This is a genomic window from Leucogemmata humicola, assembly GCF_055379415.1.
Genome location: NZ_AP040875.1, coordinates 1,263,198 through 1,378,540 on the forward strand (window position 1 = coordinate 1,263,198; position 115,343 = coordinate 1,378,540).

A 115,343-nucleotide genomic window follows, 5' to 3' on the forward strand; every position below is an offset into this window, starting at 1 on the left:
AATCGTCGTTGGGGTCATACCAACTCCTGAATGAGTTGTGCACGACTCTGCACTTCGTCGGCGGTGACGGGCGTGAGCGCGTCGCGATCTGCTTCGCCGGTGCGGATGCGAATCACGTGGTCGAGCGGTTGGACGAAGATCTTGCCGTCGCCGACGTCTCCCGTACGGGCGGCCTGGAGAATCGCGTCGATCGTGGGCTGCACGAACGATTCGGACACGGCCATTTCGATGCGCACTTTTTCGCGGAACTCGAGCACGACGGACGAGCCACGGTAGTGCTCGACGATTTCCTGTTCGCCGCCGTGGCCGCTCGCGCGCGATAGCGTCATCCCCGTCACCCCAACGCGAAACAGCGCTTCCTTCACGGCACTGAGTCGCTCTGGGCGAACGACAGTCACGATGAGCTTCACGATCTCTCCTCTTCGCGCGGAATGGGTGCTGGAATGGCGCACGATAGGCCAAAACCGACGAAGTGTCAACCAAATAGTGCAAAATACGCACGAAAGTCGGTGCATTGGCTATTTGTATGTCAGAAATACAAATGCACACGAGAAAATATTTGCAAATCGGACGCATTTCTTCGTACATTGAGTTCGGACACCGACTCCCCTCAGCCGACGCCTCTACTGTCTATGCGAAGCTTCAATGTCTTGGTGACCGACCAAGTCGATCCCGAGGGCGTCGAATTGCTCCGCGCCGCAGCCGGATTCCACGTCGACGAACGACCGACAACGCCATGGCGCGAGTTGCTCGACGTCATCGGCGACTACGACGCCATCGTCGGACGCAGCGCGACGCAAGTTCCTGCTGAATTGCTGCGACGCGCACGCCGCCTCCAGGTCATCGGTCGCGCAGGCGTCGGCACCGACAACATCGATATCCCCGCGGCCACGTCACTCGGCATCGCGGTCATCAACGCGCCCGCCGGCAATACGGTCTCCGTCGCCGAGCTGTTTTTCGGATCTCTGATCTCGCTCGTTCGCCACCTTCCCGACGCATTCGCATCGATGCGCGCGGGACGTTGGGATCGCAGCGCGCTGCTCGGCACCGAGCTGCGCGGGCGCACGCTCGGCATCATCGGACTCGGTCGCATTGGCGGCGAGATCGCCGTACGCGCGCGCGCATTCGGAATGTCGCTCATCGCCTACGATCCATACGTCACCGCCGATCGCTTCGAGCGGCTGCAGGCAACGCGCGCCGAAGATCTCGATGCGCTGCTCAAGGCAGCGGACATCGTCACGATCCATACGCCGCTCAACGACGAGACGCGCGGAATGATTCGCGCGCGCGAGCTCGGTCTGCTCCACGACGGCGCGATCATCGCCAATCTCGCCCGCGGCGGTATCATCGACGAAGCCGATCTCGTCGCCGAGCTTGCGACCGAACGCCTTCGTGGCGCACTCATCGATGTCTTCGTCAAAGAACCGCTCGGCGCCGACCATCCGCTGCGCAGCTCGCCCCGCATCGTGTTGACGCCGCACCTCGGCGCATCGACTGCCGAGGGGCAGCGCAATGTGTCCGTCGACGTCTGCGCCAGCGTTCGCGATGCCCTCCTCGGTGGTCAACTGTCGAGTGCGGTGAACATCGACGGCGGAGAGAACGTGCATTGGGACGAGCTCCGCAATGCCATGCTGCTCGCGCGTCGCTCGTCGGCCATGGCGCGTGCACTGCTCGCCGATCGCGGTGCTCGCGCCGTGGAACAGCTCACGCTTCGACTCGGACGCCAGCTCGTGCACGCCGACACGTTGCTGCTGTCGGCGGCGGCGATCGGAGTCGTGGAAGGTGTCGTCGAAGGAACGCGTCTCAACATCGTCAATGGGCGGGCGCAGGCCGAAGCGCGCGGTATCGTGCTCGCCGTTGCGCCCGCTGTCGCGGCGGATCAGCCGTATCTGCTACAGGTCACGGTGCGAAGTGACGGCGACGAAATCACGGTAGCGGCCGTTGCTGCACCGGGTGCGAGCCCGCGCATCACGCGCATTGGAGAGTTTGCGGTCGACGTGTCGCCTCGGCGTACGATGCTTGTGTTGACCAACGCCGACGTACCCGGCGTCATCGGGCGCGTCGGAACGTTGCTCGGCGACGCCGGCGTCAACATCGCCGAGTATCACCAATCGCGAACGTCACAGGGTGGCAACGCTCTGGCTGCGATCACCGTCGACGGCACGATCGACGCGCACTTTCGCAAGAAACTACTCGCGAGTCCGGATGTTCGGTCCGCGACGGTTGTGAATTTCACCGATTCTGACCTCGACGACGACTCTTCTGGGATGGCATCATGACCGTGAGCGCAATGACCACGACATTTCGCAGCCTCGTTCTCGACGTCGATTCGACGCTCTCGGGCATTGAAGGCATCGACTGGTTGGCCGCACGACGCGGTGAGATCGTCTCGCGCCGTGTGGCGGATCTGACGCACAAGGCGATGCAGGGCGCGATTCCGCTCGAGCAGGTGTACGGCCTGCGACTAGCCGAGATTCGTCCGCGACGCGACGAAGTGGATGCGCTGTCGCGCGCGTACGTCGACGCAGTGGCGCCTGGCGCGGTCGAGGCGATCGCGCGCATTCGACGCAGCGGCGTGCAGGTCGTACTTGTCAGCGGAGGCATCAGCCACGCGCTGCTGCGTCTCGCGCTGCACCTCGGTCTCGGACCGGCGGATGTACACGCCGTGCCCGTGCGCTTCGACGCGGGCGGTGCGTATGTCGGGTTCGACGCGAACTCGCCGCTCACCACGACGGATGGCAAGCGTCAGGTCGTCGCCGATCTGCATCTCGACGGACCGATCGTCGCCATGGGCGACGGTGCGACCGACCTCGCCATGCGCGATGTCGTTCACACGTTCGTCGCCTTCACGGGTTTTGTGAATCGCGCGACGGTGGTGGAGCACGCCGACTTCGTCGCGACATCGTTCGCCGACCTCGAAAATTTCATGTTGTCTTGAATCCGCGGGTGACGGTTGGTGTATCACTCGCCGTCACCACGCGCTCGACGCTTTTCCCTCCCTCCGCCACTACCACTTCCCTCTGAGGCTCGCATGCAATCTTCGGCGTCGGACACGTCCGCGACACATCGACTCGACAGCATCTCGCTTGGCAAGATCGTTCAGATTCGCGAGATCCTTCTCCGCACGCAGGCGAAGGGCGCGCGAGTCATTCGCTTCGAGTCGGGCGATCCGAGCTTTTCGGTTGCACCGCACGTTCTTCAGGCTGTGGCCGACGCTGGCGCCGCGGGCAAGACGCACTATGTGCCCAACGACGGGATCCCTGAGCTCCGCCGCGCACTCGCCGAAAAGCTGCGCACGAAGAACGGCATCGCGGAGATCCTGCCCCGGGACATTTTCCTCACGAACGGCGCGATGCACGCGCTCTACGTGACGTTTGGCGCGCTGTTGAACCCGGAAGATGAAGTAATCATCCCGGATCCGATGTGGACGGAGGTTGCGGAGAACATTCGCCTCGCCGGCGGCGTCGTCGTGCGAGTACCGGTGAACTCGGCGACTGACTACGCGTACGATCCTGAAGCGGTTGCGCGAGCGATCACGCCGAACACGCGCGCGATCTTCGTCAACTCGCCGCACAATCCTACTGGTGCGGTCATGACTCGCGAGTCGCTCGAAGCACTCGTGACCGTGGCGCGTGAGAACGACCTGTGGATCGTTTCGGACGAAGCCTACGAGGATGTGTTGTACGAGCCGTACTCGCATACCTCCATCGCGTCGATCGCAGGCGACTACGCCGATCGCGTGATCAGCGTCTTCTCGTTCTCCAAGAGCCACGCGATGAGCGGGCTTCGTGTCGGCTATGTTGCGACGCGGTCGGCGATGCTGCAGGAGCGCATTCAGAAGTTGCTTCGCTGCACGATCAACGGCGTGAACAGCCTGGCGCAGTGGGCCGCGGTCGCGGCAGTTACGGGTCCGCAGGAGCACCTCGCGGTAATGCGCGCTGAGTACACCGTTCGCCGCGATCTGCTGATCGACGCACTCTCGGGTATTCCGGGCGTCCAGCCTTTCACGCCGCGTGGCGCCTTTTACGTATGGGCCGAGCTCGGTCAGGAGGTCTATTCGCGCCTGGGCGTGCGTGGTGCTGACGAGCTATCGTCGCGGTTGGCGGCAAACGGAATCGGCAGCGCGCCGGGCGATGCCTTCGGCGAGCAGTGTGTTGACGCAATTCGCTTTGCGTTCAGCTGCGATACCGAGATGGTTCGCACGGGCGCCGAAGTGCTTCGTGCGGCGCTGACCGGTGAGGTCGCGTTGTGATCACACTGCGCGATCGTCAGGTCGCAGAACATGCGTAAGATCAACACACGGAACTATCGTCTGGCCACTCGCGCGACGCCGCGCGAGGTCAACAGGCGCATAGTTCTGAATCTGATCCGCGAGCACCAACCGATTTCACGCGCAGAGTTGGCGCGTCGGATGAATGTGCGGCGCGCCGCACTCACGGCGATCGTTCGCGATCTGTTGCAGGCGGGCGAGGTCTACGAGACCGGTCCCGCGGCGTCGGTACGCGGCCGCCGTCCGACTCTCATCCGTGTGCAGACGAGCGGGCGTTTTGCCATTGCCGTCGACGTGCGTCCGGGGAAGACGTCGATTGCCCTCGCGGACTTTAGCGGCGCCGTTCTCGATCGTCGCGTGTTCGACACACCGCGTCAGCCGGCAGATCTCGCCAAGTGTCTCGTCACGCATGTCGAGTCGATTCTTGCGACGCGCCCGGATGGTGATGGCGAGACGCCCGCGTTGCAGGGCATCGGTATCGTCGTGCCGGGAATGGTTGACCGTCGCTCCGGGCAGATTCTGTACGCTCCGCGACTCGGGTGGCGCGACGTGCATCTCCGCGACGCCGTGCGCGAACATCTCGACGTGCCTGTTTCGGTGGAGAGTGCACCGATTGCGTGTGCGCTCGCGCGACTCTGGCTGATGACGGGCGAGCCGCGCGCAGTGAATAATTTCGCCTATGTCAGCGTCTCTGATGGTGTTGGCGTCGGCATCGTGATGGCTGGCGAAGTGCTGCGCGGCGAACATCACACCGCGGGCGAACTCGGGCACGTCTCGCTCGATCCGAGCGGACCGCTGTGCGCCTGCGGTAAGCGCGGTTGCTGGGAAGCCTTTGCCTGTAACTCGTCGACGATTGCGCGGTACATCGAGGCGGTTGCCGGCCCGAGTGCGAGCGGCGGTTCGAAGGGGAAGCGCGCACCGGCGGTTGAAGAGATCATTCGACGCGCGCAGCAGGGCGAGCCAGCGGCAGTGAGTGCTCTCACCGAAACGGGAAGGCAGATTGGTCGCGGCCTCGCTGCGGTCGTCAGCGCATACAACCCGAAGCGCTTGTACATCGGCGGCGAAATCACTGCCGCGTGGGATCTCATCGAGGGTTCGATCCGCTCATCGCTGGTCGAGGGAACGCTCACCGACGCGGCGCGCGCGACGCCGGTATATCCGGATTCGAATCCGGCGGAGTATCGTCTCCTCGGCGCAGTCGCGCTGGTGGCCGCGCCGACATTCGCCGCTCTGCGCGTCGGCTGATGCTTTGGTATCGCGTTCTCTGAATGCCTCGCTCGTTCCGGCCATCGAACTACTGATACACGAATCGCACGAATTACTGCAGAATGACTCCTTGCGTGGATCGGAGTTCGTAGCCGGTCAGCAAGAGCAGTATTAGTGTTTCATTCGTTCTATTCGTGTTATTTGTGTCGAAGAAGGCGACCCAACAAACACAAAACGCGTCCGACGCGATACGCTGCGTCGGACGCGTTCTGCTTAGGAACCGGAGCGACCTACTGCGGCCAGCCCGGATTCTGATGGCCCTTCAGCGCTGGGTTCAGATCGATCGCGCGCTGCGGGATTGGAAGAAGCTTGTACGTGTCGGCGATCGGTGTGTTGTTCGCCTTCGGGAACTTGCTGCTGCTCGAGCGTGCGAGCTTCATGCTCTGCTCGACCCGCGCCTTAGCCCACGCCCAGTTACGCTGACTGTCGAAGTAGCCGTTCGGGCCTTCGAGCGACAACTCCCAGCGACGCTCGTTGAACACTGAATCGCGGAACAGGTCGTGGCTGAGTCCGGGCGTCATTGCAGGAATGCCCGCTCGTGCGCGGATCGCATTGACGGCCGTGTACGCCTCGGCCGTTGGTCCGCCGGCTACTTCGTTTGCCGCTTCGGCGATCATCAGCAGCACTTCGCCGTAGCGTAGCACGATGTAGTTCGGCTCTTCGGCGCTCGTTCCCGTCATGAGAGGATCGAGGAACTTGCGCGGGAAGGGCGTCTCGCTCGCGTATGGCTGCGAGGCCGTCAGCGCTTCGTTCCAGGTGACGATCGTGCCGCCCTTGTTCCAGGAGAACACGAACGTTCCGTCACGGCGCTTGTCATCGGCGCGGAACGAGTGGAACCAGATGCTCTCTGCTTCGAACGATCCGTTCGTCGATGCGCCGAGGTATGGTGCGGTCGCGTTCGCGGCCATGTGCGACGAGATGCGGCCGCCGAGTCCATTTGCGCGAATGCACTGGATATCAAAGATGACTTCGCTGTTGCGCTCCTGCACGGTACCGCCGATGAAATCGAACAGCGACTTGTAGTCGGCGACGAGCGAGTAGTCTCCGTCGGCCTGCACCTGACGTGCATACGTGAGCGCGTTCTGCCAGTCGGCAGTCGAGCCGACGCCCGTACCGGCGCGCTGCAGATACACCTTGGCGAGCAACGTCTTCGCGGCACCCTTCGACGCGCGGCCGATGTCCGAGCCGGTGTACGCCTTCTGCGACGGCAAAACCGCGATCGCGTCCTTCAGATCTGTTTCGATCTGCGCGTAGACTTCCTGCGCAGTGTTACGCGGGATTGCCAGGCTGTCGAGGCCCTGTGTTTCGTGCAGCTTGAGCGGAACGCCGCCATATAGACGCACGAGGTTGAAGTAGTGCGTCGCGCGCAGGAACTTCGCTTCGGCCACAATGCGGCTGCGAAGCGCCGTGTCCATCGAGATGCTCGGTACGTGATCGAGCACCGAATTGGAGCGATTGATCGCGTCATACGCGGCAGCCCAGATCGACTGGACGTACGCATGGCTGACAGGAATCGCGTACACGTCCGGCTGCATGCGCTCGTTCGTCGCGCCGAGGCGCGACGTCCACATCTCCGTCATGTGCTCGACGATCATGACGAGGTTGCGGCCGTAGTAGTTGTCGCCGGTACTGTTGATGAAATCGGCATACACGCCGTTGATCGCGGCCTGCGCGTCACCGGCATTGTTGTAGAAGTTGGCCGGTCCGATGAAGTCGAACGGCCGTTCAGTCAGGAATTTGTTGTCGTCACAGGCGAGAATGAAACCCATCGCGCCGAGGGCGACGACTGCTGCCCATCGCTTATGCATGTGTAGTTGTCCTCGCGCTCAGTAGGAAACGTTGACGCCGAAGGTGACGCTCTTCGCCAGCGGATACGCGCCGACGTCGATACCGCGGTTCGTGTTGCCGAGGCCGAGGCTGCTCACGTCGGGATTGAAGCCGCTGTAGCTCGTCCAGGTCTTCCAGTTCGACGCCGTGACGTAGACGCGCGTCGACGTGACACCGATCCGCGACATCAGCTTGTCGGGAAGGGGATAGTCGACCGTGATGTTGCGGAGGCGAACGAACGAGCCGTCTTCGAGCAGGTCGCTCGTGATGTCCGAACCGATTGTGCCCGGCGTGAAGTTGATGCGCGGGTACTTGCCGTTCGGGTTCGTCATGGACCACGCGTCGAGCCAACGATCGGCAACGATGTTCGTGGCCGGGCTGCCCTGCTCGAGGCGGATGTTGTTGAGGTTCAGGATCTGATTGCCGCGCACGAAGTCCATCATCGTGCTCACGCGCAGTTGCTTGAACGACAGCGTGTTCATCCAGCCGCCGGTGAACTTCGGGTTCGGATCGCCGATGATCGTGCGGTCGGCAACCGTGATGGCGCCGTCGCCGTTGACGTCGACGAGCTTTGCGTCGCCGGCGTTCCACTTCGTACCGGAGAGTGGCTTCACCGCTGTCGTGTACGCCGCCGCCGTCGCGGAATCGCGCAGCAGGCCATCGGTCTTGTAGCCGTAGAACACGCCGAGCGGGTAGCCAACCTGGATCAAGCTGCCGAGCAACTTGAGATCGGAGTTGACGCTGTTGGCGAAGATCTGCTGCACGCCGCCGCCGAGATCGAGAACCTTGTTGCGGTTGCGCGAGTAGTTGAACGTGGTCGTCCAGCCGAACGGACTCTTCTTTCCGTCGAGAACAGTGAGCGTGACTCCGAGCTCGACACCGTTGTTCGTCACCGCGCCCGTGTTCTGCAGCGCCGTCGCAAAGCCCGACTCGAACGGTAGGTTGACGGCGAGAAGCAAATCGTTCGTCTTCTTCTTATAGATGTCGCCGGAGAGACTGATTCTTCCGCCCCACACACCGAGGTCCACGCCGTAGTCGACCTGCTTGGTCGATTCCCAACCGAGGTTCGGATTGGCGACTGATGCCGGGTAGTAGCCCGGGACCACGGTGCCGGCAAACGTGTACTGCTGCGACAGCAGGTGTGCCATCGACTGATACGGGCGAATCGACGGGTTGCCGACGGTACCCGTGGTGACGCGGAACTTGAGCAGCTCGATCGCCGGGAAGCGTGCCATGAACGGCTCGTCCGACACGCGCCAGCCGAACCCGGCCGACGGGAAGACGCCCCACTGGTGATCCTCGCCGAAGCGCGACGAGCCGTCGCGACGGCTCGTGACCGTGAAGAGGTAGCGGTTGAGCAAAGTGTAATTGAGACGCCCGAGGTAGGATGCGAGCGTCCAGCGCGTGTGGCCTGACGTAACGTTCGGTCCGCCGATCTGCGTGCCCGAGCCGATCGATTCAAAAACGTCGATGTCGCTGACGAAGTTGCTGTTCTTGATCGTGCTGTTTTCCAGATCGCTCTGCTGCCGCGAATAGCCAACAACCGCGTCGAACGCGTGCATCGTTCCGAAGCTGTGGTTGTACGACAGCGTGTTCTCGTTCAAGAAGTTCGTCGTCTGCGTCTTACCGCGAATAGCCTGACCGTTCACCTGCGAACCCATGAGCGTGGTGCGCGGGTAGTACGTGTCGCGCCCGCGGTTCGAAAGGTCGGTGCCGACGCTCGATTTGAACTTGAGTCCTCCAAACATGTCGTACTCGCCCGACGCGTTGGCAAGAATGCGCGTGTCGAGGAGCTTGTCGGTGACGTCGTTCGCCATCGACACCGGGTTCGCGAGATTTGACTGCGCCTGCAACACCGTGGACGGGCTGTTGAGACTCATCAACGTGTACACGCCGTTCGCCTGGCGGACCGGAAGGATCGGGTAGTAGTCGACCGCTGCGCCGACTGCGCCGGCGCCGCCGTTGAGCGATCCATCGGTCGGAATCGACTGACTCTGAGCGCGGCTCAGCGTGAGGCTGCTGCTCAACCGGAAATTGTCGCCGACGGCCTGGTCGAGATTGCCGCGCATCGACGTGCGCTTGAAGCCCGAGTTGACGACGACGCCGTCCTGTTGATAGACGCCGCCCGAGATCGCGTAGCGCGTGGCGTTCGTTGCACCAGCGGCGCCGGTGACACCCACCTGAACATTGCGCATTGGGGCGCTGCGGAAGATCTGCGACTGCCAATCGGTGTTCGATACCGACGACGGATCGGCGAAGATGACGCCCGTGCCGTTGACGACCGACCATGCGTTCGCAAATTCGGCGAACTGCTTGCCGTTCAGCAGGTCGTAGCGGTGAGCGACACTCTGTGTGCCCGTGTACGAATCGAGCGTGAACTTCGGTCGCGCGGTCGAACCGTGCTTCGTCGTGATGATGATGACGCCATTCGCGCCGCGCGCGCCGTAGATCGATGTCGCCGACGCGTCTTTGAGAATCTGAATCGACTCGATGTCGTTCGGATTCAACGCGGCCATCGGGTTCGATGGCACCGTCGTCGTGGCATCGCGACCGCCGTCGCTCGGACTCTGGTTGTCCGGATCATTTTCGATCGGGAAACCGTCGATAACGTACAGCGGTTCATTGTTCCCGGTGACCGACGCGCCGCCGCGAACGCGAATCGACAGTGCACCGCCCGGAGCCGCGGACGCTTGAGTCACCATGACGCCGGGAGCCGAACCCTGGAGCGTTTGCTCGAGAGAGAGAACGGGTGTCTGGTCGACGTTCGGCGTGACCGATGCGACGGAGCCGGTGAGATCGGAGCGGCGTTGGCTGCCGTAGCCAACGACGACCATCTGATCGAGCGTGACCGACGCCGTCGCCATCGCAAAGTTGATCGTCGCCGTCTGGCCGCTGGTCAGCGTCACCAGCTGGTCGGTCGGCGCGTAGCCGATTCGCGAGGCGCGCACACGCTGCGACCCGGAGGGTGCCGCAGCAATCGTGAATTTTCCGTCGGGGCCTGTCCGGGCGCCGGCCTCGGTGCCGACCACGATCACGTTGACGTTGGCGATCGGGGCTCCGGCGGTCCGATCAGTGACGGTTCCGCTAATTCGAGCGGTGCCGGTTTGGGCCGACGCTGCCGACGCCGCTGCGACCAACAGCGTTCCGGTAACGGTGGCGAGTTGTCGTGCGGCTCGCATCCAATGCATTCGGGGATCTCCTCCAGGTGACGCGTCGCGACTGGGATTTGTTCTTACAAAGAACAATATTGGTCCACCACTTCGCCTACTGATTTGATACGAGAGCGAAACCGCCTGGTGGGCGATTTTGTTCGGGGGAGGAACTAAAGCGGCCACAATCTGTGACGATTCACGCAGAAGCGCCATAGCGGCCTTCGAGGACACTGGTCCCAGATCCCAGGTCACTGGTCACTGGTCTGAGTTCACAGGGTGACGCCCACGGCCCCATTGCTCGGCCCGCCCTCTATAATGAAGGCGGAAACCCTGAGACCAGAGACCTCAGACCAGAGACCCACGACCTGTGAAGCCCTCTTTCCGCTGGTTCGGACCCACCGACCCCATTCCGCTCGCGCACATCCGCCAGATTCCCGGCGTTCGGGGCATCGTCAGCGCCCTCTACGACGTGCCCGTCGGAGATGCCTGGCCACGCGAGGGGTTGGAGCGCCTGGCCGAAACAGTCGACTCGGCGGGGCTGGAGCTCGCGGTCATCGAGAGCATTCCCGTCCACGAGGACATCAAGCTTGGTCGGCCGACTCGAGACCGCCTCGTCGACCAGTACTGTGAGAGCATCCTGCGCATGGGAGCCATCGGCGTGCCGGTGCTCTGTTACAACTTCATGCCGATTTTCGACTGGACTCGTACCGACCTGGCCATGGCCATGTCCGACGGGTCCACGGCGCTGTCGTATGACGACGCGACACTGGCGCGCATCGATCTCTCCAAAGGAACGGGAGACCTCCCGGGATGGGCCGCCGCATACGACGCCGAGTCGCTCCAGGCGCTGATCGCCGGCTACTCGGCAATCGACGCCGAGCGGTTGTGGGAGAACCTTGCCTTTTTCCTGCAACGAATCGTTCCAGTGGCCGCCAGCGTGAAGGTCAAATTGGCCATCCATCCGGACGATCCGCCGTGGCCGATTTTTGGTCTGCCGCGAATCATTACCAACGCCGCCGCACTCGATCGACTCACGCGCATCGTCGACGATCCGGCGAACGGCGTCACGTTCTGCACTGGTTCTCTAGGCGCAGATCCATCGAATGACTTGCCCGCGATGGCGCGTGAACTCGGGGCGCGCGGTCGCATTCACTTCGCACATTGTCGCAACGTGCGTCGCACGGGTGAGCGTCGCTTTCATGAGAGTCCTCATCCAACGCAATTCGGTGACGTAGACATGTATCAGGTTTTGCGCGCGCTGCACGATACTGGATTTGCAGGCCCTATGCGCCCTGATCACGGACGCATGATCTGGAACGAAAAGGGACGCCCTGGCTACGGTCTCTACGACCGAGCGCTCGGCGCCACGTATCTGCAGGGCGTTTGGGAAGGCATCGCCAGGAGCCAGGCAGGACGAATTGACTGATTGTCTCCGAAATCACAGCGCTTCGGCGGCTGTGATGGCAAAGATTCTTGACACAGCGAGGCGCAGCAGCTTCGCCGTGGAAGTCGTTTAACCTGCTTCCAATTCTTCTCGCCGATGGCTGCTCCCAACATCAACACGGTCGAACGCATCGGCGAGCTTTTGCTCAAAGAGGGCCTGATCACGCAGGAGCAGTTGTCCAAGGCCCTTCAGGAGCAGAAGCAGAACGGAACGCGTATCGGCTACAACCTGGTCAAGCTCGGTTTCGTTCCGGAGCTGGAGTTGACCAAGGTGTTGGCCAAGCAGCACAAGATGCCTGCTGTCGATCTCTCGCGCTTCGAGCTGGATCCGAAGATCGCGAAGATGATTCCGGCGGATCTCGCGCATAAGAATCTCGTCATTCCGCTCAAGCGCGACGGACGCACGCTCACCGTCGCGATGGCCGATCCGGCGAACCTGGGTGTTCTCGAAGACCTCAAGTTCATCACGCGGTACGACATCTTCCCCGTGCTCGCCGGCGAGTTCACGCTGCGCGGGATGATCGACAAGACCTTTGGCGCGACCGAAGATGCGCAGATGGCGTCCCTCATGGACACCATCAACGAGCTCGAGGCCGAGGGCGGCGGCGACGTCGAAGTCGTCGAGGAAACCGAAGAGGAAGTCTCGCAGGCTGCGCTGCAGGCGCAGATGGAAGACGCGCCGGTCGTCAAGCTGATCAACGCGATTCTCACCGATGCGGTGAAGCGCGGCGCATCCGACATTCACTTCGAGTGCTTCGAGCACGAGATTCGAGTTCGCTATCGCATCGACGGCGCGCTGCAGGAAGTGATGAAGCCGCCGATGAAGCTCAAGGCTGCGCTCATCTCGCGCTTCAAGATCATGTCGCAGCTGAACATCGCCGAGCGACGCGTGCCGCAGGACGGTCGTATCAAGCTGAAGATGGGCAACAAGGTCATCGACTTCCGCGTGTCGACGTTGCCCACGCTCTTCGGCGAAAAGATCGTTCTCCGAATTCTCGACAAGGGCAACCTCACGTTCGATCTCTCGGCATTCGGCATCGAGCCACGCGCCGAGCAGGATCTCATGGAGGCGGTCCAGAATCCGTACGGTATGGTGCTCGTCACCGGTCCGACGGGTTCCGGCAAGACGACGACGCTGTATTCCGCGCTCTCGAAGGTCAACCTGATCGACGTCAACATCATGACGGCGGAAGATCCCGTGGAGTACAACCTCTTCGGTATCAACCAGGTCCTGGTGCGCAACGAAATCGGCATGACGTTTGCCGCGGCGCTGAAAGCGTTCTTGCGTCAGGATCCGAACATCATCATGGTCGGCGAGATTCGAGATCTCGAAACTGGCGGTATCGCCATCAAGGCCGCGCTCACGGGCCACATGGTGCTCTCGACGCTGCATACGAATTCGGCGCCTGAGACCGTGACGCGTCTGCTCGACATGGGCCTCGAGCCGTTCAACGTGGCCTCGGCGCTCAACCTGATTTTGGCGCAGCGTCTCGTGCGCAAAATCTGCTCGAGCTGCAAGGTGCAGTACGAACCGACGACCGAGGAGCTAACCGCGGCCAAGGTCACGCGCCAAACGACGATGCGCGAGCTTCGGTTCACCGAAGAAGCGCTACAGAACGCGAAGAAAAAGGCGACGAAGGAAGCGGTGCCGTATCTCGAGACCCTGAGCCTCGACACCACGATCGGGGAGCTCGGGTTCTTCAAGGGCAAGGGCTGCGACGCGTGCAATGGTACTGGCCTCAAAGGACGCCAGGGTGTGTACGAGGTCATGGTGATGACGCCGCACGTCCGAAAGCTCGTGATGCAGAACGTCGGCGCCGCCGAGATCAAGGACGGGGCAATCGAGGACGGCATGCTCACGCTTCGCATGGACGCGTGGCTCAAGGTCATGAAGGGCCTTACGACGACCGAGCAGATGATTCGCGAAACGTCTGCGTGAGCTGAGGCGCTAGGTGCTGGGCGCTAGGCGCTAGGTGCTGGGCGCTAGAGATTCGGAGGGGGCCTGCGCTGCGCGCAGGCCCTTCATTTTTGTGTGCTCTTCCGTGCCCCCGTCCGAATGGGATATCATCTCACGGGCCTTCCCGAGAACCCTCCCCTCACGAGAGATCCCGCAATGCGTTTTCTCCTCACGCCCCGCCGTGTCTGGCGCGCTGCTTCGGTCGCGCTGCTCGTAATCGCGGTTCCAGCTGTCGCACAGAACTCCGTCGCCGACGACTGCTTCAACGCGCGCCAGGAGGAGAACAAGCGGCACAATGACGCGCTGGCCGAGATTCACAAGCGTGAAATCGACGTCGATGCGGATTACAAAAAAGCGATAACGCGGTGCACGGGTAGCGGAGCCAATGACTGTCGTGCCGCAGCCGCAAAGAAGCGCGAGGCGGACATGATGCCGCTGCGCGCCGACAGAATTGACGAAGACGCGAGAAACGAGAAGGCGTACGTCGACATCAACCGGACCCGTTGCGTTTCCACCGCCGTTCGCTCGTCGGGTTCGCCGAGCACGCCGGCGAAGGACACCGGCGCCAATAGCGGCAACGAGATTCTCTCGTCGGGCGATCAGACGCGCCTGTTCAAGCTATCCGCGCAAATGGATCAAGTCGCGGAGGAGCTCGACGACAGCGGCAATCCGGGATTAGAGTTCGCGAAGGGCCTGGCCGACTGGGCCAGCGGCACGTTGAAGTTCCTCGCGCAAAAGCCTGGTGTGCCATTGCAGCAGATGGCGAAAGGCATCGCGGACTATCTCACGAACGACAATGCATCGAACCACAAACGCCTTCGTGCTGCTGCTCAACAAGCGGTGAAGGAATTCCAGAAGAACCCGGCGCGGTTCATAGGACAAAATCTGCCGAACGCGCTACCTGGTCCGGCCGCACTCGGAAAAATTCCGGCGTTGCGACAGATCGCTCAAGTTGAGAAGGCTGCGGTGCGGCTCGAGGCGCTCGCCGCTACGGAGGCCAAGTTTGGAAGCGCCTACACGAAGGCGTTGCAGGACGGCGCGAAGGCCGGCGCAAAGGCGCCGGCGAAATGCTTCGCGGAGAATGCGTGCTTTCCGATCGCGCTGGCTGAGGCGGAGTTGTACAAGACCGGCGGACCGGCTGGCACCGGACAGCCATGGCGCATCCGCGGTGCCAAGCCCTGGGGTGCTGACGACCTCGCACACACGGGTGATCAGATTCGCGAAAGGCTGAAGCCGTACGGCGACGGCTTCGCTCCGCGTCGCACGGGTACCTACAATCCCGAGCAACTCGACGCCATCTGGGAAGGCAACCCGATTTACATCGAAGGGGGAGCGGAGAAGATCCGCCAGATGGTTCAACGCGAGGGAGTCGGCAGCCAGGGAATCGTGATGGTCGAATTCGAGCGATTGCCGACGGACGCTCCCGACGCGGTGTTGGGCCACGTGCTCAACGTCCGCAACCACAACGGCGTCGTCGAGTTCGTCGACAAGACGATGCACGGGATGGACCCCGCGTTCTATTTCCCTCAGGTCAAGAACTTCTGGTTCTTTCCGATGCCGTAAGTCGGCGCAGGCGCAGTCTGCGTCGCTTGCGTGAGTACGCTGCGGTAGTCGCGCTCGAGCCCATCGAATACCGCGATCCAACTCCGCTGGGCCATTGCCGCAACGCCCTGCGCTTTGCGTCGACCGATACCGTCAGAGTTCGCCAGCAACGACCGAAGCTCGCCAGCGAGTGACGCCGCGTTGCCCGGGCGAAAGAACAGTCCGCAGTCATGCGGTAGCACTTCGCGCGTCTGCGGTACGTCCGCGCCAATAACGACGAGCCCAGACGCCATCGCTTCCTGGGCGACGTTTCCGAACGTGTCTGTCGTCGATGGAAAAAGAAACACATCCGCGGATGCATAGACTTCGCTGAGCGTCGTCCCGCCAATGCGTCCTGTGAACACTGTCCCTGCGGGGGCGCGACGCCGGCACTCGAGTTCATACGGGCCATCGCCGGCGACGACGCATACGACGTCGCGTCGCTCACTCGCCAATTCGCTCACCGCGTCGAGGGCAACGTCCAATCCCTTCTCGGCCGCGAGTCGGCCGACGAGTGCGATGACGATCGTGTCAGCATCGGCGCCCCAACTCGTGCGCAATGATTCCGAGCGCCAACGCGGATTGAATTGCGCAGTGTCGATGCCGCGCCCCCATACCGACAGGTTCTCGAAGTCGTGCGTCTTCAGTTCCTCGACGATTGCCTGTGTTGGGCAGAGCGTGCGGCGCGTGCTGTTGTGGAACCAGCGAAGAAATTTCCAGCCAATGCCGGAGATCGCGCCGAGTCCGTAGAACTCGGCGTACTTCGACAGACTCGTGTGATATGACGAAACCATCGGCAACCCGAGCTTTCGTGCTGCTCGGCGGCCGGCGAGTCCGACGCCAAAGGGTGTAGCGAGATGCACGAGATCTGGCTTCCACGCGGATAGCGCCGCTGCCATGCGACGCGTTGATGGCGCGGCGAAGCGAAGCTGTGGGTACAGCCACAGCGCGCGACTCTGAAACCGTTCGACCGACGCATCCTCGGTTGCTTCGGGGTCCGTCGTCGTGAAGACGCGCACGTCGTGACCACGCGCCTGCAGCGCCTCGGTCGTGCGTGCGAGCGTGCGTGCGACTCCGTTCACCTGAGGCGCGTAGGTGTCGGAAACGATGGCAATCCTCATCGGCTCATTGTCGGAGGAAGAACAGGGCAGCGTTCACAAGGCGGCGTACGCCCACGGAGTGCGCTGCGAAACCCAGTGGTCGAGCGTGGCTTCGATCGAGGCTGCGGTTGCTTCATGTCCGAGATCCTGCGGGTGCAACGCGATTCGCACGAGCCAATGGCGTCGATGGCGCCAGGAAGCAAACGACACGACGGACGGCGACACGCGTGCGCGCCACTCCGTGCGTGCGCTCCAGCGGACGACGGGCGACTCGAGACGCGTTCCTCGATTGTGGAGATAGACCGCGCGGGAATCTTCGCTAACACGAAGGCCGTGTTGGCGAATCAACGGGGCACAGTCTCGCTTCGAGAGCCAGGCAGGCGCGACGAAGCCCATCGGTGAAAGGCCAGCGCGCTTGAGTCGAGCGAGTCCGCGGCCAATTCGAACGCCCGCCGCGTCGGCGTTGAGCGTGAGAAACTCGCCTTCGCGATCCGTTCGCCCAATCGCGCGAACTTCATCGGCAAAGCGGCGCGGGAGGCCAATCTCGTCGTGGCGTTCGCCGTGCAAGAAAATATCGGATCCTTCCGCAGCGCGCTGACGCGTCCAGTCAGAGAAGAAGCGAAAGTCTTCGAGTGGCCATTCGCCGTGCCAGTTGGGAACGACGAACAACGCGGGCAGGATGTCGCGATTTGCGCACATGCTCCAAAGGCGTTCGATCGCGGGAGCGTGCGCTGGCGTGACGTCGTGAATCGAGACGAGCAATTTCATACGTCGAGTATCCTTCGGTACACCGAGAAGATGCGATCGAACACGTAGTCCCACCCGTGCTCGCGTTCGACAAAGGCGCGTCCCACTGCTCCGAGTTGATCGGGTTGGCCGCCAAGGCAACGGCGTAGCGCGTCGGCGAGCGACTCGGCATCGCCAGTGCGAAAGAGCACGCCGCCATTCGAGCGCCGTACCTGCTCGGCGACGCCACCGCGATCTGCGCTGATCACGGGAGTTCCGCACGCGAGTGCTTCCAGTGCGGCGAGACCAAACGTCTCCACGGGGCTCGGCGCTAGATACGCGTCGCTCGCGGCGAGAAGGTCGGCGACGTCCTCGCGCGATGCTTGAAAAGGCAGGAACCGAATCGATGTACCTGCTGCGCGCGTGGCGAGTTGTCGGGCGAGCGGACCTTGGCCGACGATCGCGAGCGTCGCGCGCTGATCAGGATCGAAGCGTCGCCAACCATCGATTGCCGTTTCGAGCGCCTTCTCGGCAGCGAGTCGACCGGCGTAGACGACGAGCGGACCGTGTTCCGGGAGACCGTGAAAGCGGCGCGTCTCGCGCGCTCGTGCACGTCGCCAGGGTGCAAACGTCTTCAGGTCGACGCCGAGCGGCACGCGAACTGTTCGCGTGACGCCGGCGCCCCTGAGCTCGGCGGCGGCCGATTCGGACGCGACGAGGGTTGAAAGAAAGAGTCTGTCCAGGCGTCGTGCGTATGAACCGAGTGCGTTCCGCATGATTGCGCTTGCAACGCCGGCGTTGGCGAACGACGTCGTGAGACTCGTGTGGTAGAACGAAACCAACGGAATACCGGTGCCGTGCGCGGCGTGCGCAACGACCCATGGAACGAAAACCGGGCTGCCGACTTCGATCACGTCTGGCCGTTCGTGCGCGATGATTCTGCGGAGTGATCGCGTCGCGAGCAGAAAGCGATACTGCGGCTGGCGCGGCACGCGCGGCCCGCGCAAACGATACCAACGAACATTGTCCTGATCCGTGACCAGGTCTCGCGCTGCGGGAATCACCAGCACGTGGCGCAATTCCGGGTGCGCCGCGACGTACTCGCTCTTCTGTTGGAGATAGGTGCGTACGCCGCCGCTCGTCTCTCCGAACCACTTCGTGACGTCGAGGACCGTGAGCTGGCCGGGACGACGGCGCACTGGAGGCAGAACGTCCGCGCCCATCCGAATCGCGTGCGCTCCCGCCGCTTCGTTCGGCGTGTCGAGCATCAACGAATCGAGGATCGTCGAACGGTCGCAGTGGGCGGCGGCGGTCATCGCTCGCGTGCGGTCGAAAGGGGGATCGCCATGAGCTCGGTTTCTCGGACGCAGAAACAGTCGGGGAAGCTCGTCACGATTCGTTGCAGGGCGAGTAACAACGACGTGCGAATTGGGCATGCTCTCGCGTTGTGACAGAACGCAGGCCGGACCGTTACACACGAGCGCGCAAGTAGATCGTCGGAAGGCCGATGCTAAGTGCGACAGCCTTCACCCTCACCAGCCGTGGTTCGTGATCACTCTCGAACAGATCATTGATCAGAAGCTTCTCACGACGCACTTCCAACCGATCGTCGACCTGACGCGTGGCGCGATCATCGGGTATGAAGCACTGACGCGCGGTCCGGTGGACACGCCGCTCGCGCTCCCGGGTGCGCTGTTCGCGGAGGCAGCTCGGGCTCGCGCCGTGGTTCAGCTCGAGGAGCGGTGTTGGGCATCGGCACTCGACAGCGCAGCGCGTCAGGCCGGACGACGGGCGCCGCATTCGCGAATCTTCATCAACGCACTCCCGTCGACGTTGCTGCATCACGACTTCGAACGGCTGGTGCACGGTCTCGTCGACCGTGCGCAGTTGCAACCGTCGCAGATCGTGCTCGAACTGTCGGAAGAAACGCGCATCGACGACTACGCGTCGTTCCGTGCGGCGATTTCCGGATATCGCATCGCGGGCTTTGGCGTTGCCGTGGACGACGCTGGCGCCGGACACTCCGGCCTGCAGATGATGGCCGAGATCGTTCCCGATCTGATCAAGATCGATTCGGGGCTCGTGCGCGAAGTACACCAGCACAAAGGCCGTCGCGCGACGGTCGAAGCACTGCTCGTGCTCGCGCGCTCCTTGGCGATCGAAGTTGTTGCCGAGGGAATCGAGACGGAGCAGGAACTCGAGACGCTTCGCGATCTCGGCGTTCAACTCGGCCAGGGATTTCTGCTCGCGCGTCCTGCTCCGCGCATCGCCGACGAGATTTCGCTTGGGCCGACGTTGGCTGCCGCGGAGCGTCTCCCGGCTGTCACGGGAGCGTCGTCCTCGGACTCGATCGGACGACTCGCGGTGCACGGCGCGTCGATCGAGACGGGGACGGACCTCGAGGCGGCGGTACGCGCATTCGAGGATCAGCGATTGGATGGTGTTGTCGTGGTCGACGGAGGCGCGCCCGTGGGACTGCTCATGAAGTCGCAGGTGTATCAACTACTCGGCCGCGCATTCGGTCGTGAGCTGTACTTGCGGCGGCCAGTGGAGCAGGCGGCGCGACGGCCGCTAGTCGTCGAGCGGAGTATGTCGCTCGATGCGGTGTCGCGTCTTGCGATGGCTCGCGATCCGCAGTCGCTCTACGATCATGTCGTCGTCACGGCGTCTGGGATCTTTAGCGGCATCGTCTCGGTTCAGCGTTTGCTCGCCGCGATCACCGACGCCCGCGTCGACGCCGCGCGCAATGCGAATCCGCTCACCGGGCTTCCGGGCAATGCGATGATCGAGCGCGAGCTACGTCATCGAATGCGCGATGAGGAGCGCGTCGCGCTCATGCACATCGATCTCGACGACTTCAAAGCGTTCAATGATGCGTACGGGTTTCACCGCGGTGACCTGGCCATCACAATGACGGCGGATATTCTCCTCGTCGAACTCGCTGAGACGTGCGGGAATCATTTTCTCGGGCACATCGGTGGCGATGATTTCTTAGCGATCGTCGAGGCCGCCGCGGCAGAGGATCTCGCCGAGCGTTTGGCGAGCGAGTTCTATCGGCGAATCGCGAGTCTCTATGACGAGGCCGATCTTCGTCGAGGGTGGGTGGCGGCCTCATCGAGAGCTGGCGAACCAGAAGTGTTTCCAGTGATGACGCTTAGCGTCGCAATGGCGTATGTCGAGCCGAATGATCAGCGACACTATGCCGAGTTGCTCGACGAGTTGAGCGGGGCGAAACGGAGTGCGAAGCAGCGCAAGCGCGAGCGTCGCACGGCGGGACTGCGTCTGCTCGCTACGTGAGTTAGCGCGCGATCGCGTTGTATGCAGCGCGCTCGTCCGAGCTCAGCGGTTATTGCGTTATTCGAGGTGGATGACGAAACGCTGGTGGACCGTCTAGCATTACAATCCGGCGATCGTGTTGCGGCTGAAAGTTCACAGGGTGGACATGCTGAAGATTGGTCTCATTGTTGGACGGGAGTGGTCGTTTCCGCCCGCCTTCATCGAGGAGGTAGCACGCCGTGACGAGGGCGTGGTTGCCGAATATGTGAAGCTTGGCGGCACGCGAATGGACGATGATGTGGACTACGCCGTGATCATCGATCGCCTGTCGCATGAAGTGCCGTACTACCGGACGTTCCTCAAACATGCTGCGCTGCATGGCGTGACGATCGTCAACAACCCGTTCATGTGGTCGTCGGACGACAAGCTCTTTGGCGCGTCGCTCGCCACGCGCCTCGGAATACCGAGTCCACGTACGATCGCGCTGCCCAATCGTGAGTACGTGCCGGGCATCAAGCACGATGAGAGTTTACGAAATCTCGAATATCCGCTCGATTGGGACGAAATTCTCGAATACGTTGGGTTGCCGTGTCTGCTGAAGGACGCGCACGGCGGTGGCCGCAAGGATGTCTATGTCTGCCGCTCGCTGACGGATCTGATCCACAACTACAACTCGTCTGGCCTGCTCACGATGATCGCCCAGGAGTTCATCGAGTGGGATCAGTTCGTCCGCTGTCTGGCGTTTGGCCAGCGTGACGTGCTGCCGATGAAGTACGATCCAAAGGAGCGGCGGTACGTCGTGGAACATGGCCACCTGTCGGCCGAGCTCTGCTCGCAGATCGTCAGTGACTCGCAAACGCTCATGCGCGCGCTCGGCTACGACATGTGTTCGTTGGAGTGGGCGGTGCGCGACGGAATTCCGTACGCCATCGATTTCATGAATCCGGCGCCGGATCTCGAGCTGAATTCGCTCACGCCGCACTACTTCGAGTGGGCGGTGAGCCATATGGCTGACCTGGCTATTCGGTTGGCCAAGGCGACTCGGCAAACGCGCGACCCCTCCAAGGGAGAGTTCCTGCTTGGCCGGCGCGAGTAGCGCACACATAATCTGCTGGTTTCATACTGGCGTTATGGTGCGCTGAGTATGTCCTGAAAAATCAATACAAATCGTCGCTGACGATCCATCTGGTGCTCGCTCGGACGGGAGGCGTGCCGCGCTGATCAGCGAGCGTCTGCGTCTCGTCTGACGTCATTGCTCATATTGACAATATCAATATCACGGCCCTAAGGTTTGGCGGAGTCAACGGATAAACACTTCCCGCGTATCGGAAGTCCCTCCCGCCCGGGCCGTCAACGTGAGCATCGATCCCGCCTCAGGCACGCCGCTCTACCAGCAGGTCGCCGCCCACATCCGCAGCCAGATCGTGTCCGGGCGCATGCAAGTCGGGACACAGCTCCAACCCCACCGACAGCTCGCCGAGCATTACGGCGTTTCGGTCATCACGATCAACAAGGCGCTGTCGGGGCTGGTCAGCGAAGGAATCCTGCACAGCCGGGTCGGTCGCGGAACGTTCGTCGCGGTCCGACCCGCCGCCGCGCAGGGCACGCGCTCCGACCGCGTACTCGGTTTCGTTCTTCGCGATCTCAACAGCCCGTTCTTCTCGCTCGTCGCGCACGCCGCTCAGCAGCGCGCCGACGCGCTTGGCTACGGACTGTTGTTCGCGGCGAGCTCGAATCGCGTCGATCGCGAAGACGAACAGATTGCGCGTCTCCGCGAACTCGGCAGCCCTGGGCTGATCATCGTCTCGATGAGTCGAACGTACCACCCGAGCAACGCCATCCGCGGGTTGCATCGGAGCGCGTTCCCGTACGTGATGGTGTCGTACACCGAGGGCGAGGACGTGCCGTTCATCGGACTCGACCTCGATCGCGCCGGGCAGCTCGTCGGCGAGCACCTCGTTGCTGGCGGTCGTCGACGATTCGGTTTCGTCGGCGACAAGTTTGGCAGCCGCATGTTCGACATTCGCGGCGGTGGATACGTACGCTCCGTCGCGGAGCACGGATTCCACGTCGATCCCGCGTTCACGTTCGAGTATCCGAACGACGGCGAATGGAACGACTATCGATCGGGCTACGAAGTCGGCCAGCACGTCGCCACGCTCGCGTCGAAACCCGACGCCATGTTCTTCCACAACGACCTCGGCGCGCTCGGCTTTCAGGACGCGATGTTCGAGGCGGGGATTCGGGTTCCCGATGACATCGCGATCGTCGGGATTGACGACATCGAGCTGGCATCGCGGGCACGTGTTCCACTCACGACTGTGCGCCAGCCGAGCGACCTGATTGGCGCGTTTGCCGTCGACACGTTGTTGGCGCGTCTGCGCGGCGAGCAGCCGCCGGTGCGCCAACTGCTCACTCCCGAACTCATCGTGCGCCGATCATCCAGTTCGAGCGACGTCGACGCTCCGGTGATCGCCGTTTCCCGTCCCCGCGCATTGCGGTCGCTCAAGGAGCACACCGCCGTGCCGCACGGACTTTAGAGTATGCCAATTCACAACCCAATGATGCGCCGATTTACCAACCCCTCCTGGAGATTCGTCATGCGATGGGCGAAACCTTTTCTCGCGCTCGCGCTGCTGTTCGCCGTTCCGAGACTCGCGACGGCGCAGGCGGCCGGCCGAGTCGCTGGTATGGTGACCGATAGCGTGACCGGGCAGCCGGTCTCCGGCGCGAACGTCGTCGTAATCGGCACGCGTCTCGGCGCAGTGAGCGGGATCGACGGCCGGTACACGATCAATGGCGTAACAGCGGGAGCGCACCAGATTCGCGTGCAGCGAATTGGCTACGCGCCAGTCACGTGGACGGTGAACGTTCCGGCAAACGATGCGGTGACGGCGTCGGTGCTCATTCACACGCAGTCGGTGCAACTCGACGCCGTCGTGTCGGTCGGGTACGGCACGCAGAACAGGCGCGATGTCACGGGCGCCGTGGCGACCGTCACGACCGAGGCGCTCGAGAAGGCGCCGATCGCGACGATCGACCAGGTGCTGCAGGGCACGTCGCCTGGTGTTCAGGTGACGACAGCCTCCGCTGAGCCAGGCGGTGCGCTCACTGTCCGCATTCGCGGCATGTCCTCGATCACCGGAAACTCGGAGCCGCTGTACGTCATCGACGGCTTTCCGATCGAGAACGACATGCAGGGGTCGGCGGCCGGAAATGGCGGTCGCGATCGCACGACACCTCCGAACCCGCTCGTCGCTCTCAATCCGAGCGACATCGAATCGATCAGCGTGTTGAAGGACGCGTCGGCGACGGCAATCTACGGTGCACGTGGGGCGAACGGCGTCGTAATCATCACGACCAAACAGGGTCGCGGCACGCGTCCGACGTTCACGCTCGATTCGTACCTCGGCTCGCAGAGCGTCGCGAAGCGCTACGACCTGCTGAACGCCAAGCAATACATGGATTACGCGAATACCTACGGTCAGAATTCCAGCACGCCTTTCACGCCGTTCCCCGACAGCGTGAAGAACGCAATCATCGCGAGCGGCATCAATACGGACTGGCAGAGCGCGATTTTCCGCGATTCGCCGGTGCGCAATCTTCAGATTGGTGTTCGAGGTGCGAGTGCCTCGGCTCAGCCGACGCGGTATGCGCTCTCGGGCGGCGTGTACGACCAGCAGGGTATCGTGATGGGCTCGGGCATCCGCCGCCTGTCGGCGCGCGCGAACGTCGATCAGTCGATTGGCGATCGTATTGAAATCGGTGGCACCTTCGCGGCCAGTCAGGCGCGTACCAAGTCGACGCCAACGTCGGGTCAGCAGAATGGAAACTCGGGCGCGGTTGCCGCGGCGCTGCAGTACGTACCGATCATGCCCATTCGCCGGCTCGACGGTTCGTACTCGTACATCAACACCGACCTCAACGCGTACAACTCGCTGCTCGACGCGCCGCAGACGCCGAATCCGGTGTCGCTCGCGGCGGACGTGATCGACAGCCTGAGCGACACGCGTCTCCTCAGCAACTTCTTCGGTCAGGCTGATCTCACGCACGACCTTCGTCTCCGCGTTTCGCTCGGCTCGGATTACGGCAGCCGTTGGCGCAATACGTACTATCCGCGCACGACGCTTCGCGGCTCGCAGGTAAACGGCGACGCGCTTCGGGCGACGTCCACAACGTCGTCGTGGCTCAACGAGAACACGCTGACCTATCAGCGCTCGTTCGGCCCGCAGAGCATCAACCTGCTGGGCGGCTACTCGCGCCAGTCGACGACCACGGACGCCGGGTCGATGCACAACACGAATTTCGTCAACGACATCACGGGCTACTTCGACATCGGCGCCGGCACGCAAACGGGCGGACCGAGCGTGGCGTCGTCGAACACCGCACAGACGCTCGAGTCGTACCTGACGCGTCTGAACTACTCGCTGCTCGACAGGTACCTGCTCACGTTGACCTACCGAAAGGACGGCTCCTCGCGCTTTGCAGCGAACAAGAAGTGGGGTGAATTCCCGTCGCTCGGCGCGGCGTGGCGCGCATCGTCGGAGTCGTGGTTCTCACACATCCAGGCGATCAACGATCTGAAATTCCGCTTCTCGTATGGTCTCGTCGGCAACCCGTCGATCCGTCCATATCAGTCGCTCGCCCAGCTCAACAACCAGGGATACAGCTTCGGCGGCACAGCGTCGTCAGGCTACTACGCGTCAACCGTCGGCAACCCGAATCTCAGCTGGGAAACGACCCGACAGGCGGACGTCGGCTTCGACCTCGCGCTGTTCGATCGCCTGACGATCAACGCGGACTACTACAAGAAGCGCACGACTGACCTACTGCTTCAGGTCTCGCTGCCGTACGAGACCGGCTTCCAGAGCGCGCTGGCCAACGTCGGTTCCGTCGCCAACGCAGGCGTGGAGTTCGGCGCGGATCTCGACATCGTGAAGTCGCCCGTGAAGGGCGCCTTCAGTTGGCATTCGAACGTGAGCTTCGCCAAGAACAAGAACCGCGTGCTCGACCTCGGCGGACAGCAGCAGATCTTCGCCGACCTGATCACGACGGACTACAACCTTCCGGGCACCCTGATTCAGGTCGGGCAGCCACTTGGCGTGTTCTATGGCTTCAAGAGCCAGGGCGTGATTCGCGACTCGGCGGCGGCTGCAGCCATCACGTGGAAGAACTTCAACGGTGGTGCGTTCAAAGCCGGCAACATGAAGGTCCTCGACATCGACGGCGACGGCGTGATCACGCTGAACGATCGCACGATTGTTGGCGACCCGACACCAGACTTCAACTACGGTTTCACGAACACCTTCAGCTGGCGCGGCGTCGAGCTGACCGGGTTGCTTCAGGGTCAGCACGGCGGGAAGATCCTGAACGTCAACCGCATCCGCACTGAGAGTTCGCCGCGCGTGAACGTATCCTCGGCGCGCTATTTCGACGCGTGGTCCCCGACGAATCCGAACGGCAAGTTCCCGTCGATCGGAGAGAATCCGAACCAGGTCGGCACGAACAACTTCACCGACAACCTGCTCGAGAGCGCGTCGTATCTGCGCCTTCGCACGATCTCCGTGTCGTATGGGCTGCCGCAGCGTCTTCTCTCCCGGTTTGGTGCGACGAGTGCGCGCTTCTACGTGACGGGCACGAACCTCTTCACGCAGACGAACTACAGCGGGTTTGATCCGGACGTGAGCGCACAGTCGGTGTCGAACCTCAATCGGGGCATCGACATCGGCGCATACCCAACCGCGCGCACGATCACGACCGGCGTCAGCTTCAACTACTGAGGAATCGCATATGACCACAATTCGCTCTCTCGCGCGCGTCCTGCCCTTTGTGGCGGTCGCAGCCGTTGCGGCGGCGTGTCGTGACCAGGGATTCCTCACGGAGAGTCCCGCCGACATCGTGTCGCCGGTCAATTTCTATCGCAATGCGAACGACGCAATCTCAGCGCTGACGTCGGCGTACGCGACGTTCGTCGACCTCCCGTCGCCGCAGTCGAACTCGGACTACTTCGGTCGCAACATGTTCATGTTGATCGAGTATCCGACTGAAGTGTCGACGAGCCGACTCAGCGCGGCGAACGAACGCAGCATGATCGGCGATTTTCACTCGCAATTCTCGTCGTCGCACGCCTATCTGCCCACGGTGTGGCAGGCGGCGTACTTCGGCATCAACCGCGCGAACACCGTGATCAGCCGAGTGCCGGCGATCGCGATGGATACGGTGCGCCGTCGGCAGATTGTTGGCGAAGCCAAGTTCCTCCGCGCGCTCCACTACTACTTCCTCGCCGGCCTCTTTGGTGGTGTGCCGCTCAAGCTCACCGAGACGACGGCGATCGCCGGCGACAACATCGCTCGCGCGACAGCGGCGGAAACGTGGACGCAGATCGAGAAGGATCTCACCGACGCCGCGGCAGTCCTGCCCAATACCTGGCCGGCGACGGACTTCGGTCGCGCGACCAAGGGTGCGGCGCTCACGCTGTTGGGTAAGGCGTATCTGCAGGCAGCCGGAACGGGTGCTGGTGCGGCTTCGGACTATCAGAAGGCGGCCGACGCATTCCGCACGGTGCAGACGCTGGGATACACGCTCGATGCGAACTACGCGAGTCTGTTCGACGGAACGAACGAGACGAGTCCCGAAGTGATCTGGTCGATGCAGAACATTCGCGCGACGAATCAGGGCGGCTATCTCGATCAGTGGTTCGCGCCGATCACCAGCCCGGTGATCTACGCGGCCGGTGCACAGAATCAGTTCCAAGCCGAGCGTCCGTTCTACGATTCGTACAACGCGACGGACATTCGCAAGGCGGGTACGTGGATGACGTCGCTCGTCGCCGGCGGCAAGACGGTGACGTGGGCGTGGACATCGGGCATTCAGGCCGCGACGAGCTACGGCTCGACGGGCCCGGTGCCGCGCAAGTACGTCGATCTGCTCGCGCCGTCGAACGGCGCTGGCGGCATCGACTATCCGTACCTCCGCTATGCCGACGCGCTGCTCGGTTTTGCCGAGGCGATCGATGCGACGACGGGTCCGACGGCTGAGGCCTATGCGGCGGTGAACCTCGTTCGTGCCCGCGCGAAGATTCCGAACCTGACCGCCGGCTTGAGCGCAGCTGCGTTCCGCGACAGCGTCTTCCTCGAGCGCCGATACGAGCTCGCGATGGAAGGACACGGTGTATTCGACAGCCGTCGCAACTGGGCGTGGTCGAAGGCGCGTATCGAAGCGAACATGGCGACGATCGCGAACGCCAATAAGAGTCCGTTCACGAGCAGCGTCGAGAAGTTCGATGCGCGTCCGATCGGCGATAAGTGGAAGCTGTATCCGATTCCGGTGTTGGCGTGCACGCTCAATCCGCTGCTGACGCAGAACGCGGGTTGGGATGACGGCATCTGTAAGCCGTCAACGGGAACGCCGTAATGCTGCAGCAGTTGATCACGAGCTCGTGCCTGCTGTTCGCGGCAGGCGCCGCGCTCGCGCAGAGTCCGAACGCGCCGCCGCGTGTGTTCGCAACGATGAGGGCCGAGTCACTCGTGTCGGTGCGCGCCCGCGTGCGTGCAGGAGACGCGACGCTCAGGCCAGCGATGGACAAGCTGTCACGTCAAGCGGACGTCGCACTCGCGGCGCCACTCGTCGCGGTGACGGATAAGCACACACAGCTTCCGCCGACTGGAAACAAGCACGACTACCTGAGCCTCAGTCCATACTGGTGGCCGGATAGCACGAAGGCCGACGGCCTGCCGTACGTGCGCCATGACGGCGTAACGAATCCGGAGAGCAAGCGCGATCTCGATCAGCCGCGTGTCGCGGCGATGAGCGAGCATGTGAGCGCACTCGCGCTGGCGTACTACCTCAGTGGGAACGAGAAGTACGCCGCGCGGGCTGCGGAGCAGTTGCGCACGTGGTTTCTCGATTCAGCGACGGCGATGACGCCGCATCTCCGGTTCGCGCAGCTCGTGCGCGGCAATCCGGAAGAGCGCGGCAGCGGCATCGTCGACACGCGAGGATTCGTCGAAGTCATCGATGCGATCGGACTGCTGCAGGGAAGCTCATCGTGGACCGACGCCGATCAGCGCGGCATGCAGCGATGGATGTCGGACTACCTGAAGTGGTTGCTGACGTCGCCGAACGGGAAACACGAGCACGACGCGAAGAACAATCACGGCTCGTGGTTCGCTGCGCAGACGGCAACGATGGCCATGTTCGTCGGCGACACGGCAAAGGCGCGCCAGATCGCGATGGACGCGAAGGCGCGTGTCGGTTGGCAGATCACCCCCGCCGGGGAGCAGCCGCTGGAGCTCGAGCGCACGAAGTCGATGCACTACAGCGGCTTCAACGTCGAAGCGCTGTCGCGCGTCGCGGAGATCGGTCGCCTACTCGGCGTGGATCTGTGGAACTACCAGGCGCCGGAAGGCGGCAGTCTACGCAAGGCGATCGACAACCTGGCGAAGTACGCCGCCGACCCGAAGGCATGGCCGGGGCAGGAGATCGCGACAGTCGGACTCGATGAAACTGTCATTCATCTTCGTCGCGCCACGACCGTGTTTGGCGGCGACAGCTATCGTGCCGTGCTGAAGTCGCTGCCGCAGAACATCGTGCGCGCCGACCGAAGCGCGCTGCTGTATCCGTAGTCGTTCAACTCCAGAGGATTGTTCGTGCGACGTGTGATAGCCTTGCTCGCGCTGCTGTGTGTTCCTGCAGCAGCAAGAGCCCAACAACACCCCAGCGTACTTCTGACGCCGCGCGACGTGGCGGCAATTCGCGCCAACGCAGCGAAGTATCCGCTGCTCGCGGCTTCGATAGCCGTGGCAAAGCAAACCGTTGGCGCGGCATTAGCGCATCCGATCGATGTCCCGCAGCCCGGCGAAGCCGGCGGCTATGCGCACGAGCGGCATAAACAGAACTACCGCGAGATGCAGTTGGCAGGTGAGCTGTATCAGATCACGGGCGACGCGAAGTACGCAGCGTTCGTGCGCGACATGCTCGAGAAGTACGCCGTGTTGTATCCAACGCTGCCGGCACATCCGCTGGCGCAGGATCAGGCGCCGGGTAAGCTGTTTCACCAATCGCTCAACGAAGCGAACTGGCTCGTCGCGACGTCGATCGCGTACGACTGCGTCTACGACTGGCTCAAACCCGCCGAGCGCGCGCGTTTCGAGAAGAATGTCTTTCGCAACATGGCCGATTGGCTCTCAGTGACACAGGCGAAGGAGTTCGATCGGATCCACAATCACGGCACGTGGGCCGACGCCGCCGTTGGCATGATCGGATATGTCATGCACGACACGTCGTACGTGAATCGCGCCATCTATGGCACGAAGCGCGACAAGACGGGCGGTTTCCTGCGCCAGCTCGATCTCCTCTTCTCGCCGGACGGCTACTACTCGGAAGGTCCGTACTACATCCGCTACGCGCTGATGCCGTTCTATCAGTTCGCCGAAGCGATCAACAACAATCAGCCCGACCTGCGCATCTACGAGTACCGTAGCGGCATTCTCAAGAAGGGATTGTACGCGGCGCTACAGACGACCTTCCCGAACGGCGTGTTCGCGCCGATCAACGATGCGTCGCGCACGATGGACATCACGACGCCGGAAGCAGTGCTCGCCGTCGATCTCGCGTACGGTCACTACGGCGCCGACGCCAACCTGCTCGGAGAAGCGGCGATTCAGCAGCAGGTGATTCTGTCCGGTGGTGGACTCAAAGTCGCACGCGATCTCGCGGCACGATCCTCGGCGCCGAAAGTGGCGTGGCCGAGTGTGGAGTTAACCGACGGTCCGGAAGGAACGCAGGGCGGACTTGGTATTCTGCGTTCGGGCTCCGGCGCCGATGCGACGATGCTGCTCATGAAGTACGGCGTGCACGGTCAGGGGCACGGCCACTTCGACAAGCTGCACTTCATGTTCTTCGATGCGGGCACCGAAGTCGTTCCCGACTACGGCTTCAGCCGGTGGATCAACATCGAGCCGAAGTACGGCGGTCGATATCTGCCGGAGAACGACTCATACGCCAAGCAGACGATCGCACACAACACGGTCGTCGTAGACGAGCTGACGCAGAGTGCCGGCAACTATCAGGCGGACGAGAAGAAAGCCGCGCAGCGCCACTTCTTCGATGCGAGCAATCCAAGCGTCCAAGCGATGAGCGCGCGTGCCGACGGCTACTACGATGGCGTTGGAATGCAGCGTACGATGCTCTTGGTGCGCGACGCTCGACTGCCCAATCCCGTTGTCGTCGATCTCTATCGTCTGACCAGTCAGGCGAACCACACGTACGACTATCCGTTGCACTTCCGCGGCCAGTTGATCGCCACGAACGTGAAGTACGACGCCCACACGACCGAGCAGAAGGCGTTGGGCGCGAAGGCCGGCTATCAGCACATTTGGAACGAGGCGAGCGGACCCGCGGATAGTGCGGTGCGCATGACATGGCTGGCGGGTCACCGTTATTACACGATCACGTCGGCCGCGGAGTCCGGCGCGCAGTTGATTCTCGGACGCACAGGTGCAGGCGATCCGAATTTCAACCTGATCGCCGAACCGCTGATGATCGTTCGGCAGCGCGGAGCCGATCAGACCTTCGCGTCAGTGGTCGAGCCGCACGGCTACTTCAGCGAGTTGGAAGAGCGATCGGCGAATGCTCGGGGCGTGATTCAGGGCATTCGCGTTCTCGCGTCAACCCCCGAAGGCACCGTCGCCGAAGTAACGGGCACCGGCGGCCTCAAATGGACGGTCATGGTCAACAATGGCGCGGCGTCCTCCGTCGCGAAGCACCGCGTACTTGTTGGCGGCCAGACGTACGAATGGACGGGGAACGTCGCGGTCACCGGATTGCAGCACTGATTTCAGAACTTTGACTCAGACAAATCGAATCATGCAAATAGATCTGAAGGGACGGACCGCGTTGGTCACCGGCGGCGGACGAGACATTGGTCGCGCCGTGTCGCTGGCGCTCGCCGAGTGTGGCGCGTCGGTCGTGATCAACTACAACAGCAGCAGCGACGCGGCGAAGGCGGTCGTCGAGGAGATCACGAGTCGCGGCGGTCGTGCCATCGCCGTTCAGGCCGACGTGACAAAAGCTGCCGACATCAAGCGACTGATCGACGTTGCGCGCATGGCGTTCGGCAGACCGATCGACCTGTTGGTCAACAATGCCGGTGGCCTGATCGCGCGTCGCACCGTCGACGAGATGGACGAAGAGTTCTTCGACAGCGTGATGGCGGTGAACTTCAAGAGCACGTTCCTGGTGACGAAGGCCGTCGCTCCGCTCATGCCCGAGGGCAGCACGATCGTCAACCTCGCGTCACTCGCGGCGCGCGATGGCGGCGGCCCGGGCAGCGCGATCTACGCGTCGGCGAAGGGTGCCGTGTTGACCTTCACCCGTGGCATGTCGAAGGAGCTGTCGGGCAAGAAAATTCGCGTCAACTGCGTGTCGCCTGGCATGATCGATACGACCTTCCACGATCAGCACACGAAGCCGGAAGCGCGCAAGGCAACGGCCGCGCGCACGTCGGTTGGGCGCGAAGGCACTCCGCAGGACGTCGCCAACGCTGTGGTGTTCCTGGCGTCGAACGCATCGTCGTATCTGAATGGCGAGTCGATCGAGATCAACGGTGGGCTGCACTTTGTCTAGCGCGGTGGATCGCCGAGGCGCGCCGTTCGCGCCAATGCTCGAGGATGGGTGGGAGGCGACCGGCCCCGGTGTTCGTCGCCAGATCCTCGCATACGATTCGGAGTTGATGATGGTGTCGGTACAGTTCACCAAGGGCTCTATCGGCCCGGTGCACTCGCACGTGCATCGCCAAGCGACGTACGTGGTGCGCGGCCGGTTCAGCGTGTTGGTGGGCGGTGAGCAGCGCGAACTGCGCGCGGGCGACAGCTTCTTCGCCGAGCCGCACATTCCGCACGGTGTGACCGCACTCGAGGACGGCACGCTGATCGACGTGTTCACCCCAGTCCGCGAAGACTTCCTCTCGGCGCAATGAGCGACGAGCGCGAGCACCAATTCGGTGGTGTTCGGTGGGTGATCATCGGCATGATCTGCATGCTGACGGTCATCAACTACATCGATCGTCAGACCCTGTCGGTGCTCGCGCCGACGATTCGCGAGGCGTTCGGCATGACGAACGTGAGCTACTCGCGCGTCGTCACGATGTTCCTGTTGGGATACACGCTGTCGCAAGCGGCGTCGGGGCGGATTCTCGATCGCATCGGCACGCGCCGCGGCTTCATGCTGTTCGTCGGCATTTGGACTGTCGCGTCGATGCTGCATTCGATCGCGGCCACTGTGTTCGCGCTTGGTGCTTTCCGGTTCTTGCTCGGCATTGGTGAAGCGGGGAACTGGCCTGGCGCGGCGAAAGCGGTTGCAGAATGGTTCCCGGTGAAGGAACGCGCCTTCGCGATGGCGATCTTCAACAACGGATCGACGATCGGTGCCGTGCTGGCGCCGCCGGTGATTGCGTTCGTCGCGCTGACGTATGGCTGGCGGTATGCGTTCTTCATTGGCGCGGGCTTGTCGGCACTGCTGATGGTGGCGTGGTACTTCTACTTCTTCACGCCCGACAAGCAGCCGTGGCTGTCCAAACAGGAACGCGAGTATATCCGCGCGGGGCAGGCGGTTGGCGATTCGGAGGGCGGACGCCGTCGTCCATGGCTGTCGCTGTTCGGATATCGGCAAGTGTGGGCCGTGATCGCGGCGCGCTTCTTCACCGATCCGATCTGGTGGTTCCTGATCTCGTGGCTGCCGAACTATCTGAAGAGTGAGCGTGGGTTCACGCTGCAGTTGATCGGACTGCTGGCGTGGATTCCGTTTCTCTTCGCCGACGTGGGCACGCTCACGGGCGGGGCGGTTTCTAGTTTGCTCATTCGCCGGGGCTGGAGCGTGGATGCGGCGCGCAAGAGCGTCTTGGTCGCGAGCATGACGCTCGTGCCGATTGGCGTGCTCACGATCGTGTCGACACGTAGCGATGCGCTGGCGATCGCTGCGATCAGTCTGATCGCTTTCGGTTTCCAGAGCTGGATCGCGAACATCCACACCATTCCGTCGGACTGTTTTCCGAAACAGGACGTCGGGTCGGTGTTCGGGATTGGCGGAACGTCAGCGGGAATTGCGAGCATGCTGTTCACGCTGCTCGTCGGCTTCGTCGTCGATCGGTTTTCGTATACGCCGGTGTACATCATGGTCGGTCTGATGGGGCCGATCGGCGCCGTGCTGTTCCTCCTGATCATGGGTCGAATCGAGCGCGTGCCCGCGCTGGGGCTGGCAGCGGGGGAGAGCGAGGCGACGTGATGTCCTCCGCGGGACCGCTGGCAATACTGCCGAAACTGCCGGCAGTATTGCCTCGGCTCCCGCTGCGGACATCACGTCGCCTCGCTCTCTGCGGTTGCCAGCTCCGCGCGGGGGGACGCGAGGGATTTCGCAACATGCTCGGCGTCGGAGCGCCGGCGCCGATCGGGGAGTGGGTGTCGCGCGGGTCGTCCGGTGCGCGAGCGATGAACTCGTGCTGGCGTCACGCGCCGGGACGAGGCGGGTTGGCGGCGGACTGTCCACGGCAAGCGACGCGCGCGTCGCCGTGTCGGATTCGCACGAGGCGAGAATCGCGGCGCCGTCTGACGCAGAGGGTAGACGAGAGCGAGGCAGCGTGACGCCTGGAGCGGGAGCCTAGGCAATACTGCCAAGCAGTACCGGCAGTATTGCCAGAGGTCCCGCGGAGGGCGTTACGCTGCCTCGCTCTCTGCGCGACGCTCTGTCCCCAAAGAGCCGCCGTTTCGGAAGCAGTCGCGAGACGCCAGAACGACTAGGTCGTCTACCACAGGTAGGCCTAGATGATCGGCCGGCGCGCCACCCCGGGTTTTCGTGGGACGGCAGGAACGTAAACGCTGGTCGGTCATCAACTTATCGACGTCTTCCCTGGTTCGATGACCGCACCGACCCCGCCCGGCGCATCCGCTCTCAATCTCCGCGTACTGCTCGAAGAAGTCATCGAGCGGGGCGCGTCCGACCTTCACATCACCGCCGGTGAACGCCCGATGCTCCGCATCGACGGCGACATCACGCGGTCGAATGTCGATTTCGTCATGCAACCGAAGGACACGCTGCAGCTCGCGTATTCGGTGCTGACGGAAAACCAAAAGAAGCGCTTCGAGACCGAAGACGAACTCGATTTCTCTTTCGGTATTCAGAACCTCGCGCGCTTCCGCGGCAACTGCTTCAAGCAGCGCGGCTGTGTGTCGATGGTCATTCGGCAGATTCCGTTCAACATCAAGACGTTCGAACAGCTCCAGCTGCCCAAGGTCATCGCCGATCTCGCCGACAAGCCGAAAGGCTTGATCCTCGTGACCGGCCCCACTGGCTCCGGTAAGTCGACGACGCTCGCAGCGATGCTCGACAAGATCAACAAGGAGCTGAAGGGACACATGATCACGATCGAAGATCCGATCGAGTTCATTCACAAGCACCAGAGCTGCATCGTCAATCAGCGCGAAGTCGGCAGCGACACGAAGAGCTTCCAGGCTGCGCTCAAGTACGCACTGCGACAGGATCCTGACGTCGTCCTCATCGGCGAAATGCGCGATCTGGAAACGATTCAGGCGGGCCTCACGATCGCGGAAACGGGTCACCTCGCGTTCGCCACGCTGCACACGAATAGCGCGGCCGAGGCGATCAACCGCATCATCGACGTGTTTCCGAGCCATCAGCAGTCGCAGGTACGCGCGCAGCTCGCGTTCTGTCTCGAAGGCATCGTCACGCAGACGCTACTGCCGCGTGCGACTGGAAAGGGCCGCGCCATGGCCGCGGAGATTCTCGTCGTGACGCCGGCAATTCGCGCCCTGATTCGCGACGACAAGATCCATCAGATCTATTCGATGATGCAGTCGGGCAAGAAGTACGGCATGTGCACGATGAACGACTCGCTGTACAACTTGTACATGAACAAGGTCGTCGCGCTCGAAGAAGTGCTTCGCGCCAGCCACGATCAGTCGGAGCTCACGCGCATGATCGGCATCTCGGCGGAAGGCGAATCGACGGGGAAAATTGCGGCGGTGGGCGGCGGAAAGCGGTAGTTGATGCGCTAGGTCGCGAGTGCGTTGTGATGTAGCTCACGGGGTCGTTTTGCTTTCTTCGCAACGTGCCGAAACTCGTAATGTTTGCCGTTGGTTAGTCGTCGAATAGACGCTACCCCGTCGCATTCATTGTTCGCGCTCGCCGTCGAGCGCTCAGCGACCGAAGAATCCTCGAGGCCCGATGCCGCAATTCACGTACACTGCCCGCGCCGTCAACGGCGAGTTAAAATCGGCGACGATCGACGCGCCGAATCGCGACGAGGTCATCAAGCAACTCAGGCAGCAGCGCCTGAACGTCGTGAAGATCGACGAGGGCTCCGCGCAGAAGAAGAAGAGCCTCGGCTCCGTGAAGATGCGCGACATCGTCATCTTCACGCGACAGTTCTCGACGATGATCAACTCCGGCCTGCCGCTGGTGCAGGCGCTCGACATTCTCGCGCAACAGAGTGAAAACCCGGCGCTCAAGGATGTGACGCGCCAGGTCGTGTTCGACGTCGAGTCTGGAAACACCGTCGCCGATGCACTGCGCAAGCATCCGAAGGCGTTCTCAGAGCTGTACGTCAACATGGTGGCGGCCGGTGAGGCGGGCGGTATTCTCGATACCATCCTGATGCGCCTCGCGGTCTTCATGGAAAAGAACGACGCCCTCATCCGAAAGGTGAAGGGCGCCATGATTTACCCGGGCGTGATCATGAGCGTGGCGGCAATCGCCATCACGGTGCTCTTGATCTTCGTCATTCCAACGTTCCAATCGATGTTCGAGAGCGCGCATATCGCGCTTCCGCTGCCGACGCGAATCGTCATCGGGCTGTCGCACGCGCTCAAGACGTACTGGTGGGTCGTGGTTGGCGGCGCTGTTGGCGGCGTATTCGTGCTCCGTCGCTATTACGCGACGCCTGGCGGCAAGCTGACGATCGACCGATTGATGCTGAAGGCGCCGGTGTTGGGCGACGTGCTGCGTAAGTCGGCGGTGTCGCGCTTCACGCGTACGCTCGGCACGCTGATTTCGTCGGGTGTCTCGATTCTCGACGGACTGGAAATCACGGCGAAGACGTCGGGCAACCGCGTCATTCAGGACGCGATCATGGAATCGCGTGCGTCGATCGCCGGCGGTGAGACGATCGCTGCGCCGCTCAAGAAGTCGCAGGTGTTCCCGCCGATGGTCATCTCGATGATCTCGGTCGGTGAGCAGACTGGTGGTCTCGACGAAATGCTCACGAAGATCGCGGACTTCTACGATGAAGAAGTCGATGCGGCGGTCAGCGGCTTGCTCGCGTTGATGGAACCGGTGATGATCGTGTTCCTCGGCGTCGTGGTTGGCGGCATGGTCATCGCGATGTACCTGCCGATCTTCGACATGGTGAACGCGGCGGGATAACCGGTCGCCGCGCGAGATCGATTACGTGGGGCGTTCGACGAGAGTCGAATGCCCCACGTTTAGTTTCGCGGCGCTCTCGATGCGGGATTGAATCAATGGCTCGCCGCGAACCGGCAAAATCTACATTCACTCGAGGGACGAAGAGTCCGGAGTGAGCGCGTCGTAGCGCACGCCGCGTCGTGGTTCGGCCATCATCGGCGCGACCGTATCACGCCACTTCACATAGTGCGCGGTGTCTTTGTGCTTCGCCGGATCCTCGGGACCGCGATAGATCTCGACCAGCACGAAGTGCGTTGGATCATCGCTCTGGCGAAGCAGGTCGAAGCGCATGATCCCGGGTTCGCGGATACTGTGCCGTGCATTCTCCTGCGTGGCAGCGACGAACGCCTCGACGGCATCGGGGTGCACATGGATGTGGACGTGAACGATGAGCACGCGCACCTGCGGTGAGTTAGGAGTGAGATACGACAGATTCCGTGTCGCACGTGAAATGAACTGCGATGAATTTCATGGCGAGGTCAATCGCGTGGCGGTGGCGCGGGCGTGAGACGAAGCAGCCCGCCGCGGATCTCGTTGACCAACAGCCACACCGCGCCGTCCGGACCAACCGCCACGTCGCGAATCTCGTGGCCAAGATTCCAACGCTCCGCCGGCATCGCGCCACCCTTGCCATCGAACGTGATTCGGCTCAACGATCGCGAGCCCAGGCCGGCGATCAGACCCGAGCCGTTCCACTGCGGGAACATCGCGCCGTTGTAGAGCGCGAGATTTCCGGGCGCGATCACCGGCGTCCAGTACAGCACCGGCTTCGCCAGATCGGGCCGCGTATCCGGATGCGGAATCACTTTGCCGTTGTAGTGTCTCCCGTACGACACCAGCGGCCAACCGTAGTTCTTGCCTGGCTCGATCACATTCAGCTCGTCGCCGCCGGCCGGTCCGTGCTCGAGCTCCCACAGTCGGCCGTCGGGCGTGAACACCAGACCATAGGGCGTGCGATGACCGCTGCTCCACGTCTCCGACGGCGTCAGGTTGTCGTCGGGAAATGTGTAGGTGTACATCGCGGGCGCATTCGTCGCGCCATCGGTGTCGTTTTGCCAATCGATGATGTCGACCGCCTTCGCACCGGTCTTGCCCGCCTGCGGATTGCCCGGCGCCGGCTTTCCGTCGAGCGTTAGCCGGAGAATCTTGCCAACTGGCTGATTCGGATCCTGCGCCGGGGTAATGCGGTTGCGATCGCCGAGCGCTAAGAACAGGAACTGCCCGTCGGGAGAAAAGGCGACTGCGCCGCCGACCTGTCCGCCTTTCCCGCGCGCGCCATCATGCCAGATCACCTGAAGTCCTTCGAGGCTCGCTTTGCCATCGGCGATCGACAGACGGGCACGCGCCAGCGCGAGCCCCGACCCGACCGGTGGGCCTGGCTCTGAATAGGTGAGGTAGATGTTGTGATCAGTCGCGTACTTCGGCGATATGTAGACGCCGAGCATGCCGCCGTTGTCTAGATATCCTCGAGTGTTCCCGAGGAACTCGGAGCGCGGCAGGTTCGTGACCGGTGTTTTCACACCGTCCTGCGTCACCAACCACAGTGCGCCCATTTTTTCCGTGATCAGCATCCGGCCATCGGGGAGAAATGCAATGCGCCACGGCAATTGGAAGGGCGCCACCTGCGTCACCGTGAACGGCAGCACCGGCTCGGCGGATCGATTCGCGTTGATCTGCGCATCCGCAATTGTCGATAACAACGTGAGAGCCACGGCTGCGCAACGCCCGCTCCAGGTCCGGTGATATAAGCGATCGTTAAACGTCGTCACGTGCGTGCTCTCAGGTGCGGATACGCGAACCTACGGGCGACGATTGCGAAGCGACAGAGCGAATTCGTGAGGCAAAGAGGCCGGCCGGTATGCGACGTGCGCTTCGCGGTAGGGTACCCATGCCGGGCCACTAGCTATGTCCGTTTCGGCGTACTCCAGCGTCCGCCCCGTGGGGCCGGCGCACTCGACACTTCGAGAAGGTGTCATCGCGGGAGGGCTGGGCGCGCTGGCAGTCGCGCTCTGGTTCTTGATCGTCGACGGCATCGCGGGTCGCGCGCTGCATACGCCCGCGCTGCTCGGTGCGATGGTTCTACACGTGCCGGATCCGATCGCGGCATCCGAGGGGCCAAATCGACTGCTGCTCGCGGCCCTCTATACGCCGATTCACTTCATCCTGTTCGCACTATTCGGCGTGGTCGTCGTCTTTTTGATGCATAGCGCGAAGAAGCAGCCAAGTCTTCTGATGCTGGCGCTGATGTTGTTCGCTGTCTTCGAAGGCGGTTTTACCGGCCTCGTTGCAATCCTCGAGCACTCGGCCCTCGGTGAGCTCGCGTGGTATCAGGTCGCAATCGGCAACCTCATCGCGGTCATCGTGATGGCCTGGTATGTGTGGCGTCGCCACCCGGATGTCCGCGCTATCTGGAGTCATCGCCTGGATGACAATGGCTGATGGCTGTTGTGACAAAACGATGAACTGACATAAGTGCGACATCGCACGGCGTCCTGGGACTGGATAACAATTCGCGGACCACTGTAACGAATCGGCCGCGGCTTACGCGGGAGCGTTGGCGCGAGGTTGATCAGAACTCATATCCCTAGCACATTCCGGCCCGCAGCTTGCTAGCAGACTCGACCGACACCCGCCAATCGCCGCGCGAATCGGGCGTTGTTGGTATGACCAACCGTTCCTTGCATTCGGAGGAGTCGATGTACTCGGGATTCCCAAGCTCGATGCTCGAATTGGTTCGGTGCCCCGCCGACGGCGGCACCTTGCTGCCGAGTGCTGCGTGCAATGAGGCATCTCAGATCCTGAACGGATCTCTCATCTGCGCGACCTGCGCGTCTGAATTTCAGGTCGAGCATGGGATCCTCGACCTCCTCGGCGATGACCGGCCGGCAGATCCCGTCAATTCCAGGGAAATGGATGCCCGCGATGAAGATTCCCGGAAGCTGTTGCTGAGCAACAGCCCACCCGACAGTAACCGCGAACGCAATGAAATTGCGCGTACGCTGATCCCGATGGGGAACGTTCGCAAACAAACAGTTCTCGAGATTGGTTGCGGCAAGGGACCGTATACCCGCCGCCTTGTCGCGGCGGGTGCCCGCGTGCTCGCGACTGACTTCTCACGCGACGCGTTGGTACTCAACGCAACGAAGTTGCCAGATTCCGATGGTGAAGTCGCTCTCGTGCGCGCCGATGTTAGCACTTTCAAGACGGCACCAGGACGCTTCGACCTCGCACTGTCGACTTTGTATTCGAACCTCCCGAGTCGCGAACTCAGGCTCGCGTCGTCTCGCATGGTCTGCGACGCTCTCGCACCGAACGGTCGATACATCGCCACAGCGCACCACTATCATTTGCGCGATGCATTGAGCCAAGCGCCGAAGGTGTCGACCTACAGTAATGGGATTTTCTTTCAAGCCTTTGGACGCTCGGAGTTCAAACAAGAGATTGCTGAAGTCTTCTCGAGCGTCTCGGTGAGTCCATTTGGTATTTGGATTCCGTATGTCAGTCGTTCGATCGCGCTTCGCCCGTACGTCTCGCGCGTCGCAGAGGTGGTTCCAGGTGTGAATCTGCTCGGGGAGCTCCTGCTTGCCGTGGCGAGGCCGGGGGCATCCGCACGCCGCAACTAGCAATTGACTGTGTCGCATTGGGCTCGTATGCCTGTCCGCTTCGCATGCAGCCGCCAACAGTGGAAAGCCACGTCAGCGTGCGGCGCACGGCCCGGGTCTCTCGTTGAGGCTATGACGGTTCTCGATTGCCGAGCGGTGATCACGAAATCGTGAAGAATCCGCTCGGCATGAACGGGGTTTCCCGGTTCTAAGTCATGGTCCGCAAGCGCTTTCCGTATTACAATTGAGCACCTCAACCAGGCATCGCGCCTCGATGTCGGATATGCGGCAGCAGCTGCACGCAGCAATTGTCGCCGCAGCCCGGCGCGCCACGCTGACAACAATCGTCGCCATCGCCCCGCGCCTGACGGCGCAAGAGGCCCCGGGCAGGACCGGTCAAGCGTGGACCATCATTCCGCTCACCCAATCCACGCTCGTCTTCGCTCGCGATAGTTCTCTCATTGGAGAGATTGGTCGCGAGATACGCCGGAGCGTGCCGATCGCATCGTTGCCGCCCTATGTGCCAAAGGCGTTCGTTGCCGTTGAGGATCAACGGTTTTACGCACACGACGGCGTGGACGTGCGCGCCGTTGGCGGAGCGATCGTCGGCAAGTTACTTCGCACCAATCGTGGCGGTGGAAGCACCATTACCGAACAACTCGTTGGTTACATGCACCCCGACGCCATCGACCGCCGGGAAAAGACGTACTCGCGGAAACTGCGAGGCGAGTCGGCAGCGCGCGAAATGGAGCGCCACTATCCCAAGGACACGATCCTCCAAGCGTATCTCAACCAGATCGATCTCGGACACGGATGGTTTGGCGTCGACGCAGCGGCGCGCCACTATTTTGGCCACCCGGCATCGCAATTGACGCTTGCCGAGGCGGCGACGATCGCGGGTCTGCCGCGGTCCCAGCCGCACTACGATCCAATCGCACATCCTGCAGTCGCGCTGGCGCGGCGAAATCTCATCCTGCAGATGATGGCCGATCAAAAGCTCATCACGCAGGCGGTGGCTGATAAGACCAAGGCGGAATTGCTTCACACGGCGCCGAATGCGGGTATGTCCGTGGCGGCTGGTTACTTCGTCGACGCGGTGAAGGCGGCGGCTACGCGCTCGACCGTCCTCTGGATGAATGGCGGCTATCGGATTTACACAACACTCAATCCGGTGCTGCAGCGGTCCGCGGTCGCTGCCGTCGTCGACGGAACAAAGCAGATCGAACAGGCGAAGGGGTATAAGCACGTCACGCTGGCAGCGGCAAAACCTGGGCAGACGGATTACTTACAGGCGATGACGGTCGCGATCGATCCGTCGAATGGCGACGTGCTCGCTCTCGTCGGTGGCCGAGACTACGGGCGCTCGCAATACAATCGTGCGACGATCGCCACGAGGCAGCCTGGGTCGTCGTTTAAGCCGATCGTGTACGCCAAGGCGATCGAGGACAGTGTCTCGGTCAATACGATCGTGCCAGATACGGCACTCGAAATCCCCATGCCCGCCGGACAGCCCGCGTACAAACCCGGTGAGGCAGATGGCGCGTTCTGGGGATTCACCACTGTGCGCGACGGGTTGCCAACGAACATCGCGATGACGATGCGTGAGGGGCTGGTTCACTCGCGAAACATGGTGGCGATACAACTCGGGCTTCGCGTCGGCATGGATTCGGTCGCCGCGCTGTCTCAACGACTCGGCATCGCCAGTCGAATCGCACCTGTTCCGGCCAGTGCGATCGGTGCGTCAATGGTGCATCCGATCGAAATCGTCGCGGCGTACACCGCGTTCGCCAACAACGGTGCGATCGTTCAGCCGCGATTCATCGACTGGATCGAGGACGCCAACGGCCGAAAGGTCTTCAGAGTTCCAGCATCGAGTCCGCAACAGGTGCTGGATCCTCGAGTGGCGTTCATCGTGCGGGACATGATGCGCGATGCCGCCGAACGCGGTAGCGGCATCGCTGCGCGGAAGGCCGTGAGGGAGGACGTTCCGATTGCCGGCAAAACAGGGACGACGAACGACAACAAGGACGTCTGGTTCGTAGGAATGACGCCGCAGATCGTCGCCGGCGTGTGGCTCGGCTTCGACACGCCGAAATCGATTGCTCCCGGCGCAGTCGGAGGACTGCTCGCGGCGCCGATCTGGGGGCAGATGATTGGTCGCTACTACGCCGATGAGCAGACCATCAAACCGTGGGGGGCTCCGCCGGAGGGACTCGTGTACGCCGAGATCGATCGCACCACGGGGCAGATCGCGACCGCGTCGACGGCGTTCGGAGCACGGTATACGGAGTATTTTCTTCCGGGCACAGAGCCGCTCGCTCTCCGCAACAACCCTTGGAAGGTACCGCAATGGGGGCCGCTGTTCGTTCCGCTCCCGAGGCCGCCGATCGCATATTAGAGATGCGGTAACAAGAGTAAGGGGCGGAACGAAACATGAGCACGGCTCATGCAGAACGTTCGCCGCATGACTCGTATAGGCCCGATACTCAGCATCGGCGTGACAGCGCTAGCAGTGACGGTCGCGTTCGCCGCCTGTAGCAAGCCGAAGAACGCGGTCGTCGACACGTCGACGCCTCAGCCTGCTGTGCCCGGCGCCGCTGCCGCGCCCGCCCCATCGGCCGACACCATGACGATGATTCGCGGCACGATCGCCAGCGTCTCGGCCACTCAGTTGGTTGTCACCACCGACAGTGGCAACAAGACCGTCACGCTCACGTCGCCCGTGACAGTCTACGATCGCGGACCGAGCGTGCTCGCCAACGTGAAGAACAACACCTTCATTGGCGTGACGACGGTCAAGCAACCAGACGGCAGCGAACGGGCGACGGAGATTCACATCTTTCCCGACGCGCTGCGCGGCCTCGGAGAGGGGAGCCGCATGATGACCGGCGGCTCGCAAATGACCAATGGTGCCGCCTCACCATCAGCATCACGAATGTCAAATGGCAGCGTCGCCAACAGCTCCGGCTCGGCGATGGTGGTGCAGTACGCCGGCGGATCGACGAGCGTCACGATTCCCCCGAGCACGCCGGTAACCGAGATCAAGGCGACGTCCAAGCCGCTCGCCGTCGGAAACGGTGTTGTAGTCATCGCGATGCCGAGCGCCGGCGGAACGCTCTCGACGAATCGCGTTTTGCTGACTGGCAAGTAGTACCCGATCCCAAGATCGGCGGCGCTCGTTTGCGCCGCCGCAAGCAAAAATGGCGACGCTCCGTTTCCGGAACGATGCAAAGTTGTTCGCATCAATTTCTCTTTCCGGAGCCATCGATGCCGACGCACCACCTGGACGGAATTCTCGCCGCGCTCAATCAGCACCAACAGCGCGCCACCTATAGCGCGGTCTCCGCGCTACTCGGCCAAACACCACGCATGCTCATGCGCGGAAAGCCGCGCGAGCAGAACAATTCATGGATCGTCTCGAAGACCACCGGCCGCCCCACGGGCTATGCCGACACCGACGTGCATCCGCAGCTCACTGCGAACGAGACCGTCCTGGCGACGCGCGAGGAGCTTGCGGCGTGGCTTGCGACTCGCGGCTAGCAAGGGACCGCCACGCGGCAGGCCCCGAGGTCGCGCCAACCGTACGCGCCTCTTCGTGGCCCGGCCCGTAGCGGCCAACCACGCACGCGACGACAAGCAGCGCCACCATCGATACGCCGAGTATGATGTCGCGTCGGAAGGTTTCGCTGTTCGGATAGTCGGTAGGCCTGAGGGCGCGTTCCACCGCCGGTGCCGCGCCAACACCGAGCGCGAAGAAGAGGATGATGAACCACGAGCGCGCGAGCTGTTTCCATGTGGCGCGAGTCTGAGTCACCACACGCGTCACCGCGCTGACCTTCGGCGTTCCGTTCACCAGGTTGTCCACCGCCTTCCGAATGTCGACGGGGGCTACGACCAATCGCGATGTGTCGGGCCGCTGCGTCTGGACGCCCTGCAGCGCGACGTGCTCGCCCTCGGACTTCGCATGTTCGGCGGCGAGTCGTTGCTCCGCCTCGACCCAGAACGTGGCGGGAACTCCGGGTGATTCCTGAATCTCCGCCGCCATAGTTCGGATGATCACCGGTAGCGTTTTGAACGCGCCGAGTTTGTCGTAGGTCGACGCCGTCGTCGGCAGCAGGTTGATCAGGAACGTGCCGACGAACACGAACATCACCGCCGCAATGGGATCTCCAATCCGCACCGCGTTGCGTTCGGATCCCGTCATGGCATGCGTTCCGAGTCCGATCAGTCCCCACCACGACACGAGCGCGAGCCACGGTGCATGGCCGAAGGCGATCGTCCAGATGATGCCCGTGACAACCGCGATCGAACCGCCGATCAGCAATCCGTCCGCGAGGAACTGAAGCAGGTTCTTGTCCTGACTTCGGCCGCGGCTCATCGACCAACCGATGATCGCGCCGGCGGGCACGAGCGACGCGAGCGACGCGAGGAACGGGCGGAGAAACTCCGCGACCATGTGTGCGACGAGATGTTCGGACGCGAGCGCGACGAATCCGAACCCCGTGGCCCAGAGGAGCGCCACGAGCGGCCGACTCGAGCCGTGGTGCCCGGGCGCTTCGCCGCGTTGCTCGCGTGCCGCCACGCTGACGTAGTGCTGAAGCCAGTGGACAACGAAGCCGAGCGCCGCGCCGACCACCACGGCGATGACCAATTGCCAGTCGCGCGCCTCGTAGGCCAGATACGCGAGCCACGCGAGCGACGCGCCGGCACTGCCCAGGACCGCGGTGGCCAGCGCGATACGATAGTTGGTGTAGGGAATGACTGACGCCTTGAGCGCGTCGCTGGTCAACGATGATTCAGTCACGGCACGTTCCCTCGGCAAAGAAATCCCTCTTGCTCCGGCCCGCATACCGGCCGCAGCGTCGGACGACGGATTGCGGCGATCTGCGAGAGCACCAACTCGATCCTTCCGTCGTACGACTCCATGAACGCCTCGAGCCAGTGCGAGCGTCCCAGGAGTTCCCAGTCGTGATAGATCGTTCCGCTCGGTGTTGGCCCGTCAGGGCCGACTGGCCCGATGATGGGTACGTCGAAGGTGATGCGCTTTCCGAGATACACCGAGCGCTCGCGGTCGCGAAAGATTCGAACGACTCGTGCGGTCGCGAGGATGGACGATGCGCCGCGACGTGGTTCCTGGCCGCGGGCCTGCCACAGTTGAACGTGGATGGGCGCGTTCGCTCGGGCGTCCTCGTACACCTGGGGCGACATCATGGCGATGGCTCGTTCGAGAGCGGCGAAAATACTCCCGCCGGCTGAGTGCGGCAAGCGTGGCCGCGCCAGCGTCGACACTCCTCTTGCTAAGCCAAAGAAGCCGTCGTATTCTCCTGTGGGCAAACAAAAGGAAGCCGTGGCACCCGACCATTCATCCATCGTCCCGGGCACGCTCGAGATGCTCGTGCTCAAAACGCTGTCGCTCGAGCCGATGCACGGCTGGGGGATTGGCGAGCGCATTCAGGATCTCTCGCGCGACGTGTTCACGGTGAACCAAGGCACGCTCTATCCAACGCTCGAGCGGCTGCTCCGCGCTGGGATGATCACCGCCGAGTGGCGGATTACTGAGAACAATCGTCGTGCGCGCTACTACCAGATCACGCGCTCGGGACTCAAGCACTTCGAGTCAGAACGCCAGGAATGGGAACGTTCGTCTCGCGCGGTGAACCTCATTCTCCGAACGACCTAGGCATCGGGGACACATGTCTCGACTGACGGGTTGGCTGTACTCCCTTCGCGCGTTCTTTCGGCGCAACGATGCCGATCGCGACATGGCAGAGGAGATTGCATTCCACGTCGATCGCCAAACGCGAAAGCACGAGGCGCGTGGATTGTCGAGCGAGGATGCGCGTCGGCGTGCATTGCACGAGTTCGGCGGCACGACACGATGGCGTGAAGAGGCTCGGCAGGCGCGAGGCAGTTCCGTGATCGACGTGATCGAGCAGGACGTTCGCTATGCGATGCGCGGACTCGTTCACCGGCCGGGCTTCACGGCCGTTGCCGTACTCACGCTTGCCCTCGCGATCGGCGCCAACACCGCTGTCTTCACCGTCGTGAACGGCGTGTTGTTGCACCCGCTCCCATTTCCGGAATCAGATCGCCTGATGGTCGTGTCGTACTGGCCGTCGTATGCGAAGGGCCGCCTCGGGGCGCCTGCGCTATTCGGTCGCGACTTCGTGACGTTCAGCCAAACGAATCGCTCGTTCGAGCGCGTTGCGATGCTCATTCCGTACGGTGTTCGACTCACCGGCGTGGGCGACGCCGCGACGATTCCTGGAGCCCTCGTCACTACGGATTTCTTTTCAGTTCTTGGCGTCAAACCAGCGATCGGTCGAACATTCGTGTCGGGCGAGGGAGCCCGATGGGGCGCGGGCGTAGTCGTGATCAGCAGCAAGCTCTGGCGAGAGCGATTTGCATCTGACAGCACCGTTATCGGGCGAGAGGTTTTGCTCGACGGCGAGTCACACACCGTCATTGGCGTGATGCCGGAAGGCTTCGATTTCCCGAGCCTGCCTGCTCAAGCGCCGGTTCGCGGTGTTTCTCCAAATCCTGGGGCGGAGTATTGGCGCGCCATTGCCGTGGATCCGATGTTCTTCGACGACAACGGGCCGGTCATCGGACGGCTTCGACCGGGCGTCACGCGCGAACAGGCGCTGGCGGAGCTCACGTCGATGAGCAAAACGTCATTCATTGCGCTAACCACGGGCTATCGATCGTGGAAGCCGCCGGCGGCAGCTAAGGCGAGCACTCCAGCGCAGGTGCTTCCGCTTCGCGAATTGCTTCTGGCTCCGCCGTCACTCTCTCCTGAGGAAAGTCGAAACGCCAGACGGCCGTTGCTCTTCTTCGCGGCTGCCGTCGCACTCGTGCTCGCAATCGCATGCTCGAACGTCGCCGGGTTGATGTTGATGCGCACGATGTCGCGGACCCACGAGATCGCGATTCGTGCGGCACTCGGCGCCAGCCGACGGAGGCTCATTCACCAATCGCTCATTGAGAGTTTGTGTATTTCGACGGCGGGTGCCGTGGCGGGAATTCCTCTGGCGTGGGCGGGCGTCCGCGCGCTGTTGAGCCTTGCCCCGCCCGGCGCCATTCCGCTCGCCAACCAGGTGCGCGTCGACAGCCGCGTACTTTGGCTCAGCGTTGGTATTGTCCTCCTCTGCGGCCTGCTCGCTGGAATCGCGCCGGCGATTCTAGCCTCACGTCAACGTCCGCAATCAACGCTCGGCCGCGGCGATCGCGTATCGGAACGTCATTTCGTGCTCGAAGTCACCACCGCCGCGGCGATCGCGTTCGCGTTGATGCTGCTGACAGGCGCTGGGCTACTCGTGCAGAGCTTCTTACGGTTGCAAGGTGTCCGACTCGGCTTCGAGCCCCAGGGCGTGGTGGTGATGCGGATCGATCCGCGGGGAAAGCAGTCGAGCTCACGCGAAGGGCGGCGGCACCTTCGTGATCAAATCCTCTCGGAGTTTGGGCGCCTTCCTCAAACGGTCAGCGTGGCTGCGGAAGATCGGTTCTTGGTTGGTGAGAGTCCTGGATTCGTCGGACCGATCGTCGTTGAAGGACGGGCGGAGAAGGAGCCGAATGTCGTCGTGCCGTTCGTCAGTCCCGATTACTTCCGCACGCTAGGAATGCCGCTCATTGCGGGTCGTTCATTCACCAACGCGGACGACGATCGCGCGCCAGGCGTGGCCATCGTCAGCGAGTCGTTCGCGGCCAAACTGTGGCCTGGACAGAGCGCGATCGGGAAGCGCGTCTGGATGTCCTGGCTAACTTTTCCGCCGAGTGACACACCTACGCCGAGCGGTTGGGTGTCGGTGGTGGGAGTTGTTGGCGATGCTATTCAAGGGAGCATCAAGCGATCGCCTCCGGGTACGGTCTACTTTCCGCTGAATCAGATCAGTCCGATGTGGGGGCCAAGTCTCGAGTTCTCCGTCAGGACCTCCGGCGATCTCGCGACTGCGGCCCTGGCGATGCGCCGCGTGATGCACGAGGTGGCGCCTGACCAATCGGTCGAACTTCTCTCGCCTCTGCCTGCCTTGGTGGCGACGGAACGTGCGCAGCCACTTTTCCAAGCGCGACTCATCGCCGCGTTCTCGGTACTGGCTCTCGTCCTCGCGGCGATCGGCACGTACAGCGCGCTCGCGTACTCGGTCGCGAAGCGCAGGCGTGAGCTTGCAATCCGACTCGCGCTCGGCGCGGAGCCGGCGAGGGTGGTTCGCCTAGTGCTACGCCGTGGCGTCCTGCTTGCCGCGGCCGGAATATTGGTGGGCGTTGTTGGATCTCTCATGCTGACGCGGGCGCTGCAATCCGCGCTCTACCAAACAAGCGCAACCGATCCTCGCGTGTTCGGGGTCTCCGCTGTGCTGCTCGTGCTCGCTGCTCTGTTGGCCTGCATTGTTCCCGCTCGGCGAGCGACGCGAGTCGATCCAATGGTAGCTCTACGCGAACTCTGAACGGCTTTAAGTCGCGATCGCCTAGGGCCATGGTGCAATAGCCGAGCACACGTCGTCCGAGCGTCGATTCGGGCGACATGGCTGACGACCGCTGGGACATACATCCGGAGATGCTCGACCGTTGGCTCGTGCGTGGAGCCACGGCGATCGTCGTGACGCTGCAGTTGACGCTCATCAATGATTTCGGCTACGGCACACGGTGGCTCGCGCCTGTGCTCGAGATCGCCCTTTTGATTCCGCTGACCGTGCTGTCCCTCCGGGCCGAGATGCTGGCGTGGCGCGCGCGCACCACTCGGGAGTGGGAATCAGCGAACTGGTATCGTCGATTCAACCTCGCGCTCGGCATAGCGCTGGTCGCGATCGTCAGTATTTCCAATGCACGGGCGCTATTTCTGCTGCTTCGCGCGCTGATGGCGGGCACGACGCACAACGGTCGGGCGCTGCTGATGGACGCGTTGAACATCTGGGCGACGAATGTCATCGTCTTTGCGCTGTGGTACTGGGAGCTCGACAGGGGTGGGCCGTCGTTCGACCGCCGCGCTCCGCGACGTCCTTCGGAGTTCATCTTTCCGGAGATGACGCTCCCGGCCGGCACGCCCCACGCCGACGCAACGCCTGGCTTCATCGACTATCTCTTTTTCTCGTTCAACACGTCGACGGCGTTCTCCCCGACCGATACGCTGCCGTTGACTGCGCGAATGAAGCTGTTGATGATGCTCGAGTCGGCGATCTCGCTCCTCACCCTGGCGCTCGTCGCCGCGAGGGCGGTGAACATCCTGGCCTGACGGGAGCGTTCAGAGTGGCTCAGTCACAGGCGTTTGTGGCCCAACCGCTTGCGTCGAACCGAGAGAGGGGAATTCGCATTCGCTCTTGGCCCGGGAGATCCGTCTCGATTTCGAGGACAGTTTTGCCGCTGATGAAGAGACTGCGCATCGCGTCGTATCGTGATGTTTCCGACGTCGCGAACGTCACGGTACCTGTGATGATGCTCTTCGTATTCGCGTTGCCTGGATAGCTCTCGATTTCCTGCACGGAGTTGAGTGCGCCGTCGAGCAGGCGGATGTGTTTGATGTGACCGGAGAGCGGACTTGGGGTTCCGAACGCTGAGTCCTCCAGCGCCACCGTCAATGACCGTGGCCATGGATCGCCGCGCGTTTCGTTGAGTGACACAAAGACGCGCGACTGGAGGTTCCCCGTCGGACCGCGGACCTCTGTGCTCGTCGACGTCACTCGGCTGGGATGTCCGCCAGGCGAGGACGGGTCGCACGGACATGCGGCCAGCCCGATCATGAGCGCGAGCGGCAGGTACTTCGTCACGGATAGTCGCATGCAGAAACTCTAACCACTGGACCGACCGTAGCGAGCCCGACGAATGCGCGCGCGCAGGCCCGCGCTGACGCTCCTAGCCTTACGCGACCGTGTGCTTGGAGCGCTGCGCCGCGAAGTACGATCCGATGATCAGCAGAGCTGCCAGCGCCTGCGCCGCCAGCGTTTCGACAGTCGGAAGCACTGCGAACCACAGACCTGCCCACCCGGGAAGGATGCGCTCGAGACTCGGAATCGGTGTCGTCGAAATCCAGTGCGCGAGCTGCATCTCCTGCGCTTGTTCGCCGACCATGACGAGCAACACCGCGCCGAGGAGAATTCCCGTCAACACGAGCATCCGCTTGTACGGTAGGCGACGACGCGCGACGAAGGTGAGCAGCGCCACCGATATGGTCAGAATCGTTCCGACGAGCACGCCCTTCAGGACCGTGGCGCCGCCCATTCGAAGCCGATAGTTCTGGAGAAACAGCACGACTTCGAAGCCTTCGCGATAGACCGACGTGAAGCCGAGGACGATGAAGCCCCACAACACGCCGCTGCGCGCGCGCTGCGGATCGCGCGCCGACTCGAGGAGCGTTTTCTTACGCTTCGTGTGCATCGTGATCCAGCCGGTCCAGTAGACCTTATGGAAGAACCAGTTCATCACGACCAGCAGCACGACCACCGCCAGAAAGCCGGTCGCCGCCTGCACGTGCAATGCAGGAATACTCTCCATCAGGTTGCTGACGATTCCGACGGCGACCATCCAGGTGACCACCGTCGCCAACAGCGCGAGGCCCGCACCGCCCGCGATGGGTTTCTGATAGTCCTGCTCGGAGCCACGAAGGCTGGCGGTGACGGCCGACAGTACGAGGATGCACTCCAGTCCTTCTCGAAAGACGAGAACCCCAACGTCGAACACCGCCGCGAGGCCGCCTGATTTCGCGGTGAGCGGATCCGGATTGCCAGCCGCCGTGACTGCCTGCCAGACGAGCACGCCCAGCACCAGCACGATCGCGAGCACCACCGCGATTCGCGTGTGGAGCCGCTCCTCCGAACTCTGCGCGTCGCGCACCAGCCCAGAGATAGCCGTCATACGGCGCGAATTTGCTGACAGGGGTACGGCATACGCGAGTCAACGAAGGGTTAAATACCGACAAATTCCATCGGGAATCTAACTAGCGTACTTTCCGTGGAAAATCGGGACAATCGGGAGGCCTCCCGCGGCCGGCCGGAGGGTCGAATCGCCGCGGAGTGTCGTATACGTCGAACGCCCGGTTCTATCCCCGGGCGAGCGGCCGAATCGTACCCACCACGAGGCAGGCTTCATGTTCGAGGCGACGACGTACGACCTCCGAATTGCCCTTCGGAGCCTGAAACGCGCGCGCGGCTTCTCCAGCGCAGCGATTCTCACGCTGGCCCTAGGAATTGGCTTGGCGACCGCGGTGTTCAGTGTCGCCGATGCGCTGCTGCTGCGACGGCTGCCCGTTCGCGACCAGGACCGCGTCGTCGTCCTTTGGGGGCAGGCGCGGAATGGCCAATACGACAACGTGCCTTTGCTGTCGCTCGAGGAAGCGCGGGACTTCAGCCGACGCTCACGCGCTCTGGCCAGCGTGGGCTTCGTGGCCCGCGAAGGCGCGTCCCCGACGCCAATCACGCTCGATAACAGCGTCACGCGTCTTCGCCGCGCGCTCGTGTCCGGGACGTTTTTCGGCGTCCTCGACGCCAAGCCAATCCTCGGCCGAGCGCTCACGCCAGAGGACGACGTGCTCGGCGCCGCTCCGGTCGCGGTGCTCAGCTATTCCGCCTGGCGAAATCAATTCAACGGCGACCCGCGCGTGGTGGGACGTCGATTTCAGATTCAACAGACGAGCGTTGACCTCACCGTCGTCGGTGTAATGCCGCAGGGCCTCGACTACCCTCGCGGAACCGACTTCTGGACGGCGGTCGCGCCGGCGACGGCCGCGTTCGGAACCGATCATCCATTCGTCGAACTCGATCCTGTTGGGCGTCTTGCACAGGGTGCCTCTGCGAACGCCGCGCGTGATGAAATGACGGTGTTCTTTGCGCGCCCCGATGCGCCGGAGATTCAGCGTGACGTGCACGGCGTGGTTCACACGCTACCCGCAATCATTCTGGGCGACGTCAAACCGGCGCTCGTCATCTTCGCAGTCGCTGTTGGATTGCTGCTGCTGATCACGTGTACCAACGTCGCAAACTTGCTGTTGGTCCGCGGCGTTGGCCGCATGCGAGAAATCGCGGTACGATCTGCATTGGGCGCGTCCCGATTGCGCATCGTTCGTCAGCTACTAGCGGAGAGCGCGCTGCTCGCAGTCGTTGGAGGAGTGCTCGGTGCGATCGTGGCGGTCGTCGGTCTCCGCTTGTTCGTCTCGCTGGCGCCGAGTGATCTCCCTCGGCTTGATGAAATCAGGGTTGGCGGTGCGACGCTCGGCGTTGCGATGACGATCGCCGCGCTCGCGACGCTGATTTTCGGCATCGCGCCGTCCGTCCTCTCTACGCAACAGGATACAACGACGACGTTGCGCTCCGGGAACAGGCAGAGCGGGACGCGGCGTGTGCGACGGGCGACGGAGTTTCTCGTCGCCGGCCAGATCGCGCTCGCGCTCGTGATTCTGTCGTCGGCCGGCCTCGTCGTGCGGAGCCTAATCGCTCTCGAGCGTGTCGACCTCGCATACGACGCCTCTCATCTGCTGATCGCCGAACTGACAATGCGCCGCGCGTCGTTCGGGGCAAAGGACGAACAGCTGGCGCTCCTCGATCGTTTGCTTCCGCGGGTACGCGCAATTCCCGGTGTGGAGGCAGTGTCGCCGGTTGGAAACGCACCTTTTCAGGACGCCGGAATCGATTTTCGGCCAGCCGTCGACGGGCAGACGCCCGATGAAGCAGCGAAGAATCCGTTCGTGAACATCGAAGCGGTGACGCCGGACTATTTCGCGACCTTCGGCATTCCGATCACCGCCGGACGGACGTTCACTGACGCTGATCGCGGCGGCAGCGTGCCTGTTGCGATCATCAGCAAGTCGGTCGCCGATCGGTTTTGGCCCGGTCAGAGCCCGCTGGGCAAACGGCTACAGCGCAATCCCACGTACACCGTCGTTGGCGTGGTTCCTGACACTCGGTATCGCGAGCTGCGAAATGCGCGGCCGAGTGTGTATCTCTCGCTTCGTCAGTCGCCGTTCCCATTCGCGCCGACGACGCTCGCCATTCGCGCGAGTGGGCGGCCGAGCGCCATTGTGAGTTCGCTGCGCGCCATCATCGCCGACGTCGATCCGGGCGTCGCGCTCGCGACGGCACGTTCGTTCGACGACTTGCTTGCACAACCGCTGGCCCATCCGCGTTTGAATACGGCGCTGCTCGTCGTGTTTGCGAGTGCCGCGCTGCTGCTCGCCGGAGTTGGTCTCTTCGGCGTAATGACGACAATGGTACGTCAGCGCACCGGAGAGCTGGCCGTGCGCATGGCACTCGGCGCAACGGCGCGTGAGATCGCGCGATTGGTGCTCGAGCGCGGAGTGCGGCTTGCGGCAGTCGGCGTGGTGGTCGGGCTAGGCGTGACGCTGATGACCAATCACCTGCTGCGAGAGATCCTGTATCACGTCACGCCGACAGATGCGACGACGCTGGTGGGCGCGACAACCACGTTGATTGTTCTCGCATTATTGGCCACGGTGCTGCCAGCTCGAGTCAGCGCGCGGATCCAGCCGTTCATCGCCCTGCGCGGCGACGACTGACGTCTCGGTGCGTCAGAGCAGAGAGGGCGCCGACATCGACGCCCTCTCTTTCGTTCAGCTACCGGATGTACACGGCCGTCTGGCCCAACAGCGACGTCGTAAGCGTCGCGCCTGTCAGGACGCCTGTGAAGGTGCGATTGCAGTCAGCTGTCGCCCCCGACTCGACGAACGTGAAGGTGTTCGAGACGAAGGTGTAGGTGCCGGTGCACGCTCTGGAAATCGTCGAAACAGTGCCGCCAAGCGTTTGACGGAACGCGGAGATGTCCGAGAACGTGTTGTTCGAGTTGATCGTGATCGCGCCAGACAGTACCTCGATGCGAAGCGGAGGACTGATGGAGTCGACGGCGACCGCCGGTAGCGCGCGGCCATCGATCGTCTGGAGGACGAAGGTGCCGGTGCGAGAGAGCGGAACGAGGATTATGTCATTCGTGTCGTCGCAGGCTGCGAGACAGAGGGTGCCGAGCAAGAGGCCGAGTGCTGCGATGCGCATGTGCATCTCCATAAGGCATGCAAGACGTGTTCAGGCGTACGCTTGCTAACCAAAGGAAAATCTGCGCCACAGCGCCCATATCGACGGGCTATTCGTCGCACGAACAGGCCGACTCGCCTTGTCGTGAGTGCTCCGCGGATGAGCTAGGACAAGGACGGGAGACGGTAGCCAAGCGCCAGGCCGATTACGACAATGTGAATGGCGAGCATCATCGCCAATACGAGAGTGTAGATCGACAGGTTCGATCCCAAGAACTTCCGGTAGTTGTCGCGATAAGGATCGACAGCAGGAGCGCCCGCCACCATGCCCCAGACGATCGCCATGATGAACGGGATGGTGAATGCGCCTAACGGTCGATTCGTCCATCCGTTCGGTTCGCCGTCCCCGCCCCAGTGAATCGCGATTTGGTCAGGGAGGTGGCGATAGGTCGCCAGCGAGAGCGCGAGCGCGGCAATGATGAAGACGGCAGGAAACCACTTTCGTGTCATCGTTTCCTCGGAGGACGCGACCACTCGAGGACCTGAGCGACGACGTCCTGGAACGTTGTGGTGTTGAGCTCGTAGACGAGCTGCGTGCCGTTGCGCTCCGAGAGGATTAGTCCGGCGTCGCGCAGCACGGCGAGGTGACGCGAGATCGTCGGCCACGACGTATCGAACTCGGCGGCGATCTCACCCGACGTTCGTGCGCGCTCGCGCAGCAGGGTGAGAATCTGGCGGCGAGTGGGATCGGCCAGGGCGCGAAATGCGTCTTCCATGATCGTATCTTATTAGCCAAATGGCTAATTACGCAAGGGCGTAAGTAGTCTTGGCTCGGAATGCGCAGAGTAGCGCCTGTTTCGGCGACGATTGGCGATGACGACTGACGTTCTGGTTGAAGGCGCGGCGACGGTCTATCGGCTGTACGACATCGGCTACGCGATCGATCTCGACCGCGCGGCCACAACGCTCGGCGAGAATACGCGGGGACGCGTTCGGCCGGCCAGGTTGGAGGCCCGCGCGATTCATATTCGCAATCCGCCGCTGTTCGTATCTCTGGGATCGGTCGACGTCGCCGTCGGCGGCGGGGCTCGTCGCGCGATGCTCGGCGCGAACCTGTTCGACTTCGGCGTCTGCTCGCTGCAGCTTCGCGTTCCGATTCTTCCCGGAACTGGCGTCACATCCCTGGCGGAGTTCGCCAATGCGCTCGACGCGACGGCCGACATTGCCGCACGGATGGATGCCGAGATCCGCAAACTCCTCGAGCGAATCACGACGTCGGTCGACAAGCCGAATGTTGCGCCACTCTCCGAGGAGTACAAGGTCTATCGTATCGATCGTATTTCGGGCGGCGACTCGGCTCGAAGGCCAACGTCTACACTGTTCACGGACGAACAGCTCGTCGCGCTACTCGTTGGTGAGCGACGGCGGTTGGCGCCGACCGCGTTGCGCGAGTTGATCCCGTATCGATTTTCGTACTACGAGGACGATCTCGTGGTTCTCACGTGGGAAAGCGCTCTCATTGTCGAGCCGCGCGCTGACGACCGCGACGTGGAGTACGTACTGGAGTTTGCCAACGCTCAGCTACTCGAGCTCCGGGTCTACGACCTTCAACTCGATGCCGAGTTGCCGAGGTTGTACGATCGCGCAGAGGCGGCGCGCGCTCGGCGGCGTCCGGTTCTGGCCGGCCGATTTCGCGCCGTGTTATCGGATTTGCAGACGCGCGTGGCGGATGTCACCGAAACGGTGGAGCGCGTGGAGAACGCCCTCAAGGTGACAAACGACGTTTATTTGGCGCGCATCTACGCTGCCTCGCTCGAGCTATTTCGCGAGGAGGCGTGGCGTCGAGGAATCGAGCGAAAGCTCGGGATTCTCCGCGAGACGTACGCGATGCTGAATACCGAGTCGCAGTCCGCGCGCGCCGAGTTGTTGGAGATCGCGATCGTCCTGCTCATCGTTGCCGAATTGGTCGTGGGACTCTGGCACCACTAGGGATGCCAGAGCGTCAGCGGCCGATCCGATCGAAGGTGACGTTGCCGATGCCGTACTGCTTCCAATCCTTGTAGTCGAAGTGCCACCACTCGCTTGGGTTGATGAGAAAACCCTGATCGACCATGGCGCGTCGCAGCACGGCACGGCGCCAGCGTTGCGCCATCGTGCCGCCTGGATAGTCGGCAAACGCGCGATCAGTGCTCTCGTCATACGTGCTCGGCATGTCGACGGGCTTGCCGGTCGCGAGATCGTACAGCGTGAGGTCGACCGCCGAGCCGCGGTTGTGCTTTGAACCTTGGCTCGGGTCGGCGACGAGCCATCGTCGGTCGAGCGGCGTCGCGTCCCAGAACATCTTGGTGACGTACCACGGGCGATACGCATCGTGAATGAGCAGCCCGTAACCGAGGGGTTTCAGAGATGCGTTGGCCCGGACGACAGCTTCTGCGGCGGGGCGCTGCATGAACGCGCGCGCCTGGTCATAGAAGCGAGTACCGAGGAAGTTGTTCGTCGTCGCGTAACGAATCTCGAGCTTGATGGATGGGTCGAGTCGCACGAGCTCGACGAAATCCGCCGGTTTGAAGTTGCCGGTTTCGCGCGGCGGGGATGCGGCGAGCGCTTCGACGCGGACTTGTTCGACCGGGCGCACGGGCGTCACCTGCAGCTGCGTCGTTCCGGGTCGCGGTTCGATGTCGCGCCGCGCGAGTCGTACGCCGCCGAGTAGTGCAGCGGTTGCGCGTCCGGATTTATCGCGATCGAAGCGAACGACGTCGGCGGTCTTCCCGAACATCGATTGTGCCTGAGTCGCCGAAATGGCATAGGCGTCGTTCGACGTCGCGCGCAGGGCCAATCGATGTCGCACGGTGTCGGCGAAGAACAGACGACCGCTGTCTTCGAGCACGACTCGCATTCCTGCGGGCGCGTCGTACTCGCCGAGCAGTCCGAGGAATTGCGATGGCGCCGGCGCGGGCTCGCCTGGATGTATTCTGCCCGCCTGAGTGACGGTTGAATCGCTGTGTGCTGCCGGGTGCGCGCAGGCTACCGCACCGAGGATCAGGACGAAGGGAATGACTCGCATTCCACGAAAGTACTCCGTCGAGACCGCCTAGTGCCATGGCTGGCATCGGTTCTGCCTAAGCGAACTGTACCCACACACCAGAAACGAAGGAGTTCGTATGTACGGTTCACTGAAAAACACGACGACAATCGCGCTCGCGATGGTGACCTTGGTCACCACGTCTGGCTGCGCGACGTTGAACAACAAGGAAAAGGGCGCCGGCATTGGCGCAGCAGGCGGCGCCGTGATCGGTGGAGTCGTTGGCAAGGCGACGGGATCGACGGCGCGCGGCGCGATCATTGGTGCGGCGGTCGGCGGCGCGGCCGGTGCGATCATCGGCCACCAGATGGATCAGAAGGCCAAGGAGATTCAGGGCAGCGTCGCGGGCGCCGAAGTGACGCGCGTTGGCGAGGGCCTCGTCGTCACGTTCGACTCTGGGCTGCTGTTCGACTTCGATTCCAGCGTGTTGCGCGGCGAGTCGAAGCGGAATCTCGATAACCTTGCGGCGAACCTGTCGAGCTTTGGCGACTCGAAGTTGCTGCTGGTCGGACACACGGACTCGCAGGGCGCGGACGAGTACAATCTCGAGCTGTCGCGCAAGCGTTCGAATTCGGTGGCGACGTACCTCGAGTCGATGGGCGTGAGCGCGACGCGCGTCGAGACGACGGGTCGTGGCGAGACCGAGCCGATCGCGGCGAACGACAGCGACGCTGGTCGTCAGCAGAATCGCCGCGTCGAGATTGCGGTGTATGCGAGCGACAAAATGAAGACCGACGCGCGCTCGCAGGCCGGCACGCCGTGATGCGCGCCCTTGACTGATGGTGGCTCATCTCATAGACATCTCATGAGAAGTGTCGAAGAATCTCATGAGTGATATGAAATGACCCATCAGCCAAGGCGGTATCAAATTGACCCTGCATTGTCAGATGTCACGTTCGTTGCTTCGTTCGTTCGTCGGAGGCGCGGTTTTGTTGGTGGTCGTTGGTTGCGACGATGGGCCGTGCATACAGCCGCCCTGTCCGCTCTCTTGGGCAGTCGCGGTGAATGTCTCGTCGAGTGTTGCCGGGCGCGCGATAGATAGTGCGTTTGTTCTTGTGAGCGGCTCGCCAATTCAGTGTTCCGTGTCGTCCCCGGCGGGGCAGAGTTGCATCGTTCACGGTGGCCCAGGCACGTATGAATTGGATATTGGCGCACCGTCTTTCCAGACGGTTCATCGCACGGTGAAGGTGTCGGGCGAGGAGGCAAAGTGTGGATGCGGTCACGTGGACAGCGTCACACTCTCAGTTGCCTTGGTTCCATCGGCGTGACGAGCGTTGTTCGACGGTAGAGATCTGTGAATTGGAAAACGAAACAGCCGGATTTTGCGGAAACTGCCTGATCAGGCTTTTTCCGTTGAATCCGGCTGTTTCCGTTGTCAATTCATAGATGCTGCCGCGTCGCGAAGGCAGCGTCAGCATCACTGGCCCCAGTCGCGGGTTCTCCCCTCAGACCTGAGACCTCAGACCAGAGACCTCACCCTGAGACCTCAGACCAGAGACCTCAGACCTCGCCCCCTAGTGCCGAATCTGATCCCCAACGACCGGCTCGCGCCGACTGCTTGCGGCGGCGAGCATGCCGAGCGAGTGCGCGCGACCAACGAGTAGTACGTCGTATCCGCGATCCTCTGGAACACTCGACAGCCACTTGGCGGCTTCGGCGTTGTCGCCAGTTGCGAGCAGCCATTCGCCAATCAGCACGCGATCGAGGCCGCGGTTGAAACGCAGCGTGCGACGCATGTGGACATACCGTGCTTCCGGTGAGCGCGCGATCTTGAGCGCTGTTTCGTAGTCGCCACGCGCCGCTGCGACGATTGCCGGAACCATAGTCGCCGACGACGGCAGTGGCGAAGCTGTCGGAGAACCAAGCCGCGCGAGATAGTACGCGCGAATCGAGGGACCGTCATCGCTGATCTCTTCCTCGAACCACGCGTCCGCGGCGGCGATGTGTCCGTCCCACGCACGCAGATCACGCACGACCGCCTCGCGTTCGCCGCTGCGGAGGTGCGAGGGGTCGAGGAGCAGGACGAATTGCGCACGTGCGCAGAGTGCTTCGATTGGCGCGTCGCTGCGTGCGGAGTCAAGTAATGCGTACGCGGCGTCGACGCGTCCAGCGGCAGCGAGAAAGTGCGCGCGCGCCACGGTGACGAGTCCGCGGCGACGCGACGCTGGGATCTTGGTCGCGACAACGGCGAGCAGGCGATCGGCATCCTTATATGCGCGTGCATAGTGCGCAGTCGTCCACGCGATACGCCACGCATCGCGGGGTGACGCGGCGCCAACATTCGCAATGAACCGTGCCTTCGCAGTGCTATCGCCTGCAGCGAACGTTGCGAGCGCGATGATCTCGCGGCCGCGCACATCGTTGCGCGCTTCCGGGTTCAACTGGGTCGTGCGACGGACGAGTGAATCGGTGAGCCCATCCCACGCGTCGAGACGCGCGAGGTGCTCGATTGCCGTGGGATTGGACGGGTCGAGCGACAATGCGCGTGCGAAGGCAGCGCGCGCTGAGCCTATCGGTCGTCCGTCGATTGGGTAGCCGTGAAAGATCGACTCACCCAATCCGATCCACGCTTCTACGTCCTCTGGTGCCGCTGACGTCGCCGCGCGGAAGTACTGCTCAGCTGCCTGAGCCGATCCCGCGTAGAACTCTGCGTGTCCGAGGACGAGCAGTCGTTCGACAGACGGAAGCCGGTCCGCAAAACGGCGCGCGGTGAATGCCATGATCGTTGCGTCGACTGCCTGCACGTTCGTCGCCTCGGACAGCGCGGCGCTGAGTCGCGCGTAGGCGCGACCGAAGGTGCTATCGGTTTTGATCGCGGCGCGATAGCTGACGATGGCCGCGTCGAAATGGCCGGCGCGGAACTCGCGCTCCCCGGCCATGAACGACTTGAGCGCGTCGAGCGATGGCGTCGTCGCGGCGGTAAGCTCGATGCGGTGTCCCGCCATTGCGGCAAGAATTCCGCGAGCGATGTCATCGACGGCCGCGGGCAGATCGACTTCGCTCTTGGCGTGCGCAGTGGCCACCGTCAGCACTTCGCCATCTGCGGATACGAGGCGCGCCGCGAGCTCGAGCGACTCGCCCACCTGCGTGACCGCACCGACGACGACGCGCGTTGCACCGAGCGACGAATGAAGCTCCGCCGCCACTCGCGCTGCATCGCCATCGGCGACGGGCGCGCGACCGGCAAAGCGCGACAGAATTGCGCGCGAGTCGATGGAGCGTGCCGTTCCCGCAGCATCGAGGCGAAGGCTGAGTAGATCGACGAGACCGTCGCCTAGGTATTGAACGTCAGTGTTGCCACTGATGGCGAAGGGAAGGACGGCAACGATTCCCGGAGCGTTCGCGTCGGTCGTTGGCGCACGGGCGATACGAACGGCCGACCATGCAATGACGCTGAGTGCAATCGCGAGCGTGGACACGATAGCGGTAGCACGCCAGCGAGCGCGAGGGCGCGCGACGGGAGGCGATGTGCGTTGCGGAGCCGACGCTCGCGTGGTCGCTGCGTTCGGCTCACGCGGCATTTCAACCGCGACTTTCACCGTCGGCGGAAGCGGCGCGTTGGCGAGAGCTTCGAGATCGCTCGACGGGTCGAGATCGAGCTCGTCGCGCAGGTAGCTCGCGTATCTATTGTATGCGGCGATCGCAGCGGAGCCGTCGCCAATGGAGCGATGCGCCTCGATGAGCGCACGCCACGATGCGTCTTCGTCAGGCGCGGTCTCGGTCAATCGCTGTGCGGCGAGAATCGCCGTCGGTCCGTCGCCGCGTGCGATCGATGCCGTAAAAGCGCCCGACACCGCGCGAAGTACGTCGCGTCGCACCAGCTCCCGACGCGCATCGAGCCAGCGATCGAATTCCGGCGCGTCGTTGACGTGTAGGCCTGGAGCAAACTGGCCCGCGCACGCGAGCGCCGCTGCGTGATCGCCACCCTTGGCGGCGGCGTCGAAATCCCAGAGATCGACGCGAATTTCATCGGGTTCGAGACGCAGCGCTTCGCCACCGACGCCAACGATCACTCGGTCGCCGAGTTCGCGTCGAAGAAAGTGGAGCGCGCGTCGGAGTGCGGCGCGCGCAGAGTCGGTGTCGCGCTCGTGCCAGAAGAGCGGAAGCAGCGTGTCGCGCCGAACAATTGCACCGCGACCCGCGGCGGCGAGAACGAGAACGAGTGCAGCGCGCTTGGGTTGCGCGACTACAGACGTGATGACACGGCCATCGTCGGCGCGCAAATCGAACGCGCCTAGCATGCGGAGGTGCAGCATCGTCGCAAACACTCCCGGGGGACTCGTACGGACGCCCCAGGGGACGACCAGGGGACGCGCACACGTACTATCGCATTTCGTAGCGTCGGTTTCCAGGGGACGACCGTTCTCGGAACCGATTCCCACTCTTCAGAGGTTGTCGAATGGAACGAATCGTTACAGGTACGGGCCGACGCCAGGTCCGGACTCTTGCTGGCCTAGCGGCACTCGCGTTCTCGATGTCGTTGGTCGCGTGCGGAGGATCGAGCAGCGACAGCACGCCGAGCACGCCCACTACTCCGACGCAAACACCGGCGATCGCGCTGGCAATCTCCGCGTCGTCAGGATCGGTCACCGCGGGCGGATCGACGACGGTGACCGCCACGCTCACGCGATCGGGCGGCTATACCGGTTCGGTCGACGTGTCGGTTGAGGGCGCGCCCTCCGGTGTGACGACGACGATTTCGCCAACCACCATTGCGACGGGAGCAACGTCGTCGACGATCACGATCAATGTTGGAGCAGCGGCGGCGGCTGGCACGGCGAGTCTCACGGTTCGCGCGAAGGGCACCGGCGTGTCCGACGCGACGGCGAGCTTTGCGCTCACGACGCAGGCGGCCGTTGTCAACAACGGTAGCTTCACGCTCTCTTCGAGCCCGGCGACGCTGAGCGTTGCGGCTGGTGCGAGTGGCACGAGCACGATCACGATTGCGCGCACGGCGCCATTTACTGCCGCGGTGAATCTCGCGGTGACGGGTGCGCCCGCAGGTGTGACGGCAACGCTGTCGGCGGCGAGCGTCACGGGCACGTCGGCGACGTTGACCGTAGCTGTTGCCGCAGGAACCGCGGCGAGCAGCGGCACGCTCACTATCACGGGCACGGCCACAGGTGTCACGACGCAGACGTCGACGGTCGCTGTCGCGACGACGGTTGCATCGAATCCGGGAACTGGCAACATCGTCTGGCGTTTCTGCGACGCATCGACCATCGCGTGGTTCGCGGTGCAGGACGGCAGTGGCGCATGGACGCGAGTCGTTGGCACCAACAATACCTTCAGCTTCAGCCTGACGAACGATCGCGGCGGCGTTGCGTACGTTGTTACAAACGGCGCAACGGCCTCGAATTTCATCTATTATGGAAACCGCGCTGAAGTCACGGCGCGCGGTATTCAGCAGTGCCCCGCGGCGACCGCCAAAACGGTGAACGGCACCGTCGCTGGACTCGGCACCACTGACCAAGCGTGGATCAGCCTTGGTACGCGTGCGGCGACGGTGGTTCCGTCGGCCAGCACATCCTTCTCGCTCAAAGGCGTTGGCGATGGCCCGCACGATCTGATCGCGGCTCGCACGACGCTCGCGCTGGTCGGCACGTCGGTCTCGACGTCGCTGGCCAAGGTCATCGTCCGTCGCAATCAGAACCCGGCGGACAATGCGACACTCCCTGTGCTCGACTTCGGCGCCGCTGAAGCGTTCACGCCAGGTACGGCCACGGCGACGATCAGCAATCTCGGCACGGATCAGAGTCTCGTGAACGTGCTGTATACGACCGCCAACGGAACCGCGGGTCTGCTCTACAGCGACATCGGCTTCGGTGGCGCATCGCGGACGTTCTCTGGAATTCCGAGCGGACAGCAGGCCTCGGGCGATCTGCATCTGCTCAGCGTGTCGGCATTCTCATCGTCGGTACTCACCGATCCGATCGCCGCCGCAACGCTGCGCTCGACCGCGGTGTACTTCACAGCGCTCGGCAACCAGACGGTCACGATGGGTCCGGCGCTCGCAACGCCGGCGGTCACGTCCGCAGCAACGGCGCCATACGTCCGACTGCGCGCGGTGCTAACGCGGCAAACCGAGTACAACCAGAATTTCCTCGCGAGCTTCCAGCAGTCGACCACGGCGGCTCGTTCGGCGCAAATCGAAGCGACGGTCACGTGGGTTGGTACCGGTTCGTTCGACGTCACGGTGCCCGACTTCAGCAGTGTCACCGGCTGGGACAATTCGTGGGGTCTCAAGACGGGCGTGAACACGATCTGGTTCGTGAACGCGTCGGGCTGGAGCGCAGGCACAAACGGCGCGCAGAATTCGGCGGCCGGTGTCACCGCACAGTCGGCACAAAAGGCAGGTCAGATGACACCGTAGCGCGAAAGGCCGACGCTGGCTGATCGCGTGAGAAGCCGTCTCCCGGGGTCGTCCGAGGAGGCGGCTTTCTACGTTTCTGCCAGCTCGCGTGCCCTGGCCGCACGCTGAATCTCGCTGCAGAATTCACTCATGAGAGCGACGATTACCGCGGTCCTCGGCCTGCTGGCCGCCGCAACCATCTCCGCGCAAACGCCAGCATCACCTCCGGCGTCAGCAATGGCCGTCGTCGACGGTATCGTGACGAACGCCGACGACGTACCGTTGCCGCAGGCCACGATCGCGATTCTCGGCAGCCCGATTCACGTCGCGACGGGCGATAACGGTCGCTTTCGCATTTTCTCACTTCCCGCTGGGCGATACATCTTCGTCGTGCATCGCCTCGGGTTCGTGGCGTATTCCACCACGGTGGAAATCGCAGCGGGCGATACGGTGCGTCCCTCGTTCTCGCTCGAGCCGATCACCAACGTCCTGGACACTATTGTCATCAAGGCGTCGTCGCGCGTTCAGCGGCTCACCGAGTTCGAAACGCGGATGCACTCGGGGCAGGGAAAGTTCATTACGGCCGAGGACATCGAGAAGCGACATGCGGTGCAGACGAGCGATCTGCTGCGGGCCGTGCTCGGCGTCAACATCATCGATCGCGGAGGGATCGCCTACGCGGCGTCGTCGCGTGGGTGTCTCTTCGAGATCTTCGTCGACGGCATGAGTGTGGGGAACGCCTACAACCTCACGTTTCTCCCCAAGCCTCAGGAAATTGCTGGAGTCGAGATCTATAACAACACGGCCACAGCCCCGATGCAATACGGACGGTCTCAGCGCGGGTGCGGCGTGATCCTATTCTGGACCAACGCCGGGCGCTGATCGCTACGCGGCCTTCGCGAATCGGCGGTCCTTTGTCGGGAGCGTGAACGAGAACGTGGTCGTTTCGCCGGGAACGCTCTCTCCCCACAAGCGACCCGAGTGCGCGTCCACGAGCCCCTTCGCGATGTAGAGGCCGAGTCCGAGCCCCGGAACTCCCGCGCTTCGATCTTCTCTGCGCCGGGCAAAACGCTGAAAGAGTTTCGGAAGCTCCTCGGGCGAGATTCCCTTGCCGTGATTGGTGACGGAAATCGTGACGACGTCTTCGTCCCGACGAAGATGAATCTCGACGTCGCTCGTTCGGTCGCCGTACTTGATCGCGTTCGAAATGAGGTTGCCGAGCACCTGGCCAATGCGCCCTGCGTCGGCGCAGACGGGAACCAGGCTGTTGTCGAGCACGACCTTCAGATGAATTCCCGGTGTGATGTGCGACAGTCGTGCAACCGCTTCGTCCACGATGGCGCGCGGATCGACCCATGTCCGATCGAGGCTGAGCCGGTGCGCCTCGAGTCGCGAGACGTCGAGCAGATCGTCGACCATGCGCGACAGCTCGACGGATGCCGAGCGAATGCGTTTGGTGACGTCCTGCTCTTCCTTGCTCACCGCGCCGTTGTGGAGTTCAGGTAGCAGCTCGGCCGCCATTTTGATGACGCCGATGGGCTGCCGCAGGTCGTGCGCGACGACCGACATCCATTCTTGCCTGAGCTTTTGCAGTTTTTTGAGTTCTGTAATATCCTGGGTCGTTCCCGACACGCCGATGATGTCGCCGGCGCGGTTGCGCGCGGGGACTCCGCGTACAGTCACCCACGCCGTGGAGCCGTCGGAGCGAATCAGTTCGGCATCCAGCTCGTACGGCGAGCCATCCTTGAGCAACTTCTGAATCGCGGCATCGATCTCGGCGGTACTCTCCGGCGTGAACAGCGGTTGTGAGCCGTGGAACACCAGCGGTGAATTGGCTGCCGGTCGGTCGTGAATTCGAAAAACTTCGTCCGACCAATCGGCTGTATCGGTGTTGGGATCGTAGAACCAGCTTCCGATTCGTCCGATACGCTGCGCCTCGCGCAGGTCGTGTGTGACGCTGTGCAGACGTTCGTTCGCGTTTTCCAACTGCGTCCGCGCATGAACGATCGCCGACATGTCGCGCGTGATCGTCGCCATTCCCAGCAGACGCTGCGTCACGGGATCTCGCACGGCGAAGTGCACGTCCCACACGGGAATGGCACCACCGGTTCGCCAATCACGAAAGAGCGTCTCGCCTTCCCACTGGCCAGTCTCCTGGACTGCCTTCAGGATCACGGTCGACGCGAAATTGCGAAGATCGTCGGGATAGAACTCTTCGATCGTTGCCGACTCGAGCGGAAAATCCGCGGGAAGGCCGACCATCTGGCGTCCTGCGGGATTGACGTAGATCGGAGTTCCATCGGGGCGCGCGATGCCGATGAAGTCGGATGAGTTTTCGATGAGCGCCGCGAATATCTCGCGGTCGGCCACGGCTTGTGCGAGTCGTTCGTTCAACTGACGCGTCGAGATGAGCGCAGCGGCAACGTCGCGCTTTGCCTGTTGAAAGCGTCGCTGAATCAGGCTCATGCCAATGCCCAGGCCGATGAACGTCGCTGCGGCGATGATGTGCCTCGGTTCGCCCTTCAATCCAACGTGCGTTGGCGGAACGAGGAACCACCAAACGAGAAACGCCGAGACGGCCGTAGCGGCGATCCCAGCGCGAAATCCTCCGAACCATGCACTGATCAGGACCGCGGCCAGAAAGAGCGACCACGGTCGGACAGTAGGGCCAAATAACCAATGACCGGCAAAGGCGAGTAGCGGGGGAAGTAGTGCCGCGCACGCCGTTGCCAGCAGCGACGCTCGGTCTGCGTCGCCGGCTGAGTTCTCGATCGTTGCCTCGCCAACCATATCGCCCACACCCACTGCTGCTCAACAGATCAACTTTGCAACGTCTATGCGTGCGGACTCCGGTACCGGGGAATCGATCGTGGGACGGAACGGTTTGCCGTTGGGGTGGGACGAAAAACGAAGTGGGTCCCTACCTTCCTTCCCGCTACAGACCGGTTGAGGTTTTTTGAGGGCGCGTCGCCGATGCGCTCGCAATCATGTTTCACGACAACCTGGTCGCACCCGTGTTGACTACTCCACGCGGGCGAGCGAATGCGCTCGCCGCGATGTCTCTTGGTGTGTTCGTCGTCGCAGCCTGCTCGAAGGCGTCGGCTCCTCCATCCCAACAGCAGGGCGCGGCGCCGCCGCCCCCACAGGTCGGAATCGTCTCCGTCGCGCCGGCCACGATCGCCGAGCCATACGAACTCGGCGCACAGGTGCAGCCGTATCGACGCGTTGAAGTTCGATCGCGCGTCGAAGGCATCGTCATCGATCGCCCGTTCGACGAAGGCAGCGTCGTCACGAAGGGCCAGGTTTTGTACAAACTCGACCAGGTGAAGTACGAGGCGGCGTATCGCAGTGCCGTCGCGCGCTTGGACAACGCAAAGCGCACGGTCGCTCGACTCGAGCCGCTGCTCCCCAAGCATGCCGTCGCACAGCAGGACGTCGACAACGCGCGCTCTGAGCTCGAATCGGCGCAGGCTGTCGTGGATGTCGCGAAAAAGGATCTCGACGACTGTGTGATTCGCGCCGAGATCAACGGTCAGGTCGGGCGCGCGCGACTGCAACTCGGTGCGCGAGTAACTGGCCCGGCGGATCTGCTCACGACAATCGATGAGCTCGATCCCGTGTACGTGACGTTCCATCCGTCGTCGCAACAGTTGGCGACGTGGGAGTCCGATCCGCGCGCTGGCGCGTTGATCCGGCCAGGCAGCAGTCTCGCGGTGCGAGTGCTCTTGCCCGACGGTTCGCTGCTCCCGCGCGCCGGAAAACTCGATTTCGTCGCGCCGTCGCTCGACTCGGCGAGTGGAACCGAAGAGTTCCGCGCCAAGTTCACCAACGGCGATCGGCGCTTGCTTCCGGGACAGTTCGTTCGTGTGCGCCTCGAAGGTTTTGCGCGGAACAGCGCGCTGGCAATTCCGCAGCGTGCGGTGATGCAGGGTATGGGACGACAGTACGTCTACGTGGTTGGGCCTGGCGATTCGGTCGTCGCGCGCGACGTCGTCACCGGTTCGTGGAATGGAACGCTCTGGATCATTGACAAGGGATTGTCGGCGGGTGATCGCGTGATCGTCGACGGAACGCAGAAGGTCGCACCGGGGCGCGTCGTGAAACCCGTTCCGCTCGTCGACAGCAGCGCGACCGCACGATGACGGAGGAGCCGCGCTACTTCTTCATCCGGCGCCCGATCTTTGGCGCCGTGATCTCGATCGTCATCACGCTGCTCGGCCTGTTCGCGATTCGTCTGCTTCCCGTCGCCCGGTATCCGCAGATCACGCCGCCGGCCGTGCGTATTGCCGCGAACTTTCCGGGCGCGTCGTCCGAGGATGCGGCTCAAGCTGTGGCCGCGCCGATCGAAGAGCAGCTCTCCAGCTTGCAGGGCATGCTCTACTACGCATCGACCAGCTCGGCCGATGGTAGCTCGAACATCGCGGTGACGTTCGACATCTCGCGCAATCAGGATCTCGCCGCGGTCGACGTACAGAACGCGGTGAAGCTCGCCGAGCCGCAGTTGCCCGACGCTGTGCGCACGAACGGCATCACGATTCTCAAAGCGAATACGGACATCCTCGGTATCGTCGCGCTGCAGTCGAGCGATCCGCGTTACGACGCGACGTATCTCGCCAACTATATGAAGTTGTTCGTCGTCGACGAGTTGAAGCGCCTGCCGGGTGTGGGCGACGCGACGCCCTTTCCGGCGCGCGATTTCTCGATGCTGCTCCAGCTCGACCCCGACAAGATGGCGCAGCTCGGCCTGACGGTGAGCGACGTGTCGGCCGCGGTGCGCGAGCAGAATGCGACGAATCCCGCGGGACGGCTCGGCGCCGAGCCGTCGCCGCCGGGCACGCAGCTCACGCTGCCGATCACAACGATCGGTCGCCTACAGACGCCGCAGGAGTTCGACGACATCGTCATTCGCGCGCGCCCTGACGGATCGATCATTCGTCTGCGCGACGTCGGCAAGACGGTGCTCGGCGCACGCAGCTACGATCTCGAGGGGCGACTGAACGGCGTGCCAACGGCGTTCGTGCTGATGTATACGCGCCCCGGTGCGAACGCGCTCGACGTGAAGGCGGCGATCCAGAAGCGTCTCGCGGAAATGCAGTCGGGCTTTCCGGCCGGCGTGAAGTGGTCGATGCCGTTCGATACGACGCCGTTCGTCAGCGCGTCGATTCATGAAGTGGCGATTACGTTGGCCGAGGCGATGGTCCTCGTGACGTTGGTCGTGTTCCTGTTTTTGCAGAGCTGGCGCGCGACGCTCATTCCGATGCTCGCCGTTCCCGTGAGCGTCATTGGAACGTTCCTCGGCTTCCTGCTGTTTGGAATGTCGATCAACGTACTGACGCTGTTCGGCCTCGTGCTGGCGATCGGCATCGTCGTGGATGACGCGATCGTCGTGATCGAGAACGTCGAGCGCATCATGGCGCAAGAAGGCCTGTCGCCGAGGTTGGCGGCGGACAAGGCGATTCGCCAGGTGGGGAGCGCACTCGTGGCGATCGTGCTCGTACTCTGCTCCGTGTTCGTGCCGGTGGCGTTCATCAGCGGTGTCACGGGGCAGCTGTTCAAGCAGTTCGCGATGACGATCATCATCTCGGTGGTGTTGTCGGGCGTTGTTGCGCTAACGCTCACGCCGGCGCTCTGCGCGTTGCTGCTTACTGAATCGAATGAAACGCACACAACCGGCTTTTTCGGTTGGTTCAATCGCGTCTTCGCGCGCGCGACGAAGCGATACACCGGCGCGGTGAACGCCGTCGTGGGCCGGCCGCCGATCTGGGTCGCGGTGTTTCTGACGTTCATCGTGTTCGCGGGGCTGCTGTGGCGGAAGATTCCGACAGCGTTCCTCCCAACGGAGGACAAGGGCTACATGGCGCTGTCGGTTCAGTTGCCCGACGCTGCATCACTGCAGCGGACGACAGCGACCGTCGAGAAGATCGAGAAGATTCTGCGCGCCGAGCCGGCGGTGGTGAACATCGTTGCGCTGGCGGGAATGAACTTCTTGAACAATTCGAATGCGACCAATGGCGCGACGGTGTTTCTCAACGTGAAGCCGTGGGACGAGCGCGGCCCGCACGACGCCCTCGATTCGATTGCGGCCCGCGTCAATCGAAAGTTGGCCGGACTGCCCGACGCGAGCGCATTCGGTTTCAACCTGCCGGAAGTCCCTGGACTCGGCACGACGGCGGGCGTCGAGATCAACGTGCAGAATCGGAATGGTCAGGACATTCGAACATTCGCGCAGCACGTCGAGGAGTTTCGGCAGGCAGTGAACAAGTTGCCGGCGGCTGGGGCGATCAATACGACGTTCCGCGCCAGCGTGCCGCAGGTGTATGTCACAGTCGATCGCACGGCGGCCAAGGCGCGCGGTGTGAACCTCACCGACCTGTTCGCGACGCTTCAGGCGTTCTTGTCGAACCTTTACATCAACGACTTCAACCTCGCCGGAAAGACGTATCGCGTGCAGGCGCAGGCGCAGACGCAGTTCCGGCAGACGCCGTCCGACATCGGACGGCTGTATGTGCGCGGCTCGAACAGCACGATGGTGCCGGTGTCCGCGCTCACGACGACGAGCTTCCGCAGCGCGCCGACGGTAGTCCCGCGCTTCAATGGTTTTATCTCGGCGCAGTTCACTGGACCGCCGAAGCCCGGACACAGCTCTGGCGAGCTGCTCAAGCAAGTCGACGAGCTCGTGCAGAATCAGTTCGCGTCCTCAGGTCTCGGCGTGTCGTACTCAGGGCAGTCATACCAGGAGCGCGCGTCGAGCGGTGATGCGGCGCTGGTATTCGTGCTCGGTCTCATTCTCGTGTTCCTCGTGCTCGCGGCGCAGTACGAGAGTTGGTCGGTGCCGTTCGCAGTGCTGTTCGGAGTTCCATTCGGTGTGCTCGGCGCGCTCCTCGGAATTTGGATTCGCAATCAGCCCAACGATGTGTACTTCCAGGTTGGCTTGATCGCCGTGGTCGGTCTCGCGGCAAAGAACGCGATTCTCATCGTGGAGTTCGCGAACCATCTGCGCGGCGAGGGCATGTCGATCCGCGAGGCGGCCGTCGAGGCGGCGCGCGAACGACTGCGCCCGATTCTCATGACGTCATTCGCATTCATTCTCGGCGTGTTGCCGCTGATGCTGGCGAGTGGCGCCGGCGCAGCGAGTCGCCACTCGATCGGCACGGGCGTGTTCGCCGGCATGCTGTTCGCGACGACGGTCGGAATCTTCTTCATACCGCTGTTCTTCCGAATCATCCGCGGACTCGCAGAGGGAAAGAAGTCTGCAGAGAAGGGCAAGGCTCCGACCGCGCACGCTGCGGGGCACGCATGATGCGGCCGCGCGCAGGAGCATTCGTCGTCGCGACGTTGGTCGCGGCATGCACCGTTGGACCGAAGTACACGCCCGAGCCAGCGATCCCTCAATCGCAGCGCGTCGGCGCTGATCGCGAAAGCGATTCGTCGCGCATCTTCTTCGACTCGCTCGCCGCCGCCCGGCGTCGCGATACCTCGAGTGCGTTGCGCCGTCCCGCAGTGAAGCAGTTCGAGAGCGGCGAGGCGCGCGAGGCCGTCGCGTGGCTCGACATCTTTCGCGATTCCTCATTGGTGCGACTCGTCGATGCGGGTATGCGTCAGAATCGCAACCTGCAGCTAGCTCAGGCGCGAATCAGCGAGTATCGGGCAGCAGTTGGTGTCGCGCGCGCGCCGCTCGTGCCGTCGGTGAGCCTCAACGCGTCGCAGAGCACGAATCAGGTTGTGTCGGGCGCGTTGCCGGCGACGTCGTTCCGTGCTGCGCGTGCAACCGCGGATCTCGCGTGGGAACTGGATTTCTGGGGGCGTCTCCGCAGTGGCGTCACCGCGGCGAACGCCGATCTCGGTTCGCAGGAGGCCGCTGCGCGCGCCACGAGCCTGTCGTTGGTTAGCGATCTCGCGACGAGCTATTTGCAACTCCTCGAGCTCGACCAGGAACGCGCGATTGCCGAACGAACCTTGAGCACGCGCAAGCAGACGCTCGACGTCGCTCGCGCGCGCTTTGCGCAGGGATTGACGTCCGAGCTGGATGTGCGGCAGTTCGAAGCGCAGGTCGCGGCGCCCGCGGTGACGCTCGCGCAGACTGAACGCGCGATTTCTACCACGGAGCACAACATCGATGTCCTCGTCGGCGAGCGTCCCGCCCCGATCACGCGTGGCCGTTCCCTCGTCGATGCGGTGCGCGCGTTGGAGGTTCCAGATTCGATCTCGGCGGTGTTGCTCGCGCGTCGGCCGGATGTGCAGCAGGCCGAGCGCAGTTATGCTGCGGCGACGGCGCGCATTGGCGTCGCGGATGCGGCCCGCCTTCCGACGATCAGTATTGTCGGTTCGCTCGGTGGCCAGGCCGGCGTGCCGGGTGATGTGTTCGGCGATCGCGGGCGAGTGTATCAGCTGCTCGCTGGAATTTCGTTTCCGTTATTCGACAACGGGCGTCTGGCCAACCTGTCGGCTGCAGCGCGTGCGCGTGCCGAGCAGGCGCGTGCGGCATACGAGCAGACGGCGCTCAATGCGCTGCGCGAAGCGGGCGATGCGCTGACCGGTGTTCGCGCGGCCCGCGACCAAGCGGTGGCGCAGGCGACGCAAGCCAATGCGCTTCGGCTGGCACTCGATCTCGCCGAATCGCGGTATCAGGCAGGCTTGTCGACGTACCTCGATTTGCTCGATGCGCAGCGGAGCTTGTTCCAGGCCGAACTAGGGCTAAGTCAGGCGCAGTTGAACGAGCTCACGGCGGCAGTTCAGTTGTACAAGGCACTTGGCGGAAGTTGGAGAACACGTCAGTAAGCAGTGAACGCGGAAACGGAGCGGGGGTGGCCGCGTCTGATATGCTCTCGTAGCGCCGCTCATTCCAAATTTGGAATTTAGGTGGCGCTAGCGGCGGCGGCTGTGGGTGTTACAGTCGGTTCGGCGCAGCGGGCGGCGGGCGGCGGGCGGCGGGCGGCGGATGCGGCGGGTACGGCGGTACGGCGGTACGGCGGTACGGCGGTACGGCGGTACGGCGGTACGGCGGTACGGCGGTACGGCGGTACGGCGGTACGGCGGTACGGCGGTACGGCGGTACGGCGGTACGGCGGGTACGGCGGGTACGGCGGTCGACGGGTCGTGGGGAGTAGAGCGCGTCGATCTACTCGGACGATGGCGTACTGTACACGGCCGAGATCGCGAATGCGTGAGTCGACGAGAGGAGCTGGCCGTTGCGGGTCAGCGACGAAACCCTGGAGTCTCTGGCGATCCGCACTGGGGTGTCGTTCGCGGCCGTTTGTCCCGCCGCGACGCCAAATCGCCGCACTACCAGCTATTCCAAATTTGGAATGAGCGGCGCTCCAGAGGACACACCGAGCGCCCGGTCAACCGATTTCGCGCCCGCGGCAGGTACGGCCGTCGGCCCCACCGGCGGAACCGCTGTTGGGACTACAGTCGGCACCGATGACCTGACAGCGGCCGGTGAACCACCCGCGGCCGCCAACTGTCGCCGCGCTCGCGCTGCGGCCATTCGCTTTTGCGTCCACTCACGTTTGGCGTCGCCCAGCGAAACGGTCAGCGTCACCGATCCGCCCAGCGAATAGATCCGCCGGACCAGCCACTCGACGCTGCACCGTTCAACCACACCTCGACTCAGCTCAGACATCCTCGGCTGCGGAATGCCGAGCGATGGCGCGATTGTGTGCTGACTATTCTCGCCGAGCGAGCGCGTGATCTCGGCGGCGAGTTGGCGGCGGAGCGAAGTGATGACTGCCTCGAAGGCGCGCGGCATTCGGCAATCTCGGCCGCGGGCCGTGTCGCGGCGATACCAAACCGCCGCGAGCGCTAGCGATACTCCGCCATCAACTCCGCCAGCGCCCCGCTTCCGGGACACAGCTCCTCGAACGGCAGATCGACGAGCGGCCGCGCCAGCGTTCCGGCGACGCCATGCATGTCGGCCGCGCTCTCGTCGATATACAGCAGTCCGGTGACGACCTCGCCGCGCGCTTGATGCTCGCGCACGTACGCGTACGCTGCGTCGCGGTTGCGCGGATCGTAAGTCGCGGCCACCCGCCGAAAGCGCACGGTGCTCCCATCATGCATCGTCACGCTCACCGCCGACGCGTCGCTCGTCTCGGCCGTGATCTCGCGGCGGAGTGGGATGAAGTCGACGGGCGCGATTTCGTGATAGTGGTCGCGCGTGTATCGATAGCTCTTCGTCGACGTGTCGTGATCGTTGAAGCTCACACACGGCGAAATGATGTCGATGAGCGCGAAGCCGTTGTGGCGGATTGCCGCTTTGAGAATCGGCGTGAGTTGCGCCTTGTCGCCTGAGAAGCTGCGCGCGACGAATGTCGCGCCCAAAGTCAGCGCGAGCAGTACGGGATCTATGGGCGGTTGCAGGTTCGGCTCGCCGCGCTTGGACTTCGAGCCGAGGTCCGATGACGCCGAGAACTGGCCCTTGGTGAGACCGTAGACGCCGTTGTTCTCGAGGACGTACGCCATGTTCACGTTGCGACGGATGGCGTGGCAGAGCTGACCGAGTCCGATCGACAGAGAGTCGCCGTCGCCCGAAATGCCGACGTACACGAGATCACGATTCGCCGCGTTGGCGCCCGTCGCGAGCGCAGGCATGCGGCCGTGCACTCCGTTGAAGCCGTGCGACTGTTTGAGGAAATACGCGGTCGTCTTGGACGAGCAGCCAATGCCACTCATCTTCGCGGCGCGGTGCGGCGGAAGGTCGAGCTCCCACAGCGCCTGCACGAGTGACGCGGTCACCGAATCGTGTCCGCAGCCAGCGCAGAGCGTCGACATCGCGCCCTCGTACTCGCGACGCGTCAGGCCGAGCGCGTTCTTCGGAAGCGATGGATGCCGAACGGGAGGCTTGGTGATCGATGTCATGACAGTTCCAGCAAGTTGGAGTCACGAACCAGCGCGATCGGAGTCGGAAATGCTGTCCGCGCGTGCTCCTCTCCTTCCATCACACCGGCGACCACACGATCGGCGGTGAGTGGCAGTCCGCCATAATCGAGAATCGACGACATGCTGTCGCGCGCGAGGCCGGTCTCGATCGCGAGCAGCGTCCGCAGCTGTCCGTCGCGATTCTGCTCGACGACATAACACCGCCGATGCGCCTCGAGAAACGCGCGCACGCTGGACGCGAACGGGAACGCGCGAACGCGCATGTAGTCGACCGACAATCCGCCAGCGCGCAGACGATCGACGGCTTCGATCACCGCAGAATGGCAACCGCCGAGCGAGACGATGCCAATCGGTGCCGACGCGCCGTTGCCGCTATGGAGATGCATCTCGGGCGCCGGCACCGTTCGCGCCGCCGTCTCGAACTTCCGCGTCAGGCGATCGACGACCTCCTGATACTCGGCCGAATCCTCGGTGTACGTCGCGTGCTTCGTGTGCCCCGAGCCGCGCGTGAAATATCCGCCGCGCGGCGACGTGCCGGGAAGCGAACGCGCGGCGATACCGTCGCCGTCCGCGTCGAGATAGCGCGAGAAGCGCTCGAGTCGCTCGAGGTCGTCGGCGTTCAGTACCTTGCCGCGATCGGGGCGATAGCTGTCGTCCCACGAAAAGCGCTTGCACATCCAGTCGTTCATGCCGATGTCGAGATCCGACACCACGAACACCGGCGTCTGGAAACGCTCGGCAAGATCGAACGCCTTCGCACCGAGATAGAAGCACTCTTCCGGATTCGCCGGAAAGAGCGCGATGTGCTTGGTGTCGCCGTGCGAGAGATACGCGATCGACAGTAGGTCGCCCTGCTGCGTGCGCGTCGGCATACCTGTGGACGGACCCGTGCGCTGAATGTCGAAGAAGACGCCCGGAATCTCGGTGTAATACGCGAGGCCGATGAACTCACTCATTAGCGAGATGCCCGGGCCCGCAGTCGACGTGAACGATCGTGCGCCGCACCACCCCGCACCGATCACCATCCCGGCGGCGGCCAACTCGTCCTCGGCCTGAATCAGCGCGTACTTACGCTGCTTGGTCTCCGGGTCGACGCGAAAGCGCTCACAGTATTCCTTGAACGCTTCCATGAGTGACGTCGACGGCGTGATCGGATACCACGCACCGACCGTCGCCCCGGCGTACACCGCACCGAGTGCGGCAGCCGAGTTGCCGTCGAGGAGAATGCTGTCCGTGGTCGCGTCCATCTTCTCGAGATGGAAGGGCAGCGGACACGCGTAATTCGCCTTCGCGCAGTCGTAGCCGAGCCGGATCGCGCGGAAGTTCGCGTCGAGCAGCGCCTTCTTCTTCGAGAACTTCTCGCGCAGCATCTCGCCGACGATGTCCATGTCGATCTCGAGCAACGCGACGAGCGCGCCGACGTACACGATGTTGCGCAGGAGCGTGCGATTGCGATCGCCCTCGAACGCGTCGACGCACAGCTTGCCGAAGGGAATCCCGAGGATCGTGATCCCGTCGCGCACGAGCTTTTCGTCGAGCGGCCAGGACGAGTCATACAGCAAGTAGCCACCGGGACGCACCGCTGCGACGTCTTTGGCGTACGTCTCCGGATTCAGCGCAACGACGAGATCGACATGCGCAGGACGCGCCGTGTAGCCGTCCTTGCTCACTCGAATCTCATACCACGTGGGCAATCCCTGAATGTTCGACGGAAAAACGTTCTTGCCGGTGACGGGAATGCCCATACGGAAGATCGCCTGCATGAGCAGACTGTTCGCGCTGGCCGAGCCGGTGCCGTTGACGGTGCCGATCTTGAAGGCGAAGTCGTTTACGCGAGACGGCTGAAGATCAGGCATGCTGCACCGCCTCGCGTGTCGCGTACGGAATCACGAGCTGGAACTGAGCCATGTCCCACGCGGCCGTCGGACACCGCTCGGCGCACAGGCCGCAATGCAGGCAGACATCTTCATCCTTCACCATCACACGCTTGGTCTGCGGGAGCGCCGCAGATATATAGATCTCCTGCTTGAGATTCAGCGCCGGCGCCGAGAGGTGTTTACGAATGTCGAAATCGTCTTCCGCGCTGTCGGTTGCAATCGTCAGACAGTTCACTGGGCAGACGTCGACGCACGCATCGCACTCGATGCAGAGATTGGCGCTGAAATTCGTCTGGATGTCGCAGTTGAGGCAGCGCTCGACCTCTTTCACCGTTTGCTCGACATCGAAGCCGAGTTCCACTTCGACATTCAGGCCCTGAAAGCGCTTCGTCAGCTCGGCGTGCTGCATCTTCGTGCGCGGCAGCGGACTGTAATCGTTGCTGTAGCTCCACGCATGCATGCCGACTTTCGAGCTGACGAGATTCATTCCGAACGCAGGCCGATCGCTGAGCGACACACCTTGGCAATGATTGTGAATCGAGATCGCCGCCTGATGTCCGTGCTCCACGGCCCAGATGATATTCTCCGGTCCCCACGCTGCGTCGCCGCCAAAGAACACGTCCGCGTGCGTCGATTGCATCGTCTTTTTATCGACGACGGGCATACCATTCTTGTCGAAGTCGACGCCGATGTCGCGCTCGATCCACGGGAAGGCGTTCTCCTGACCGATTGCGAGAATCACGTCGTCGCACGGGATCACGACCGTATCGACGACTTCACTCTTCTGCTTTCCGTTCTCCTCGAACCAGCGCAGCCGGTCGAGCTCGAGCCCAACGAGCTTGCCATTCTCGAGCACGAAGCGCTTCGGCGCGTGATTCTCGACGATCTCCACGCCCTCTTCCTCGGCGTCCTCCAACTCCCATGGCGATGCCTTGAAGTGTGGACGCGAGCGGCGTGCGATGACCTTCACATCCTTGCCGCCCAGCCGTCGCGACGTGCGGCAACAATCCATGGCCGTGTTGCCGACGCCGATGATCAGCACGCGTTCGCCGATTTTCTCGATGTGGCCGAAGTGTGCCGACGCGAGCCACTCGATGCCGATATGAATGTTCGGCGACGCTTCGGCGCGACCAGGCATGTCGAGATTCTTGCCCGTAGGCGCGCCACTGCCGACGTACACGGCGTCCCACTCGTCGTCGAGCAACGTGCGCAGGCTCGTGACGGGCGAGTTGTACCGAATGTCTACGCCCATGTCGAGGATGTAGCCAACTTCCTCATCGAGCACCGACGCTGGCAAACGAAATGACGGAATGTTGATGCGCATCAATCCGCCGGGCTCGCTGAGCTTCTCGAAGATCACGACCTCGTAGCCAAGCGGCATGAGATCGTTCGCGACGGTGAGCGATGTTGGCCCGGCGCCGATCAGCGCGACGCGCTTTCCATTCTTCTGAAGCGGCGCCTTCGGTAAGGATTCGCTGATGTCATCGCGATGATCCGCGGCCACGCGTTTGAGTCGACAGATCGCGACAGGCTTGCCGTCGACGCGTCCGCGTCGACACGCGGGTTCACATGGTCGGTCGCATGTTCGTCCGAGGATGCCCGGAAAAACATTCGATTCGCGATTGAGCAGGTACGATTCCGTGTATCGTCCCTGGGCGATCAGGCGGATGTACTCTGGAACGTTCGTATGGGCAGGGCACGCCCACTGACAGTCCACCACTTTGTGGTAGTACTGTGGATTCGAAACGTCCGTTGGCGCGCGAGGCTGCCGAGCTGATGCGGACATGCTTCGTTGGCTCCCGTGAAGGGCCGTGGCGATTGCCTATTCTCTGACACGGACCCTGGCGCGGCAAGGGCACAAGGTCGGCTGGCGCTTTTCAGGGCCTCCCGCCATGATTGCTGCCTAGCAATAGGGCGCCCCCGCCCGAGGGCGCTCGCGAAACTCGCGGCCGCGGAGGGTGGCCATGGGTCAGACGCTGCATCTGGGAAATCCCACAGTCGTCGAGGCGTTTGCCGATCGCACGCCATTCGGCGCAGTCTTCGAAGACGACGGCAAAGTCGCGTACTTCTACGGCCTCGATACACGACTCGGCGACAACTCGATTGTCGACTCGGTGTGCGTGTACAACGTGAGCGAATTGTTCACACGTCCAATCGGTATGCTCGACGTGCACGCGCCGTACGACGTGGAACTCGTGTGGTCGCCCGATCAACAGCGCGTCGTATTGCTGTTGAATCGCTATCCGCACGCGGCGTTCGACTTCGCGAGTAAGCGCGGATATTGTCGCAGCAACTTTCCGCCGGGCTCCGGATGGAGTGCGACGCACGCCTGGGACGACCGGGCCGCGGACTTTCTTAACGGCGATTTAGACACACGAATCGCTGACTGAGTCGAGTCAGCGTCTAGTCGAACTCTCGACTGCCTCCGGGCACGCGCGATGCCTTTTTGCGCGTCAACGGAGGTTGTGTTGTGAGATGTATCAAACTGTTGAGCGCTCTGTCGCTCGTCGTGTCCGCTCCCTGTGTTGCTAGCGGACAGAACCCAGCACCAGCCGCGCCGCCGCCAGCGCCGCGCCGAGAAGCCACGCCAATGCCGGCCGAGCGTCGCATGGAAGTGCGAAGCATGGTCATGGCGAGAGGCGCGATGGGCCCAATGATGATGCGCGACGGCATGGGCATGGGCGGAATGCGCGGCATGGGGATGGGAATGAACGTCGCCGAAATGTTTCTCGCGCACACGGGCGATCTGCAGCTGAGTGACGCGCAGGTCACCAAGCTCGCGGCGATTGCTCGGCGTTCAGAGGCGCGTCAGAAGGCGATGCATGCGCGCATGGATTCGTCGATGAAGACGATGCACGACCGCGTCGAGACGTCACGCGATGGCAACGGACCGCCGCGCGCGATGATGATGATGCGTATGCCGATGGTGAGCGACGCCGATCGCAAAGCGCAGCACGACGACGATCGTGAAGCGTTCTCGGTGCCGACGCCCGATCAGCTAGCGACGGCGTGGGAGATGATGCGCGGTCATCACGAGCGGTAGCGCGTACGCGCTACTGCGACGCGGTCCGCGAAGGAAGTTGCGCCTGGCGCGCCTTCACGGCCTTGATGAAACGCTGAGCGTCTTCTTCACGAAAGGTCTTGGACGTGTTGTTGTCGTTGCCCTTGCCGTTGACCTTGGTGTTGCCAAAGAGCCGGTGCGGCTTGCCGTCGGTCCACTCGAAGACGATCTCCTCGTTCTCGTAGCGAATGTCGCGGATGTCAGCGATCGGGAAGGCTGCGTGTGTCCCGATCGCGCCGGCAACACTCTTCTTCACGATCTGGCTGATGCTCGCGCCAAGCCCGCTCGTGTCGTTCTTCGCCGACGAGTCGAGCGCGCTCTTCACGGTGGCGATCGTTTTCGCCGAGAGTCCGGCGAGAATCTTGTCGCCCATCAGGACGAGATCCACCGAACTGTCGGCGTTGTAGATCCGAATGTCACCAGGTCCGAGCGAATCGCTGGGCGGCGGCGCTTGGGTTTCGACACGCACGTGGCTTACGCTCGACTTCGACGAGCGTCCAAAGCCGAAGTGACGGATGACGACGAAGCACGCGAGGAGAACGAGCCCGAAACGGAACAGGCCGCCAACGAAGCGTCTCGAATTCATGCGCGTTCTCCCGATCAAAGTGGCTGCCTCTGCTTACGACTTCCGCACGTTCATTGTTTCCAGCGGTAACTGCGGTCCGAACTACGGCGCGAGGTGGCACAATGCCCTCCGCGGGACCAGGCAATGTTGCCGGAACTGCCTGGCAACATTGCCTCGGCTCCCGCTCCGGACACTGTGCCACCTCGCGCGGCTCAGCGTAAGGGCACTACCGCTCGAAGGCAGTGATCGGAACGGACGTTGCTCTTTTGGCACACTGAATCATCATCGGAGTACGTCGTGGCAAACTCGACGACCGCGAAACAGGGAAGCATCGCTGCCGCGATTGGCTGGATGTTCCTGCTCGATCTGCTGCTCTTCTGGATCCCGGTCATTGGCCCATTGGTCGCCGGATTCGTCGGGGGGCGCATCGCCGGCAGTTTCGGCAACGCCGTCACGGCGGTCTTTCTTCCGGCGATCGTCTTTGGCGTCCTGTCGTTCGTGCTGACCACGTTTCTGTCGGCGATGCCCCTCATTGGCGCGCTCGCCGGATTCGGTGCATTCGTCTTCGCGATCGCGCACGTCGGCCCGCTGTTGCTCGGCGCAATCGCTGGAGGCCTCACCGCGCGCTAGGCTGGCGCGCGCGTTTTCGTCTTACTGCGGCCGGCGGAACAGTCCGACATACACCGCCTTGCCCAGCACGTGTCCCTGGATCGCCTTCAGTACCGCGGTACGTGTTGCGACGGCGGCGTCGACTGGCGTCGCTCCGGTGGACGCCGTGACGTCGATCTTTGTGTCGAGCGCGTACACCTCGAAGGTGTAGTGATGCAGCGGCCCATTCGCCGCGGCGCCCGGTCCGCGATACTGCGGTCCCGACGCGCTGATCTGATGCGACCCGTCGGGCAAATCGGCGCCGGGCTTCACGCCTTCGGGCATTCCGGTCGCTGACCCGGGGATATTCCAGACGATCCAGTGCGGCTGCGTCTCCGTTCCGCGCTGAATCGAGACGTCGGGGTCGAGCATGTTGATGACGAAGCTCACCGTTCCCGCAGGAACGTTCGTCCATTTGAGCTCGGGCGACGTCTGGTCGCCGGCCTGCGTGAACTTGGCGGGAATCTGCGCGCCGTCAGGCCAGCCGCTGATCGTGAGTACCATCGGCGTTGGCCGCGGAGCGCCAGCCGCGGGTGGATTCTGCGCTTGAGCCATGGACGCGACGGTCAAGGTGAGAGCTGCGGCGATCGAACGAAGCATGTGCGCGACACGGGTGAGGGTCTCAGCGTAAAGATGCTCGCGAGATCGCGTCCGGTAAGAGCGCCGCGCGAGGAGGGGCGGTATCCTCCGCGGGACCAGGCAATGTTGCCAAAACTGCCTGGCAACATTGCCTCGGCTCCCGCTTCGGACACCGCCCCTCCTCGCGCGGAACTTACCCGCGGAGCCCGCGACGCATGGCGCGCGTCGGCGTGAACGGAGCGCTCGACCTGCGCCCGGCTGTAGCGCGCGCACCTCCGTAGGCGGGAAGTTCGGCGCGACTCACCAACGCTGAGGGACGAGCGCGCAGCAACCCGTCCAGAGGTAGCGTGGCGGGGAGAGGCGGCCTGGGTGTCAGAGCGGGAGCCGAGGCAATGTTGCCCAGGCAGTATCGGCAACATTGCCTCGGTCCCGCGGCGACACCCAGGCCGCCTCTCTCCGCGGTGCGATACGCCGTGACACGCGCGACAAGCCCGAGCGTCGGCAGCACGGAATGCGTAAACTTGGCAAGCAACGCAACGACACGCCCCTCGAACCAGATCATGATGACGCGCCACCGATTGATCGTGCTCTTGGCCGCCCTCGCACTCGCGCCCGGAGCGGCGCGCGCGCAACGCATCGACCCGTCGATGTACTCCGAACTGCGCTGGCGCATGATCGGACCGTTCCGCGCGAGTCGAACCAAGGCGGCGGTCGGAATTCCCGATCAGCCAAACGTGTTCTACATCGGTGCCGTCGACGGCGGCGTGTGGAAGACCGACGACTACGGTCGAACGTGGAATCCAATCTTCGATTCGCAGCCAAGCGGGTCGATCGGCGCGATCGCGATCGCGCCGTCCAACCCGAACATCATTTACGTCGGGAGCGGCGAAGGCCTGCAGCGGCCCGACCTCTCGACGGGCGACGGTATCTACAAGTCGACCGACGCCGGCAAGACGTGGACGCACCTGGGGCTTCGCGACGGCCAGCAGATCCCGCAGATGGCAGTCGATCCGCGCGACCCGAACCGGCTCTGGGTCGCTGTCATGGGGCATCCGTACGGACCGAACGCCGAGCGTGGGTTGTTCCGGTCGAACGACGGCGGAGCGACGTTTCAGAAAGTCTTATATAAGGACGAGAATACCGGTGCAATCGACGTCGTGCTCGATCCCGTCAATCCCGACATCGTCTACTGCGCGCTGTGGGAGTCGCGGCAGGGGCCGTGGGAGAACGGCCAATTTTCTGGGCCCGGCAGCGGGCTGTTCAAGTCGACTGACGGCGGCGCGACGTGGAAACGGCTCGCTGAAGGCTTGCCGAACTTCGAGCAGGACGGCCTTGGACGCATCGGAATCACGATTGCCCCGAGTCTCCCCAGCCGCATGTTCGCGACGGTAAACTCGGCGCGCGGCGATGGGTTGTATCGCTCGGACGACGCCGGCGAGCACTGGTATCGCGCCACGACGGACATGCGCGTCGCCACGCGCGAGTCGGACTTTGCCGAAGTAAAGGTCGATCCGAAGAATCCTGACGTGGTGTACACCGCGAGCGTCGTGACGTGGAAGTCCACCGATGGAGGAAAAACGTTCAACGCGTTCCGCGGAGCGCCAGGCGGCGACGACTACCATCGCATCTGGATCAATCCGATCGATCCGCGCACCATGATCATCGCGAGCGATCAGGGCGCGATCGTCACGGTCAACGGCGGAATGACCTGGAGTTCGTGGATGAATCAGCCGACGGCTGCGTTCTATCACGTCGCGGCGGACAACGCGTTTCCGTATCGGCTATGCAGCGGCCAGCAGGAGTCCGGATCAGCATGTGTCGACAGTCGTGGCGATGATGGCCGGATCTTCGATTGGAATTGGCATCCCGCCGGCGTCGAGGAGTACGGCTACGCGGCGCCCGATCCGCTCGATCCCAACATCGTCTACGGCGGCAAGGTAACGCGCTACGACCGCCGTACTGGCCAGGTGCAGCAGGTCGGTCCGCATGCCGGCCGAGGAGCGCCAGGGTTTCGATCGGTGCGCACCGCGCCTCTCGTGTTTTCGACCGTCGATCCGCACGCGCTGTTCTTCGCTGAAAACGTCGTTTGGAAAACGCTCAACGGCGGAAAGAGTTGGACCCAGATCAGTCCTGATCTCACGCGCACGGACTCGATCGTTCCGGCCAACGTTGGCGCCTATGCCAACACGCCCGCGGCCCGCGCGCGGCACGGCGGTGTGGTGTACACCGTGGCGCCGTCGTACGTCGATATCCAACGAATCTGGGCAGGCACCGATGACGGCCTCATTCAGACCACGACCGATGGCGGCGAACACTGGACCGATGTCACGCCGCCAGATCTGAAGGCACGTCCGTGGAGCAAGATCTCGATCATGGACGCCGGCCGCTTCGACGCGCGCACTGCGTATGCGGCCGTGAACACCATGCGCCTCGACGATTTCCGTCCGCACATCTATCGCACGCACGATGGCGGCAAAACCTGGACGCAGATCACGAACGGCATTGCCGACGGCGCGGTCATCAACGTCGTGCGCGAAGATCCAAAGCGAAAAGGCTTGCTCTTCGCGGGATCCGAAGATGAAGTCTGGGTCTCATTCGACGATGGCGATCACTGGTCCTCGCTGCGCCTCAACATGCCCGCCACATCGATTCGCGATCTCATCATCAAGGATGACGACATCGCGCTCGGCACACACGGCCGTTCGTTCTACATTCTCGATGACATCGCCGCGCTCCGTCAGATCTCGCCGGCCACCGCGTCCGCTCCCGCGACGCTGTTCAAGCCTGCATCGGCATATCGATTTCGTTGGAGCAAGTATCCAGACACGCCGGTGCCGCCAGACGAGCCGGCTGGGCAGAATCCGCCTGACGGCGCAATCATCGATTATTACGTCGGAAACAGTACGACCGGCGACGCGACGCTCGAGATCGTCGAAACGGGTGGGCGGGTGATTCGACGCTACTCGAGTCGCGATACGTCCATGGCACCAACGGATATCGGTAACACGCCGCGCTACTGGATTCGTCCAACGCAGGTGTTGTCGGCCGCTCAGGGATTCCATCGCTTCGTTTGGGATCTGCACTACGCGCCGCCCGCCGGTACGAGTAGCCAGCCGGGCAACTATCCCATCTCGGCCGTGCCACACGACACCCCGCGCGAGCCACGTGGTCCGTGGGCCGTTCCGGGGCAATACACCGTTCGTCTCAACATCGGTGGAAAGTCGTATTCGCAAACGCTCACGATTCGCATGGACCCGCGTGTCAAAACGCCGGCCGCGGCGATCGCGCAGGAGCACGCACTCGCAGTTTCACTGTTCGACGGCGTTGCCTTCGATTCGGCTGCTGTCGCGCAATCGACTGAGATTCGCGGTCAGCTCAGTGCAGCGCGCGATCGTGCCGCGAGCGACCCAGCGCTCGTCGCCGCAATTCGCGCCGTTGACGACAGCATCGTTGCCGTAGCTGGTCAGGGTGCTCCGGGCGGCGGACGTCGCGGCGGCGGTGGTGGGCGCGGTCGCGGTGGCGCAGGCGCCGCCGGCCCGACGTTCGCGTCGGTGTCCGGCGAGCTGCAAACGCTCATGACCCTGTTGGAAGACGCCGACGTCGAGCCGACGACTCAAGCCACGGCCGCAGTGCGCGCTGCACTACAGAGCCAGGCAAAGCTCGTTGCGCGCTGGAACGTCATCCGCACCACCGCGCTTCCGGCACTGAACGCCAAGCTTCGTGCAGCGAAGCAAAGCGAAATCACGATTCCCAAATAGCGCCGGTCAGGCGCGAGCTACCAGAAGACCTTCTTGATTCCGGTCAGCTCGCGCTTGCCGCGCATTGTGAAGTAGATCGTCAAGCCGGTGGCGGAGAGGATCGCCAGCGCGATTCCCCAAAACATTGCCACCACCAGGCCGCCGTCGCCGAACGCCTCTCCGCTGTGCAGGCGATACAGGAACGGCTTGTCGGCGTAGGCCTCGTTCTTTACCAGCGCGCCCGAGTTTGCATCGAACACGAGCTTGCGATCTTCGCCGCCCGTCGGCTTGCCGGTAAAGATCGTGACAGTCGGGTGATCGCCCTTGAACTGTGTTTCGATCTTGTCGATGGGCGCGCCAGGCACAACGCCGTTGGCCGTCGTGAGCGCTCGCGCGATCGGATCCGACCACGCGTTCGCCGCTGACGACACCTTCACCGGGCTCACGAGATCGCGTGTCGCTTCACGAAGCGCTTCGTCTTCGCCGAAGAACTCCGTTCCGGCAACGAGAACGCCCGTGACTGCGGCGAAAAACAAGAAAATGGCGGCGGGAAATCCAATCCAACGGTGCCACTGTCGCCAGAATCTGACGTTCATTTGCGCTTCGCGATGCAAAGTCCAACGGCGAACGGCGGCAGACCTGCGTCTTCGCGTCGCAGATCGGCGTGGGTCGAATCTTCCATCGGCGCAAGGGCGATCTTCCCGCTAGCGTCGAGCTTGAACTGTGTGCCGTAGATCTGCTTTCGTCCCCAGATGAGCCGCAGGTGATCTTCGAACGTCGCCACGTCTGCGGCTGGAGACTCGGCAGGTCCGGCTTCCATCATTCGGTGCAGCGCGGCACGTGCGAGTCCTGTGTCGAGTTGCGTGAGCAGATAGACCGCGTGCACGCCCGCGGCACCGACAACACTGCGAGTGGGCCACACCGAGCCGCGCGTTGCTGCGAGTTGTTTGAGACGATCGCGCATGACGTCGGCAGTGGTGCCGAGCTTGGCGTCGCGGCCTTCGATCTCGACGCCGAATTGTACGGGAGCTTTGAGTGGCGCCGAGATGCCGGCGGCAGCGAGCAGCGCTGTGCGCAGCGTATCGTCGGACCAATCGTGCTTCGAGTCGTCGAAGAACTCGGCCTGACGCTTTACCCACGCGTCGCCCGGCTTCCACGCGCAACTCGCGGCAGCACGCTGTGCGTGGACCGTGGTCGGCGCAACGACAGCCCTGGCGACGAACGCCGCGGCGATGACGATGCCAAGGTTCATTCGCGGTTTCATTTGGCCGCCGGCGTTACGGTGAAATCGTCAAACTCGATCATGCTGTCCGTCTTCGACCAGACGCCGACTTTTCCAGATACGGGCTCTGACAGCGTGAAATCGTGCATCGGCTGACCGTCGAGCCATGACTTCAGCGATGTGCCGTGGATGCTGATCTTGAGGGTATGCCAGGTGCCCAGCTCGAGCGGCACGAGGGTCGGGGCGCGATTCACGAACTTTCGGACGCCCTTGTTGAACGTCCACAGCACGACGTTGTCCTCGGTGCCGTTGTATCGAACCGTGAGGTAGTCACCGTTCGGTTTGACGTTGAACAGAATGCCTGCGCAGCGATCGAGTGTACCACCGACCATCTGGAAGCGCACCGAGATGTCGCCATTCTCGAAGTTGTCTACGCCCTTGTAGACGGCAATCGGATAGTAGGCGAACGCCTTAACGCTCTCGATGAACTCTTCGTTGCGCGCACCGTACAGCTCGCGGGCCTTGTCGGCGAGACCGCCAGCCGGCTGGCCGCGCTTCCATACTCGGCCGTCGATGAAGAGCACGTTCTTGCCGGCGTCCTTTGAGATCACCCAACTGCCGACGACTGGCGCGAAAGTCTTTGGCTCACCGCCGACCTTTTCGCTCGCAAAACTCACTGGCTTTCCGGCGCCCTGGGCGCGCGCCGGCAGCGCAAGCGCGCTCGCCGCGACGAGTGCCCCGCCGGCATATCTCGCAATCCTTCGTGTGTTCATTGCCAATATCCTCATTTAAATACTCACTCGACGTAATCGTGGTCGTCGCACCGCAAACCAAGCTCCGGCAACCAGCAGCGGCCAGAGCACGAAAAACACCCACGGTGCTGCCGCCGACCGCGCGCGCAGCGGATATCCCGAATACGCAGCAGTCGTCGTTTCGTTCGGCGTCGGAATGCCAGCCAAGCGATAGATCGTTTCGAGCACGATTTCCTGCGTGCCCGATCGTGTCATCTCCCGACGTCCATTCAGCTCATACCACACTTCACCATAGTGATCGCTCGGGCGCTCGAACAGCCCGCTCCGACTGCCCGCGGCATACGTCACGTCGACCGACTGCATCGTGCGGCGGAGTTTCGACAGCACGTCGCGCTCGAGATCGACGAGGCGCGGATCTTCGGCCGCCAGGTACACGGTGACGTGCAGCGGCGCCGCGATCGAGCGCAGCGCACGTTCGTCGGCACGCGGGAACGAGTTGCGACGGTCCTCGCTCACGTCGCCGCTCGCGCGAATCTGTCCCGCGCCGACGCAGAGCAGCAGCACGCTCACGAGCGCCGCGACTCCACGTGTCGCTCTGGATCGCAGGGTGCGCCGCTCGTCGAGGCCAATCGCCGCGATGACGAGCCCTCCCACGGCGAGTATTGCCAACACGAGCACCGTCGACGCCCGGAACTCGCCGTGCTCGAACACGCGCAGTGCGGCCGACGGCGTGTACTCGGCCGCCGCCCCAATCGCGCCACCGCGCGCCGCGCCGACATACTCGAGCGCCCACGTCCCGAGCGTGATCGTGAGCGCGACGATAGCCGCACTCGCCGCGCTCGCGGAAATGGCCGCCGCCGCCGACGCGATGCCGATCGTCAACGCGCCGCGGAGCATGTAGCCCAGGAGCACGGTCCAGGTCTCCGGCGCGTACAGATGGCCGCCCATGCCGCGCCAAACGACCAGCGCCGCCACGCCGGCGAGCATCGCCAACACCCAGGACACGAATAGCACGATTCCCTTGGCGAGAACCGCGGCGCCGAGTGACGGCGGCATCTGGAGCGTCAACGTCAGCGCGCCCGTCTGCCGTTCTGACGCGAGGAGCCGAATGACGACGAACGGGAAGAGCAGCGTCGCTGCCAGGTCGTAGGCGCCGAACGTCGGAACAACGACCCCTTCGAGGGGCCTGAGTCCCTGCGCCAACGCCGATCCGCCCCCGGCAATTCCACTCGCCTCGGCATACAACTCGGTCGACGTCATGAACGCGTGGCCAACGAGCAGGCCCACGACGAGGAGTAGCAGCCAGTACGACCGCGACGCGGCCAGCTCTCGCATTTCGTTTCTCACGAGCCAGACGAATCCCGTCGGCCTAGGTGAGGGCAAGAAACACCTCCTCGAGGCCACCCGCTGTCACGCGAGCCGTGTCGCGCAGCTCGTCGAGCGTACCCTCGCCAGCGACGCGGCCGCCGCTGAGCAGCACGAATCGATCGCAGATCCGGGCGGCGTCGGCGAGTTGGTGAATCGAGAGAAAGAGCGTCCGACCCGCGGCGGCATGGCCGCGCAGCACGTCCATCATTTCGCGGGTCTGACGAAGATCCAGGCCGTCGAACGGCTCGTCGAGCAGGAGCAGTGGCTGGGGCGTCAGTAGCCCGATCGCGGTGAGTACCCGGCGATGCTCGCCCTTGGACAGGCGGCCGAGCGGCTCGCCGAGGAGCGGCTCGAGGGCTAAGACCTTGGCGACTTCGCGGATGGCCGCGGTGGCGGTGCCGTGAATGCCAGCCGAGAACTGGAGAACCCAGTCGACCGTTTGGTCGGGCCACGGGCGAATGCCGTCGGGCACGAAGTACATGTGCGCTTTGCGCCCGGCCGGCGCCACCGGCACGCCGTCGATCGACACTGACCCCGCATCGGCGGGCGTAAGGCCCGCCAGGCAGCGAAATAGAGTGGTCTTGCCTGACCCGTTTGGGCCGATCAGGCCCAAAATCTCGTTCGAATTGACGGAAAATCGGGCACCGCGCAGGGCCCAGAACCGGCCGAAGCGCTTTGAGAGATCGTCAACGCGAACACGGGGTGCCGAGAGCGGGAGCGCCACGTCGAACAAACTAGCAGAGCAGCGCGTACTCGTCGTAGTATCGTGGCCGCGCCGTCGTGGCCGCGAGCTTCCTCCATTCCCTTAGATGCCTACATGATGTCACCAATAACGCGCGGCGCGCGCCACACGGTATCGGCAGCTGTTCTGGCGGCACTCGCCACGGTTCTCGGAACGTCTGGCGCGGCCGCTCAGGTTCGCGGCGGCGACGTGCGCGGTACCGTCACCGATTCGCGGACGCATTCCCCGATCATCGGCGCCCGCCTTGCCGTCCTCACGCCAGAACGCGTGGCGATCACCGATCAACGCGGCGGATACACGCTGCGCGACCTGCCGGCCGGCCGGTATGTCGTCACCGCGAGCGCCATCGGTCGGAAGTCCGACAGCAGCACCGTTACGGTGCCTGCCGGCGGTTCAGTGACGCTCGACATGTCGCTCAAGGACGGATCGCTGATGCTCTCGAGCGTCGTCGTTTCGGCGACGCGCACGCAGGATGATGCCGCGAAGGTGGCGTCGACCGTCAATGTTCTCACGCCCGAACAGGTTCGACAGAGCCCGGCGCGCGAATCGCAGGATCTCCTGCGCGAAATTCCCGCGGTCGAGCTGCCGCGCACGAGCAGCTTGGTTGGCGGTACCGCGCAGATCGTCTCGATTCGCGGTGTCGACGAAGGCCGCACCGCGGTTCTCGCCGACGGCATCCCGATCAACGATGCCTGGGGCGAGTGGATCGACTGGGGTCGCGTGCCCAAGGCCATGCTCGATCACGTCGAAGTCGTGGAAGGCGGCACGTCGAGCTTGTACGGCAACGGCGCGATGGGCGGCCTCATTTCGTACTTCACACGCCCGTTGGCGCCTGGCGCCATCGACGCGCAGATCGACGGCGGCAGCCGCAGCTCGCGTCACACGTACATTGGCGCGGGCATTCCGCTCTTCGGTGCGCTGACGGCCAACGTCTCCGGCGATTACCAGGACGGTGGCGGCTACAACTTGATCGATTCGCCGATTGCCGGCTCGATCGACAACGTGTCGCAGATCATCCAGCGCAACGGCTTTGCGCGACTCAACTACGCGCCGTCGTCGCGTCTCTCGGCGTTCGTGGGCGGTCACTGGTTTGGCGATTCGCGATCGCTCGGCACTCCGCTCGCCTACGCCAATCGCGATCAGCGCGACGTGAGCCTTGGCCTCAATTACGGCGAAGGCTCCACGGGCATCTTGAGCGTTCGTGCGTGGGATGGCCGACAGATTGAATCGCAGCGTTCGGCCGCGTTCCGCTCGGCGGCAACGCGCGCGCTGGAGGATTCGAGCTTGACCGCGGTGATTCCGAGCCACGATTGGGGCGGTTCGGCGATCTGGACGAAGAACAACATCGGCATGCTCGAGTCGTTCAGCGTCGGCGGAGATTTCCGTCACTATCAGGGCGACTACAACGAGGTCGATTTCAACACCGCTGGTTGCGCCGCGAACGTGAACTCGGCGACCTGCCACACGCTGGCGCGCACTGTGTCGTCGGGCGGCAGCCAGAGCCTGAGCGGCATTTTCGTTCAGGCGATTCTTGCTCCGTGGACTCCGCTGCGCATCGAACTCAGCGCGCGCGGTGATCGCTGGGAGAACAACGACGGTCACTCGGTCGACAACACCCCGCCGTCGACCGTGTACAACAGCACCGTCTACGGTGACAGCAGCAAGAATGCCTTCTCACCGCGTGCCGGCATTCGGTACCAGGCCTTCTCGTCGCTGTCGTTCCACGCGGCGTACTATCGCGCGTTCCGCGCTCCAAACCTCGCCGAGCTGTATCGCAAGCAGGTGAGCTCGACGTCGATCACGATTCCGAATCCGTACCTCAAGTCGGAGAACGCCGAGGGACGCGAAGCGGGCTTTGATTGGCAGCCGATTGGCTGGCTGCAGGTGAAGGGCACGTACTACGTCGCCGATTACAACAACTTCAACGTCCCGACCAGCCTCACGGCAACGTCGACGCCGTCGTCGAGCATCTGTGGTACCATTGCCACCTGCCGCACGCGACTGAACGTCAACAAGTCGCGCAGCCAGGGCGGCGAGGCGTACGTCGCGCTGCGCCCGGTTTCCTCGTTGTACCTGAGCGCCGCGGTGAACTACGACGACGATCGCCAGCAGTCCGGCCTTCCGGCCACGGCGACCGATGCCACCAAGCCGCACATCAACCGCGTGCCGTCGCCCAAGCAGACGCTGCGCGGAACGTATTCCACAGCGATGTTCGGTGATTGGACGGCGATTTGGCGTCACGAAGGTCCGACGACGACGCTGCAGGGCGTGTGGTTGCAGCCGTTCACCGTCGTTGACGCGAACGTGCAGCGCGAAATCGTCCCGGGGTTGAGTGGCTTCGTGTCGGTCGAGAATCTGGCTGACAAGATGTATCAGGTGAACCTCGCCGGTTCGGGCACGGCAGCGAGCCCACTGATCGTCACCCGTGGCCTGCCGCGAACGATCCGTGCCGGCGTTGAAGCATATCGATTCTAGTATATGAATTCTCTATCACTCATCATGCGACCAACCCGTCTGGTAGTAGTTGCGTTGCTCTGCGCCGCCCCCGCGGCGGCGCAGACGCTCGACACGTCGATCGTCAACGCCTTCAAGTGGCGGAACGTCGGCCCGTCGAACTTCATGGGACGTCTCTCCGACGTTCAGGGCATTCCGAGTCCGTCGAAAACCATTTACGTCGCCACGGCGGCCGGCGGCATCTGGAAGTCGCCGAACAACGGTGTGAGCTGGAAGCCGCTGTTCGACGACAAAGAGATCGCGTCGGCTGGTCTGCTCGCGATCGCGCCGACCGACACGAACATCATCTGGGCAGGCACCGGCGAACCCAACTCGCGCAACACTATCGAGCCGGGTGCTGGCGTGTACAAGTCAACCAATGGCGGCGAAACGTGGACCTTCATGGGACTCCGCGAGACGCAGCACATCGGTCGAGTGCAGATCGATCCGCGCAACGCGAACGTCGTGTACGTGGCGGCGCTCGGGCCCGCGTGGAAGGCCGGCGGCGATCGCGGCCTGTACAAGACCACTGACGGCGGCGCGACCTGGAAGCTGATCAAGGCGGGAGCGAACCCAAAGACGGGCGCGATCGACGTACAGATCGATCCCTCGAATCCCGACGTGATCTACGTGTCGATGTGGGAGCGGTATCGCACGCCGTATTCGCTCAACAGCGGCGGCGTCGGTTCCGGCCTATTCAAGTCTACTGATGGCGGCACGACTTGGACGGAGATCAAGGGCAACGGCTATCCCGAAGGACCCAAGGGACGCATCGGCCTCGCGATCTCGCGGAGCAATCCACAGGTCGTCTATGCGTTGACCGAGGCCGCGTCGATCGCTCCGGGCCCCGTCGTGTTTTCGCGCACGCCGGCGGCCAACGGCCTCTATCGCTCGACGGACGGTGGCAAGACGTGGTCGCACATGAACAACATCGACACGCGTCCGTTCTACTACTCGCAGGTGCGCGTCGATCCCAAGAATTCTGATCGCGTCTACTTCTCGTCGACCGAATTGCAGGTATCGAACGACGGCGGCAAGACGACCATGAATGCCGCGCAGAGCGTGCACGTCGACGATCACGGCATCTGGATCGATCCAAATGACCCGGAACGGTGGTTCCTGGCCAACGACGGTGGCATCGCCATCACGTTCGACAAGGGCGGGAATTTCTGGTACCCGATGAACTTCCCGATCGGTCAGTTCTACGACGTGAGCTTCGACTTTGCGGTGCCGTACAACATTTGCTCCGGCGCACAGGATAACGGTGCATGGTGCGGACCGAGCAAACGCCGCAACACGCCCGCGAACAACAACCAGTGGTTCACGATCTCGGGCGGCGACGGCTTCTACACGGCGCAGGATCCGACCGACCCCAACATGGTGTGGGGCGAGTCGCAGAACGCCGGCATTCAGCAGACGAATCTCAAGACGGGCGAGCGCGGCCGCGTGAACAAGCCGTCGTGGAACGCACGCTATCGCGACTGGGAGGATTCGATCGCCATCGTGCGCGGCGATCCGCTCAAGCCCGCGACGAAGGAGATGCAGGCGCGCATCGACGTCCTCCGTGCGCAACAGAAGAAGGACTCGGCCGACGTCCAGATTCGGTACAACTGGGAGTCGCCCTACTTCCTCTCACCGCACAACCCGCAGGTCTTCTACCTCGGCGGCAGCCGCGTTTTGAAATCTCAAAAGCGTGGCGAGGATCTCTATCCGATTTCGCCTGATCTGTCAGTCAAATCGGATCCGGCACAGGAACGCGCGCGTCTCGCACGCATCGATACCGTCGAGAAGTACACGGGCGGTATCACCCTCGATCTCACCGGTGCCGAAGCGTACGGAACAGTCGTGGCGCTGCAGGAGTCGCCGGTCAAGCCGGGCCTTCTGCTCGCGGGGACCGATAACGGCAACGTCTGGATGACGCACACCGATGGCGCAACGTGGGAGAACCTCACGCCCAAGTTTGCCGCGCTGGGTGTTCCAAACGATGCGTATGTCGTTCGCCTCGAGCCAAGCCACTTCGATACGCTGTCGTTCTACGTGGCGTTCGAGAACCATCGCTGGAACGACTTCACGCCGTACCTGTTCGCGACGGACGACGGCGGTCGCACCTTCCGGTCGATCGTCAACAATCTGCCGAAGTCGAGTCCGGCCGATTACCTCCACGTGATTCGTGAGGATCCTCATAATCGCGATCTGCTGTTCGTCGGCAGTTCACGCACCGTGTACGCGTCGATCGACCGTGGCCGTACGTGGAACAAGTTCGCGAACAACTTCCCGACGGTTCCGGTCTTCGATCTACAGATCCATCCGCGCGACCACGAGTTGATTGCGGCGACGCACGGCCGCAGTCTCTGGATCGTCGACATCGCAGCGCTGGAGCAGATGACGCCGAAGACCTATGCGGCTGGCACATATCTCTTCCAGCCGAAGACGGCGTTCCAGTGGGGCGAAGGTCCGCAGCTCGGACTTCCGGGCAACGGTTATGGCCAGGCCGTCATGACGTACGCGAATCCGCCGTATGGCGCGGACATCGTGTATCGGCTCGCGTCTGCCTCCGCTGGTGGCGCGCGCGTGATTGTCAGCGACGCCGCGGGCGACACGCTCGCGAATCTCACCGGTCCGGGTGCGGTTGGTGTGCACCATGTGAACTGGAATTTCCAGGGCCCGGCGCCGCGCCGAGTGGTGGAACAGACGCCGTCGCAGCGTCGCGATAGCATTCTCCTTCGCGAGCGTGCCCCGGCTGTTTTGGATTCTCTAACGAAGGCCGGTTTCGACACGACGGCTATTCGTACCGTACGCGGCCAGGTCGCGGCGATGGTGAATCCTGCCGGCGCCGCGGGCGGTGGCCGCGGCGGTCGGGGTGGTGGTGGCGGCGGCGGTGGAGGTCGCGGTGGCGCTGGTGGTCAGGCGTGCGATCACCCGACGACGCAGTGGGAGACGTTCTGCGCGCGTCCGGCTGAAGCCGCGGGTGGTCGTAGAGGTGGTGGCGCCGGCGGATTCGGCGCCGACTCGGCAGGCGCACCTCCGATTGCGCCGCCGCCTGCACCTGCGGCTGCAGCCGCGGGACGCGGTGGCCGTGGTGGTCGTGGTCAGGCTGGTGCCACAGGCGACGCGACGCTCGATCCGGTTGGTCGCATCTGGTCATTGATTGGAATGAATCCGCCGGCACCTGTCGGTGGACGCGGCGGCGGCGGCGGTGGTGGTGCCGCCGGTGTTGCTGGTCCGACGACGGCGAACACGGGCGACTATCTCGTGACGCTCGTTGTGAACGGTCAGACGTTCAAGCAGACGTTCCGCGTTGAGCGCGTGAGCGGCAGCGGTGATGCCGGCTTCCAGTTCGGCGAGGATGAGAATCACGACCAGCTCGGACGGTTTACGCCGGCCAAGGCCAAGTCGAAGAGCAAGTCGAAGTAGTCGCAAAAAAAGCGGCGCGAGGGGGCACAGTATCCTTCGCGGGACCAGGCAATGTTGCCGGAACGACCTGGCACATTGCCTCTGCTCCCGCTCTGGACACTGTGCCTCCTCGCGCGTCTTGCGCGGGCCACGATTGCGAGCTCGCGCCGCAACGGCGCGTCTCGGGTAAGAGCGACGCGCGCGGGCACAGTGTGAATGCGGGATCAGGCATGGGCGCCGGAACGGCCTGGCAAACTGGCCTCGGCTTCGCTTTGGGTACAGCGCCCCTCGCGTTTGGGCGCGCGCACGAAAGTGCGCGCCAACTGAACGCACGCCGTAGTCCGTCGCGCACGGCAACACGATGAGGGCGAGGTGGTCCGGGTGTCAGAGCGGGAGCCGAGGCAATGTTGCCCAGGCAGTATCGGCAACATTGCCTGGTCCCGCGGCGACACCCGGGCCGCATCGCCCGGGGCCGTCCAGCCCCCGACGCGGCCAACGAACGCGAGTCAGCCCTTCGGCTTGATCAGCTGCTCGAATGGCTCGTAGCCCCAGAGCGATTCGAGATCTGTAAACCAGTGCAGCCGCCACCAGACGTTCCAGCCGATCCCTTCGGCGAACGTCTGCTCGAGCAGCGAGACCGCCTCCGCCTTGCGACCGAGATCGGCCGCGATGAGCGCGCGCTCCTGGGTGTGCGTGCCTTGAAGTCCGCGCCCGTCTCTCGCGGCGAGTTGGCTTGCGCGTCGCTCGGCCTCGACGGTATCGCCGCGCACGGCAGCGATGCGTCCGGCGAGGCCGATGTAGAGGATCGACGTGCTGTCGTACCGAAGGAGCGGCGCGAGCGCTTCAGCGGCCTTTGCCTCGTCGTGCACGGCGTGGTGAGCGAGAGCCCGTCGGAACTGGATCAGCAGATCGACCTCGCTTGGTAGGCGCGAATCCAGCCAAGCGATCGCGCCCAACTCGAGCTGTCGGCCGAGCGCGCGGTGGCCATGGGCGATGAGTTCCTGGCCAGCCTGCAATTCGAGGTCACCGTAGAACTGATACGTCGCGACGTGGCGCGGCATGGAGCGCGCGGCGGCCAGGAGGTCCTCTATGTGCGCCGAGTCGCCGCTCCACGCCGCGGCGATGAGCTGTATGCGCACAGAAGCAATGTCGTCCGGCGCGAGACGGCGAATGGCATTCGCCGCCTCGACCTCGCGGGCGTGGTCGCCAAGCGCGTGTTCGATCGCGGCGATGAGGCGCCAGCGACTGATGTCGTCGTTCGGCGGAACGGGACGGCCCTCGCGGTCGCGCGCAGGCGGCAATGAACCGAGCACTTCCAACGCCTCGTGCGGACGGTTCTGATCGAGCAGCATCTGTGGAAGCGTCGCGACCGCGGGCACCTGCGGCGCGACGGCGCGCATCCGACGCAGCGCCGCGATCTGGTCGGGCACCCGCCCAAGGTGGAGGGCGACGACGAGGTCATAGTACGAGCGTTCGAACGGCGTCAGCCGATCGAGCTTGCCCGAGACGTTGTGGATGACGCTGTCTCCGATCGTTCGGGACTGCGCCGAGTAAGAGACGGGAAAGTTGAATTGGATGAAATGCGCGCGCCAGATTTGTGCATCGGCGAACGCAGTATCGAGTAGCACGGCGCGCGTATAGTGATCGCGGGCCGCGTCGCGACTCGCCGAATCGCTACCCCGGCCTATATCGATTGCCGTCGCGAGCTCGCGCGCGGCCTCGAACTTTGGTGGCGCGCCGAGCGGCAGCGTCGCGGCTCCCATCGACGGGCTGCTCGCGAGGGTGAGCGTCGACAGGACCGGATCGAGCGCGACTCGCATCCCGTCATCATTCGTCGTCAACGCAACGTCGATCGGAATGGTACGAACCTGCTCACCCGTCGCCGTACTCGTGACCTGAAACCGGAAGCGCGCGCTGTCGCGTCCGATCGCTGCGACGGTGGCGGTGAGCAGCGTTCCACTCGATGCAGCGCGCGCGCGCTTGAGCGCCGCGGCATCGTCCAGCCCAGCCGCCGTTTCGACGTGGCGAATCGACGCAACGGTGCCGAGCCCACGGGTGAGCGCATCGGTCGACAGTGCGGCGAGCGCGGTGAGCGACGCGTTACCGCCAGAGGCCACGGGTGCGGCGATGAGTATTCTAGCAGTATCTAGTGCGTCGTTCGCGTCGGCGGTGCCGCGATTCGAGAGGAGTTTGGTCGCGACCACTCCGCCTGCCGCGAGCACGGCGAGTCCAACTGCAATAGCGGCAACGCGACGTGCCTTGCCGCCGGACCTGGGAGCGGCGACAGGGATTGGAGCTGATGTGGTAGAAACGCGCGACAGCAGGTCGACGATTTCGCTCGCCGATTGCGGCCGCGCATCGGGCGACTTGGCGAGGCACCGCATCACCAGCTCGGCGAGCGGGGCCGGAACGTCCGGCCGATGCGTCGCGACCGGCGCTGGATCCTGCGTCACGTGAGCGCGAACGAGCTCGTGGAGCGACGACGCTTGGAATGGTCGACCGCCGGCGAGCATCTCGTAGATCGTGACGCCGAGCGCGTAGATGTCGGCGCGATGGTCGGTGGTTGGATCGCCCATCGCTTGCTCGGGCGCCATATAGGCGGGCGTCCCGAGCGACGTGCCGACTTGCGTCAGCGTCTCGAACGGCGCGAGTGTGCGCGACGCGCTGATCGCCTTCGCGATGCCAAAGTCCGTGACGACCGCCGTGCCCGCGGAGAGGAGAATGTTCTCCGGCTTGATGTCGCGGTGCACGACGCCCTGGCCGTGCGCGTAGGCGAGTGCTTTGGCGACGTCGCTGGCGATGCCGATCGTCTGCGCGATACCGACGCGTGACTCCGTTTCGAGCAGCGTGCGCAACGACTGCCCGGTAATGAACGGCATCGTGTAGTACGGCAGTCCCGCTGCCTCGCCGGCGCTCAGCACGGGCACGATGTTGGCCTGCTGGAGCTGCGCTGCGAGGCGAACTTCGCGCGCGAAGCGGTCCGCGCTCACGCCGGCCGCGAGCTCCGGAAGGAGCAGCTTTACGACAACGCGGCGGCCGAGGGCTTTTTCGTCGGCGAGGAAGACGCGCGACATGCCACCCCCGCCGAGCTCGCGCTCGAGGGTGTAGCTAGCCTTGAGATTGTCGTGGAGTTGATCGAACAGCGACAGCGGCGTCGTCACGGGCGCGAAGTTAGGCGCGCGGAGGGCGAGTCGGAAGAGCGCGCGGAGCTCCGTTACCTGATCTTTCGGTAACTGCGGCGCGAGGGAGTACAGTGTCCTCCGCGGGACCAGGCAATGTTGCCAAAACTGCCTGGCAACATTGCCTCGGCTCCCGCTCCGGACACTGTACCCCCTCGCGCGGTTGCGCGGACGTGAGGCTACACTCGCCCCGCCGGGACCGCACGCGACGAATCACTCACGCGCGCAGCAATTCGGTGGCGCGCGCATGGACGAACTCGCGCATCGTGCGCTATGCGCACCGACGATCCGATTCCCGAGCTCAAACGCATCGCTGGCGCCGAGCTCGCGCGACTCGTCGAGGGCTGGAATGGCGACGACATGGGCGTCATGCTTGGCACCGATCGATTCCGCGTCGCGGACCTGCGCGCGCAGCGACTCGAACGGTTCTCACTGGAGACGCTGCTGCGCTACCTCACGCGCGTGGGCACGCAGGTGGAGATTCGGTTCACGCGCCCAGCGCGGCCGTACGCGAAGCGCTGACGCCATCGCCGTTTCGAGCGCGCACAAAGAAGGGAGAGGCGGGCCGGGTGTCAGAGCGGGAGCCGAGGCAATGTTGCCAGGCAGTTTTGGCAACATTGCCTGGTCCCGCGGCGACAGCCGGCCCGCCTCTCCCGCCGTCTTTGCGCCCCGCAGGTCGAACGCGGCGAGCGTCTTGCCCTATGACGAACAGAACCCGTAGCGTGTGGACATGTCACCCTCGAGAACTCGCCTCTCGCTCGTACTGCTGATGGCAGCGTCGCTCGCGGCCGAGGGCTGCATGATGGCCAGCCCGGCGCGCGCGCACATTGCGCCCGCACCGGCCAAGCTCGAAGCGCGGACTGTGATGTTCACGAGCGCATCGGGCAGTCTCATTCACGCATGGCTGTCGCGCGGACGCCCCGGCGCGGGCGCAGTGCTGCTGCTGCACGGTGTCGGCGCGAACCGCGAGGCCATGCTCGGCAGAGCGGAATTTCTTCACGCCGAAGGGTTCACCGTACTCGCGCCGGACTTTCAAGCGCACGGTGAATCGCCAGGCAAGCACATCACCTTCGGCGCGCGCGAGAGTCTCGATGCCGAAGCGGCGATGAACTATCTGCGCGAAATGGCGCCCGACGAGCGCGTCGGCGTGATCGGCGTGTCGATGGGCGGCGCCGCGTCGCTACTTGGGCCCGAGCCGCTCGACGCGAATGCGTTCGTGCTCGAGTCAGTGTATCCGACGATTCGCGATGCCGTGAGCGACCGGCTTGCGACGTGGTTCGGACCGCTCGCCGCGGTCGGCCGACTGTTCGCGTCACCGCTGATTAGTGTGCTCGGCGCTGAAGTCGGTGTGTCTGAGTCGGAGCTGCAACCGATCTCGCGCATCGGACGCATCCAGGGGCCGCTGCTGCTCATCTCGGGAACGATCGATCCGTACACGCCGATCAACGAAGCGCAGTCGCTCTTTGCGGCGGCGCCACCGCGCAAGTCGTTCTGGGCCGTGGACGGTGCGGGGCACGAGGACCTTCACCTCTTCGCGCCGCGCGAGTACGAGCGGCGCGTCGGAGGATTCCTCGCGCGGTGTCTGCGCGCCGACTCTACCGCTGCCGGCTGCTGAACCGGATCGTCGAATGCGCGGGTGACGGGACGCGTTCGTCGCGCTTCGCGGCGAGTGCGCGATCTACCTCGAGGCTCAGGTAGACGAAGATCAACACCGCCAACAGCGCCACGACTTTCTGCGCCGACACCTGAAGGATGAGTCCTTCCGGTGTGCCCGTCGTCGGTCCCCAGCCGATGAGCACGAGATAGCCGACGAGAATCGCCGTGAGCGTCGCCCAGGCTATCGACACGCGTGGCGGCACCGTTCGCGAGTACCGCGATGCGAGCGCGAGCAGCAGCGTCACCAAGGGGAACGTGCGAAACGCGAGCAGCACGAAGCTGATGTGCAGGTCCAGCCCGCGATTCTCCGGCGTCAGCGCGACGCCAAGAAATGCCGCGCACACGACGAGGGCGGCGCCCAGGGCGGCGCGCGATAGCCGGCGCGTGCCGGGTGACTCGGAGCAGAGGCGCGTGAATCCCACCACGCAACCACCCAGGCTGATCGCGACGATGCTCAGGCCGGCCGTGAAGAGAAATGCGCCGAGCGTATTCTGGCGGCCGTTGTACGTGACCGTCATGCCCAGGTCGCTCAGAAAATTATGAGAAAATGAATAGCCCGCTGCGGTGTGGTCGAGGCGCGAGCCGCCAGGATACTGAAAGACAGATCCCAGCGTGAGCAGGACGGCGGTCTGGACCGCCCATCGAGCGTGAGTAAAGACAGAGCGCTGCACGGAAGCAACCCGAAGTTAGCCGTTCGCTGTGAACAAAATGCGATTGTCGGACCAAACGGATTGCCAATCCTTACTGATGGCATACCTTCGCTCCGGGCCCAACGTCGTATGTTCAAGCGACCACCTCCGGAGTGATCTTGATGCGTTCGTTCGTCGCAGCCACGGTTCTCACCGCACTCTCGCTCGCCACCGCGTCGGCGCAGAAGCCAACGGTCGCGGCAATCACGCCAGCGGATCTCGAGCTTCGGCTCACTGCGCTTGCTCACGATTCTCTAATGGGCCGTGAGACCGGCAGCGAGGGCGACTTCAAGGCGGCCACGTACATCGCGGCAGAATTCAAGCGACTCGGGCTCAAGCCCGCCGGTGAGAATGGCACGTACTTCCAGACCGTGCCCTTCTGGCGCGTCGCGGCCGATCCGAAATCGCAGATCACTGTGGGCGGAACGACACTCGCGCTTCGCCGCGACTTCGTGCCCGCGGGTCAAGGCATGGCGATGCGCACGATCGACAACGTGCAGTCGATCTACGCCGGCCCGCTGAACGATTCGTCGCACTGGATCGCGCCTGAACAGGCACGCGGCAAGATCGTCGTCATCGACGTGCCTGCGGGAGCGACGCTACGCTCTGCGCCTTTCAACCCTGGGCGTTTCCCGGGCGCCGCCGCGTACGCACTCGCTGCGCTCGAACAGGTTGCTCCCGAGCAGCTCGCCCGCATCGTCGACGGGCGTCCTGTGCCGAATGGAACGCTCTCGCAAACGGCGACGCCCGTCATGTACATCTCGCAGCGCGCCGCCAGCGTCCTACTCGGCGCCGCACCGGCGTCGTTGACGCCTGGCGCACTCGGGCCGACTGCCACGCTGCGCGTCGGTCATACCAACGATCCCGTTCCGTTCCCGGCGCGCAACGTCGTCGCCATTCTTCCCGGCAGCGACCCGAAGCTTGCCGGACAGTACGTCGCGCTCACCGCGCACAACGATCACGTCGGTTTCGATCACGCGCCGGTCGATCACGATTCCATCCGCGCCTATAGCCGCGTCGTTCGCCCGATGGGTGCCGACTCGCCGCAGCGTCCGGCAACGGCGGAGGAGTCGGTCCGCATCCGCGCGATTCTCGACAGCCTTCGTCGCGCACACCCCGCTCGGCTCGATTCCATTCGCGATGGCGCCGATGACGACGGCTCCGGCACCGTCTCGATTTTAGAGATTGCTGAAGCCATGTCGCGCGGCAATCAGCATCCGCGTCGCTCGATTCTCTTCGTGAGTCACACGGCCGAGGAAGACGGCCTGCTCGGATCGGCGTGGTTCACCGATCATGCGACCGTGCCGCTCGATTCGGTCGTCGCCGAGATCGATCAGGACATGGTTGGTCGCGGCCGCGCCGACGATTTCCCTCGGCCGAACGGTCCGGCTGCGGGGCCGACGTACCTCGAGGTCGTGGGCGATCAGAAGCTGTCACGCCAGTTCGGTGAGACGCTCGACGCCGTGAACGCCAAGCAACCGGTGCCGTTCGTGTTCGATCGGTCGTACGCGGCGCCTGGCCATCCGCTGCGCTACTACTGTCGCGCCGATCACTACAACTACGCGCGCTATGGAATCCCGGCGGTCGCGCTGTCACGCGGTGAGCACCTCGACTATCACCAGGTCACGGACGAGTCGCAGTACATCGACTATCCCGATCTCGCTCGCGTGTCGCGAATGGTGTTCGACGCGGCCATGACGATCGCGAACTCCGACAAGCGTTTCACGCTCGACCTGCCCAAGCCCGTCGATCCGCACGCTCCGTGTAGGCAGTGATCGTCTAGCTCCGGGGGAACTACGGGGCGCTGCGGGGCCGCGATGTCTCCGCGCGACCTGGGCAATACTGCCGATACTGCCGGCGGTATTGCCACTGGCCCGCGCTCCGACACCGCGGCCCCGCAGCTTTGCGGTGACCGGTGACAAACGACGAACGCCCAGTGCGCGCGCGTCGCGTTGCCCGTCGGTCGTGCACCCGTCACGTGCTCGCGCCGGCGAACGGATCGTTCGGTTCGCGCGCGCTTAACCCGTCGCGCTAGTGATGCGTGGAGTCCGAACGATGACAGCTCGAGCCGGCCGCGCGCGAATGGGAGAGCGCCGAGCGCGCGCGTTCATAGGTTGTGAACCGCGCAACAAGGGTCGGGCAGGCCGGTGTCCAGAGCGCGGGCCAGCGGCAATACTGCCGGCAGTATCGGCAGTATTGCCCAGGTCGCGCGGCGGACACTGGCCTGTCTGACCTGGTCACGCTGTTCCGACCAACCAACGAACTACTTATGCGCGAGAAGCGCCTCGAAGCGCGGCTGACCGCGCAAAGGTGCAAAGCTCGGATCGAGGCGCAGATACGCAGGCGACACGTCGCTTGCGGGCATGTTGATCAGCGGCTCCAGCAGATCGAGCGCGTGCGGGTAGTCGCCGGACTGAATGAGCACGCGTGCGACCTGGAAGTGCACGTACGGCCGAACGGACGCATCGAGCGACGTCTCGCGAAGCTTGAGTGAGCTGTCCGCTTCGATGATCGCCTCGCGCCGATGCCCGCCGAGCGCGAGAGCGCGAGCGAGCAACTCATGAAGCTGTGCGCGTTCGGGGAAATTCTTCAGCTGCGCCTCGAACGCCACGCGAGCACTGTCGCCGTACATGCGGCCGCGCGCCGTGTCGCCCATGAGTAAATACGTATGGCCGAGCTTGAGGCCCCAGTGGCCGCGGTCGTTGCCGAAGTCTTGCACTGTGAGCTTGACGATCTTCGGCCAGAGCGCGGGCGGGAGCGTCCACATCGTCTCTTGGAAGAGCGCGAAGCGCGTGAGCAGCGCCGCCGTGTCGACCGTCGTCAACTTCTGCGCGACGAGCGTGTGGACGCTGTCGAGCATGCCGAGTGACAAATAGCCGAAGGCCTTGCCTTGAATGAGCCCGAGGTTCTGCGGCGCGAGCGCGAGAGCGCGGTCCCACGCGGGGAGTTCCTCGGAGAAGCGGCGAAGGTCGTGCAGCGAGGTGGCGACGCGTCGCGCCGTCGAGACAGATCGCGGATCGACCTTGAACGCTTGCTGTGCGTAGGTGAGCTCATCGTCGAACTGGCCGAGGATTCGGCTTACCGATGCCAAGCCGACGAGAAGATCGGCCTGGTTGGGCTCAGCCCGCAGGCCGGCCTCGTACTGCGCGCGTGCTCCCGCGTAATCGAGCTTGATGTCGCGCAGGTAGCCCGCCATCGCGAGATGTCCCTCGGACCGGTTCGGGCCGAGTGCCAACGCCCGCTCGGCCGCAATGCGAGTGCGCTCCACTCCCTCGACAGTCGGCGTGACGGTATTGATCGCCGTCAGCGTGCGTGCGAGCGCCGACCACGCATGGAGGAATGTCGAGTCGAGCTTTACGGCGCGCTCGTAGTGCTCGACGCTGGCGTTCAATCCTTTCGTATCGGCGGCACCGACATTCGCCGTGAGCTGCTCGCCTTTGAGGAATTCATCATAAGCGTCGAGGTTCGACGTCGGGTGTTCGGTGAGGCGCTGCTGCGCCTTGTCGGCCAGCGCGACGTGCATACGCTCGGCCACACGGGTCGCGATGTTCGACTGCACCGTGAAGACGTCCGACATCACCGTGTCGAATGGCTCGGACCATCGCGTCGCGGAGTTCGAGACCTGCACGAGCTCCGGCATCACCCGCACGCGATCGCGACCTGCACCCTTGCTCCAGCGCACGGTGCCGGTGAGCACATAGTCGACGTCGAGTTCGCGGCCGATGTCCTTCACCGTTTTGCGCGTGCGCTTGTACTGGCTCGTGCTCGTGCGTGCCGTGACCTGGAGACCGGGAATTGCCGAGAGCTTGCTGCGGACCTCGTCGGTCACGCCGTCGGCGAAATACTCTTCGTCAGCGCCACCGGCGTTCTCGAACGGCAGCACCGCGACGCGATATCCGGTCGACGCGTCGGCGCGCGAGCGTTTCCATATGAAAGGAGAGACGGCTGCGAGAACGATCACCACCGCGGCGATGATCCATGCGCGGCGGCGTGCTTTCCAAGGCGCCGGCGCTGGCGTCGCGATGCGCACGGGGCCGGTCGCCCCCAGCGCTGAGATCTCGTCGAGCGTCGTCGCAACTGCGCGTGCCGATGCGGGACGATCGGCTGGCGACTTGGCGAGCATGGAGTCGAGCAGCGCCGCGAGCTGCGGCGGCGCGGTGTCACGTACCGCCGTCAGCGTCCGCGGCGCCTCGGTCATCATGCGAATGATGATCGATTGCGCGGTTGGCCCAGTGAACGGCGCTTCACCGGCGAGCATTTCATAGAGCACGCAGCCGAGTGCATAGATGTCGGCACGCGCATCGACACCGCGTTCGCCCGACGCCTGCTCGGGGCTCATGTACGCCGGTGTTCCGACCGACATTCCCGTTTGCGTCAGTGCAGCGTCGCCAGTCATCGCGCGCGCGATGCCGAAGTCGGCGACCATCGCCTGCCCGTCGCTCAGCAGAATGTTCTCGGGCTTGATGTCGCGGTGCACGATGTCGTGACGGTGCGCGAAGTCGAGCGCGAGCGCGACCTCGCGCCCAATGCGAATTGCCTCGGGAATCGACAGCTGGCGCTCTCGCGTGAGGCGATCGCGCAGACTCTCGCCCTCGACGAACGGCATCGTGAACCAGAGCACGCCGTCGGCGTCGCCCGAGTCGTAGACGCTCAGGATATGAGGATGCTGAAGACGCGCGGCGAGCTTGACCTCGCGCGAAAAACGCTCGGAGCCGAGTGTCGCCGCGAGGTCTGGATGGAGGACCTTGAGAGCGACCGAGCGATCGTGCTGCTCGTCGACCGCGAGGTACACGGTCGCCATGCCGCCGCGGCCGAGCTCACGCTCGATGCGGTACCGTCCAGAGAGTCTTTCGCGTAGGCGATCGATCGAGTCGGGCATTTGTCGCTACCTGGGGTAATGCGGGACGCTGCGGGGCCACGATGTCTCCGCGCGACCTGGGCAATACTGCCGATACTGCCTGGCAGTATTGCCACTGGCCCGCGCTCCGACACCGCGGCCCCGCAGCTTTGCGGTGACGAGTGCGCGGTTTGCTGCGCGTCCCGTTGCTCGCTCGGTGGTTCGTGCGCCCGCTGTGCGCGCGCGTCTCCGAGGCGACCATTTGTGCGCGCGCGCGCCGATACGCTGTGATCCGGTTGGACAAGGGTCGGACAGGCCGGTGTCCAGAGCGCGGGCCAGTGGCAATACTGCCGGCAGTATCGGCAGTATTGCCCAGGTCGCGCGGCGGACATTGGCCTGTCTGACCTGGTCACGCCGTCCGCACCCACCAGACGCGAGCATCACGGCTTCGCCCTCCACCGCGCGCGGAGTTCGTTCGCCCAACCATGCACCAAGATAGTCTCGGACTGACCCTCGGCCGGCGCGACCATGAGGAAATGCTTACCGTCTGGCATTATTTCCCAATTGGCGTGCGATGGATCGGCCATGTAGGTGCCATCGAACAGACGCGTCGGCGTTCCCGCACTGAATCGCGGCGCGGTGGCGATACTCACCGCGAAGACCGACGAACGATTCCTGTAATACAACGTTTTGCCGTCCGGCGACCAGAGCGGCTCGAGGCCCCCGCCAGCAGAGACCCGATAGCGTTCACCGTACGCCGGAAACGAGACGACATAGACCTCGAATGAGCCACCGTCGTTGGCAGCCATCGCGAGCCAATGTCCATCCGGCGACAGTCGCGGCGCCAGGTCCACGACGCCTGCGACAGGCGTAAGCAGGCGCGGAGCTTCGTGCCCAGCGACCGGCTGTGCGTATAAGCCTGATCTCGTAGCGATGTCGCCCCCACGAAAAATCAGCCACTGTCCATCGCGCGATTCTACGGCCTCGAACGGGTCGAAGCTGGCAGGTACCAGGACCTCCGCTGAACCGCCACCGATTGGCTGTGAGAGAATTCGCTTCCCGGTCTGCTGCTGCATCGAGCGATAGATGACGCTCTTGCCGTCGGCCGACCATTCGGGCTGATCATTGAGCCCGCCGCTCGTGAGTCGATTGAAGACCTTTGCGACGGTATCGACGATCCAGATGTCGCTGGCACCACCCTTTGTGATGGCGACTGCCAAGCGACGCCCGTCCGGCGACCAGCGCGGATGCGCATACGACTGCGGGTCGATGCCGATCGGTGCGACGCCCCCGTGAGAGTCGATCGCAGTGAGTCGCATTGCGCGCTCGCCGCGCTCATACAGCAGCGACCCGCGCGCCGACATCGTGGCTTTTGCCGCGCCTCCGGGTCGAACGAGCACGCCCTCGAGAACCGTGGTCGGAGCGCCAATGGTTCCGTCACGATCGATCCGCGCGTCCATGACCACGCCCTCCGCCGTCACCCAGAGGACATGGTCATCGAGCGTTCCGATGACCGTTGTGCCGAGATGCGTGGTGGTCGTCGCTTTGCCCGTCTTGCGCGACAGAACGCCGATATGAAAACCGGAAAGTCCTTGGGCGCTGACGCTGACGTAAACGATGTGGCTTCCGTCGCCGACGATGCGCGGGCCCCACTTTGCGATCTCGCGGTGTGCCGTATCAGGCCCAGCGAGTACGACGGGCGTTCCCCCCGCTGCGGGAACTGCGGTGAGGGCGCCGCCGATACTTGCGATGAGCGTGTCGGTGTTGACCCATACCATGCCCGCATCCGACGCACCATTCAACTGCAGAATCGGAGTAATCGGACCACCATCGGTCGGGATCTTGAGGATTCTATCGTCGAGCTGGAACGCGATCGTACGGCCGTCAGGGGAGAAGACTGGCTGCGTCGGCAGCCCTTCCGTGCCGGCGAGGGGTCGTGTCTGCAGTTCGTCGAGCGAGCGAAGGTAGAGACGATCGCGCCCGCCAGGCCCGCGTCCAACGTAGACGACTCGTCGATCGTCGGCCGATACGGCAAAGGGAATTCCGGGTGTGGTGCTCGCGAGAATCCGCTCGCTGTCGCTCACCGTCAGCGGCAGCCGCAGCGTGAATTGCTCGGCCGCCGGCGTTCTGCGCGTCCAGCTCCATGCGGCAGCGGCCACCGCAACGGCGGCGATCGCCCACGGCACCGCGCGGAGCGCGCTTGGCTGGCCACGCTTCGCGCCAGCCAGCGCACGGTCCGACGTCAACGCATCGGCGAAATCGCGCGCCGTCGTCCAGCGATCGGCGGGCAACTTCTCGAGCGCGCGAGCGACTGCCGCACTGACGTTCGCCGGCACCGACGAGCGCACACTCGTTAGCTCGCGCGGCCGATCCGTGAGGATTCTCGCAATCGTCGCCTGCGCCGTCGCGGCGGAGAAGGGAGTCTCTCCCGCGAGCATTTCGTACACCACGCAGCCGAGCGAGAAGATGTCGGCGCGGGCGTCGATCACGCGGTCGCCGGTCGCCTGCTCGGGCGACATGTATTGCGGCGTGCCAAGCGACATGCCGGTCATCGTCAAGCGCTCGCCGGCGGCCCGTCGCACCGCGAGCGCGATTCCGAAGTCGGCGACGATCGGCTCACCGTCGGCCATGAGAATATTCTCAGGCTTGAGATCGCGATGGATCACGCCGTGCTTGTGCGCGTGCTCGAGCGCACTCGCGACGGCAACCGCAATCCGCATCGCATCGTCGACCGGCAGCTGTCGCTCGCGATCGAGCCGCGCGCGTAGCGTTTCGCCGGGGACGTACGGCATGACGTAATACAGCAGCCCATCTGCCGCGCCCGAATCGAACAGTGCGAGGATATTCGGATGCTGCAACTGCGCAGTCAGCCGAATCTCGGCCAGGAACCGATCCCCACCCACCGACGCTGCAAGCTCGGGGTCGAGCACCTTCACGGCGACGTTGCGCTCGTGCTTGGTGTCGCGGGCGAGATACACGGTCGCCATGCCGCCGCGGCCGAGCTCGCGCTCGACCGTGTAACGGCCGCTGAGAAGGGTGCTGACACGCTCGATCATAGGCGACAAACGTACGGCTCGGCGCGGAAAGCGGATAGCCGTTTAGGTTTGTCAATTCATCATGCGAAACGTCGTAGCAGTCATTCTGGGAACGTGCATCGCGGCGTGCAGCGCGCAGCCCGATGCCAAGGCAGGCGCAGCCGGGCGCGACACGACCCGCGCGGACACGGCGAAACGAACGCCGGTCGCAGCCACAACGCCCCCCGCGGCCGTATCAACGCCTGCGCCACCGAGGGAGCATGCCGCGCCGGCGCCCGCGGTGTCTGCAACTGGCGACACCGCCCGCCCTCAGCTCATGCCGGGTCGGACGAAGCACGACTCGTCGTCCTTCGCGTCGACCGTCGCCTTTGGCCGGCGTCAGATGGCGAAGTGGCCCGCGTCGCCTACCCCGTTGCCCGGCGCGATTCTCCCCGGACACAGGATCGTCGCCTTCTACGGCAACCCGCTCTCTAAGCGGATGGGCGTCCTCGGCGAGTACGCCCCCGATTCGATGCTCGCGAAACTCGACGGCGTCGTTCGCGAGTGGCAGCAAGCCGATCCGAGCACACCGGTGCAGCCGGCGTTGCATCTGATCGCCGTGGTCGCACAAGGCACCGCCGGTCGCGACGGCATGTACCGCGCGCGCATGGACTCGGCGCTGATCGAAAAGGTGTATGGATGGGCGAAAAGCCGGAACGCGCTGCTCTTCCTCGACGTGCAGGTGGCGCGCAGCACGATTCAGCGCGAGCTGCCGCACCTCATGCCATTTCTCTCACGGCCCGACGTCCACCTTGGCATCGACGCCGAGTTCGCGATGCATCACGGGAATCGCGAGGGAATGCCGCCCGGCAAGATGATCGGCCAGTTCGATGCGTCGGAGATCAACTGGGTGTCGCAGCAGCTACGCGAGCTCGTGACCGAGAAGAAGCTGCCGCCGAAGGTGCTGGTGGTTCATCGCTGGACAAAGGCGATGATCTCCGGCGCGGACAAGATCGAGCTGGATCCGCGTGTGCAGATCGTGATGCACATGGACGGCTGGGGTCCGCCGTGGATGAAGTTCGAGTCCTTCCGGGATTACATCGATCTCGAGCCGGTGGAGTTCACCGGGTTCAAGATTTTCTTTCACAACGACATGAAGCGGAAGGATCCGCTGCTGACGCCGAGTGAGTTGTTATGGCTCCGGCCGCGGCCGTTGTACATCCAGTATCAGTAGGTCGGCGGTTCGCGGAAGCCGCTAGCCGAAGCGAAGACGCGACCAACCAGACCCCGATATTCCGGCTCGCCTTCAAGCGCTCGGTATACAGGCCGCACGGCCAGATGCACCAATTCCGGATCCGCGTCGCGCTCCGCCTTTTCCAGCCACTCCAACGCGGACTGGTGTCGGCCAAGCGAGAGATCCACTTGCGCGAATAGAGCGGGCGAAACGAAACGCTGTTCCGCCGACGACGTTAGCCGCCCGCGAAGCGACTCTGCTTCGCCGATCCGCCCAGCGCGTGCGTGGGTCTGCGCCAAACCGGCGATCATCTCCGGCGTACCGCCCGTCAAAGCAATCGCCCGGGTGAACGCGTCGGCCGCTGGCCCAGTGTCGCCCGCGTCTCGAGCGATTGTCCCGAAAAAGAACTCCGCCATCGCGAAATACTGATCCAAGCGCGATGCCGCTCGAGCGGCATCCTTGGCTCCGCTGGTGTCGCCGGCGAAGTAGCGCACCATCGCTTCACTGGTGCGCATCACAGGTGAGAGTGGATCGAGCTCGCACGCGGTCTTGATGTTCTCGAGCGCCTCGGAGAATCGCCCGAGTGGAGCGAGGCAGTCGAGCGCATAACGCTGATAGACCGCGGGCAAGCGCGGGCTGAGCGCAATCGCGCGACGGAACGCTTCCTCGGCAGCAGGCCAATCGTGCGCGTACAGCGAATGCACGGAGCCGAGCCGGACCCACGCCTCGGCTGATGTGGGATCGCGACGCAACGCTTCTTCGGCCGCGGTCTTCGCGGGCGGCATGACCTCGTGCGGCGGAGCAATGCCGTAGATCGCCAACAGTGACAGACTGTCGGCGAGGCCGACGTGCGCCGCCACGAGCTCGGGCTCGATGCGCAAAGCCTCATGGAACAGGTCGACGCTCACGCGCAGTCCAGTCTCCGTTCGCGTGCGGTTCGCGTGCGCGCCACGGAGATAGGCGTCGTGCGCCGTGAGATCGCGTGTCGTCGACACGACCAACGGCCGCCTCGCTTCGCCGAGCAGGTGCACGTGCAGTGTCTCGACGATCGCACGCGCGATACTGTCCTGGATAGCGAACACGTCGTCGAGCTGGCGGTCGTACTGCTCGGACCAGAGCTGAAAGCCAGTCTCGGCGCTGATGAGCTCTGCGGACACGCGCACGCGCGTGCCGGCGCGACGAACCCGCCCCTCGAGAATGGTGCCGACTCCGAGGCGTTCGCCGACGACGCGCACATCTTCCGAGCGGCCGCGCAGCGCGTAGCACGAACTCCGTGCTGCGACGCGAAGCCCGCGCAGTTTGCCTAGCGCCGAAATGATTTCGTCGGCGACGCCGTCGGAGAAAAACTCCATGTCCGGGTCGCCGCTCGCGTTCGTGAACGGGAGTACCGCAATCGACGGAATCGCCGACTCCGCGGCGCCCGTGCTCGTGAATCCCGTTGCCGTTCCATCGGACAGCGCGGTGGCGAACGCGCCGACCGTCTCGAAGCGTTGCTCTGGTTCGAGCGATAGCGCTCGGCCGAGTGCGGCCTCGATCGCGGCCGAGACGTCGGGTCGTCGAGTGCGAATGCCGGCCGGCGGTCCGGAGAAACGCCGCGCGATCATCGCCATGGGAGAGAGTCCGGCGTACGGACTCGCACCGGCGATCATCTCGTACACGACGGCGGCGAGCGAGAACTGATCGCTGCGCCCGTCGATTGTCGTATCGCCGACCGCCTGCTCGGGGCTCATGTACGCCGGCGTGCCGATGGTCAGGCCAATCGTCGTGACGTTCGCGTCGTCGATCGGACGCAGGCCGCGCGCAATGCCGAAGTCCGCGAGCACGGCGTGCTGCTCGAGCAGCAGGATGTTCTCCGGCTTCACGTCTCGATGCACGATGCCCGCGGCGTGCGCGTAGTCGAGCGCGTCCGCCATTTCGCGGGCGAATCGAAGGCACACATCGAGCGGCAATCGAACATCACGATCGAGTAACGTCCGGAGCGTCTCGCCTTCGACGAACGGCATGACATAAAACGGCATTCCGTCGGCCACGCCGGAGTCCAGCACCGGCAGGATGTGCGGATGCGTCAATCGCGCCGCAATACGGATCTCGCGCACGAAGCGATCGAGTCCCAACTCGCCGGTCACGGCCGGGTCGAGCACTTTGAGCGCGACCTGGCGCCCGTGCTTCTCGTCATCGGCGAGAAACACGGTCGCAGCTCCGCCGCGTCCCAGCTCGCGCTGGATCCGATAGGCCGGTTGCACTGCGCCGGCGATGCGCTCCAGGAGCGCCATCGGGTGCCGGGACGAGAGCTCGCCGAGCGAAGGGGTATCCACGCTGCTAAGTTAGGCGACGCTCCCGCCAGCAGCCACCTGCTTTCGACATCTACAAAAACGCTCGTGACGACACCTATCGAGGTTCTCGAGGCTCGCGCTCGTGCACTCGTGGACAGTGTGGCCAACGATCCCGAAGGACGCTATCGCCTGCGCGAAGAATTCTATACGCGATGGGGATTCGCCGAGCAGTATGCGCAGGAGATGGCGCGACGGTCGGCGCGCGCCGGCGCCTCGCCGAGTGATTCATCGGCCGACCCGTACGGATACGGCACGTCCGAGCTGGCCTTCCTCCGCTGGGAGATCAGCCGAGGCGTGTTGAACCCCGTAGGCGGTGAAACCACCGGCAGCCCGTGGTGGCGGGCGGTCAATTCAGAATTCTTGTATTTGTCCGAACTCGCCGGGATGATTGCCGACGCCGGACTCGGCTCCGGAGTCGACAAGATCGAGTTGCGGTACTGGCTGGAATACATCGCCAGTCCGAGCGGCACGACCTGGTACCGCGCGCACAACGCGAGCATCGTCCACGCGTACCTCGGCCAACTCGACGCCGCCCGCGCCGAGCTCGGCCCTGAGCAGTTGCTGATGAACGAAGTCTTATATCGCCTCCTGTTCGCCGAGGCGATGGAGATGGGTGACGAGGCAGGATGGTTCGGCGAGATGGCGGCCGACCCGAAGCTGTTCGCGGTCGACTTCATCACGCATTGCCAAACGATCTATCCCGACCAGTACCAGCTCACGCCGCAGGATGTGATCGATGTACGCCACCTCGGCACCGGCCTCGAGGCGGACCTGGGGCGCTTTCTCGACGAAACGCTCATTCTCCAGCACGCCGACAGCCTCTATTCGCTCGTCGCGTCGGAGGTCGATCAGCCAAGCCTTCAGGACTTGATCAAGAACGGAGTGCCGATCTACCCGTCGCTTGGCGCTACCGCGGGGCCGGAGGCGGCCAAGGCGGCGCTCGCAAAGGCGAGGGCGGGGAAGCCGCCACGCCCGACGCAAAAGCAGCGTGTGCTCATTCTTGGCGCGGGCATGGGTGGATTGAGCGCGGCGTACGAGCTCACCAACTATCCCGGCTGGAACGACCTGTATGACGTGAGCGTTCTCGTCCTCGGATGGCGTGTCGGTGGCAAGACCGCCACCGGGCGTGGTGTGTCGGATCGCATCGAGGAGCACGGCATCCACATCCTTCAGGGTTGGTACCACAACCTGTTTCGCGTGATGAAGGCTGTGTACGAGGAGCGCGCGAAGAACGAAAAGCTTCCGCCGCTCCCATGGGCGGATTTCTACGCTGCGCTCGTGCGCAACAACTCCACGTTCCTCACCGAGTACATGCCGGAGCTGCGGCAGTGGGAGAACTTCACGTTGATCTTCCCGGAGACTGACGACCTACCGGGCAGCGGACCGCCGCTTCCGACGTGGGGCATCATCAAGAAGTTGGTCGGGATCACGTTCGAACTGCTACTGGGATCTCCCTACGCGAAGGACGAGGGCGCCCTCGCGCGCTGGATCCTCGATCATTTCTTTCCGCCAAACGGCGGCGAACCCGTCGCGCACAACGAGCCCAATCTCGCCGAGCGTGCACTCGGCGCGGTGCACAACGTGCTCGAGAAGATGCACCTCGCCGCTCACGCTTCACCCGACGCGGCCGGTCCGCCGGGAGTGAGCACCGGTGCGCTCGAGGTTGGCGCCGATCTTCTCGTGCTTCTGCAGAAGCTGATCGAGCGACTCGAGGGGCGACTCGCCGAGTCGGACATGCATGCGCGGCTCATCGTGTCGGCCGTGGAGTTTGCCGCCGTGAGTCTCCGCGGGCTGCTCGGCGAAGTCTGGGATCCGACAACCAAGAGCTTCCAGTGGTCGAAGATCGACGGTGAGGATTACCGTAGCTGGCTGGCCAAGTGGGGCGCCACCAGTCTCCTTCTCGACTCACCGATCGTTCGGTTCGCGTACACAGGGCTGTTCGCCAATCTCATCGATGGCAATGGCAAGGGTGGACTCGTGTCCGCAGGCACGGCGATGCAGACGATGATGCAGACGGGCGGCTACAAAGGTTCGTTCTGTTGGCAGTTTGCGTCGGGCACGGGCGACACGATGGTCATGCCACTCTACGACGTACTCGCCGCGCGCGGAGTCGATTTCCAATTCTTCCGTCAGGTCGAGCAGATTCAGTGGTCGGCCGGCACGATCAAGTCGCTCACCGTAGGCACTCAGGTGACGCTGACGGTTCCGTCGTACGATCCGGCGATTCAGGTCGGGCCGGTTCGCGCGTGGCCCGCCGAACCGCTGTACGCTCAAATCGATCCGAACCAGGCCAAGCTGCTTCAGGAGCGTCACGTAGATCTCGAGGATCCGTGGAGCAACTGGAGTCCCGTGAGCACATCCACGCTGACGCTCGGCAACGACTTCGATCAACTGATCCTCGCGATTCCTGTTGGCGCGCTCAAGGATTGTTGCAGCGAGATCATCGCCAACGATCCGCGTTGGGCGTCGATGGTCACCGGCATCCGTACGACTGGCACGGTGGGCGTGCAGCTGTGGATCAAGAAGTCGCTCGCCGATTTGGGACTCGATTTGAGCGAGTGGGGACTGGCGGACACGCTCTGCGCGCCGAACGCCGTGACCTATAAGAGTATTCTCTATTCGTGGCTGGATCAGACCGGCATTCTCCCGTACGAACGGTGGACCGGCCCCGACGCGCCGTTGCTAGCCGCGTATTTCACCGGCACGCTCGACGATCCGGGTACGTTCCCACCGTACTCGGATCACGCGTTCATCGACGAACAGCGCGAGCGAGTGAAGGGAATCACAGAGCAGTGGCTTCAAGACAACATGGGCTTCTTCTGGCCCAAGGCCACGACACGTGAGTACCCCCAAGGCTTCGACCTCGAGCTACTCGTCCATCCAACCAACCCCAAAGCGACTACCGCGGAGAAGTTCGATGCGCAGTTCTTCCGCGCGAACCTCAGCGGAACGAGCCGCTACACCATGTCGGTGCCGGGCAGCAGCGCATACCGTCTGCGCGGTGATCAGTCGG

Annotated in this window: 81 protein-coding genes (2 of these 81 cut by a window edge); 46 read left to right on the forward strand and 35 right to left on the reverse strand. The window is 63.5% G+C overall.

All coding sequences use genetic code 11. From position 1 onward, the window contains the following. Together AC6H4Z_RS05285 and AC6H4Z_RS05290 are read right to left on the reverse strand one after the other, a co-directional pair. Positions 1-18, reverse strand: partial view of an ammonium transporter gene (locus AC6H4Z_RS05285; RefSeq protein WP_497545690.1) — the beginning only. 1,311 nt of this gene lie to the left of the window's left edge; 18 of the gene's 1,329 nt are visible here — the first part of the coding sequence; the start codon lies at positions 16-18; the stop codon falls past the left edge of the window. After that, the gene (locus AC6H4Z_RS05290; protein WP_497545691.1) at positions 15-410 is read right to left on the reverse strand and encodes a P-II family nitrogen regulator; all 396 of its coding nucleotides are present in this window, start codon (positions 408-410) and stop codon (positions 15-17) included. The genes AC6H4Z_RS05285 and AC6H4Z_RS05290 overlap by 4 nt, the downstream gene beginning before the upstream one ends. 222 nt (positions 411-632) lie before the next feature. Between AC6H4Z_RS05290 and serA the strand changes: the two genes are divergently transcribed. The 4 genes from serA to AC6H4Z_RS05310 all read left to right on the forward strand — a co-directional run bounded on the left by serA (position 633) and on the right by AC6H4Z_RS05310 (position 5,515). Next, positions 633-2,279, forward strand: coding sequence for a phosphoglycerate dehydrogenase (gene serA, locus AC6H4Z_RS05295; RefSeq protein ID WP_497545692.1), 1,647 nt, complete (start codon positions 633-635; stop codon positions 2,277-2,279). After that, positions 2,276-2,938 carry an HAD-IB family phosphatase gene (locus AC6H4Z_RS05300; protein WP_497545693.1) on the forward strand — a complete coding sequence of 221 codons (663 nt, stop codon included), beginning with the start codon at positions 2,276-2,278 and terminating at the stop codon, positions 2,936-2,938. The genes serA and AC6H4Z_RS05300 overlap by 4 nt, the downstream gene beginning before the upstream one ends. Before the next feature lie 93 nt (positions 2,939-3,031). After that, positions 3,032-4,252 (forward strand): pyridoxal phosphate-dependent aminotransferase, encoded by a 1,221-nt coding sequence (locus AC6H4Z_RS05305; protein WP_497545694.1) that lies wholly within the window; start codon positions 3,032-3,034, stop codon positions 4,250-4,252. 30 nt (positions 4,253-4,282) lie between these two features. Next, a complete protein-coding gene (locus tag AC6H4Z_RS05310; RefSeq protein WP_497545695.1) occupies positions 4,283-5,515 on the forward strand; it encodes an ROK family transcriptional regulator in 1,233 nt (410 codons plus the stop codon). Between the two features lie 251 nt (positions 5,516-5,766). Here the strand turns inward: AC6H4Z_RS05310 and AC6H4Z_RS05315 are convergent, their stop codons facing one another. Then, a complete protein-coding gene (locus AC6H4Z_RS05315; protein ID WP_497545696.1) occupies positions 5,767-7,344 on the reverse strand; it encodes a RagB/SusD family nutrient uptake outer membrane protein in 1,578 nt (525 codons plus the stop codon). Between the two features lie 18 nt (positions 7,345-7,362). Then, the gene (locus AC6H4Z_RS05320) at positions 7,363-10,551 is read right to left on the reverse strand and encodes a SusC/RagA family TonB-linked outer membrane protein (RefSeq protein WP_497545697.1); all 3,189 of its coding nucleotides are present in this window, start codon (positions 10,549-10,551) and stop codon (positions 7,363-7,365) included. Positions 10,552-10,882: 331 nt separating this feature from the next. Here AC6H4Z_RS05320 and uxuA point away from each other — a divergent pair, with 331 nt between their 5' ends. From uxuA to AC6H4Z_RS05335, 3 genes are all read left to right on the forward strand, one after another. Continuing rightward, complete coding sequence (gene uxuA / locus AC6H4Z_RS05325) at positions 10,883-11,941, forward strand: mannonate dehydratase (RefSeq protein ID WP_497545698.1); 1,059 nt, start codon at positions 10,883-10,885, stop codon at positions 11,939-11,941. Between the two features lie 114 nt (positions 11,942-12,055). Beyond that, entirely contained in the window at positions 12,056-13,897 is a 1,842-nt protein-coding gene (locus AC6H4Z_RS05330; protein WP_497545699.1) for a GspE/PulE family protein, read from the forward strand. A gap of 174 nt (positions 13,898-14,071) precedes the next feature. Next, positions 14,072-15,478 carry a hypothetical protein gene (locus AC6H4Z_RS05335; RefSeq protein WP_497545700.1) on the forward strand — a complete coding sequence of 469 codons (1,407 nt, stop codon included), beginning with the start codon at positions 14,072-14,074 and terminating at the stop codon, positions 15,476-15,478. Here AC6H4Z_RS05335 and AC6H4Z_RS05340 read toward each other — a convergent pair. Genes AC6H4Z_RS05340 through AC6H4Z_RS05350 form a run of 3 tightly spaced genes read right to left on the reverse strand, consistent with a single transcriptional unit; the run spans position 15,442 to position 18,638 of the window. After that, positions 15,442-16,617 carry a glycosyltransferase family 4 protein gene (locus AC6H4Z_RS05340; RefSeq protein ID WP_497545701.1) on the reverse strand — a complete coding sequence of 392 codons (1,176 nt, stop codon included), beginning with the start codon at positions 16,615-16,617 and terminating at the stop codon, positions 15,442-15,444. The two genes, AC6H4Z_RS05335 and AC6H4Z_RS05340, sit on opposite strands and share 37 nt — an antisense overlap. Before the next feature lie 33 nt (positions 16,618-16,650). Next, a complete protein-coding gene (locus AC6H4Z_RS05345; protein ID WP_497545702.1) occupies positions 16,651-17,364 on the reverse strand; it encodes a DUF2334 domain-containing protein in 714 nt (237 codons plus the stop codon). Continuing rightward, on the reverse strand, positions 17,361-18,638 hold the full coding sequence (locus tag AC6H4Z_RS05350; RefSeq protein ID WP_497545703.1) for a glycosyltransferase: 1,278 nt from the start codon (positions 18,636-18,638) through the stop codon (positions 17,361-17,363). The genes AC6H4Z_RS05345 and AC6H4Z_RS05350 overlap by 4 nt, the downstream gene beginning before the upstream one ends. A gap of 232 nt (positions 18,639-18,870) precedes the next feature. Here AC6H4Z_RS05350 and AC6H4Z_RS05355 point away from each other — a divergent pair, with 232 nt between their 5' ends. From AC6H4Z_RS05355 to AC6H4Z_RS05410, 12 genes are all read left to right on the forward strand, one after another. Then, a complete protein-coding gene (locus AC6H4Z_RS05355) occupies positions 18,871-20,619 on the forward strand; it encodes a bifunctional diguanylate cyclase/phosphodiesterase (protein WP_497545704.1) in 1,749 nt (582 codons plus the stop codon). Positions 20,620-20,764: 145 nt separating this feature from the next. Then, positions 20,765-21,694, forward strand: a complete 930-nt coding sequence (locus AC6H4Z_RS05360; RefSeq protein ID WP_497545705.1) for an ATP-grasp domain-containing protein — start codon at positions 20,765-20,767, stop codon at positions 21,692-21,694. A 259-nt stretch (positions 21,695-21,953) separates the two neighbouring features. Next, the gene (locus tag AC6H4Z_RS05365) at positions 21,954-23,138 is read left to right on the forward strand and encodes a LacI family DNA-binding transcriptional regulator (protein WP_497545706.1); all 1,185 of its coding nucleotides are present in this window, start codon (positions 21,954-21,956) and stop codon (positions 23,136-23,138) included. Positions 23,139-23,198: 60 nt separating this feature from the next. After that, the gene (locus AC6H4Z_RS05370; RefSeq protein ID WP_497545707.1) at positions 23,199-26,378 is read left to right on the forward strand and encodes a SusC/RagA family TonB-linked outer membrane protein; all 3,180 of its coding nucleotides are present in this window, start codon (positions 23,199-23,201) and stop codon (positions 26,376-26,378) included. A gap of 10 nt (positions 26,379-26,388) precedes the next feature. Further along, positions 26,389-28,011, forward strand: a complete 1,623-nt coding sequence (locus AC6H4Z_RS05375) for a RagB/SusD family nutrient uptake outer membrane protein (protein WP_497545708.1) — start codon at positions 26,389-26,391, stop codon at positions 28,009-28,011. Beyond that, the gene (locus AC6H4Z_RS05380; protein WP_497545709.1) at positions 28,011-29,222 is read left to right on the forward strand and encodes an alginate lyase family protein; all 1,212 of its coding nucleotides are present in this window, start codon (positions 28,011-28,013) and stop codon (positions 29,220-29,222) included. The genes AC6H4Z_RS05375 and AC6H4Z_RS05380 overlap by 1 nt, the downstream gene beginning before the upstream one ends. A gap of 24 nt (positions 29,223-29,246) precedes the next feature. Then, positions 29,247-31,433 (forward strand): heparinase II/III domain-containing protein, encoded by a 2,187-nt coding sequence (locus AC6H4Z_RS05385; protein ID WP_497545710.1) that lies wholly within the window; start codon positions 29,247-29,249, stop codon positions 31,431-31,433. A gap of 31 nt (positions 31,434-31,464) precedes the next feature. Next, the gene (locus AC6H4Z_RS05390) at positions 31,465-32,223 is read left to right on the forward strand and encodes an SDR family NAD(P)-dependent oxidoreductase (RefSeq protein ID WP_497545711.1); all 759 of its coding nucleotides are present in this window, start codon (positions 31,465-31,467) and stop codon (positions 32,221-32,223) included. A gap of 4 nt (positions 32,224-32,227) precedes the next feature. After that, positions 32,228-32,575, forward strand: a complete 348-nt coding sequence (locus tag AC6H4Z_RS05395) for a cupin domain-containing protein (protein WP_497545712.1) — start codon at positions 32,228-32,230, stop codon at positions 32,573-32,575. Next, on the forward strand, positions 32,572-33,879 hold the full coding sequence (locus tag AC6H4Z_RS05400) for an MFS transporter (protein ID WP_497545713.1): 1,308 nt from the start codon (positions 32,572-32,574) through the stop codon (positions 33,877-33,879). Before AC6H4Z_RS05395 ends, AC6H4Z_RS05400 begins: the two co-directional genes overlap by 4 nt. A gap of 629 nt (positions 33,880-34,508) precedes the next feature. Continuing rightward, a complete protein-coding gene (locus AC6H4Z_RS05405; protein ID WP_497545714.1) occupies positions 34,509-35,654 on the forward strand; it encodes a type IV pilus twitching motility protein PilT in 1,146 nt (381 codons plus the stop codon). A 181-nt stretch (positions 35,655-35,835) separates the two neighbouring features. Further along, positions 35,836-37,032: a type II secretion system F family protein gene (locus tag AC6H4Z_RS05410; RefSeq protein WP_497545715.1), complete on the forward strand. Its 1,197-nt coding sequence runs from the start codon at positions 35,836-35,838 to the stop codon at positions 37,030-37,032. A 126-nt stretch (positions 37,033-37,158) separates the two neighbouring features. Here the strand turns inward: AC6H4Z_RS05410 and AC6H4Z_RS05415 are convergent, their stop codons facing one another. Both AC6H4Z_RS05415 and AC6H4Z_RS05420 read right to left on the reverse strand, forming a co-directional pair. Beyond that, the gene (locus tag AC6H4Z_RS05415; RefSeq protein WP_497545716.1) at positions 37,159-37,473 is read right to left on the reverse strand and encodes a putative quinol monooxygenase; all 315 of its coding nucleotides are present in this window, start codon (positions 37,471-37,473) and stop codon (positions 37,159-37,161) included. Positions 37,474-37,550: 77 nt separating this feature from the next. Continuing rightward, positions 37,551-38,840 (reverse strand): PQQ-dependent sugar dehydrogenase, encoded by a 1,290-nt coding sequence (locus AC6H4Z_RS05420; RefSeq protein WP_497545717.1) that lies wholly within the window; start codon positions 38,838-38,840, stop codon positions 37,551-37,553. 136 nt (positions 38,841-38,976) lie between these two features. Here AC6H4Z_RS05420 and AC6H4Z_RS05425 point away from each other — a divergent pair, with 136 nt between their 5' ends. The 5 genes from AC6H4Z_RS05425 to AC6H4Z_RS05445 all read left to right on the forward strand — a co-directional run bounded on the left by AC6H4Z_RS05425 (position 38,977) and on the right by AC6H4Z_RS05445 (position 44,213). Further along, a complete protein-coding gene (locus tag AC6H4Z_RS05425) occupies positions 38,977-39,510 on the forward strand; it encodes a hypothetical protein (protein WP_497545718.1) in 534 nt (177 codons plus the stop codon). 257 nt (positions 39,511-39,767) lie between these two features. Further along, a complete protein-coding gene (locus tag AC6H4Z_RS05430) occupies positions 39,768-40,694 on the forward strand; it encodes a class I SAM-dependent methyltransferase (RefSeq protein ID WP_497545719.1) in 927 nt (308 codons plus the stop codon). Positions 40,695-40,947: 253 nt separating this feature from the next. Continuing rightward, positions 40,948-43,071, forward strand: a complete 2,124-nt coding sequence (locus tag AC6H4Z_RS05435; protein WP_497545720.1) for a penicillin-binding protein 1A — start codon at positions 40,948-40,950, stop codon at positions 43,069-43,071. Between the two features lie 48 nt (positions 43,072-43,119). Then, positions 43,120-43,824, forward strand: coding sequence for a hypothetical protein (locus AC6H4Z_RS05440; RefSeq protein ID WP_497545721.1), 705 nt, complete (start codon positions 43,120-43,122; stop codon positions 43,822-43,824). A gap of 116 nt (positions 43,825-43,940) precedes the next feature. After that, the gene (locus tag AC6H4Z_RS05445) at positions 43,941-44,213 is read left to right on the forward strand and encodes a hypothetical protein (protein ID WP_497545722.1); all 273 of its coding nucleotides are present in this window, start codon (positions 43,941-43,943) and stop codon (positions 44,211-44,213) included. Here AC6H4Z_RS05445 and AC6H4Z_RS05450 read toward each other — a convergent pair. Further along, positions 44,146-45,477, reverse strand: coding sequence for a hypothetical protein (locus tag AC6H4Z_RS05450; RefSeq protein WP_497545723.1), 1,332 nt, complete (start codon positions 45,475-45,477; stop codon positions 44,146-44,148). The genes AC6H4Z_RS05445 and AC6H4Z_RS05450 overlap by 68 nt on opposite strands. Continuing rightward, positions 45,474-45,884: a hypothetical protein gene (locus AC6H4Z_RS05455; protein ID WP_497545724.1), complete on the reverse strand. Its 411-nt coding sequence runs from the start codon at positions 45,882-45,884 to the stop codon at positions 45,474-45,476. Before AC6H4Z_RS05455 ends, AC6H4Z_RS05450 begins: the two co-directional genes overlap by 4 nt. A gap of 4 nt (positions 45,885-45,888) precedes the next feature. Here AC6H4Z_RS05455 and AC6H4Z_RS05460 point away from each other — a divergent pair, with 4 nt between their 5' ends. From AC6H4Z_RS05460 to AC6H4Z_RS05470, 3 genes are all read left to right on the forward strand, one after another. Next, the gene (locus tag AC6H4Z_RS05460; RefSeq protein ID WP_497545725.1) at positions 45,889-46,353 is read left to right on the forward strand and encodes a PadR family transcriptional regulator; all 465 of its coding nucleotides are present in this window, start codon (positions 45,889-45,891) and stop codon (positions 46,351-46,353) included. A 13-nt stretch (positions 46,354-46,366) separates the two neighbouring features. Further along, positions 46,367-49,117, forward strand: a complete 2,751-nt coding sequence (locus AC6H4Z_RS05465) for an ABC transporter permease (protein ID WP_497545726.1) — start codon at positions 46,367-46,369, stop codon at positions 49,115-49,117. Between the two features lie 77 nt (positions 49,118-49,194). Beyond that, positions 49,195-49,902: a hypothetical protein gene (locus AC6H4Z_RS05470; protein ID WP_497545727.1), complete on the forward strand. Its 708-nt coding sequence runs from the start codon at positions 49,195-49,197 to the stop codon at positions 49,900-49,902. Positions 49,903-49,921: 19 nt separating this feature from the next. Here the strand turns inward: AC6H4Z_RS05470 and AC6H4Z_RS05475 are convergent, their stop codons facing one another. Continuing rightward, positions 49,922-50,446 (reverse strand): hypothetical protein, encoded by a 525-nt coding sequence (locus AC6H4Z_RS05475; RefSeq protein WP_497545728.1) that lies wholly within the window; start codon positions 50,444-50,446, stop codon positions 49,922-49,924. A gap of 79 nt (positions 50,447-50,525) precedes the next feature. Beyond that, the gene (locus tag AC6H4Z_RS05480) at positions 50,526-51,518 is read right to left on the reverse strand and encodes an FTR1 family protein (protein WP_497545729.1); all 993 of its coding nucleotides are present in this window, start codon (positions 51,516-51,518) and stop codon (positions 50,526-50,528) included. Between the two features lie 232 nt (positions 51,519-51,750). Here AC6H4Z_RS05480 and AC6H4Z_RS05485 point away from each other — a divergent pair, with 232 nt between their 5' ends. Beyond that, positions 51,751-54,171 carry an ABC transporter permease gene (locus AC6H4Z_RS05485; protein WP_497545730.1) on the forward strand — a complete coding sequence of 807 codons (2,421 nt, stop codon included), beginning with the start codon at positions 51,751-51,753 and terminating at the stop codon, positions 54,169-54,171. Positions 54,172-54,229: 58 nt separating this feature from the next. Here AC6H4Z_RS05485 and AC6H4Z_RS05490 read toward each other — a convergent pair whose 3' ends face one another. The 3 genes from AC6H4Z_RS05490 to AC6H4Z_RS05500 all read right to left on the reverse strand — a co-directional run bounded on the left by AC6H4Z_RS05490 (position 54,230) and on the right by AC6H4Z_RS05500 (position 55,415). Next, entirely contained in the window at positions 54,230-54,661 is a 432-nt protein-coding gene (locus tag AC6H4Z_RS05490; protein ID WP_497545731.1) for a hypothetical protein, read from the reverse strand. 143 nt (positions 54,662-54,804) lie between these two features. Next, complete coding sequence (locus tag AC6H4Z_RS05495) at positions 54,805-55,149, reverse strand: DUF1648 domain-containing protein (RefSeq protein ID WP_497545732.1); 345 nt, start codon at positions 55,147-55,149, stop codon at positions 54,805-54,807. Then, a complete protein-coding gene (locus tag AC6H4Z_RS05500) occupies positions 55,146-55,415 on the reverse strand; it encodes an autorepressor SdpR family transcription factor (RefSeq protein ID WP_497545733.1) in 270 nt (89 codons plus the stop codon). Before AC6H4Z_RS05500 ends, AC6H4Z_RS05495 begins: the two co-directional genes overlap by 4 nt. 97 nt (positions 55,416-55,512) lie before the next feature. On the opposite strand from AC6H4Z_RS05500, the gene AC6H4Z_RS05505 reads away from it, so the two are divergent. Next, entirely contained in the window at positions 55,513-56,628 is a 1,116-nt protein-coding gene (locus AC6H4Z_RS05505; protein ID WP_497545734.1) for a hypothetical protein, read from the forward strand. Positions 56,629-56,641: 13 nt separating this feature from the next. On the opposite strand, the gene AC6H4Z_RS05510 is transcribed toward AC6H4Z_RS05505, so the two are convergent. After that, positions 56,642-57,703, reverse strand: a complete 1,062-nt coding sequence (locus AC6H4Z_RS05510; protein WP_497545735.1) for a M15 family metallopeptidase — start codon at positions 57,701-57,703, stop codon at positions 56,642-56,644. Positions 57,704-57,800: 97 nt separating this feature from the next. Here AC6H4Z_RS05510 and AC6H4Z_RS05515 point away from each other — a divergent pair, with 97 nt between their 5' ends. Then, complete coding sequence (locus AC6H4Z_RS05515) at positions 57,801-58,484, forward strand: YiaD family glycine zipper/OmpA-like lipoprotein (RefSeq protein ID WP_497545736.1); 684 nt, start codon at positions 57,801-57,803, stop codon at positions 58,482-58,484. 751 nt (positions 58,485-59,235) lie between these two features. On the opposite strand, the gene AC6H4Z_RS05520 is transcribed toward AC6H4Z_RS05515, so the two are convergent. After that, the gene (locus tag AC6H4Z_RS05520; protein WP_497545737.1) at positions 59,236-61,977 is read right to left on the reverse strand and encodes a BTAD domain-containing putative transcriptional regulator; all 2,742 of its coding nucleotides are present in this window, start codon (positions 61,975-61,977) and stop codon (positions 59,236-59,238) included. A gap of 143 nt (positions 61,978-62,120) precedes the next feature. Between AC6H4Z_RS05520 and AC6H4Z_RS05525 the strand changes: the two genes are divergently transcribed. After that, positions 62,121-64,094 carry a beta strand repeat-containing protein gene (locus AC6H4Z_RS05525; protein WP_497545738.1) on the forward strand — a complete coding sequence of 658 codons (1,974 nt, stop codon included), beginning with the start codon at positions 62,121-62,123 and terminating at the stop codon, positions 64,092-64,094. A gap of 129 nt (positions 64,095-64,223) precedes the next feature. Further along, entirely contained in the window at positions 64,224-64,955 is a 732-nt protein-coding gene (locus AC6H4Z_RS05530) for a carboxypeptidase regulatory-like domain-containing protein (RefSeq protein ID WP_497545739.1), read from the forward strand. A gap of 3 nt (positions 64,956-64,958) precedes the next feature. Here AC6H4Z_RS05530 and AC6H4Z_RS05535 read toward each other — a convergent pair whose 3' ends face one another. Further along, positions 64,959-66,878 (reverse strand): sensor histidine kinase, encoded by a 1,920-nt coding sequence (locus AC6H4Z_RS05535; protein ID WP_497545740.1) that lies wholly within the window; start codon positions 66,876-66,878, stop codon positions 64,959-64,961. A gap of 182 nt (positions 66,879-67,060) precedes the next feature. On the opposite strand from AC6H4Z_RS05535, the gene AC6H4Z_RS05540 reads away from it, so the two are divergent. Genes AC6H4Z_RS05540 through AC6H4Z_RS05550 form a run of 3 tightly spaced genes read left to right on the forward strand, consistent with a single transcriptional unit; the run spans position 67,061 to position 72,851 of the window. Beyond that, positions 67,061-68,215, forward strand: a complete 1,155-nt coding sequence (locus AC6H4Z_RS05540) for an efflux RND transporter periplasmic adaptor subunit (protein ID WP_497545741.1) — start codon at positions 67,061-67,063, stop codon at positions 68,213-68,215. Beyond that, on the forward strand, positions 68,212-71,373 hold the full coding sequence (locus AC6H4Z_RS05545) for an efflux RND transporter permease subunit (RefSeq protein ID WP_497545742.1): 3,162 nt from the start codon (positions 68,212-68,214) through the stop codon (positions 71,371-71,373). Before AC6H4Z_RS05540 ends, AC6H4Z_RS05545 begins: the two co-directional genes overlap by 4 nt. Further along, positions 71,370-72,851 carry an efflux transporter outer membrane subunit gene (locus tag AC6H4Z_RS05550; RefSeq protein ID WP_497545743.1) on the forward strand — a complete coding sequence of 494 codons (1,482 nt, stop codon included), beginning with the start codon at positions 71,370-71,372 and terminating at the stop codon, positions 72,849-72,851. The genes AC6H4Z_RS05545 and AC6H4Z_RS05550 overlap by 4 nt, the downstream gene beginning before the upstream one ends. Positions 72,852-73,362: 511 nt before the next feature. Here the strand turns inward: AC6H4Z_RS05550 and AC6H4Z_RS05555 are convergent. The 4 genes from AC6H4Z_RS05555 to AC6H4Z_RS05570 are packed head-to-tail and all read right to left on the reverse strand — an operon-like array spanning position 73,363 to position 78,614. After that, positions 73,363-73,821 carry an XRE family transcriptional regulator gene (locus AC6H4Z_RS05555; RefSeq protein WP_497545744.1) on the reverse strand — a complete coding sequence of 153 codons (459 nt, stop codon included), beginning with the start codon at positions 73,819-73,821 and terminating at the stop codon, positions 73,363-73,365. A gap of 53 nt (positions 73,822-73,874) precedes the next feature. After that, positions 73,875-74,930, reverse strand: coding sequence for a 2-oxoacid:ferredoxin oxidoreductase subunit beta (locus AC6H4Z_RS05560; RefSeq protein ID WP_497545745.1), 1,056 nt, complete (start codon positions 74,928-74,930; stop codon positions 73,875-73,877). Next, positions 74,927-76,807, reverse strand: coding sequence for a 2-oxoacid:acceptor oxidoreductase subunit alpha (locus AC6H4Z_RS05565; protein WP_497545746.1), 1,881 nt, complete (start codon positions 76,805-76,807; stop codon positions 74,927-74,929). Before AC6H4Z_RS05565 ends, AC6H4Z_RS05560 begins: the two co-directional genes overlap by 4 nt. Continuing rightward, positions 76,800-78,614, reverse strand: coding sequence for an FAD-dependent oxidoreductase (locus tag AC6H4Z_RS05570; RefSeq protein ID WP_497545747.1), 1,815 nt, complete (start codon positions 78,612-78,614; stop codon positions 76,800-76,802). The genes AC6H4Z_RS05565 and AC6H4Z_RS05570 overlap by 8 nt, the downstream gene beginning before the upstream one ends. A 178-nt stretch (positions 78,615-78,792) precedes the next feature. On the opposite strand from AC6H4Z_RS05570, the gene AC6H4Z_RS05575 reads away from it, so the two are divergent. Both AC6H4Z_RS05575 and AC6H4Z_RS05580 read left to right on the forward strand, forming a co-directional pair. After that, positions 78,793-79,218, forward strand: coding sequence for a DUF2251 domain-containing protein (locus AC6H4Z_RS05575; RefSeq protein WP_497545748.1), 426 nt, complete (start codon positions 78,793-78,795; stop codon positions 79,216-79,218). Between the two features lie 80 nt (positions 79,219-79,298). Next, complete coding sequence (locus tag AC6H4Z_RS05580) at positions 79,299-79,871, forward strand: hypothetical protein (RefSeq protein ID WP_497545749.1); 573 nt, start codon at positions 79,299-79,301, stop codon at positions 79,869-79,871. Between the two features lie 10 nt (positions 79,872-79,881). Here the strand turns inward: AC6H4Z_RS05580 and AC6H4Z_RS05585 are convergent, their stop codons facing one another. Next, a complete protein-coding gene (locus AC6H4Z_RS05585) occupies positions 79,882-80,475 on the reverse strand; it encodes a hypothetical protein (protein ID WP_497545750.1) in 594 nt (197 codons plus the stop codon). A 276-nt stretch (positions 80,476-80,751) separates the two neighbouring features. On the opposite strand from AC6H4Z_RS05585, the gene AC6H4Z_RS05590 reads away from it, so the two are divergent. Beyond that, positions 80,752-81,084: a hypothetical protein gene (locus tag AC6H4Z_RS05590; protein WP_497545751.1), complete on the forward strand. Its 333-nt coding sequence runs from the start codon at positions 80,752-80,754 to the stop codon at positions 81,082-81,084. Between the two features lie 21 nt (positions 81,085-81,105). On the opposite strand, the gene AC6H4Z_RS05595 is transcribed toward AC6H4Z_RS05590, so the two are convergent. Continuing rightward, the gene (locus tag AC6H4Z_RS05595) at positions 81,106-81,702 is read right to left on the reverse strand and encodes a YbhB/YbcL family Raf kinase inhibitor-like protein (RefSeq protein WP_497545752.1); all 597 of its coding nucleotides are present in this window, start codon (positions 81,700-81,702) and stop codon (positions 81,106-81,108) included. A gap of 542 nt (positions 81,703-82,244) precedes the next feature. Between AC6H4Z_RS05595 and AC6H4Z_RS05600 the strand changes: the two genes are divergently transcribed. Then, a complete protein-coding gene (locus AC6H4Z_RS05600) occupies positions 82,245-85,439 on the forward strand; it encodes a WD40/YVTN/BNR-like repeat-containing protein (RefSeq protein ID WP_497547019.1) in 3,195 nt (1,064 codons plus the stop codon). A 17-nt stretch (positions 85,440-85,456) separates the two neighbouring features. On the opposite strand, the gene AC6H4Z_RS05605 is transcribed toward AC6H4Z_RS05600, so the two are convergent. Genes AC6H4Z_RS05605 through AC6H4Z_RS05625 form a run of 5 tightly spaced genes read right to left on the reverse strand, consistent with a single transcriptional unit; the run spans position 85,457 to position 89,484 of the window. Beyond that, positions 85,457-86,014, reverse strand: a complete 558-nt coding sequence (locus AC6H4Z_RS05605) for a PepSY domain-containing protein (RefSeq protein WP_497545753.1) — start codon at positions 86,012-86,014, stop codon at positions 85,457-85,459. Further along, positions 86,011-86,682, reverse strand: a complete 672-nt coding sequence (locus AC6H4Z_RS05610; RefSeq protein ID WP_497545754.1) for a DUF6624 domain-containing protein — start codon at positions 86,680-86,682, stop codon at positions 86,011-86,013. Before AC6H4Z_RS05610 ends, AC6H4Z_RS05605 begins: the two co-directional genes overlap by 4 nt. Next, positions 86,679-87,413 carry a hypothetical protein gene (locus tag AC6H4Z_RS05615; protein WP_497545755.1) on the reverse strand — a complete coding sequence of 245 codons (735 nt, stop codon included), beginning with the start codon at positions 87,411-87,413 and terminating at the stop codon, positions 86,679-86,681. The genes AC6H4Z_RS05610 and AC6H4Z_RS05615 overlap by 4 nt, the downstream gene beginning before the upstream one ends. A 15-nt stretch (positions 87,414-87,428) precedes the next feature. Next, the gene (locus AC6H4Z_RS05620) at positions 87,429-88,775 is read right to left on the reverse strand and encodes an ABC transporter permease (RefSeq protein WP_497545756.1); all 1,347 of its coding nucleotides are present in this window, start codon (positions 88,773-88,775) and stop codon (positions 87,429-87,431) included. Continuing rightward, a complete protein-coding gene (locus tag AC6H4Z_RS05625; RefSeq protein ID WP_497545757.1) occupies positions 88,762-89,484 on the reverse strand; it encodes an ABC transporter ATP-binding protein in 723 nt (240 codons plus the stop codon). Before AC6H4Z_RS05625 ends, AC6H4Z_RS05620 begins: the two co-directional genes overlap by 14 nt. A gap of 93 nt (positions 89,485-89,577) precedes the next feature. On the opposite strand from AC6H4Z_RS05625, the gene AC6H4Z_RS05630 reads away from it, so the two are divergent. Next, the gene (locus tag AC6H4Z_RS05630; RefSeq protein WP_497545758.1) at positions 89,578-91,977 is read left to right on the forward strand and encodes a TonB-dependent receptor; all 2,400 of its coding nucleotides are present in this window, start codon (positions 89,578-89,580) and stop codon (positions 91,975-91,977) included. A 3-nt stretch (positions 91,978-91,980) separates the two neighbouring features. After that, the gene (locus AC6H4Z_RS05635; RefSeq protein ID WP_497545759.1) at positions 91,981-95,409 is read left to right on the forward strand and encodes a VPS10 domain-containing protein; all 3,429 of its coding nucleotides are present in this window, start codon (positions 91,981-91,983) and stop codon (positions 95,407-95,409) included. Positions 95,410-95,894: 485 nt separating this feature from the next. On the opposite strand, the gene AC6H4Z_RS05640 is transcribed toward AC6H4Z_RS05635, so the two are convergent. Beyond that, a complete protein-coding gene (locus AC6H4Z_RS05640; protein WP_497545760.1) occupies positions 95,895-98,549 on the reverse strand; it encodes a serine/threonine-protein kinase in 2,655 nt (884 codons plus the stop codon). A 291-nt stretch (positions 98,550-98,840) separates the two neighbouring features. Between AC6H4Z_RS05640 and AC6H4Z_RS05645 the strand changes: the two genes are divergently transcribed. After that, positions 98,841-99,089, forward strand: a complete 249-nt coding sequence (locus tag AC6H4Z_RS05645) for an XRE family transcriptional regulator (RefSeq protein ID WP_497545761.1) — start codon at positions 98,841-98,843, stop codon at positions 99,087-99,089. Between the two features lie 208 nt (positions 99,090-99,297). Next, positions 99,298-100,182 carry an alpha/beta hydrolase gene (locus tag AC6H4Z_RS05650; RefSeq protein WP_497545762.1) on the forward strand — a complete coding sequence of 295 codons (885 nt, stop codon included), beginning with the start codon at positions 99,298-99,300 and terminating at the stop codon, positions 100,180-100,182. Here AC6H4Z_RS05650 and AC6H4Z_RS05655 read toward each other — a convergent pair. Then, entirely contained in the window at positions 100,163-100,894 is a 732-nt protein-coding gene (locus tag AC6H4Z_RS05655) for a hypothetical protein (protein ID WP_497545763.1), read from the reverse strand. The two genes, AC6H4Z_RS05650 and AC6H4Z_RS05655, sit on opposite strands and share 20 nt — an antisense overlap. 140 nt (positions 100,895-101,034) lie before the next feature. On the opposite strand from AC6H4Z_RS05655, the gene AC6H4Z_RS05660 reads away from it, so the two are divergent. Next, complete coding sequence (locus AC6H4Z_RS05660; RefSeq protein WP_497545764.1) at positions 101,035-102,687, forward strand: M28 family metallopeptidase; 1,653 nt, start codon at positions 101,035-101,037, stop codon at positions 102,685-102,687. A 488-nt stretch (positions 102,688-103,175) separates the two neighbouring features. On the opposite strand, the gene AC6H4Z_RS05665 is transcribed toward AC6H4Z_RS05660, so the two are convergent. Both AC6H4Z_RS05665 and AC6H4Z_RS05670 read right to left on the reverse strand, forming a co-directional pair. Beyond that, the gene (locus AC6H4Z_RS05665) at positions 103,176-105,791 is read right to left on the reverse strand and encodes a protein kinase domain-containing protein (RefSeq protein ID WP_497545765.1); all 2,616 of its coding nucleotides are present in this window, start codon (positions 105,789-105,791) and stop codon (positions 103,176-103,178) included. A 398-nt stretch (positions 105,792-106,189) separates the two neighbouring features. Beyond that, positions 106,190-108,805, reverse strand: a complete 2,616-nt coding sequence (locus AC6H4Z_RS05670) for a protein kinase domain-containing protein (RefSeq protein WP_497545766.1) — start codon at positions 108,803-108,805, stop codon at positions 106,190-106,192. A gap of 61 nt (positions 108,806-108,866) precedes the next feature. Here AC6H4Z_RS05670 and AC6H4Z_RS05675 point away from each other — a divergent pair, with 61 nt between their 5' ends. Then, positions 108,867-109,997: a hypothetical protein gene (locus AC6H4Z_RS05675; RefSeq protein ID WP_497545767.1), complete on the forward strand. Its 1,131-nt coding sequence runs from the start codon at positions 108,867-108,869 to the stop codon at positions 109,995-109,997. Here the strand turns inward: AC6H4Z_RS05675 and AC6H4Z_RS05680 are convergent. Continuing rightward, the gene (locus AC6H4Z_RS05680; RefSeq protein ID WP_497545768.1) at positions 109,991-112,312 is read right to left on the reverse strand and encodes a protein kinase domain-containing protein; all 2,322 of its coding nucleotides are present in this window, start codon (positions 112,310-112,312) and stop codon (positions 109,991-109,993) included. The two genes, AC6H4Z_RS05675 and AC6H4Z_RS05680, sit on opposite strands and share 7 nt — an antisense overlap. A gap of 63 nt (positions 112,313-112,375) precedes the next feature. Between AC6H4Z_RS05680 and AC6H4Z_RS05685 the strand changes: the two genes are divergently transcribed. Further along, positions 112,376-115,343: the 5' portion of an FAD-dependent oxidoreductase gene (locus AC6H4Z_RS05685; protein WP_497545769.1), read on the forward strand. It continues 167 nt past the right edge of the window; the window shows 2,968 of its 3,135 coding nt (coding positions 1-2,968); it begins with the start codon at positions 112,376-112,378; its stop codon lies off the right edge, out of view.

What these genes read in the sequence shown, in the direction of transcription:
- AC6H4Z_RS05615 (WP_497545755.1), bottom strand. Translation starts at nt 87,413, where the DNA reads ATGAACACACGAAGGATTGCGAGATATGCCGGCGGGGCACTCGTCGCG.
- AC6H4Z_RS05595 (WP_497545752.1), bottom strand. Translation starts at nt 81,702, where the DNA reads ATGCTTCGTTCGATCGCCGCAGCTCTCACCTTGACCGTCGCGTCCATG.
- AC6H4Z_RS05660 (WP_497545764.1), top strand. Translation starts at nt 101,035, where the DNA reads ATGCGTTCGTTCGTCGCAGCCACGGTTCTCACCGCACTCTCGCTCGCC.
- AC6H4Z_RS05465 (WP_497545726.1), top strand. Translation starts at nt 46,367, where the DNA reads ATGTCTCGACTGACGGGTTGGCTGTACTCCCTTCGCGCGTTCTTTCGG.
- AC6H4Z_RS05675 (WP_497545767.1), top strand. Translation starts at nt 108,867, where the DNA reads ATGCGAAACGTCGTAGCAGTCATTCTGGGAACGTGCATCGCGGCGTGC.
- AC6H4Z_RS05585 (WP_497545750.1), bottom strand. Translation starts at nt 80,475, where the DNA reads ATGAATTCGAGACGCTTCGTTGGCGGCCTGTTCCGTTTCGGGCTCGTT.
- AC6H4Z_RS05405 (WP_497545714.1), top strand. Translation starts at nt 34,509, where the DNA reads ATGACCGCACCGACCCCGCCCGGCGCATCCGCTCTCAATCTCCGCGTA.
- AC6H4Z_RS05410 (WP_497545715.1), top strand. Translation starts at nt 35,836, where the DNA reads ATGCCGCAATTCACGTACACTGCCCGCGCCGTCAACGGCGAGTTAAAA.
- AC6H4Z_RS05435 (WP_497545720.1), top strand. Translation starts at nt 40,948, where the DNA reads ATGTCGGATATGCGGCAGCAGCTGCACGCAGCAATTGTCGCCGCAGCC.
- AC6H4Z_RS05445 (WP_497545722.1), top strand. Translation starts at nt 43,941, where the DNA reads ATGCCGACGCACCACCTGGACGGAATTCTCGCCGCGCTCAATCAGCAC.
- AC6H4Z_RS05390 (WP_497545711.1), top strand. Translation starts at nt 31,465, where the DNA reads ATGCAAATAGATCTGAAGGGACGGACCGCGTTGGTCACCGGCGGCGGA.
- AC6H4Z_RS05320 (WP_497545697.1), bottom strand. Translation starts at nt 10,551, where the DNA reads ATGCATTGGATGCGAGCCGCACGACAACTCGCCACCGTTACCGGAACG.
- AC6H4Z_RS05340 (WP_497545701.1), bottom strand. Translation starts at nt 16,617, where the DNA reads ATGAGGATTGCCATCGTTTCCGACACCTACGCGCCTCAGGTGAACGGA.
- AC6H4Z_RS05645 (WP_497545761.1), top strand. Translation starts at nt 98,841, where the DNA reads ATGCGCACCGACGATCCGATTCCCGAGCTCAAACGCATCGCTGGCGCC.
- AC6H4Z_RS05515 (WP_497545736.1), top strand. Translation starts at nt 57,801, where the DNA reads ATGTACGGTTCACTGAAAAACACGACGACAATCGCGCTCGCGATGGTG.
- AC6H4Z_RS05480 (WP_497545729.1), bottom strand. Translation starts at nt 51,518, where the DNA reads ATGACGGCTATCTCTGGGCTGGTGCGCGACGCGCAGAGTTCGGAGGAG.
- AC6H4Z_RS05305 (WP_497545694.1), top strand. Translation starts at nt 3,032, where the DNA reads ATGCAATCTTCGGCGTCGGACACGTCCGCGACACATCGACTCGACAGC.
- AC6H4Z_RS05440 (WP_497545721.1), top strand. Translation starts at nt 43,120, where the DNA reads ATGCAGAACGTTCGCCGCATGACTCGTATAGGCCCGATACTCAGCATC.
- AC6H4Z_RS05610 (WP_497545754.1), bottom strand. Translation starts at nt 86,682, where the DNA reads ATGAAACCGCGAATGAACCTTGGCATCGTCATCGCCGCGGCGTTCGTC.
- AC6H4Z_RS05350 (WP_497545703.1), bottom strand. Translation starts at nt 18,638, where the DNA reads ATGACCGCCGCCGCCCACTGCGACCGTTCGACGATCCTCGATTCGTTG.
- AC6H4Z_RS05665 (WP_497545765.1), bottom strand. Translation starts at nt 105,791, where the DNA reads ATGCCCGACTCGATCGATCGCCTACGCGAAAGACTCTCTGGACGGTAC.
- AC6H4Z_RS05330 (WP_497545699.1), top strand. Translation starts at nt 12,056, where the DNA reads ATGGCTGCTCCCAACATCAACACGGTCGAACGCATCGGCGAGCTTTTG.
- AC6H4Z_RS05315 (WP_497545696.1), bottom strand. Translation starts at nt 7,344, where the DNA reads ATGCATAAGCGATGGGCAGCAGTCGTCGCCCTCGGCGCGATGGGTTTC.
- AC6H4Z_RS05635 (WP_497545759.1), top strand. Translation starts at nt 91,981, where the DNA reads ATGAATTCTCTATCACTCATCATGCGACCAACCCGTCTGGTAGTAGTT.
- AC6H4Z_RS05605 (WP_497545753.1), bottom strand. Translation starts at nt 86,014, where the DNA reads ATGAACGTCAGATTCTGGCGACAGTGGCACCGTTGGATTGGATTTCCC.
- AC6H4Z_RS05425 (WP_497545718.1), top strand. Translation starts at nt 38,977, where the DNA reads ATGTCCGTTTCGGCGTACTCCAGCGTCCGCCCCGTGGGGCCGGCGCAC.
- AC6H4Z_RS05510 (WP_497545735.1), bottom strand. Translation starts at nt 57,703, where the DNA reads ATGCGAGTCATTCCCTTCGTCCTGATCCTCGGTGCGGTAGCCTGCGCG.
- AC6H4Z_RS05530 (WP_497545739.1), top strand. Translation starts at nt 64,224, where the DNA reads ATGAGAGCGACGATTACCGCGGTCCTCGGCCTGCTGGCCGCCGCAACC.
- AC6H4Z_RS05650 (WP_497545762.1), top strand. Translation starts at nt 99,298, where the DNA reads ATGTCACCCTCGAGAACTCGCCTCTCGCTCGTACTGCTGATGGCAGCG.
- AC6H4Z_RS05375 (WP_497545708.1), top strand. Translation starts at nt 26,389, where the DNA reads ATGACCACAATTCGCTCTCTCGCGCGCGTCCTGCCCTTTGTGGCGGTC.
- AC6H4Z_RS05600 (WP_497547019.1), top strand. Translation starts at nt 82,245, where the DNA reads ATGACGCGCCACCGATTGATCGTGCTCTTGGCCGCCCTCGCACTCGCG.
- AC6H4Z_RS05455 (WP_497545724.1), bottom strand. Translation starts at nt 45,884, where the DNA reads ATGATGTCGCCCCAGGTGTACGAGGACGCCCGAGCGAACGCGCCCATC.
- AC6H4Z_RS05335 (WP_497545700.1), top strand. Translation starts at nt 14,072, where the DNA reads ATGCGTTTTCTCCTCACGCCCCGCCGTGTCTGGCGCGCTGCTTCGGTC.
- AC6H4Z_RS05380 (WP_497545709.1), top strand. Translation starts at nt 28,011, where the DNA reads ATGCTGCAGCAGTTGATCACGAGCTCGTGCCTGCTGTTCGCGGCAGGC.
- AC6H4Z_RS05400 (WP_497545713.1), top strand. Translation starts at nt 32,572, where the DNA reads ATGAGCGACGAGCGCGAGCACCAATTCGGTGGTGTTCGGTGGGTGATC.
- AC6H4Z_RS05310 (WP_497545695.1), top strand. Translation starts at nt 4,283, where the DNA reads ATGCGTAAGATCAACACACGGAACTATCGTCTGGCCACTCGCGCGACG.
- AC6H4Z_RS05470 (WP_497545727.1), top strand. Translation starts at nt 49,195, where the DNA reads ATGGCTGACGACCGCTGGGACATACATCCGGAGATGCTCGACCGTTGG.
- AC6H4Z_RS05485 (WP_497545730.1), top strand. Translation starts at nt 51,751, where the DNA reads ATGTTCGAGGCGACGACGTACGACCTCCGAATTGCCCTTCGGAGCCTG.
- AC6H4Z_RS05525 (WP_497545738.1), top strand. Translation starts at nt 62,121, where the DNA reads ATGGAACGAATCGTTACAGGTACGGGCCGACGCCAGGTCCGGACTCTT.
- AC6H4Z_RS05570 (WP_497545747.1), bottom strand. Translation starts at nt 78,614, where the DNA reads ATGTCCGCATCAGCTCGGCAGCCTCGCGCGCCAACGGACGTTTCGAAT.
- AC6H4Z_RS05300 (WP_497545693.1), top strand. Translation starts at nt 2,276, where the DNA reads ATGACCGTGAGCGCAATGACCACGACATTTCGCAGCCTCGTTCTCGAC.
- AC6H4Z_RS05430 (WP_497545719.1), top strand. Translation starts at nt 39,768, where the DNA reads ATGTACTCGGGATTCCCAAGCTCGATGCTCGAATTGGTTCGGTGCCCC.
- serA (WP_497545692.1), top strand. Translation starts at nt 633, where the DNA reads ATGCGAAGCTTCAATGTCTTGGTGACCGACCAAGTCGATCCCGAGGGC.
- AC6H4Z_RS05670 (WP_497545766.1), bottom strand. Translation starts at nt 108,805, where the DNA reads ATGATCGAGCGTGTCAGCACCCTTCTCAGCGGCCGTTACACGGTCGAG.
- AC6H4Z_RS05550 (WP_497545743.1), top strand. Translation starts at nt 71,370, where the DNA reads ATGATGCGGCCGCGCGCAGGAGCATTCGTCGTCGCGACGTTGGTCGCG.
- AC6H4Z_RS05370 (WP_497545707.1), top strand. Translation starts at nt 23,199, where the DNA reads ATGCGATGGGCGAAACCTTTTCTCGCGCTCGCGCTGCTGTTCGCCGTT.
- AC6H4Z_RS05545 (WP_497545742.1), top strand. Translation starts at nt 68,212, where the DNA reads ATGACGGAGGAGCCGCGCTACTTCTTCATCCGGCGCCCGATCTTTGGC.
- AC6H4Z_RS05345 (WP_497545702.1), bottom strand. Translation starts at nt 17,364, where the DNA reads ATGAAATTGCTCGTCTCGATTCACGACGTCACGCCAGCGCACGCTCCC.
- AC6H4Z_RS05575 (WP_497545748.1), top strand. Translation starts at nt 78,793, where the DNA reads ATGGGTCAGACGCTGCATCTGGGAAATCCCACAGTCGTCGAGGCGTTT.
- AC6H4Z_RS05500 (WP_497545733.1), bottom strand. Translation starts at nt 55,415, where the DNA reads ATGGAAGACGCATTTCGCGCCCTGGCCGATCCCACTCGCCGCCAGATT.
- AC6H4Z_RS05475 (WP_497545728.1), bottom strand. Translation starts at nt 50,446, where the DNA reads ATGCGACTATCCGTGACGAAGTACCTGCCGCTCGCGCTCATGATCGGG.
- AC6H4Z_RS05560 (WP_497545745.1), bottom strand. Translation starts at nt 74,930, where the DNA reads ATGACATCGATCACCAAGCCTCCCGTTCGGCATCCATCGCTTCCGAAG.
- AC6H4Z_RS05495 (WP_497545732.1), bottom strand. Translation starts at nt 55,149, where the DNA reads ATGACACGAAAGTGGTTTCCTGCCGTCTTCATCATTGCCGCGCTCGCG.
- AC6H4Z_RS05460 (WP_497545725.1), top strand. Translation starts at nt 45,889, where the DNA reads ATGGCTCGTTCGAGAGCGGCGAAAATACTCCCGCCGGCTGAGTGCGGC.
- AC6H4Z_RS05540 (WP_497545741.1), top strand. Translation starts at nt 67,061, where the DNA reads ATGTTTCACGACAACCTGGTCGCACCCGTGTTGACTACTCCACGCGGG.
- AC6H4Z_RS05505 (WP_497545734.1), top strand. Translation starts at nt 55,513, where the DNA reads ATGACGACTGACGTTCTGGTTGAAGGCGCGGCGACGGTCTATCGGCTG.
- AC6H4Z_RS05520 (WP_497545737.1), bottom strand. Translation starts at nt 61,977, where the DNA reads ATGCTGCACCTCCGCATGCTAGGCGCGTTCGATTTGCGCGCCGACGAT.
- AC6H4Z_RS05565 (WP_497545746.1), bottom strand. Translation starts at nt 76,807, where the DNA reads ATGCCTGATCTTCAGCCGTCTCGCGTAAACGACTTCGCCTTCAAGATC.
- AC6H4Z_RS05555 (WP_497545744.1), bottom strand. Translation starts at nt 73,821, where the DNA reads ATGCCGCGCGCCTTCGAGGCAGTCATCACTTCGCTCCGCCGCCAACTC.
- AC6H4Z_RS05490 (WP_497545731.1), bottom strand. Translation starts at nt 54,661, where the DNA reads ATGCGCATCGCAGCACTCGGCCTCTTGCTCGGCACCCTCTGTCTCGCA.
- AC6H4Z_RS05360 (WP_497545705.1), top strand. Translation starts at nt 20,765, where the DNA reads ATGCTGAAGATTGGTCTCATTGTTGGACGGGAGTGGTCGTTTCCGCCC.
- AC6H4Z_RS05630 (WP_497545758.1), top strand. Translation starts at nt 89,578, where the DNA reads ATGATGTCACCAATAACGCGCGGCGCGCGCCACACGGTATCGGCAGCT.